Origin of the sequence: Neomoorella sulfitireducens (genome assembly GCF_024733845.1) — a bacterium.
Classification (GTDB): Bacteria; Bacillota; DSM-521; order Neomoorellales; family Neomoorellaceae; genus Neomoorella; species Neomoorella sulfitireducens.
The window spans coordinates 1-115,343 of the sequence record NZ_JANRHG010000007.1 but is presented as its reverse complement, the minus strand read 5'-3'; the positions used below and the strand labels follow the sequence as shown (position 1 = coordinate 115,343).

Below are 115,343 nucleotides of genomic sequence, written 5' to 3'. Positions count from 1 at the left end.
TTAGGGTCGACGGCCGCCTGCCCATAGAAGACCCGGATATACAAAATTTCTGGGCCGGTTATACCAATCCTCAGGAAGGAGATACTGCTACCTGCCTTCTTTGCGGCCAGCTAAAAACTCCGGCCGATCGTCATCCTGTGAAAATTAAAGGTATACCCGGAGGTCAAACTTCGGGAATGGCTCTGGTATCAGCCAACGCTGAAGCCTTTGAATCCTACGGCCTGGAAGCATCTCGCATTGCCCCCATCTGCTTTGATTGCGCCGAGCGTTACGGCAAGGCGGCCAACGCATTAATCGAAGACGACGCCACCCATTTGCGCCTGGGCTCCTGCGTTTACCTTTTCTGGACCAGAAAACCATGTAGCTTTTCCATCGCCAGCCTCCTTTCCGATCCCCGCCCGGAGGATGTCAAAGCCCTCCTGGCCTCAGTTTATACCGGCCGCCAGGTCGAACCCGGGGATGACGACCTGTTTTATGCCACAGCCCTGGCCAGCAGCGGCGGCCGGGTGGCGGTGCGTGATTGGCTGGAAACGACCCTGGGCGATGTCAAGCGCAACCTGAGCCGCTTTTTTACCCTGCAGCAGCTGGTCGATCCCCGCGGCCGGGAGGGGCCGCCCCTGGGTTTATATCCCTTAGCCCTGAGTACCGTCCGGGAGGGCAAAGACCTGCCGCCGGCAACGCCGCGGGCCATTTTACGCCTTGCCCTCAATGGCGGCGCTCTCCCTTACTGGCTCCTGTTTGAAGCCGTCAAACGGGCTAAAGCTGAAAAAGGGCGGGAAAAAATAACGCGGCCCCGCGCGGCTTTAATTAAAATGGTTCTATTATCTCAAAAACCAAATTTCACGGAGGGATCTGCCTTGGAAAAACTGGACACGTCCAACCGGAACCCTGCCTATCTCTGCGGCCGCTTGCTGGCCGTCCTGGAAGGGATCCAGAGATCGGCTCTACCGGGAATTAACACCACCATCGTTGACCGTTTCTACGGGACTGCCTCTACGGCGCCGGCCGCTATCTTTAGCAGGCTTTTACGCGGCAGCCAGGGCCACCTGGGCAAGCTGCGCAAAGAAAAGCCCGGCCTTTATTATTACTGGCAACAAGCCCTGGAAAATATCCTGGGCGAACTATCGTCTTTCCCTCCTGTTTTAACCCTGGAGGAGCAGGGCTACTTTGCCCTGGGATATTACCACCAGCGGGCTGCCGCCCGTGAGAGTGCCAGTTCCGGGGAAGACGGGGAATGACCCAATTAGTGTTTATTAAACAAAATTACATTTAGGAGGAGATTGAGATGACCGTTTATACCAATCCCGAGGTACGCCACGATTTTGTCCTGCTGTTCGACGTCCGGGACGGCAACCCCAACGGCGATCCCGATGCCGGCAACCTGCCGCGCCTGGACCCGGAAACCATGCAGGGCCTGGTAACCGACGTCTGCCTGAAAAGAAAAATTCGTGACTGGGTGGACATGACCCGCGGCAACGAAGCTAACATGAAGATTTACGTCCAGCATCACGGCATTTTAAACGCCCAGCACCAGCGCGCCTACGACGCTCTTGGAGAAAAATCTACTGGTAGCAAACAGGACCGTGATATTGTCGAAAAGGCCCGGCAATGGATGTGCCAAAACTTCTATGATATTCGCATGTTCGGCGCCGTAATGACTACCGGCGTTAATTGCGGCCAGGTAAGGGGACCGATGCAGTTAACTTTTGCCCGCTCAATCGACCCCATCGTCCCCCTGGATATCTCCATCACCCGCGTCGCCATCACCCGGGTGGAAGACGCCGCCACCAACGAGGAGGGGGAAGGAGGCAAGGTCACCGAAATGGGCCGCAAAGCCCTGGTGCCCTACGGCCTCTATCTGGGTTACGGGTTTTTTAACCCTCACTTTGCCGCCGACACCGGTGTTAAACCGGCCGATCTTGAAGTTTTCTGGGAAGCCCTCCAGCGGATGTGGGATGTGGATCGTTCCGCCAGCCGCGGCATGATGGCCTGCCGGGGACTTTATATCTTCAGCCATACATCTCCCCTTGGCAACGCGCCGGCGGACAGCCTTTTTAGCCTTATTTCCGTAAGACGTCGAGAAGGGGTTAAAACCGCCCGCTCTTTCAATGACTATGTGGTTACAATCAATGAAAAAGCACTCCCGGCGGGTATTACCCTCAGCCGTTTAGTTGGCTAAAATTAAGACAAAAGGTGGCCCTCATGGAAAGCACAATCCTGCCCGGGTGGGACGACAGCGATATTGTCATGGTTTCAGCCCTGGAACATTACGCCTATTGTCCCCGCCAGTGCGCCTTGATCCATGTCGAACAAACATTTACGGAAAATATGTACACCCTTAAAGGGCGTTTCGTCCATGAGCTGGTCGATAATGAAAGCTGGGAGATGGAGGGCGGGGTGCGCATTGAACGCTCCCTGCCCATCTGGTCCCTGCGCTTAGGGATAATCGGCAAGGCCGACGTGGTTGAATTTCACGGTGATATCCCCTATCCCGTTGAATATAAACACGGTCCCAGGCGCAAACACCATCACGACGATTTGCAGTTATGCGCCCAGGCCATGTGCCTGGAGGAGATGACCGGCAGGCAGGTCCCAAAGGGTGCCATTTACCATCATTCTTCCCACCGGCGCAGGGAAGTTACTTTTGACAGCCGTTTAAAGCAAATGGCTGAGGAAACAATTATCAAAATCCGCAACATGCAGCACAGCAGCGTCCTCCCTGCTCCTGCGGCCGATGATCGTTGCCGGGAATGTTCTTTACAGGAATCCTGCCTGCCGCAGGTAAAAGAAAAAGGGCGTCTGCGCATGCTCCTTGGCGAATTGTTCAGGCATGAAGACAGTACCTGACTCCCGCTGCCACCACTGTATCTATTTTATCTTTCATTTTTTATCTAAGGATTGAAGAAGACAATGCACGTCCTTTTAAATACCCTGTTCCTCATGACACCCCGCACCCTGGTGCGCCTGGATCATGAAACGGTAAAAATAGAGGTGGAAGGGGAATTAAAGATGCAGGTTCCCCTGCATCACCTGGGCAGCATTGTTTGCTTTGGTGATGTTACCCTCACCACGCCGCTGATAATGCGCTGCGCCGAAGACAAACGTTTAATCGTTTATCATGACCAGAACGGTCGTTTTAAGGCCCGTGTGGAGGGGCCGGTATCAGGAAACGTATTCCTGCGCCGCGCCCAGCACCAGGTACTGACTGATAGCAAAATGACAACAGCTATTGCCAGGAATATAGTTGCCGGCAAAATACGAAACGCCCGGCAGGTAGTACTGCGCGGTGCCCGGGAAGCGGATAACGAGGAAGATGCAAGATTTCTTCAAGATACTGCCAGGGAATTGGCGCGGGGACTGGATGCCCTGGCAAAAACGCCTGATCTGGAGCAAATTCGCGGTATTGAAGGTAATGCAGCCCGGCATTACTTTGCAACATTTGACCGTATGGTCAGGGTAAACCGCGAAGCCTTTAGAATCACCCATCGCAACCGGCGACCGCCCCTGGATCGGATGAATGCTTTGTTATCCTTTATATATGCCCTGCTCCTGAATGACTGCCTCAGTGCAGTCGAAGGTGTGGGGCTCGATCCCCAGGTCGGTTATCTCCACGTCCTCCGTTCCGGGCGGCCGGCCCTGGCTTTAGATTTAATGGAGGAGTTCCGTGCAGTCCTGGCCGACCGTTTGGCCCTGACTTTAATAAACCGTCGTCAGGTAGTTGAAGGAGATTTTATCGAACGCCCTGGTGGTGCTGTATATATTAATGATAACGCCCGGAAAGAGATTGTCATTGCTTATCAGAAACGCAAACAGGAAGAAGTATATCACCCTGTCCTGGACCGAAAGGTGCCTCTGGGCCTGGTACCTCATATCCAGGCACGATTACTTGCCCGCGTCTTGAGGGGGGATGCTGAAGAATATTTGCCTTTTATGTACCGGTAAATATATAGCTTTAAGTGTGGTGTAGCGCCTGGCTCCCATAATAGGCGAATGTTGAAACTTAAGTGTGGTGCAGATAACATGTATATCCTAATAACCTATGATGTTTCTACAGAATCAGAAGCAGGAAAAAAACGCCTGCGTAAAGTTGCCCAGGTTTGTAAAGATTTTGGCCAGCGGGTGCAAAAATCTGTCTTTGAGTGCTCGGTTAACGAAACTCAATTTGAACAGCTAAAACACCGGCTCTTGCAGTGCATTGATGAAAAAAGCGATAGTCTACGGATTTACAGGTTACGAGAACCCCCGAAAAAGTACATCCAGGAGTACGGCGTTAATCATACGATCGATTTTGATGCCCCCCTGGTTTTGTAAACCCGCGAACATATAGCAAGGGGTAAAAGGCCGGGAGGTTCGCGATTATTGGTAATCAAGGCCTGAAGCTAATTTTAGGGGCGAAGTATAATGGTGTATAATCAATCAGCCATTAGGTTCGCGCAAAATAATAATTCAGAGGTTGCCCGCCAAGGGTTTTAGCGCGAACTGTTGCGCCCGGCTCCCATGCCGGGCGAGGATTGAAACCTGGGTTTTACGGAGATCCCGACGGGTCCGGAGGAGTTGCGCCCGGCTCCCATGCCGGGCGAGGATTGAAACATGCAGTGCCTGGAATACACTGACGGGAAGCTCCGTTGCGCCCGGCTCCCATGCCGGGCGAGGATTGAAACCTTGCAGATATCGTCCACAATCAGGATGTCACGTTGCGCCCGGCTCCCATGCCGGGCGAGGATTGAAACCTCATACGGCGTTCTGAACTCCTTAAGGAGTTCCTGTTGCGCCCGGCTCCCATGCCGGGCGAGGATTGAAACTTAATCTGCTTATGTAATAACTGTATGGACTTCCATGTTGCGCCCGGCTCCCATGCCGGGCGAGGATTGAAACCAATATTGGCTTCAGCGGGTAAGGGAACTGGAGGCGCGTTGCGCCCGGCTCCCATGCCGGGCGAGGATTGAAACACGTTGAAAGCATAGTTTGTGATAGTTGTTTACGAGTTGCGCCCGGCTCCCATGCCGGGCGAGGATTGAAACCAGGCGAAGAGGAAGACATTAAACAATTGGCGCATGTTGCGCCCGGCTCCCATGCCGGGCGAGGATTGAAACATGTTGCTTGAATGCAATCAAACAACATACCAGGAGTTGCGCCCGGCTCCCATGCCGGGCGAGGATTGAAACCCTTTGGTGTCTTTGCTGCTTGAATGCGATCAAGCGTTGCGCCCGGCTCCCATGCCGGGCGAGGATTGAAACACTAGGGAACACAAATAGTGTTTCCCCGTTATCGCGTTGCGCCCGGCTCCCATGCCGGGCGAGAAAAATTCGTTAGTTATAGGGAGGAATGCAGGTTTATAATGTCATTATACGCTTTTAAGAAGACGTGGTGTGCTGAATCAAGTGGCGCCAGTGGCACCGCAAGCCAGGTAATGGAAGAACTGCTCAATGGGAGCCTGCAATTAAAAAGCTTCTCAACGGGCTGCAAGAAGCAACAATATGAGTGCTATGGTTCGGTGGCCGAGCGAAAATCCTGGACCACTGGTGTAGATCGTAAAATAGAATTTACGATCGTCAAATAAAACTAACCCACTTGTGATAAAATTTCCCCTGAGAGGTGAGGAAAAAGAGGTAGTCAACATGTACAAGTGACAGCGCAATCAAGGCACTACTAGCTCAAGGGGCCGGCATCAGGCAGATAGCCAGGACAGCAGGGGTGTCCAGGCAACGGCACTTCCGCTCTCCCCCTGTTCATGATATAATGCCAATGCAGTCTTTTTCTAAATAGAGGGAGTGCGCTTTAAAAATGCCTGCTCTAAATGAACACCAGCGCCGTCATATTATAGAACTACTGGAACAGGGCGCCGATCTGCCTGCCGATTATAAAAACCTGCTCTTCCCCCCCGAGCGCCAGGAATATGAACTCGTTTATGCCGGTAAGGAACGCGAGGAAGACATCCTTACCGAAACTATGGCCGTGCCCCTGCAACCTGTAAAGACCTTTTTTACTAATGGTCATAACGATGATTGGTGTAATATGCTCATTTTTGGCGACAACTTGCAGGCGATGAAAAGCCTCTTACGATGGAAAGAAACGGGCAGGCTGGCCAATGCGGACAATTCCCCTGGGGTCAGGTTAATTTATATCGACCCGCCTTTCGCCACCAGGCAGGAATACAGAAGTACGCAGGAAGAAAGGGCATACCAGGACAAGCTAATCGGAGCCAGGTTTATCGAGTTCCTGCGTAAAAGACTGGTCTTAATGAAGCACCTGTTGGCCGACAATGGCAGTATTTATGTACACCTGGATGAGAAAAAAAGTCACTACATAAAAGTAATAATGGATGAAATCTTCGGGGAAAGCCGCTTCCAGCGGGAAATCATCTGGCGGATCGGCTGGCTTTCTGGTTTTAAGACGCAGGCCAAAAATTGGATAAGAAATCATGACGTTCTCTTTTTCTATACAAAAAGTGACGACTTCATCTTCAACAAGATTTACCTGCCTTATCCTGAGGGTTATACCAGGCGCGATGGCTCCCCACCTGAGGGGGCAGGTTATCCTGTAGAGGACACCTGGAACTGCTATGAACTGGATCACCTTGATTCTATTCAGATTATGAGCTTTTCCGGGGAAAAGACGGGTTTTCCTACGCAAAAAAATGAAAACCTGCTCGAACGCATTATTCGCGCTTCCTCCAACCCGGGAGATATCGTGCTGGATGCCTTTGCCGGTTCCGGTACTACCCTGGCGGTGGCGGAAAAGCTGGGGCGCCGCTGGATAGGTATCGACAGCAGCAAGCTAGCTATCTATACTATCCAGAAACGCCTGCTAACCCTAAAAAAAGAAATCGGCAACCGGGGTGAACCCCTTACTCCCAAACCCTTCGTTCTTTATAACACCGGCGTGTATGATTATTCCCAGCTCCAGGGCTTTTCCTGGCAGGAATGGCGTTTTATTGCCCTCCATCTTTTTCAGTGCCGGGATGAACCCCACATGGTAGGCGGCGTACAATGGGACGGTTACCTGGGTACCGATGACGTGCTGGTCTTTAACCACCTTCACGGCGGCGGGGCGGTGCTGGACCATATTTTATTGACGAATTGCATGAACAAAGCGGTGACAGGGCTAGTTCCCGTTATTTTATCATCGCCCCGGCAGCGTGCGTGACCTTCCTCGAAGATTATATCACTAAGGGTCGGACACGCTACTACATCCTGCGCATCCCCCATTCTATAATTAACGAATTGCGCAGCCGCCATTCTCAGGCTATTGCCCAGCCTTTAAACGAAAAACTGGTCAATGAGACCGTAAAGGCCGTGGGCTTTGATTTCATTCGTTTGCCCGAGGTCCAGTGTGAATACTTCATTCGAGCCGGGAAAGGGGAGCAGGCCAGCGAAGCGGTGATCCGGATCCTGACTTTCAAAAGTAAAGCTATGGTAAAAGGAGCGTCACAAAAAGGCAACCTGGAAACCCTTTCCATGGTCATGGTGGATTACGATTACGATGGGCAGGTCTTTGCCCTTGATGCCGTCTTTTATGCCGACAAAATTAAAAAGGATGGCTGGGAAGTGCGGATGCCGCTGGCTTCCTTAGGTGACCGGGTGATGATCATCTATGTGGACATCTACGGCAATGAGTACAGGGAGATTAAAATAGCGGGAGATTTTCAACCCCCCGCCCATGCTCTCCTGTTCCACCCATTTGCGGTGCTCCAGCATGGCCTGCAGGAGAGGGTGCCAGGAAACGTAAGCAGGATCTTCAAGCAGGTGCCGGAGCTTGGCGGCATACTCATCGCCGAAGGGTATGCCGACATGTAAATACCTGCTATAAGTGTCTACATCCATGAGATAAGGCTGCAAGTCGGGAATAAAATTGCTGCGGATGTATTCGTAAATGCGGATGCCGCCGTAGTCCATGTCGCCCCAGTGGTAGACCGGGGGCCAGGCGGCGGCTGCAAGAGTTTCCCGGTAATCCTGGAGCCGGCGCAAAAAAAGCTGCACGCCCCGGTGGGGGAAGCCGCCGGTATATACTGCCAAGACGGCAGGACTCCCTGCTGCCGGACACCGGTCATCTCCCCTTTCCCGTACTGTAACTGCCGGCTCGCTCAAATTCCGAACAACCTGGTGGTAACTGGTCAAATTCTCCACCAGGAGAATCCGGGGAGCGGTAACAGACGTTATCTCCATGGCCCGCACCGTGTGGGCGGACAGGCCCAATCCGCCCGGCAGTTCCCCTACATCGAACACCGAGCTTCCCACCCGGAAGGCAAAACCCCCGGCCGCCAAGACCATTTTGGGATTATCGGTCAGGCCGACGCTGTCCAGGTACTCGGCGTCGGTTTCATATTCCTCCGGCCCGTGGGATTTGAGGAGGGCGAGCAGCCGTTTTTTCACCCCCTGCTCGAAGGCCTTGGAATCCCCCAGGACCCGCTGGCTGAAAATGCGCTCCGGTATGCTGTCTTCCAATTCAGGCAGGGCCAGGAGCACCTTGACCAGCCCCGCATACCCCTCCGGGTCATCCAGGTCAAGACCTGCCGAACGTCGCTCTGCTAAGGAAGCGTCTGCCCCGGCCCACCACCGCCGCACCCACTCCCAGGGGTGGGCGGCAAGGGGCGCCAGGACCCGGCGCATCCTGTCTATTCGTTCCGCCCGGGGCTCCAGGCCCGCCAGCTCATAGGCCAGGGGTATGGCATCAAAGTTCAAATACACCTTTTCCACCCGGCGGCCTTCCTGGAAACGGGGCCAGGTGACCTCCACCACCCCGGCATCCGCCAGTTCGGCCAGGGCGGCATGGATGGCTTCCCTTTTACGGTGGTCCATCTCGTCGAAATAATCGCCGGCCAGGGGGCTCTTCTGCATGGCAAACTGGGGCCGCTGCTTGCCCGGTGTCCCGGTTTGAAAGGAGCGGCTGCCTTCATATTTACTGATCAGTAAAGAGAGAATCCTGGACCGGTACTGTTCCCGCAGGTCCCCGCCCGTCCCAGGCATGTCTTATACCCCCTCGCCGCTGCCGCATGTTTTCGACACCCTCCCTGCCTTCGTTTCTGGCGTACTCTTCGTCATAGCCGCCGGAGGGTGTTTCCTTATCTAACCCGGCCGGTTGCTCGACGCTTGCAGTCACTTCTTCCAGGGCCAGGATTTCCTGGCGGCTGACCATGTCCACAAAACAGTGGAACCCGTTGCGGTGCACCAGCAGGGTGGTGTCCACCTCGGGCGCCATGTGCTGCATCTTCTCGTCGGGCACGGCGGCAATGAGCTGCAAATTCATCCGCTTGATGAGCCGGAGGCTGGTCTGGATGCGCTCTTCGTCCATCTTGTTGAAGGCCTCGTCGAATACCACCAGGCGGATGGTCTTGCCCGTGGTATAGAGGTGGTTGAAGGAGGCCAGGATGGCGACGTAAAAGGGTGTCTGGGTTTCACCACCCGATTTTTCCCGCAGCACCTGGGAAAAAGAATAGCGGTGGTCGCCGCTGGTGACCACGATGTCGAAATCCAGGTAGTTGCGGTAATCGGTAAACTCCTCCAGTTCCCCGGCCTCGCCGCGGATGAGCTTCTCAAAAAGCTCATGGAGGACGGCCGCCCGGTCGTCCTCAGGCAGCTCAAAAAGGGAGCCTTGCTCCATTACCCCGGGGTCCATGATCACGTCATAAAAACGCCTGTACCTCTCACTGGGCTTAATCTCAAAGTGGTAGCGGTCCTCGTGGAAGGGGAAGTTTTTCAGGGCGTAGTTGAGCTCGTTGAAATCCCGCCGCGCCGCCTCGATGGCCTCGCGGAGCTTGTAAATAAAGTGGGATTTAAATTCCTCCTCCGACTGCCGCAGGGCCTCGGCCAATTTTTCCCGGTAGCGGGGGATATCCACCGTGGCGATTCCAGCCAGCAGGGACTGGTAGATTTCATTGCCGGCGGCGCCGGGATCGGCGCTGTAGGTGTAGCGCAGGTTGTACTCGTGGCGCATGTCGCGCAGGCGCTGGTACTCCTGCTCCCGCCTGGTGATGTTGCCCTTCTGGCTGTTCTCCCAGTTGATCAGCTTGTTGGCGGCGGGCAAATCCTGCCCCTCTACTTCCCGCCAGCGTTCCTCGGCCCGGGGCAGGAGCTCGACAGGATACTGTTCCCGCCATGCCTGCCAGGAAGATAAAGCTTCCCGCACCTTCTCCTCCTGCAGGTAGAGCTCCGTTCGCTTCTGGTTCAATTCGTTCTCGCGGCTTTTTTTCAGACCGCTGATTTCTATAATCTTATTCGACAGCTCTTTTTCGCGGCGGTCCCAGTAGAAATACTCTTCCTTCAACCGCTCCACCTCTCCCAGGTCCAGCCGCTCCAGCTCGACGGCGAGAACGGTCCGCTCTTCTTCTAGGCGGCGGATGCGGGCCGGCAGGTCCAGTTTTTCGGCCATGCCGGCATAGAGGGATTTCCTGTCGGCCAGCCGCTCCAGCCACCCGGCCATTTCTTCCCGGCGGCGCCGCAGTTTCGCGATCTGCTCCTTCGTTTCCGCCAGCTCCTGGCGCTTGATCTCCAATTGGCGGGCGATGGCCCGGGCGCCGATATAGGGCACGGCGTAGCGGTGTTTCTCCAGCTGCCTGGCCACCAGGTTGTGATAGGACATGCAGGTCCTGGTGATGGCCGTGGCAAAGCGGCGCAGGTCCTGCTCGTCGCGGGCCTTCATCACCCGGCCCAGGAGGTGGTCGATATGGGCCTGGATAACCGGGTTGGCCGTCACCATTTCTTCCGCCAGGGAACCCTCCCGGGCGGTGCCCAGGTACTTTTGTTCTTTCTCGGTATCCACCAGGCCGGCACCCTCAACCTGGTAATTTTTCTTTTCCCGCTCATAAAGGGTCAGGGCCTCTGCAAAACAGTCCGGCGCCACCAGCAGGTCGAAACGCTGGGTGTGCAGGTAGCCCTCGATGGCATCCCGCCAGCTTTCGTCCTTTATATCCATTTCCTCGCAGAAAATCCACACCGGCGAACGCCCTTCAAGGCGCTCTTCCAGCAGATTTTTAAGGTTGACGACGCTCTGGGGGTAGGGCCGCTTTTTATTTTCCAGGTCGCGGATCTGGCCCTCCAGCTCTGCCATTTGCCCCTCCAAATGGGCCAGCCGCTCTTCCAGGCGGCCGGCGGCCCGGGCAAAGCGACCGTATACCCCGGCCAGGAAAAGGCCCGCCTCGCGCACCGCAGCCGCGGTTTCTTCCCCGGGGTGCCAGCCGGGATCACCGGCGGGGAGCAGGCCGGCAAAAAGCTCCCGGACCCGGGCCAGATGTTCCCTCTCCCCCGGCTGCCACTGCCAGTATTCGTCTTCTTCCACTGCCATAAGGCCCGCCAGCAGGGCCTTTTCCCTTTCAACGGTCTGGCGCAAAGCCGCCAGCATCGTCTGCTGCTCTTTCAGTTCCTTATCCAGGCGGGCCAGGCCCTCCTGCAGCTCCTGCTGCCGCCGCTTTAATTCATGTCCCTGCCATTTTTGATATGCTATTTGCGCCTTCTCCCTGGCCTCCTGCTGCCCGGCCCGCGCCAGTTCCAGCTCGCGGCCCAGGCGCTCCACCTCGCTCGCCAGGAAACGGATGCCGTCTTCCAGTTGCTGCTTGAGCTCCGCCTCGCGGGCGTGTCTTAAGCCGCGGATAACGTACTCCTGGACGGCAACCGTCTCCCGCAGGCGGGCAAAGGTTTCATACTGGCGGCAGATTTCCTCCAGCTTCTGCCGCCTTTCTTCCAGGGCTTCCAGCTCGGCCCGGTAGCGCTCGTGAATCTCAAAATTCTGCCGCAGGAGGTCCAGCTGCAGTTCCTTCTCGTCCAGGATATACTGGTAGACGAAGTCGCGCACGTTCTGGATGGGTTTAAAGGAGAGGGCTTTAACGAAAACGGGGAAAAAGCGATCGCTATGCAGGCCCAGGCGGTTTAAAAGGGCCTTCTGGTAGCCCATCTTGCTGCGCTCGAAAATATGGCGGCCGGGCAGTTTCTGGCAGTAGCGGTGAAACTCCTCCCGGTTTTTCCAGCGTTCCGCCGCGCTCCAGAAGTCGAGATCGGAAAGCCGCACTCCCGCCAGGATGAAGTACTCCTCATCAACTGCATCATCGCCGTAAACGTCCATGACAACGCCGATGACAAAAGTTTCCCGCTTCTCCTGGTCGTAAAACTCGGCTACAATATAGCCGGTAAAATCACCTTCCCGCAGGTATTTGCGCTCCTCGCCGCCGGTTTTGCCCCGCAGGTAGCTGATGAGGGAACGCCGCGCCTCGTCGTGAGCTGCCGAGTTGAAGCGGATCTGGCGCTGGTTGGCCACCAGCAGGACCTGCAGGGCATCGATGATGGTCGATTTGCCGGCGCTATTGCGGCCGGCGATAAGGGTCTGCTGGCCGAACTCCAGGGTTTCGTCGTGGAAGTAATGCCAGTTAATCAGCCGCAGGCGGCGCAACCACTTCATCCGGTGCAACCTCCCTTCCCTGCTCGTAGTTAGCTATTTTTTGATGCAACTTCTCCACCGTATCAGCCCGGACAGCGTAAAGAAGGGTGTGGAACAGGCGGAAGGCGCAGTCGTCGGAGCTCAGGTCGTCATCCAGGGGTTCCAGGAGCCTGTACTGGGTGCCAAGGCGTACCAGTTCCTGCAGCCGGGTTTTATTAAAAAGAGGAAGGCGAAAGGCTTCGTACTTGGCCCGGATTTCGTGGAGGGTGGTTACCGGGAATTCGCTCAACGATAGGCCCTGGCGCTTTTCCTGGTAGATAAGCCGGAGAACCAGGAGCCAGATGCTCTCCTCCCGGGTGAGGTTGCGCCGGCATCCCGCTTCTGGCGCCAGGACGAAAATGCACTCGTGGCGGTCGTCAAAGACGATTTCCCAGCCCAGGAACCGGAAAAAATCCTCCAGGGCCTGGCGGTGGCGTCGCGCAACCAGGTAGTGTTCTCTTTCCTGCTCTTTGTTTAGGAAGTTTACGGCCAGCAGGCGGTTGATGACGTCCCGCAACCGCTCCCTGTCCTGCTCGCTTATATTTTCTCCCGGGCCAAACACCGGCAATCACCGCCTTCCCTGCTCTTTTGCCGTCGTCATGTTATATACCCTTGCCCTGCTTTCAAACGGCCCGCCGTTTCCCGGGCCTGTCCACCCTGATGACCCGCCGGTCGGAAAAACGGTAACCGCCTATATCGAGAATGCGGTTTTCGCCGCCCGCCACCAATTGATAGCCCGCCAGGCCGTCGTAGCCGTAAAGGTAAACATAGAGAAGATACAGGAATTCCTCCATGTTTTGGGGCACCAGCTCGGCAATGCCCATCTCCCGGCGCGTCCCCATCCGGCCCAGGACATAGGCGCCCACCTTTTCCCGGGTTACGGCCTGCCGTACCCGCTCCAGGCTTTGTTCCTTAAGCTGCCTTTTGAGTTCCTCCGGCACGGCCACCACCACCACGGGTTCCGGTTTATGAGGCGCCCGGCGCCGCCGCGGTGTGTAGAGGGACTGCTCATTTACAAGATTTAAGCGCATCAAATTGAAAAGGCCGGCCAGGCAGGATTCCATCTCGAAGTTGCCCTCCCTGATGCCTGCCGCCGTCCACTCCAGGATGTGCGCCAGGTAGCGATCGACGCTGGAGCTGTGCTGGCTTAAATACCGGGCCCGTTCATAAGAGGCTCGCAGGTACTGGTTGTGGCGCAAATCGATCTGGTAAAACATCTCGTCCAGGCTGCGGTAAATCTCCTCGATATCCATCAAAGCGCGACGCATCTCACCGGCGGCCTCTTCCCTATCGGTAAAAAACTCGCTGCGCAGGGCGTCTTCCACGGCCCGGGCCATCCATTCCGGGTCCAGGAGCCACTCCTGCACCGTGGTGAGGATCCGCTGCCGGTACCGGGAGACGTGGTCGGAAGTCTTGAGGCGGTGGTAGCTGCGGTCGATGATGTGGGCCTTGTATTCTTCAAAATGGTGGTCCAGCACTTCCTGGATGGAAGTTTTGGCCACCACCTGCTCCATATGGTGCTTCATGTTGTTGACCAGCGCCCGCAGTTCTTCCAGAAATTCCTGGGTTATCCTGTGGGCCTCCAGGATGGCAAAGCCGGGCCTTAAGCGTGCTTCCTCGCCGGAAAGGAGCTGGTAGGTGACGAAGGCGAAGCGCTGGTACTCGACAACCCTGTTCTCGCACAACTCCTGAAAGACTGCCAGCAGCCTACTGGCATAGCGGGGCAGGACAATATAGCGGCGGAAATTATCCCGTACTTCCACCTGGATCCATTGCAGCCTGTCCAGGCGGCGCAAAAGGGCTCCGGCCTTGAGCCTTGCCAGATCCTCGCCGCCTGCTTCTTGAATCGTTCCGGGAGGCACCCGCTCCTCATCTTCCTCCACCTCATAGATGACGCCTTCTTCTTCCCGGCTCTCGATCAGCTCCTGCATCAAATCCCGCATAACCTCATACTGGATACCAAAGCGGTTGATCCGGTACTGCTCATAAAGAAGAAGGAGGGCCTCGGCGTAAATTTGCCGGTTGCGGCCGCTGAAAACCTGAAAAAGACGCTCCGGCAACACCTCGAAAAGCTTCAACAGGCAGACCCCCGGTAATTACTAGGCAATCATCGCCGGTTCTCCACTATTCCTTACCTGCCGTATGCTATTCGACATTTTTAAAGGAAAATCCTCGTCTGACACCCATCACCGCAGTAAATAATAATGGCGCCTCCTTTTACTCATCCCGGAGGCACCATTAGCGTTTATTTCTGTAATAGACGTTGTAAAGGTGGCACTACCTGTTTTTTGCGGGACATAACTCCAGGTAAAAAGATGCTGTCCGTCCCGGGGGCAACATTAAAAGCCCGTTCCACGGCCCGCGCCTGGGGCCCGGTGAATAGCAGCTCCGTACCGTTACGCATCAAATCAGTGACCATCAGGACAACTAAATCATAATTCCTCTCTACCTGAAGCTTTTCCAGTTCGGTCTTGAGTTCCCGGCGGTCGACCGGCAGGGTACCGGAATCGATAATTTCAATCTGACCAATGCCGATTCTGGTGCCGCCGAAGTTGAAGTTTTTAAAATCCTCCAGGATAATCTCCCGTCCCGAGCGACCCACCAGGGAAGAGCCGGCCCGGAACATTTCCCGGCCAAAATCATTTACGTCTATTCCTGCTATCCCGGCCAGCCACTCTGCCTGTCCTTTATCGGTTAAAGTGCTTGTCGGCGATTTAAAAAGCAGGGTGTCGGATAAGATAGCCGCGCACAGGACGCCGGCAGTGCCCTTTTCCGGTTCCAGGCCCTGCTCGCGGTACATCTTGCTGACAATGGTTGCCGTACTCCCCACCGGTTCATTGCGAACCATTACAGGCTCGGCAGTCTCGATATCGGCCAGGCGGTGGTGATCAATGACCTCCAGGATTTTTGCTTCTTCAATGCCAGGTACGGCCTGGCTCTTTTCATTATGGTCCACCAGGATAACCCTTTTGCCGGGCATGGCCAGCAGGTGGTAGCGGGCAATTAAACCCACAAAGCAGTGGCCGTCATCGACTACCGGGTAATTGCGGTAACGCGTGTCCAGCATGGTCTGGCGAACTTCCATGATAAGATCGTCCTGATGAAAGACCACCAGGTTATCCCTTTGCATCACCTTGCCAACGGGCTCATCCATGGGAACTTTACCCGTATCCCAGGCTTCCAGGAGTAACCTTGCCAGGTCCCCAACGGTAAAAAGGCCCAGCAAGTGCCGGTCATTATCGACAACAGCCAGGGTTTTAACACCGTGCTGGCGCATAAAAATACCTGCCTGGCGCACAGTGGCTTCCGGAGAAATAAAGAGAAGCCCGCCGTCCAGGACGTCCTTTACCCTGGTACGGACATCTTCAATTAAAGGCGGGGCAGGGATATTGAAATAAGATAGGACAAACTCCGTCTCCCGGTTAAGCCTGCCGCACCTGGCGGCCTGGAAACCTCCCTGCTGCAGCTCATTCTTTAAAGAGGCGTAACCAATGGCCGCAGCAATAGAATCCGTATCCGGTCGCTGGTGCCCTATTACCAGGATTTCTTTCCCCACGTTCTAAATCCCCCTTAATAGGACTTCCCTGTTCTTTTATCCCCGGGATAGATTAAGCCCGTACACCCTGGCTTTGTACAGCCTTTTTAAATTTTATTGCAAGAAGCATGAAAAAGCAATGATCCGCTGCGGCCTGATCCTAACGACCGGCCGCAGCTGTAAGGGCAGCAAGTATGGCCCCTTTTCTTTATAAAACGCCTATACTGTGATATACTTAATTGTTCACCCTGAGGTAGGCTGGTAAAATAAATAAATGAAAATAAAGCAGGAGGAATGTCCATGGAAAGGGCGCCAGAGGCCCTGGCGCGGCTGGAAAAAGTGCCGTTTTTTATCCGGTCAAAGGTTAAAAAGCAGGTTGAAGATTACGTGCGGGAAAGGGGCGGCCGGATAGTGACCGACGCAGACGTAACGGCAGCCCGCCGGGTCCTGGCAGGTAAGAGCTAAAGCCTCTTTTGTTAATGGTTAATGCATCAGCACTGACTAATATCTTTAACCACAAGAGTTTCAAGCTGATCGACAAATAATTTTACTTCATCAAACCAGGGAGCAACAATATCTGCTTCAAATTTAACCAGGTCGGCATAATCAGCTTTTGGCGGGCATCGAACAGCCTGTTATATAATGTTCCGGTCGAAGGGTTAACCAAACCAGTTTTTACGATCTTTTGGTGGAAAAGCGAACGGATACCTGAATGTTTGGCTGACGAGTAACCCTTTGCAAGGAGAATAGCAAAAACAGCGTAGAAACAGGCATAATATAACCGATTAACGGAAGTACGTATATGGCCTTCTGAAAAAAGCAATTCCCTTCAGTTATAGCCTCTTTAGCGCGTTCCATCCTGTATAGGATTAACTGCTTAATTTCTTCTTTCACAGAACTATCCCCTCACGTCTTACATTCTGGGTAAAAGGCATGGCCTGGTATAGAGGGGAATTCCACTCCTGTTCGCTAAAAACCGCTATTGATAAAACTGCTCCTGTCTCTAACTCTACCGGGTAAAGTTTCTCGCGGATTGCATCTTCAAGGTGCCAATTTACAAGTCCTTTAGTAAGGATGTAAGCGTCAAATACAACCCACCTTTGCCGAAGAAAAAATAACCCCCACCTATCACCTAAGTGGGGGCTATAACAACCTTAATTATTCATCCGGCAGACAGGGGGCAGGTTTTTCGACCACGGCAGGAGTTCATCCAGGGCATCTTTGTCCTCAATGTCCAGGTTGGGAAGTTTTTCAAAGAGGAATATGAGGTACTGGAAGGAATTTAACCCATTTTCTTTTGCCGTTTCTATAATGCTGTAGGTAATGGCGCTGGCTTTGGCACCACGCGGGGTGTTGGCAAACAACCAGTTCTTGCGGCCGATGACAAAGGGCTTGATTGAGCGCTCGCTGCGGTTGTTGTCCAGTTCCAGGCGCCCGTCCTGTAAAAAGGCGACGAGTTTATCCCATTGGTCCAGGCAATAATAAACCGCCCGCCCAAAGGCACTTTTGGGCAGCACCTGCGCTTTCTGCTTCTTAAGTCATGTTAAAAATTCGTCCAGCACGAACCGGCAGGGGTGTTTGCCGGCCCGGGTAGTCTGGTAATCGTAAAGGACAATTGACGGTCCTCCCCTTCCGGTACGGTAAAGCCAGAGATATGATTTGGCGGTAGCTTCCCTTCCGGGTTCCTGCAGCACCTGTAAGGTCGTCTCGTCGGCATGGAGAATGTCTCTTTTGCTGCTCAGGTAAAGGTTCAGCACGGGAGGCCGTCGAGCAGCCAGCGCAGTTCCCGGCGGCTTATGGTGATGGTGGAAGAAGCGGTTGCAGAAAACGAAAAGGCAAGAAGAGAAGGGGTCCAGCTCAAACCCTTCCTTGACCAGCACCGCTAACCCGTCAATGGACTTGCGCAAGTCAGTGGCGCCGCAGGCGAGATAAACCCGGTCGATGCCAGCTTCATTTAGCATATCGCTACCAGCACCCGGACTACCTGGGCTAGCAAGGCGGGATCAAAACCGGGTCTTACCTCGATGCTGGCCGGCCCTACATTAACCAGTAAAGCGTGGCCCTTTTCTATAGATGCCTGCTCGGTTATTTTTACCGGCAACCACCGGTCTGATTTACCCGGGGAAACTGCGTCCTGGTCTTTATACTTCCGCAGCCAGTACCATAATTGTTTGGGGTTAATGTCTTTATGGATAGCGCACCATTCCCTGACGCTTTGCCCACTTTTCTTGTATTCGGCTATCCGGGTTTCCCATAGTGCTTGCCGTTCGGCTTTGGTCATAAAAAAACCTCCTCAGCTTGTTTTCTGAGAAGGATTATCCTATCCCCTATGCTTGGGGGTGGTGCCGAAGTGGGTTGTATTTGACGCTTACTCTTCCGCAAGCTTTTCAATTCGTTCAACACGGCGGGCGCAAGCAATTAAATTTGCACCCTCTTCCGCAAAACGCAATGCGGCACCGTAACCCACTCCAGAACTCGCACCCACCAACAAACATGATCTTCCACTTAAAATACCCATAAAATCACTCTCCTTCGTTAATAGTTAATTCTTAAGCTTGCTGTGCAGCCTGGTTAGATTGTGCTTGCGGTACGCTCTCCAACTTTTTGAGAGGCAGTGCAAAGATAATAACTGCCACTGCAGCACCGGCTGCAATCCATAAACCTATAGGCATTCCGTTCATCGGGCCAAATGCTGTGATTACCGCTGTATATATGGAAATACCAATTGCCGAACCAAGGTTTTGTGCAAGCTGAACAACAGAGTTGCCTTGCTGGCGGATCTCCGGTCGGATCTGGATCTGGGGTGCGACCGCCGGAGCTACACCACCTGCGGTGCTGTAGAAACCGGCCAGGAATGTAAGAATATAAACAGTAATAAGCGGAGTAGTTGGTTTGAGCAAAAAGATAATCGCAACAGTTACAATGACTCTAAGGACACCACTAAACCAAACTAAGACAGTTCGGCCATTCCCTGCCACGGCAATCATCCGTCCCAGGATCGGCCCCATAAACAACCCGGCAATGGAATAGAAAGATATTGCAGCTCCGGCTGACAAAGGGCTTTGTTTCATGACGTACAAAATATAGAGGGGCAGGAAGAAAAAAAGAGCCATTGTTGAGAGGTTGCCAAAAAAATTCGCCGCCGCCAGACAAACTGTATTCCTGTCTGTGAGTACGGTTGAAGGAATAAAGGCATCGGCTCTCTTTTCCTTAACGACAAAGATTAAAACTAATAAAGCAATGAACGAAAGGGCAAGCAGGGCATTGTTCTGTATGCTGCCAAAGGGCGCAATTTTACCGAGGGATAAGGCTAGAACTAAAGCACCTAGGAACACAGCCACCGAAAATGCTCCGGGATAATCAAACTTGCCAATAGAACGGGCCATGGACTTGGCTTCTTCTTTCGAAACCTTGCAGCCAAAAAACATAAGCAAACCTGAAAGCGCAAAAAGCGGGGAAATAATAAAGTTAACAACACGCCAACCTGCAATTTGAATAATCATCCCGGTCAGAGTCGGGCCAATGAGCATGCCCAGGCTCTGCATAGTTCCTACTATTCCCAGATAGATTCCGGCCTGCTTCTGATCGTACATATCCCGGATCAATGAATAACCAAGGATATAGATGGACGGGCTGTACATAGCCAGTAAAGTAGAAGGAAGGACTATGACCCACATATTCGGGGCTATACCGCGCAGGAATATACATGCGGCAGCTACAAGGAGGGACACTGTGAAAAGAATGCGCCTGCCGGCAGGGTTTGCAGCGGCAAAATAACCATATAGTGCCATCAATATGATACTAACCACACCGCTGAGTGTCATGGCCAAAGAATAAAATTCAATGCCGCCGATTTCTTTTGCCGCTACCGGGAGCAAAGTGGAGGCACCTGAAGATACTAAGATTGAAGTAACTATTGCTAGGTACACAGCAATAACTGACATTATTTTTTTCCCAGGTGGGTTTGCTTGGAATGGATTCATAAACATTCACCCCTCCTCTTAATTTTTTTGATAATAGAACTACGCCCTAGATAGTAATCTCATAACCTATTTTTGTTGATGATGTGATAGATCACCACGAGCTGACGCTGGCAGGAGAAACATAGTTATTGCCAAGCAGCTTTTCGCGGAAAGCAACATTAAGTTCATCGAGAGTCCAGAGAGCTCCTTTTTTAGAGATCTCGGAAGCGTATGCGGGATCTGAATAATGTTTGATAATACCTGAGGCATAAATGGCGAATACGCGACCGGTGATGTAAGAAGCTTCCTCAGTGCACAGGTACGCGATAGCGGGACCGATGCCGACAGGGTCGCCGTGATTTTCCTCAACCATCTTTAAGATTTTAGGGTCGAACTCTTTGCCTCCAGTTTCTTTCGCGTCGCGAACCATTTTGGCGAACTCAACAGTGTGTGCGGGAGAGGCGCCCTGGGGGCAAAAGGCGTTGACGGTGATACCAAAGCGATACAGCTCCCTGGCAGCGGCCCAAGTCATACCGACAATTCCGGCATTGGCGGCGCAGTAAGCGATGTTGCCGGGCATACCAGTCCAAGCTTCAGAACTTGTGTTGAGGATACGGCCGAAGCCTTGCTCAATCATATGCGGTACGGCGAAGTGCATCAGGTTGAAAGAGCCCTTTAGTTTCGCTTTAGTAAGTAATTCCCATAATGCTTCGTCGGTGGAGACAACGGAACCCGTGCCCATGCCGCTAGCGTTGTTTACGATGATGTCGATTCTGCCAAAGGTGTCGATCGCAAAATTGACCATATTTTCAGCGGTTGCCCAATCGGAAACGTCGCCATAAAAAGGAGCCGCTTCGCCACCTTCTGCCTTAATCAGCTCGGCAGTGCTCCCTGCGTCACCGACTTGTTCAAGCATTTTTTTCCACACGTCCTCAGGTATGTTCTCTTTTTTTTTATCCAAGGAGCCAGAACCTGGCTTTCTGTTGTTGGTAATGACCTTGGCACCTTCACATGCCAAATAAACAGCAATGCCTCTGCCGATGCCTTGGCCTGAACCCGTTACGATTGCGACTTTACCTTTAAGTTTTTTTGCCATTTGCTTTATCCTCCTTTTCAATAAATGATTGTACTGCAAAAACCTTTCAGTAGTTATCCTGGTGGGTAATTTACCTGCTTTTGGGGCTTAAAAGTGGAAACGCGTCCTATAAAATTGGTCTATAAATCCCTCCCGGTGGAGCTTATTACGAGGAAAACAGTTACGAAAACCACTTTTTGCAGGAGAATCATTTTTGTATTCCCCATCTCGCCCCTCCATCGACAACTACTGTTGCCCCGTGCATATAGTTGCTGATTTCCGTGCACAGCATAAAGACAACCCGAGCTACATCATCCGGATCTGTCGTCGGAGCCGAAGGATGGGTTTTAGACAATTCAATAATCTCCGGCGGACGTTTTATACTCATTCCACCCACAGTCAACATGCCGCCCGGCGCTACACAATTGATATTAATGCCAAGAGGTTTCAATTCCTTTGCCAGTGACTGCGTGATTCCTACAACGCCGGATTTAGCAGCTACGTAATGTATCATGCATCCATATGTTGGTTCCGCGGAAAATCCTGCCACAGATGCGACATTTACAATTTTGCCTCCTCGTCCCTGCCTAACCATTTGCTTGACAACTGCCTGGGTGAAAAATAACGTGCCTTTTAAATCCGTATCAACCGTATCATCATATGTTTCTTCCGTTAGATCTAAAAACTTGACTTGACTAAAGATGGCGGCATTATTCACCAGGATATCCACCCCGCCGAATTCTTTTACTGTAAAGTCTACTGCAGCCTGGATTTGCGGGATATAACGGACATCAGTTCTGATGAACTTTACGTTGTAATTCTTGGATTTAAAAAATTCAACTGCTGCATTCGCATATTCAATGGCAATATCTGCTATAACAACGTTTGCACCTGCTTCGCACAACCGGTTAACAACACAAAAACCCATTCCCATGGCCCCGCCGGTCACAATTGCAACCTTACCGTTTAATTCCAAAATATCCTTCATAGGCTTCGCATTCTTCCCGCCTCGAATTTTCATGCCAGGGGCTAATTCGACTCCATTGATATCGATACCTAATAATCTTTGATACATACCGTCAAACGTATATAGGTTTTCCATAGCACTACCTCCTCCTTTAATTTAACTTAATATAATTATTTGATTACCGATTTTCCGCTCTGCTGCACCACCTGGCCATTGACGGTCAGGGTAATGATGGCCAGCATGCGGAACATAAAAAGAGCCTGCTTGGCTGATTTAGCGAGCCTTTCCTGCTGGCAGACGCCAGGGGCTGGAACTGTTCCTCGGGGAAGCTGAAGATGAATTCCCTGTCCTTGCAGGCAAGCGGCCCCAGGAACTTCATCTTTTTTCTGAGCAGTGCGGCCATATTAAACTTAGTCATCATCGCCCGGTCGCCGATGATTAAAAAAGTCTTTTTTTGAGCCGCTTTTTCAGCGTCTCCAGGTTCTTTAAGGCCTCTTCCTGGTCGGAAGCGTTGCCGGGGAGGAGGCGGTGGTATAGGGGAATGCCCCCTTGGCCGTCACGTTCAGCTCCACCACCGCCTGCTTCTTGTCCTTCTTCTGGTCACGACTGTAGCCGAGCCTGATCAGTTCGCTCCTCAATGTAGTCCCCTTCAAAGTAGAAAGAGGTGAGGTCCCAAAGTATCTGGTCTGTATCGATTTTGCCGAAGCGGGAAAGAACGCCGAGCACGATGGCTTCTTCGATATTGTTTTCGTAGGGAGCAATTGCATCCAACGCCCTTCCCACCCTGTCGTCGTTCAGCTTATCAGGCGGTATCCCGTATAGCTTCAGAATGCCTCTTGCCTCAGCCCATTCTTTAATGTATAGAAGCGGGCAGGAATCGTTTAGACGGTTTAGAACCAGTTGCTCGATTACCTGGACATGGGTCACCCTCCCTCGACATCACGTTCCATTGGCACGATCCTGTCCACGATATTCTTGTGGTTCTCCTTTCCGTCTCGGTTCCCTGTTACGCGTGTCTCTCCGCACTGTCCACAGGCGGTTGCGCGATGATTACGCCTTCTCCAGCATGTCCAGGAACTTCTCGAGCTCTTCTTCCTTCATGCCGTAGCCGTGCTCCGGTTGGGGATATCCGCCGGATTTCACATCTGCGGCGAACGCGCCGATCGCCCCGGCAGCAAACTCAAAGTAATTGGCGTATACTTTGGCATGGCTGCCCATGCGGTCCTTGGGCATCATCCCGAACATATCAAAGTGTACCAGCTCAGAACCGTCCGCCGCACCGCCGGCGGCAACAGCGATGACAGGAATACGCAGCTTCTTGGCGATGGCGTCGGTGACCTCCCGGGGCGTCAGCTCGATGGTCATGGCCATCATGCCGTTTTCCTGATACTCGTAAGCCTGACGGTAGATCTCCATGGCGGCCTCTGCGGTCTGGCCGCAGCGCTTGTAGCCGCCATGCCGGCTGGTCTGCCATCCTGAGAGAGTGCCCACATGGCCGAACACGACAACGTGGTTGTCAGCCAGGTACTTCAAGGTTTCCAGATTGATGCCCATTGGCATCACGCTGTCGGCGCCTTCTGCCATCAGGATGGAGGCATATTCCAGAGCCTTATACTTGTTTGCATACATTGGAGTCTGCATATAGCAGTTCAGGTGGATGTAAGGAGCCACCCGGCGCAGCTCTCTCGTCCACCATGGCAAATTTTCGATACGCTGCTGGATAGTTTCGCCGGGAGAGGTGTACCTGACCACATCCACACCAGCCATCTCGGCTGCCATGGTCCAATAGGGGTCAAGGCTGGCCGGGCAGTACTGAACGATCTTCTCGCCATTATCTTTCTTCTGCTGAAGATAGGCAATGGTTTTTCTGCCCTTTTTCATCAGAGATGATTTTACTGCTTGCTTATCGCTGTCCTCAATAATGACGTTCCCGGTTTTTTCTTCTGCCATGGTTTGTTCCTCCTTTTTATTATTGATTTTTCCAGCAAGTTTACTATATCAGAAGAAAAATTCTCTTTGTATAACTAAAATTGGGTATTTAATCTACTTAATTTTAGGTATGCCCCGGCGAAAATGTGTATTTTATTTTTTGCTTTTATGCAGTAATAAAAGCCACCGGGGCTCCTCAGGGTAAGGGCGCAGTTATTTTCATATTTTTGGCCCCCATAAAAAAACGGGAGTATACCGTGCTTTTTTCAACACGATATATCCCTGTTTTATATCAAAACATTTATCCCAGCAATCGAACAAGCAGTTCCTGTCGGCTAGAAACATTCATCTTTTCATAGATGTGCGCAATATGGCTATATGTTGTATGCCGCGAAATATGTAGTAATTTGCTGATGTTCGCCGGCGAAACACCCTGACACAGCAAATCGACAATTTCTCTCTCCCTTGGAGTTAGATCTATGGTTTCCCAATTAATTTTTTCAGTACCATTTTTATATGGCTGTCGGTAAAATAAATTCTTATGCAGATTGTTCAATTGCAAAACTGCCAGATACACCGCCGTAACTTCGACGTTTGTAAATTTCTTATCTTTGGTCCTGTCCAAAGCGAAAACAGTTCTGGGTATCCCGTTTATGTCAAATAAGGCAAAACCAAGAGAGTACTTAAGGCCACGGGGACGAATATAATCATAAATAAACTTGCTTGGAGGCTCACGTTCCCATTCCCTAATTTTTACAATAGGCTTGATAGATGTCTCTAGCACAACTCTTGCAAGCCCATAACGACCACCTTCGATCTTTGAATAGTATCCAAGGTACATGGCACTCCATTGTTCATCAATGTTCATTAGATACTGATTGCATACCTTTCCGTTTCCATCTAAAAAATAGATAAGCGCTTGATCAAAGGGGCAAAGCTCTTCAATTTTAGTCAGAATTTTAATACAAAAATGATTCAGTTCATGTGCGTATCCGCAAGTAAGAACAAAGTTATATATTTTTTCCCAAGGGATATCTAAATTTGCTTTCATCTAGACACCCTCCAAAGTTATGCCTGAAACTTTCGTCGAGAATAATAATAAATTACGTGAATATTATATCAATGTATTGTGAAATAATCAAGATAATTTCAGTATATGTGTGATCCATCTGTGATATTATCAGGGTAAAATCCATCTGTAAAAAATGTCAGTATGAGTAGAGAGAGAATTACCTTGTCACAGATGGAAATGAACCGGGGCTATTTCTTGTCATATTCTTTTTCAAATTTTGTATTTTTTATTCTGCTTCCAGAAAATATCTTATGACCTCCAGTATTTCTGTTAAATTTTCTACTTGAAAGTCGGGCCTTACCCCGGAGTTAGGGAGCCGGGCTTTTTTGCGGTTCAGCCACACAGCCGCCGCGCCAAAATTCTTTGCACCTACCACGTCGGCATTGTAGGAATCCCCTACGTGCAAAATTTCTTCCGGCCTGCATTCTAAAATATCGGCCGCCTGTCGAAAAATCTCCGGCGAAGGTTTATACGCCCGGGCATTTTCGGAAGTAACCACGGCGTCAAATTTTAACCCGGATCTGGAAAGGGCGATAGACAGCTCATAGTTGTCGGTGTTGGAGATAAGGGCCGTTTTGAAGTGCCGGGCTGCAGTTTCGACCACCAGAGGCGCATCAGGGTATATGGAGCAGTTTTCGATTAACCGCAGCCAGGTTTCCAAATCCCCCTGCCGCCTTTTACCCTGGAAACCGAAGTCTTTGAAGGTCAAGTCCAAAGCACGATCAAAGACGTTCCATAACTTATCGAATTTTTCTCCTTTAATCAATTCATCGGTGTGCTCGTCCCACAGGCTGTGGAAAGAAGGGACGTCGGCGACAAAGGAGTTATGCTGCAGTATGAGTTCCGTCGCCCTGGAGTGGAGACCCTCGATATTAAAAAGTGTCCCGTAGGCATCAAAAGTCACGGCGCGAATTTTTCGTCTATATGCGGTGTTCACGTTAAAGCCCTCCTCGCGTTCATTTTCCCGCGCCCCCAGCAGGGTGCGACGCCGGTTTTCTCCTCAATATTACGTGTTCCATAAGGATGCTGGTAAGAGCCCCTACTATGACACCGTTGCTCAAAATGGCCGCCGCCCATCCCGGGACCTGCTCCCACTGGGAGTGGGGTAGGAGCATGACGCCGATGCCAGACAGGAAGCCCAGGCCGACGATAAAATTTTCCCGCAGAGCAATTTCTTCCCGCATTACATCCCGCAAACCTATCATCGCCAGGGAACAACCGGATACCAGGAGCACGGCGGCCGCCACAGGCTGGGGGACGCTGCCCGCCAGGGCTCCCAGGGGTGGAAACAGCCCCATAGCTATAAAAATAGCGCAGGCAAGGACAAAGGGTTTTGGCGATTTATTCCCCGTAAAGGACACCAATCCGGCAGAAATGGCAAACGGTATAGTGCCGATACCCCCAAAGATGCCGGCGAGAATATTAGATATACCGCTCGCCGCCAGGCCGCGGTCGTATTTTTTTATGGGCAGGCGTTCACCGGTGGCCGCTTCCAGGGCGGCGATGCTGCCCACGACGTTGGGGACAAGGAGTAGACCGAGGAGAAGGAATGACACTATGCTTCCCGTTTCAAAAGTGGGCGGGCCCCAGGACAATAACGACGGCAGGGAAAACCACGCATCAATGCCCGGCCAGTTTACTTCTCCGGCCAGGAAACTCAGCAGCCACCCGCAAACCACACTCAGGATAAAGGCGCTGTTTTTTATCAACCCCCTGCCGTTCATGTTCAGGTAGATCACCATCAAGAGCACAAGGATGCCAATTACAAAAAGTTTCAGCCCGCCTGCTGCCAGGCCTTTAATCCCCACGCCGCCTATCTGCAAACCCAGGAGCATTAAAAGTATCCCGGTGACGCGGCAGGTAAAGAAGGTGCGCGCCCATTTAATAAGACCAATGGTTCCCAGGACGGCCAGGGCCAGGCCGGCAACTACCAGGGCCCCTTCCATATCGGTACGGACGACGGTCAGGGGCCTCCCCATTTCCCTGGCTATTCCCGCCAGGATTACAATGGCTGCCCACCAGGGGGCCGCCGGGCCTTCGATAAGCAGCCCGCCGTGGCCGAGCCAAATTTGCAAAAGGCTGGCAACGCCGGTCAGGAAAAAGGTAAGCTGGCTCAGCTTGCCGATTTCCGCGGCATCCATTCCTAAAGCGCTCCCCACCACTACCGGGGCCGAGATGATGACGCCGATATGATAGACAATCCACTGCAGGGCGTCCAGGGTGACAATTCCTTGCTCCTTCAATTTCAGCCGCTCCTCCGAGAATAGACTTCTATTAATATTCGCCTGCTGCTAATGGTGAAGCAGGTTCCCTTCAGGCGCCACTTTTCGCCTAATACTTGTTCGAACTCGGCCGGATTCGGGCGCGGCCTTAACTTGCCCTTCGGGCTTTAAACTTGCGGCCGCGCTTATCCGAAAGCATCCCAGTTATTTTATACTCTAGCGTACGCCCTTGATATTTTATCTAAGGGCGAAGATCAATCGGACAGGCTGATATAAATCTATATTACTTTAAATCCTGTACCTCCATCAAGATAATAGACATAAGCCTCTTTGACATCACGCTTAAAGATAATTGCCATTGCGCGGGCGTACAATTCAACCTGTTCCCGGTAGGCGGCCAGGGGGTCGGGAGGTACGCGGCCTGTCTTGAAGTCCAGGAGCAGGAAGCCGTCTTCTTCGTCTACCAGGCAGTCGATGATGCCCTGGACCAGGATGGTTTCGCCGGCGGATACTTCCGGCGGCAAGGCGGGGTAAAGTTCGGCAGCGGGCACAGCCAGGGAAAAGGGCAGTTCCCGCTTTACCTTTTCCGGATGGGCGAGAAGACGCCGGCCCAGGTCACCGGTAAAAAAGGCAATGATGGCGCCGGTATCGACGGCGGCCGCCTGTTCCGGCGTCAGGACCTCCCGGGCTACCATTTCCTGGAGCAACCCGGCCAGGTTTTCCCCCGTCACCGGCTTGCCCAGATCGACGTGCTGCAGGACCAGGTGGGTAATGGTGCCGCGCTCGGCGGATGTCAAGCCCCGGCTGGCCTGGAGGAACAGGGGCCTGCGGGTAAAGCCGCTGCCGCCGGGCCGCAGGGGAGTATCGCCCTCATTAAAGACGTCAAAGCGCCGCTTCAACTCGGTGACGGCCAGCTTGACCGGCAGGGCAGCCAGGGGGCGCCAGGGATATGCCCAGGACAGGCGCCGGTCTACTTCCTGCCGCAGCCGGGAGCGTTCCGGGTTTTCCTCCTCCTGCCCTTCCGTGGCGGCCAAGCCATCGCCGCTGCTTTCCGGAACCGCGCCCGCTTCCCCGGGTAACGCCACCGTAATTGCCGGCGAGGCGGCAGCAGTGATCATTTTTACCTGCCAGCAGGACGGATCATCCAGCAGGAGCCCTTCTTCCAGCCCTGCCAGCTGCCGCAGGGGCGCGCCGTGGTCATGACGGGCCAGGGCGGATGCCAGCCAGTCCAGGGGGCATCGCGCCCGGGCCGTAAGCATGGGGGGAAGCTGTTCTGCATCAACAAACAGGCCGGCACACCATTTTTCTGCCTGCCGGGGCAAATTCCCGGCCGAGCCCACCAGGATAAGCTTCTCCCGTGCCCTGGTCATGGCGACGTAGAGGATGCGGACTTCTTCGCTCAAGGCTTCCAGGTACAGCCGGTGGGCCGCCGCCAGGTAGGGCAGGGTAGGATACTTGATACCGGCAGCGGCGTCAAAGTACAGGGGCGTGAGGCCCAGCCGGCCGTGAAGGAGGACGTCGCCCCTGAGTTCCTGGAAATTAAAGCCTTTGCCTAAATCGGCAACAATTACCACCGGGAACTCCAGGCCTTTGGCCTTATGGATGCTCATGACCCGGACGACGTCTTCATTTTCTCCCAGGGGACGGGCCGGGCCCAGGTCGCCTTCATTCTCCTGCAGCCTTTCGATAAAACGCAAGAAGCGGAAGAGGCCGTGCCGGGCAAAACCCTCGAACTGGCGCGCCCGGTCCAGGAGGGCGCGTAAATTGGCCTGGCGCTGGGCACCTCCCGGCAGGCCGCCGGCAAACTCCAGGTATCCCGTTTCCCGGTACAGCTGCCAGATAACGTCTGCAAGGGGCCGGCGGCGGGCCATGGTCCGCCACCGCTCCAGGCGGGCTAAAAACTCACGCAGGCGGCTGGCCAGCTCCTGTTCCCTGGCTAAAGGGCCGCTGCTGTCGCCCTCCCCTTTTGCAGCCAACACCTTCACGGCGGTAAAAAAATCCTCCCCCCGGGCCGCCAGGCGGATTCGGGCCAGGTCCGCCGCCGCCAGCCCTACCAGGGGCGAGCGCAGCACGGCGGCCAGGGGTATGTCCTGGTGAGGGTTGTCGATTACCCGCAGGAGGGATAGTACAGTTTCAACCTCCGTGGCGCCAAAGTAACCGCTGCCCAGGTCGGCATAGGCAGGAATGCCCTGCTGCTGCAGGGCTTCCAGGAATACCGGCGCCCGGTCCCTGGTGGCCCGCAGGAGGATAACTATGTCCCGGTATTTTAAATCCCGGTAGGCCTTACTTTCCGGGTCCCATACCTGGAACTCCGGGCCGGGCCGTTCCGGGGTCCCGTGAACCAGCTGCCGGATGCGCCCGGCTACAAGCCTTGCTTCCCGTTCCAGGGCCGTTAATTCTTCCAGGTCTATTTCCCCGGCCGCCCCGCCTGCCGGTGCCAGGACCCCTTCCCCGGTTCCGGCCGCCTCCTCTTCGAGGCCTGGACCGGCATCGCCTTCCCATTGACGCTCCTGAATATATACTTCTATAACCGGCGTTGCCGCCGCCGGGTGTTCAGGGTAGCCGGCCCGGCCCACCAGGGCCGCGGCGGCGTCGTACTCCAGTTCCCCCACCAGGCGAGAAAAGAGCTGGCGGAAGACGAAGTTGACGCCGTCCACTATCCCCTGGCGGCTGCGGAAGTTGGCTTTGAGGATGATGCGGCGGTCTAAATTGCCTTCCCCCTCCGGGTACCGGAGGTATTTGGCCAGGAACAGCTCCGGGTTGGCCAGGCGGAAGCGGTAGATGCTCTGTTTGACGTCACCGACCATGAAAAGGTTGGGCCGGGCAGGCAGGTCCGGCGTATCCCCGCAAATCCCTGCTGGCCCGGAACAGGCCGTGGCCTGACGGGAAACCATGGTCAGGATGGCATCCTGGACGCTGTTGATATCCTGGTATTCGTCTACCAGCACCTCGTCAAAGCGCCGGCGCAGTTCCAGGGCTACATCCGAAGGCTGCAGCTCGTCGGGGGCGTCGTTTGTTTCCTGGAGAACCTGCAGGCACAGGTGCTCCAGGTCGCCGAAGTCCACCAGGCCGCGGCGGCGTTTCAGTTTGGTAAAGGTTGCATCAAAACGGCGTACCACCTCCACCAGGGCGTTAACCAGTTCTCCGGCCCGCTCCAGCTCTGCCCTGACGGCGGCTGCATCGCGGCAGAATTCATCCCGGAGCCCTTGCAGCAGCTTTTTGGCCCGGTCCCGGTACTCGACGACCTTCTCTTTCAGCCCCGCATCACAGCTCCCGCCCCGGACGGCCTTCAGCCTGGCGAAGGTGACGGACGCCAGTCCCAGGCACAGCTGCTCCCAGGTAAAGGAGTCCAGCCCCTCCAGGAGCTGCCTTACTTGCGTTTCTTCCCTTTCCAGGTCGTCCAGGTAGACGGCCGGGCCGCCGGGAACGGCCGCCAGCCTCGCCGCCTGGCGCAGGTAATAGGCCCCTTCCTGGAGGCGCAGGCCAATTACCCCTTTAACTTCCCGGTACCAGGGCAGCTCCTCCAGGGGGGTATCTCCGGACACGCGGTAGACTGCCGCCGCCCCGGCCAGCCAGGCTTCCGGCCGGGGGAGGCTGCGGGTAAAATGCCAGACCTTCAGCACCAGGTCCACCAGGCCGGCGTCATCGCGGCCGCCTAAACTATCGGCCAGGTCGGTAATGGGCCCTCCCCCGGGTTCGGCGGCAAAGGATTCTTCCAGCACCTGGTCCATAACCTCCAGCTGCAGGAGGTCGGCTTCGGCCGGGTCCATGACTTTAAAGCCAGGGTCCAGGTCCAGGCGGTAAAAATAAGTGCGCACCACCCAGAGGCAGAAAGAGTGGATGGTGCTGATATGGGCGCGGTTCAAGAGCAGGAGCTGGCGCCTTAAATGCTCATTCTCCGGCTGCCGGGCGGCGGCCGCTTCCAGGGCGGCCCCTATCCGCTGGCGCATTTCGGCGGCGGCAGCCTCGGTAAAGGTGACCACCAGCATGTTTTCCAGGCTGGCGGGAGCCGCCGGGTCCGTAAGGCGCCGGATAATCCGTTCCACCAGCACGGCCGTCTTGCCGGCCCCGGCAGCGGCGGCCACCAGGAGGTTGGCCTGTGGCGCCCGGATGGCGGCCAGCTGTTCCCCGGTCCAGGACCGTTCCCGGTTTTCACCCATTGCCGTTCTCCTCCCCTCCGTTGACCGCCAGGAAATCACAGGCTATCTCCCAGAAATCTTCATTTTTCAGGCGCTCCAGGCGGCGATAGGCGCCTCCGGGTATCTGGATGTCAAAGCCGCACACCGTCCGGTAGGGACAGAAATCACAGCCCGTGCCCTGTTGCCGGCGATAGGGGCTGATCTCTATCCGGCCGGAGAGGATGTCCCCGGCCAGGCCGGCGGCCCGGGCCAGGGCCAGGTCCAGGAGCAGGGCTATCTGCTCCCGGGTGGCCGCCGGTGCCCCCTGCCGCAGGCTCCCGTCCTTGTTCAGCCGCACGGGCAGGAGGTCGGGAGTCCGGTCAACATCTTTATCCATGAGCCTGATAATCTCCGGCTCCGCCAGGAGCAGGCCGCGCATCTTCAGGGCCTGGCGCCTCAGTTTTACTACCTCGCCGGCCTCCCGGACCGGAAGGGGCTGCCTTAAGACAGGGTTCCTGACGGCAAAATAGAGGATACCGGCCGGTTCGGCAACCGTGCCGAGGAGTCCCGGCGCCGCCGCCAGGGCCGCCTGCAGGTAAAGGGGCAGCTGCAGGGAGAGGCCGTGATAGACCCGGTCCAGCTCCAGGCCGGTCTGGCTGCTCTTGTAGTCGATGACCCGCAGGTAAAGCCGCTCCCGGTAGCGGGCAACGTCGATGCGGTCCACCCTGCCTTCGAGGATGACCTGCCTGCCGGGTACAGCTTCCAGCACCAGGGGCGGCAGGTCTCCCCCGGGGCCGAAACAGGCTTCCACCGCCAGGGGGCGGAATTGTCCCCGCCTGGCGTGTTCGTTTAAAACCTCCAGGACCCGCTGCAGGGTCTGCTCCAGCTTCCGGCGGAGATAGCTGTAGCGGGCGCTGCTGCTTAAAATCTCGTGCTGCAGTTCCGGGGCCAGTTCCTCGATTACCTCATTGAGGATGGCCGCCGCTTCCTCATCCTTCAACGTCCCCCATTCGCGGCCGCTGTCCCTTAACCTTTCCACAAAGAGCTTTAGAGCCGCATGGTAAAACCGGCCCATTCCGGCCGGGTCCACCCGGTAGACCTGCCTTTCCTGCAGTTTAAGGCCGTAGGCAAGGAAGTAGCGGAAGGGGCAGGCGGCATAGGTCTCCAGGCGTGAGATGCTCATCCGCAGGGGGGCGGGGTAAAGCCGGTCAACAAGCCGGGGTTCCAGGGGATCCACCTGGTTGCAGTATTTGCTACCGCCCAGGAGGGCAAGCCATTTCTCCTTTTCCCGGTCCCGCTCTAACCAGCGGTAAACCTCCTGCCAGAGGAGGGGCAGGGGCCGTTTCCGGCTTAAAATACGGGCCAGATGACCGGCCGCCTGGCGCGGCGTCGTGATGTATTCCAGGCCGGCCCCGTCGCCCGGCAAATCCGGTCCGGCGCTTTCTTCTTCTAACAGCGGCAGCAGCTGACGCAGCCTGCGGATCAGGGGCGATGGGGCCAGGGCCCGGCCGGCGGCGTCGGCCATGGGATAGCTCAACCAGAGGTACTGCCGCGACCGGGTGAAGGCCAGGTAGGCCAGGAACTCTTCATGAAAAAGCCTTAAAGTACCGGACGGGGCCAGCTCTACCCCGGCTGCCTGCAGTTCCTCCCTTTCCCGGTCGCTGAAGGTGGCGTCTTCCGGCAGCCGCGCCGGCAGCATCCCTTCCCCTACCCCCAGGACCAGGGCCGCCCGGAGTTCCGGCTGGCGGGATCGGTCCAGGGTACCGACCACCACCTGGTCCAGGGCCGGTGGTATGAGCCTGAGTCTCAGGCTTTCCATGCCCGCCTCCAGGACGGGAGCATACTCATCCAGCCCTATGGGAGTGTCCCCCAGGACCGCGACCAGTTCATCCAGCAGGTCCATGAAGCCGTCCCAGACCTGTTCATGTTCCTGGGCCGCGTCGAGGTCGCCGGCGGCCATCGCCTCCCGGCGCCAGGCTTCCAGCTGCTCGGGCACCCTGAGCTCGTGGAGGAGGTTAAAGAGGGCGGCCGTGATCTCGCCCACCGTTAGATCCCGGCCCCGGACGGCCCGGTCAAAGCGCCGTAAATGCCCGGTGGCACGATCCCGGGCAACGCTGGCGGCTGCTGCCGTGGCCTCCTCTTTTCCCGCCGCGGGAGATTCCAGGTCGCGGCTCCCTTTAAACCGCCAGGGGCCCTCTTCCAGCCACAGGCGGCCGCGGATGCCGTGGGCCAGGACATAGTTTTCCAGCAGGTCGACCTCCTGACGGGAGGCGGGAACCAGGTCACTCTTGAGATAACGGAAGACGGGATCGTAGGCCCAGTTTTCCAGGACGGTCTCCAGGGCTGCCCGCACCAGCTCCAGGAGGGGGTGGTGGCCCACCGGCCGGCGGCGGTCGATGAAAAAGGGGATGTTAAAGTCGCGAAAGGTGTTGACAATGAGGTCGTGATACGGCTCCAGGTCGCGCACCAGCACGGCCATTTCCCGGAAGCGCAGGTTCTCCTCCCGGGCCAGGCGCAGGATTTCCCTGGCCGCCGCTTCGACTTCCAGGCGGGGGTTGGCCGCCGCCACCAGGCGGATGCCGCCCGGCGCACCGCGAAAAGGTTTCAGGGGCCAGCGGCCGAAATGGGCTTCCAGGTGGGCCAGGGGTGGTGCCTCCCGGAAACGGGAGGGCGTACCGGCAAGCAGGACGTCGGCCTCGATATTAACCCCGGCTTCCCGGGCCAGGCGCTGCAGGCGGTGGTATGTATCGCTGGTGGGATGGAAGAGCTCCGTTTCACCCAGCTGCCGGCGTCTCAGGGCCGGGTCCAGGCAGAGGGTAATGGTCACCCGGCCGGCGGTAACCATCAAAGCCCGGAGGACGGCCTCTTCCTGGGGAGTAAAGCCATTGAACCCGTCGACCCACACCAGGGCGTTTTTAACGAAGCCCGCTTCCGGCAGCCGCCGGGCGAGTAAAGCCAGGTAATCGTCGGGGTCCAGGTAGCGCCCGGCCAGGTGGGTCTCCAGGTCACCGTAAATGAGGGCCAGGTCGTGCAGCTTGCGCCCCAGAATGGTATCACCCCGGCCGGTCTCCCGGTAACGGGCGGCTACCCGCCGGAGGGCGCCGGGCTCGACCCGGTAGAGTTTTAATTCGGCTACTGTTTGGGCGAGCTGTTCAATAAAGCCGGGGCTGCCGGCCAGGGAGGCAAAAAGGGTCAAATCCCCCCGGCGGGCATTGACGATGGCCCGCAGGGCCATGCGCTTGCCCATCTCGCCCAGGTGGGGACGGGCGGCGCCGCCGGCTTCCTGGAAGACCCGCCAGCCCAGGCGGCGAAAGCTTAAAACCTGGGCCCGGCTGAAGCCCGGAGAGGGAACGGCCCTGTGTAAATCCAGCTCCATCTGCAGGGTGGCCTGCTCCGGGGTCAGGATAATGAGGGCCGGTCCTGCCGGCCCGCCGGCCAGGGCGGCCTTTATTTCTTCCAGGCAGAAGCGCGTCTTGCCCGACCCGGCCCGGCCGAGGACGAAACGTAAAGCCAAGGTCACCACCTGCCTGCCATTTTATCTCCAGGCCATTGTTCACATTACGTTTCCCGCTTACAACTGCTCATATTGCACCGGGGTGCCCCAGGGAGCAAAGTCCGGATCGTGGGATAAAAGAAGCAGCTGGCGCTCACGGGCCAGGGCCGCCAGGCTCTCCCGGATGCGCTCGCGGCGTTCGACGTCACAGTTGACAAAGCAGTCGTCAAAAATAAAGGGCAGGGTTAAAGCAGCGCTCAGGAGGTCGCCAATAGCCAGGCGCAAAGCGAGGTAAAGCTGGTCCTGGGTGCCGCGGCTGAGCTGGGCCAGGGCCACGGCTGCGCCTCCTTCCCTGACTTCGACCCGGAAATCTTCGGTAATCTCCACCCGGCGCTCCTGCCGGCCGGTAAAGAGGTGAAAATAACGGCTGGTAGCCCGGGCCAATTCCCGGCGGTATTCCCGGCTGTAGTCGCGGGCGGCAGCTTCCAGTTCCCGGTAGGCCAGGGCCAGGGCTCTGGCTTCCAGTTCCAGGCGCGCCAGTTCCTTTTCCCTGGCCGCCAGGGTTTCGGCGACAAGGGCCATGTTGGCGATCTGGCCGCCTTCCAGCTGGGACTGGCGGCGCAGGAGCCGGCGCTCTTCTTCCTCTAACTCCTGTAGCCGGCCTTCCATGGCCGTTACCCCTTCCCGAAGGGCATGGTAGCGTTCTTCCAGTTCCTCCCCTTTTGTTTCCTCGCCGGGTTCGGGCAAACCCGGGTGCTCCCGTACCAGGGCCTGCCATTCCTGCAGGATAGCCACGGTACGGTTGGCGGCATCCAGGCAAGCTGCCGCCAGGTCTTCCAGGCTTCCCTCGCCCAGGAGCCCGGCCAGCTGTTCCTGCCAGCCCTGCCATTCACGGGCCAGCTGTTCATAACCCCGGCGGCGTTCCAGGGCTTTAACGGCATCCCCATTGACCGTTGCCAGGAGGAGGGCCAGGTTGTCCCGCAGGCTGGCGGCAACGCCTTCCAGTTCCCGGATTTTAACCCGTAAATCCGTCACCCTGCCGGCGGCCGCTTGCTGCCGGCCCTCCAGCCCTGCCAGGGTTTCCTTTATCTTCGTTGCTTCTGCCAGCAGGGGCGCTATTTCTTCCGCTACCGTTGCCGCCGTAAAGGGAGCTATATGTTTTTCCAGCCAGGCGATCTTTTCCGCCAGGCGCTCCAGGGGTGGTAGCCCGTCCTGGTCCGGCTCCAGTAGCTGCCCCTGTTTTTCTTTAACCTGCCGGTACCGGTCCTGCAATTCCTCCCATTGCCGTGCCCGGGCCAGGAAGTCTTCCCAGGCCTCCCGGTCGAGTTCATTTAACCATGTCAAAAGCTCGCCCACGGTGACCGGGGCCCGCCCGTCCAGGCGCGCCAGGGCGGCAAGTCCCGGCCAGGGGGCGCCCAGCCTATCCAGGGGTACGGTCAAAGCCGCCGCCGGCGGTGCACCTACGGTCTTTACGGTAAAGGCCTCCATCGCGGCTGCCAGGCGCTCCCTCTCTTCCCTGGCAGCCAGGTAACGGCGGTAGGCTGCCGTCACATCGTCAAAGCGGGCGCTGATGGCGGCGGTAGCTTCCTGGAAATCGCGGCGTGCCTTTATGGCTGCCTCCAGGGCCTGCCGCGCCGCCTCCTCGGCACCCGGCCCGGGTAAAGAAGCGGCCAGGACAGCCAGCTCTGCCTGCGCCCGTTCCCGTTCCAGCAGGCGCCGGCGCAGCTCGCCCAGCTCTGCGACCCCGGCTCCCGCCCAGGGGCCTAAGACGGCATCCAGCCTTGCCAGCTGTTCCCGTAAGATCGCTATCTCTCCGGCCAGGCCCGGCGTTTCCCCGGCCTGCCGGCCCAGGTAATTCCCGGCAACCCAGCCTAAAGCGGTGAGGACCAGGGCAACGGCCACTGCCGGGAGCCAGTTGCCGGTGGCCAATCCTGCTGCCAGGCCTGCCAGCAGGCCGGCGCCGGCCAGGACCAGGGTTAAAACCTGCTTGCGGCGGCGCCCCTCTGCCAGGGCCGCCTGCCTGGCCCCTTCCCGGACCTGGAGCGCGGCGATAATTCCGGGTTTATCTGTAGCGGCGTGGATTGCTTCCTCTCCCAGAGAATCCAGATCGCCGAAATCACGCCGGTATTCTTCCTCGCGTTGCCGGTAGGCCGCCTTTTGTTCCTCCAGGCGCCGGCAGGCTTCCCCAGCTTCCCTTTCTTCCTTTTCCAGGGCGTTCCTGGTGGCTTCATAAGCGGCCACCAGGGCTTCTTTTTCCGGCGGCAGCCCGGCAAAGCAGCTTAATTCCCCGGCCAGCTCCCCTTCCAGCTCCCTGCAGCGTTCTTGCTGCTCTTGAAAACGGCCCCAGTCTTCCAGGAGCCGGCTTGCTGCTACCTGTAAGCCCTCCAGGACGGCAGCCGGGCTGCTCCCCAGGCGACTAAAATCAGGTAAGTCGTCCAGTTCGGCGGCTATTTCTTCCTCCCGCTCCGCCAGTTCCTGAACCTGCCCGGCCAGCTGCTCCCGCTCTTTGAGGAGGCCCTGCAGGTCCTCCAGGTCCCGCAGGACGTCCGGGTGATGGGCAACCGGGGCCAGCTCGCCCCGGAGCCTGGCCGTTAAGGCTTCCTGTTCGGCCTTTAAATCCCGGAGCTGCCCTTCCCAGTTCGCTGCCTCGTCCTGCAAGCGGGCAATTTCCCCTTCCAGCTCCGCCAGGCGGTCGAGCCGGCCGGCGCTGCCTGCCGGGGCCGCAGCCCATTCGGGATACAGCCGGGCTGCCAGTTCCTGGTGGCCGCGGATCTTCTGTTCCAGTTCCCGGGCCCTCTCCTGGACTGCCGCGGCCTGCTGCTGCTCGCGCCGGGCGCTTTTATACCGCGACTGGAAGGCCCGCCACCTTTCCCAGGCAGCCAGCAGGTCCTGCTGTTTTTTAAACTGCGCCCGGGCGTCCTTGATCTCTACCGCCAGCTCCTGGAGACGGGAACGCACGGCAGCCAGCTCCTCGATGGTGCTGCCGGCTGCTTCCTGACGGGCCCGTAAGGCGGCGATTTCCGCCTGCAATTCCTCCAGCCGGGCGTCCTTGCGCCCGTTGTTGCCCACGCCCAGGTCGCCGCAGTAACGGGTCAGGGCCCTCAAGTCGCTGGCCAGTATTTGCAGTGCTTCCTGGTAGTGGCCACCGCTGCCGGAAAGCAGTTTTTGCACCTCGCTGTTTAAAGCCCTGCCTTCCGGCAGGGGCTGGCCCAGGCAAAAGGTGGCTTCAAAAAGCTCCCGGGAGGTCATGCCCAGGAAGGCGGTAAGGTGTTCGACATAAGCAGGTATTTTTTTATGGGCAACGGGATTATGATTACCCCGCCAGATTTCTTCCCAGCCGTGATCGCCCTTCTCCCTGACGGTCACCCGGTTGGTGTTAAACTGGCGCTTGATGGCATACAGCCGCCCGTCTACCAGGAATTCTACTTCGCCTTCAAACCGGTCCGGCTCCTCCCGGTTGGCAAAACGGGCGCTGCCAAAGGCCTCCGGGTTAACGGTGCCGGGCAGCCCGAAAAGGACGGCCTCCAGGCCGGCAATGAGGGTCGATTTGCCCCTTTCATTGGGGGCCACCAGGACGTTTAGGCCTTCCTGGAAAACAACCGTGACCTGATCCCGGTAACAGCCAAAACCGGCCAGGCTCAGACGCCGCCAGGTTACAGCCGGCATGGGCCGCCGCCTCCCTTCAGGGCCAGGACCCCGCGTAAAAGGGCCCGGCGCGCTACTTCCACTTCCCCGGGTCCCGTCGCACCGGCCAGCTTTTCCTGCAGGCGGCGGACAAAAAGGCCCCTGATGGTCGGTTCGGCGGCCAGGTTTTCCAGGATTTCCGGCGCCCACCCTTCCGTATCATTCACCAGTTCCAGGTAGAAGCAACGGGAAGCCAGGCGCGCCCGCAGGCCCTCCGGGTCCAGGTCAAAGGCGATGGTACCCGTCAGGCGCACCTGCACCAGGGCGGCAGGGGGAAGCATCTCCCTGGCGGCCGCCTCCAGTTCCTCCCCTGCGTGAAAAGCCGTAACGTCCAGCTCCACTACCCGCCAGGGCCTTACCGGCGCCGGTACCTGTTCCACCCGGGCCGGCCCGTCTCCCAGGGTGGCTATAGTCCAGAGGCCGGTACCGGGGTCGGCAAAACTCCTCCCCGCTACCATGCCCCCATAACAGGCCAGGCCCCTGCCCAGCTGCTTTTGCCCCCCCCGGTGGATGTGGCCCAGGGCTATATAATCGTAGCCTGCGGCGGCCAGGGCTTCCCCGTCCAGCGGCAGGCTCCTTTCTCCCCCGTCCCAGTCCAGAGAACCGTGAAAAACAGCCAGGTTAATCCCCCTTCCTTCAGGGGGAGGGAAGGCCTTCAACGGGCCGTCTACCCGGCTGACGCCGCCTGTATAGGCCATGGCCACCAGGTGACAGGCATCGCCGTTAATATTTAAGGTTGTTATTTTCGCCGGCATGGGGTCGGTAACCAGGATGCCCGGCCAGCGCCCGGCTTCAAGGCGGTAGACGGAATCGTGGTATGTAATTTCGTCATGATTTCCCGGCACCGTCACCACCCGGATCCCGGCGGCTTCCAGACGGTTCAACTCGCGGATGGTTGTCTCTACCAGGGAAGCCTCCGGCCGGTGGTTGTCAAAGAGATCCCCGGCAATGAGGACCATGCCGATCCCCCGGCCGGGGTCCAAGGCCAGGTCAACGGCCGCCTTTAAAACCCCGTTGCGCTCCCGGCCGACTTCTTCCCCGAGGGGTGCCGGAAGGTCGGGCCGGTAGCCCAGGTGCAGGTCCGCCAGGTGCAGGACACGGAACAACGGCGCCACCTCCATGTAAACACGCAGCCTGCGCGCATCATTTTTCGCTATATCCCTTTTCGCCGCCCGGCTTGGAATTCCTGCCAAATACCGGAGAGCAAAAAAGCCGCCGGCAGGCGGCTAACATAAATTGTGGCCAGATCCCCGGATAAGATGATGCGCAGCTTTTGCGCGTTGAAAGGTGGCGGGTTTCTTAACCAAAGCGACCGGTTATATAATCCTCGGTCCGCTGGTCCCGGGGATTGGTAAAAATAGCGGATGTCGGGCCGAACTCTATCAACTGGCCGTTGAGAAAAAAAGCGGTATAGTCGGCCACCCGGGCGGCCTGGTGCATACTATGGGTCACGATAACAATGGTATATCTTTCTTTCAGCTCTTTAATCAACTCCTCTATTTTCATGGTAGATACCGGATCGAGGGCCGAGCAGGGCTCGTCCATGAGCAATATTTCCGGCTCAACGGCCAGGGCCCTGGCAATGCACAGGCGCTGCTGCTGGCCCCCGGACAGGCTGACGCCTGAATCCCGGAGGCGGTCCTTGACTTCATTCCACAACCCCACCATTTTCAGGCATCTTTTCACTACTTCCTCAGCAGTCGTCCCGGGGGGCAGGCCATGTAACCGGAGCCCCGCCGCGACGTTATCAAAAATTGACATGGTAGGGAAGGGATTGGGCTTTTGAAAGACCATGCCCACGCGGCGGCGTATTTCTACCGGATCGACTCTATTGGCATAGATATTTTCGCCGTCCAGGAGCACCCTGCCCCTGGTACGGGTCCCGGGAATTACCTCGTGCATGCGGTTCAGGCAGCGGATAAAAGTAGATTTGCCGCAACCCGAAGGGCCGATAATGGCCGTAATTTGGTTGGCAAATACTGGCAGGGTAACGTTTTTTACTACCTGGTTCTGGCCGTACCAGGCGCTGAAATCCTCGGCCATTAATCTGGTGTCCATGCTTTATCTCCCTCCTCCGGCCTTGCGGCCGGCCAGCCGCGCCGCAAGGCTGGCAACCATGACCATAGCCACCAGCACCAGGGCCGCCCCCCAGGCCAGCCGGTGCAGCTCATCGTAGGGCGTGGTGGCATAGGTGTAGATGTACACCGGCAGGGAGGCAATACGCTGGTCCAGGCCGGTATGCCAGTAGCGGCTGTTTAAAGCCGTAAACAGGAGGGGGGCTGTTTCCCCGGCAATCCTGGCCACCGCGAGGAGAGAACCGGTAATGATTCCTCCCATGGCGCTACGCAGGACGATACTGTAAGTGGTACGCCAGCGGGAGGCCCCCAGGGCCAGGGAAGCCTCACGCAGGCTGTGGGGTACGAGTTTCAGCATCTCTTCTGTGGTCCGGGTAACCAGCGGCAGCATAATAATGGCCAGGGCAACCCCGCCGGCAATGGCGGAAAAACGCTTCATGGCCAGGACAAGGGTGCCATAGACGACGATACCAACAATGATTGAGGGGATACCGGTCATGACGTCACAGATAAACCTGACCAGCCAGGCCAGCCGTCCCCGGCTGAACTCCGAGAGATAGATACCCGTCAAAATCCCCAGGGGAATTCCCATTAGCGAGGCCAGCCCCACTAAAATCAGGGTGCCGGCAATGGCATTGGCCAGGCCGCCGCCGGGTTCGCCAACAGGTTTGGGAAGCTGGGTAAAGAAGTCCCAGTTGAGGGCTATAAGGCCCTTGCTGGCCACATAGAGGAGAATGCTGCCCAGGGGGATAAGGGCCATTATCGTAGCGCCCAGGGCCAGGACAAACATCAGGTTGTTCATAAACTTGCGGCGCTGGTTACGTTCTCCTGTCATTCCCTGCTCATTCCTTCCGGGGCCCTGGCCACGCGCCACACCAGGAGACGGGCTATAATATTCAAAAGGAGGGTGACAATAAACAGGACCAGGCCTGCCATCACCAGGGCCGACAGGTGCAGGTCGTCAAAAGCCTCGCTGAACTCATTGGCTATAATACTGGCAATTGTCTGGGCCAGCTCAAATACCGACGGTGAAACCTGAGGCCGGTTACCGATGACCATGGTCACGGCCATGGTCTCGCCGATGGCACGTCCCAGCCCGAGAATAACGGCCCCCAGGATCCCCGACCGCCCGTAGGGAAGGACGGCCATCTTGATCGTTTCCCACCGGGTAGCGCCTAAAGCCAGCATGGCCTCCCGCTGGGAGACGGGAACGGCCAGCAATACTTCCCGGGAAACTGCAGAAATGGTGGGTGTAATCATAATAGCCAGGATAATCCCGGCCGCCAGCATACCGAAGCCATAAAAAGTACCTTGAAAAAAGGGCAGCCAACCCAAAAACCGGTGCAAAAACGGCTCCAAAGACGTGCGTATCCAGGGTACCAGGACAAATATGCCCCATAAGCCATAGACAACGCTGGGGATGGCGGCCAGCAGTTCGACGAGGAAAGAGAGGGGGGCCCGCACCCGTTGCGGTGCCAGTTCGGCAAGATAGATGGCAATGCCCAGGCTCAGGGGGACGGCAATGATCAGGGCGATAAGGGAGGAAACAACCGTACCATAAACCAGGGGGAGAGAACCAAAGTCGCCGTGGACGGGGTCCCACCTGGAACCGGTAATAAATCCAAGGCCAAAACGGGCAAAGGCCGGCTGGGATCCTTTAATTAATTGAAGGGCAATAACCAGTATCAAGCCCACCATTACCAGGGCTGCCAGCAATGTAAGACCGCGAAAGACAGCGTCGCCCCACTGCCTGCTTTGGTGGCTCGGCTTTTGCATTTATATAATCCTCCGCCAGCTCTAGATATAAAATATTCAATTATTGTTGATATTCGCCATCAAAAGTCGCAAATCCTTTAAATGTAACATGTTTGGGGGTAAATTCTTCCCCCTGCAAATATAGGGGAAATCGCCGGGCCGGGCCCGCAATTTCCCCTTTTGCCTGTTTTCCTGATACCAAAACCAGAAATTACTTAAAAAGAGGTTCTCCTTGATAATTAATCTCCTTGATCCTGGCTTCAACCCGCTGCCGGACGTTTTCGGGTAGCGGTGCATAGAGCAGGTCTTTGGCAAAAGCCTCCCCATCATGAACTGCCCACCACAGGAATTTAGCCAGTTCCGTACCTTTATTTCTGTCCATCTGCTCTTTATATAACAGGAGGTAGGTAAAGCCGGCAATGGGATAGGCGTTTTCGCCGGGAGCATTGACGATAGATACCCGCATATCTTCAGGCATGCTGGCAACTGCGCCGGCAGCAGCGGCAGTTGTGGTATCCAGGGTAGGCTCAACAAATTTACCCGCAAGGTTTTTAATGAAAGCATAAGGCAACTGGTTCTGGACAGCATAGGCAAGCTCAACATAGCCGATCCCGCCCGGCGTCTGCTTTACGGTACCGGCCACGCCTTCATTACCCTTGGCGCCAATACCTACCGGCCATTCAACGGCTGTACCCGTTCCTACTTTTTCTTTCCATTCCGGGCTGGTGCTGCTGAGATAATCGGTAAAAATATTGGTAGTACCGCTACCGTCAGAGCGGTGAACGACGGCGATCTCTTTATCAGGCAGTTCGACCCCCGGGTTGATGGCAGTTATAGCCGGGTCATTCCACTTTTTAATTTTCCCCAAGAAAATATTACCTATAACTTCCGGCGTCAGCTTGAGGCCCGTGTTAACTCCTTCCAGATTATAGGTAATTACGACGGCACCAATAACCGTAGGAATGTGGATAATTTCTCCCCGGGCCCTGGCCATCTGTTCATCTTTCATGGGAGCGTCACTGCCGGCAAAATCGACGGTTTCCTCGATGATGCCCTTGATGCCACCCCCGCTGCCGATGGACTGGTAGTCTATATTAACATGGGGAGCAACTTTGTTGTACTCAGATATCCACTTGCTGTAAAGGGGGTAGGGGAATGACGCGCCGGCACCGTTTAAATATACAGTTTGCGCCTTGCCATCACTGCCACCAGCCGGCCCTTTGCCGGCTTCATCGCTCTTACCGCAAGCGGTTGCCAGCACCAGCAACGCCAGAACCATTGCCAGCACCATTATCCCCTTGCTTTTCTTCCAGGGCATTTAAATCCTCCTCCGGGTTTAATACTTCCAGTAAGTAGTTTGCAGTTCGCCCACAGTTTATTATAAAAAACCGGTGTTATATTTAAATTATCCGCAGGTTAATATCATGTTAAGTTAAAATTAAAAAGCAGGGTCCTCCATTCTGAATTGGACCCTGCCGTTAATTTTTCTTAAGCAATTTTTTTGTCCCTGCCCCTCTTTCCTCGTTCAGCTATTTCACGCGCGACTTCCACCCGCATCTGCCGCAGTTGCCAGGGTATTTCTACCGTCTTTTCCAGGAGCCAGTAACACTCTTTCAGCAGGAAAACTAATCCTTTATTCATCTGCTTCTACCTCCTTCAGGTATTGTTTCCCTTCAATTAAGATTGTAGCACCTGAAGGTTAAAAACAAATAAAGCTGAGATTATACCTCAATTAAATTTACCACAATTCACAGCGGCCATGAATTAATAAAAAAGGCGGCGCCCGGGTACAGGACCCCTCGCCGCCAGCCTTCCTTCATTTTACCTGCGATACCTTACCCTGGCGGCCTGACGCGAGCGTCGCATGAAGTAATAAGCAAGGAGCAAGATGAACGGGGTGGCAAGCTGGGTCATGGTAAAGAAGCCCAGGCCCCAGTGGGGAACAACATAGCCCCACACATCCAGGGGATTATCCCGCACGGTTTCCTCGACAACAGCCCGTAAAACCTGGTGGTAGAAAATAAAGGACCAGAACTGGTAGCCGCGGGGAGGGTTTTTGCCCTGGACGTAAAAATAACGAGCCAGCAGGAGGAGGCCTATGGCCGAACCGATAAGCTGGGCCGGCCAGCGGCCGAACCATAAATCCGTAGGCCGGCCTAATACTTCCTGGTTAAATATGTTGGCGATACGTACCAGGAAATAGCCGAAGGCCAGGCCCGGCACTACCAGGTCCGCCAGCTGGTTGGCATCGGCCCTTTTCCACCGGGCGTAAAGCCAGCCGCCCAGGAAGCCCCCCAGGAGGCCGCCGTGCCAGGAAAGGCCCCCTTCGTAGATTTTAAGGATCTGGATGCGGTCGGTTATAAACCAGGTGGGATAATTGGCGAGGACAAACATCAACCGCGCCCCGATTACCCCGCAGATAATAACAATTATAGCCAGGTTGAGGAGGAAGTCTTCATCCAGTCCCCTTCTCATGCCCTCCCGGTACAGGTACCAGGAACCTACCAGGAAAGAGAGGGCCATGAAGATACCGTACCAGCGCACTGCTACAGGTCCCAGTTGAAAAGCTATGGGGTTAAGATCGACTAACAATTTCATTCCTCCATGTTAATATATGGTTTTATTTCTATTTGTAGTATAACCTCACCCCGACCCTTATGCAACCGCCAAAATGATGCTAGATGATGAGGTCGCTTTTTTTGTCGTTCCGTACGGCCACCCGGCCGCCCTTAATAACACAAACCTTTTCGACCTGCCCGATGATGGCCTCCGCCGGGCCGGTAGCATCCAGGAGGACCAGGTCCGCCCGGTCACCGGCTTTAATTCCATACTTCTTAAGGCCAATGGCGGCCGCGGCGTTATAGGTGCCCATTTTCAAAACGTTCTTTAGTTCCAGGGGCGTTCCCATTTGTAGCACCTGGGCGGTAAGTAGAGCCTCTTCCAGCATATTGGCATTACCAAAGGGGCGGAAGGCATCGCGGACATTACCGGAAGCAAAGGCAACATTTACCCCCGCAGCCTGCAGTTCCCTGACCCTGGTAACCCCGCGCCGCACCAGGCCTTTATCCCGGCGGCCCATGAGGTAGAGATTGCATGACGGTAAAGTAATAACGCTGATGCCAGCCTCTTTTACGGCGGCGATAGCCCGGGCTGCCTTATCTTCGTCAACGGCCGCCAGGCTGCAGCAGGGACCGGCTACCACCCGCCCCTGGAAACCGTTCTGGATGGTTTTGGCGGCTATATACTCCAGGGAGGCAATCGAAGGGTCATCCGTTTCATCAACATGTAAGTCTATCAAGGAATTATATCGTCCCGCCAGTTCAAAGATAAAATCTACCCACTCCTCCATATGTTCCGCCAGATGGGGGGCGCCACCCAGGCCGTCTGCTCCCATGCGCAGGGCTTCTTCCAGGAAGTCTTTTAATGATGGCGTGGGTGCCGGTTCCAGTTCGCCGGCCATAGCGAATACCTGCAGTTCAACCCTCCCGGCAAATTCTTCCTTCAGCTCCAGGGCCGCTTCCAGCCCCCGGAGGCCCAGGGCTTCGTTAACGGTAATATGGGTTCTCATGGTAGTCGTTCCATGGCGCACGGCCATCTTCAGCACCCGGCGGCCGCGGTCGATAAAATCGTTTTTATCCATCCTACGGCTGCGTCTCTGGAAATCATCAATGGCTTCTGCCAGGGAGGTCACGCCTTCCTGGGGTGCCGTCAGGGCCCTGTCCAGGTGAAGGTGGGCATCGACAAAGGCCGGGATCAATAATCTCCCTGCCGCATCGACCATTTGCCGGGCCGAGCCGGCTACCCCTCCCCCGGCGGCAACAATATACCCGTCTTTTATGGCTACATCGACAGTTCCAGGTTCATCCATGAGCCGCGCGCGCCTGATTAACAAATCATTCAATTTTTATCTTCCTTCCTGATAATTACATTGGTTTATATTAAACCTAATCTTACTCTACCACAGGAAAATTTAACGGTCAATGGACAAGGATTCTATCGCTTTATGCCGAATATTGCTAGATATTCTGGTAAATCGTGGCCCGGTAAGTAGAAAGGTGGTATGGTTGTTTGGATATTAATGTCATCCTGGGTTTAATTATTGGTTTCGGCTCCCTGATTGTCGCCTTCATCCTGGAAGGGGGCGAACCCGGGGCCCTCCTGGCCGTGACGGCAGCCATGATTGTTTTCGGCGGCACTATCGGCGCCACCATGATCGGCTTCAGCCGCGAAGAAATCATGAACGTACCACGTTTACTGAAAATTGCCTTGCGGGAAAGACCCTTTGATTTGAATCAAACCATTGAAAACATCGTCAATTACGCCGTTTTGGCCCGCCGGGAAGGCCTCGTGCGCCTGGAAAAGGAACTGGACAACATTAACGACGCCTTCCTGAGAACCGCCCTGCAACTGGTGGTGGACGGCACCGACCCGGAGCAAACAAGGAATGTTTTAGAACAGCAAATTTACGCCACCGGCGAACGGCATGCCACCGGCATTAGTATTTTTGAAGCCGCGGGCGGCTACGCCCCCACCATGGGCATCATCGGCACCGTCATGGGACTGGTCCACGTCCTCAGTAATATCAGCTCCCCTGATAAATTGGGTCCTTCTATCGCTATGGCTTTTATCGCCACCCTCTACGGCGTCTCATCCGCCAACCTCCTCTGGCTGCCCCTTGCCGCCAAGCTCAAGAATAAAGCTAACAAGGAACGCGTCTACCAGGAAATGATCCTGGAAGGAGTGCTGGCCCTCCAGGCCGGCAGGAACCCCACCCTGATCCGCAGTACCCTTATAGCTTTCCTGGCGCCGGATAAACAGCGGGCTATCCTGAGCGGGACGGCAGCAAAGGGGGGAGACGCCGGTGCCCAGGCGCTGGACCGAAAAGGCCAGTCATGATAATAAAGAGCGCTGGCTCTTAACCTATTCCGACTTGATCACCCTGCTCATGATCTTCTTCGTCGTTATGTACTCCATCAGCAGCATCAACGCCCAGAAGATGGCCGCCCTGGCCAGTTCCCTGGCCCAGGCCTTTATAGGTTCACCGGCACCGGGCCTTTTTGAGGAAGGGGGGTTACCTTCCCTAGTTCCCGGCGTGGCCCCGGCACCCGGCGGTCAGGGCACAGAAGGGCAAGGAGTAGAAGGAACAGAACTGGCGAGGGTTAAAGTCGAACTCCAGCAGTATATCCGGCAGGAGGGCCTGGAGGGCCAGATAAACCTCGAAAACGAGGAACGGGGCCTGGTGGTCAGCATGGCCGATATGATCCTCTTTCCCAAAGGTTCTGCCGAGCTGACCCCGGAGGCCCAAGCCCTGCTCCGGCGGGTGGGGCAGGCCCTGACCAGGCTTCCCAATTACCTGCGGGTAGAAGGACACACCGACAACCTGCCCATCCATACCCCCCTCTTTCCATCCAACTGGGAGCTGTCCACGGCCCGGGCCACCAATGTCGTAAAAGTTTTGGTGAACGACGCCGGTATCAGTCCCGGGCGCCTTTCGGCTACCGGCTACGGGGAATATCGCCCCGTAGTCCCCAATGACAGTGAAGCCAATATGGCCCGCAACCGGCGCGTGGATATCGTGATCCTTAAAGAAGCCTACAACGTCACCGAACCCCACCATTGATATAAATATAAAAACGCCGGGAGTTAATCCCGGCGTTCCTGTTTTAAGCCCCGGCCTGCTCTTCTTCGCGGCCCAGGTTGGGATAAAAGAGGGTTCGCCTTTCCCAGGTCCGTAAGATGACCTGCTCTTCATTGCAGGCCAGTACATACTGGGGTAAGACGGGTGTCTTGCCCAGCCCGTGGGGAGCATTGATTATATAGGTAGGCACGGCCAGTCCCGAGGTATAGCCGCGCAGCTGTTCCATTATTTCCACGCCTTCTTCAATGGAAGTGATAAAATGGGTCGTCCCCTTAACCGGCTTGGCGTGGAAGATATAATAGGGCCGTACCCGGATTTTCAACAGTTCCTGGTTGAGTTTCCTCATAATAAAGGGATGGTTGTTGATGCCCTTTAACAATACCGCCTGGTTCCCCAGGACCACTCCGGCCTGCACCAGGCGGTCGCAGGCTTCCTTCGCCGCAGGAGTAACTTCCCGGGGATGGTTGAACTGGGTATTGATATAAAGGGGCGGATGCTTAGCCAGTATGCGGCACAATCCCGGCGTGATGCGCTGGGGTAAAGTAACCGGCACCCTGGTACCCAGGCGTTTAATTTCTACATGAGGTATATTATCCAGTTCCGTCAACAGCCAGTCTATGGTGGCGTCGCTGAGCATCAACGCGTCGCCGCCGGTGATCAAGACGTCGCGTATTTCTTCGTTGCGGCGGATATACTCCAGGGCCTGCTCCAGCTCCCGGCGGCTGCGGCTGCGGTCAACTTCCCCGATATTACGGCGTCGCTGGCAGTGGCGGCAGTACATGGCGCACTGGTTGGTAACGTTAATAATCAAGCGGTCGGGGTAACGACGGGTTATGGCCGGTGCCGGTGACGTCAGCTCCTCATCCATGGGATCGAGTACCCCGATATTATCTTTCAGCTCTGCGGCACTCGGCAAGGCCTGCCGCCGGATAGGACAACCGGCATCTTTGCCCATAAGGGAGAGGTAATAGGGTGAAACGGCCCAGCGGTAAACACGTTCGACCCTCCCGATTGCTTCTTTTTCTGCTTCAGTTAAAGGAATTAGTTCCTCCAGGACTTTAATAGAGCTGATCCGGTGCTGCAGCTGCCAGCGCCAGTCCTGCCAGTCGTCTTCAGTGGCCCCAAAATAAGCCATAATCCGCCGCCGGTTGGCTTCAATTTCGGCAGCGGCTTCGAAACCGCTGGGGATGGTAGCCCTGGCGTCCAGGTAATCAATAATCCTGGCCTTCAACTCAGCCGCCCTCTGCAGGGCAATTTCCCTTTTGGTTTCTCTACTCATCAGCCTCCCTTTGCTAGGGTAAACGCTCATGGATTGTACCTCCCTTCATAAATAAAACCCCGGCCTGAACCGGGGTTTTGGGCGCATGGTAATTAAAGGGGCATTCTGCCTCTTAACTTTCCACGCTTACGAAGTTAGCTGCCGGGTTCGGGTCGAAAGCTAACCCTACCCCGCACCCAGTTAATTTACTAAAGTGCAGGGATTCACCCCAAATAATGGTTCCCCCGTTCCCTTGATAAAGGGATTCAGCGATTATTTATTCTATTGTTGTTATATAATTTTAACATAAGGTTAGAAGGTTGTCAAAGCTATTTTTTCCCATTTATTTCCTATACCAATACCGGCAATAATAAATGAAGCCGGCGGTAGCGGCTAGCATCGCCAGGATGAGCAGGGCATCAAGCCACCAGGTAGCAAACTGGCGGTAAAAGTACCACCATCCCAGGAAATAATGGGCTCCCTTCCAGCTGGCGTACTGCCAGGCCAGGGTCCAGGAAAAGGCACCCAAAGCTGAATAAAAGGCATAAATGCCGGGATTCATTCTAAAAATCCCCGCTGCCAGGATGGCCGGCGTCCTGATGGGGCCAAACCAGTGGGCTAAAAAAACTGTTGCTACCCCATAACGTTCTAACCACTTCCGGGTTTTTTCCAGGCCATCCGGACCCCAGCCCTGCCGGAAAAAGCGTTCGATTATACCTCGCCCCGGACTGGATCCCAGCCAGTAACCTATCAAATTGCCCAGAAGATTGCCGGCAGTTCCGACCATTACCGCCCCCCAGAAGCTCATCTCCCCACGCTCGATTAAATAGCCGGCGGCCAGGTAGACCGGTTGAAAGGGAATACCCGGCATCCCTGTTCCTATCATAAATAGCAGGCCAAAGAGGGCCAAATAGACGTTGACGGCCGTCATGCTCTTCCCTGCCTACCGGCAATCGCTGCCATGGCCGGCGCTACCCGGCCTGAACAAAAAGACTTCCCTCACTGGAGATTTCGTCATCAGGATGGGGTATAATGACAGGGATACGGTTGCTGCCGTAAAGCAGGTCGAAGGCAGGTATCCCCCGCGATACGGCAGCCGCAGCCCCTATGGTAGCCATGTCATAATTTAAAGCTGCCGCGAAAAAAAGAAGCAAAAACAGGATCGCAACCGGGCGCGTTTTTATCTTTTTACGCGTAAGGCGCAATATATAAACCAGGATATCTTTATACATCCCCATCCGGGCGATTACGCCCCGGTACAGCCCCCGCTTTTCTTCCTTCATAATATGAGTCATATTGGCCAGGGGGATTTTCTGCACCCGCCAGCCCCGGGCCCGAGCTTCGCTGGTGAGCAATACTTCAACCTCAAAACGGCTATTTTCCGCTCCCACCGCCAGGAAAAGCTCTTTGCGTATCGCCCGCTGGCCGGAAAGATGGGGGGCCACTACCTGGGCCAGGTCTGTAAGGGACCTCCCCTGGCTGAAGATGCCTACGGTCATATCGGCACTGCCTTCCAGCAAAGGAGCAACCAGGGCCTCGACGTGGGCCGCCGTCAGCCCTTCCAGGTCGGCATCCAGGAAAAGAAGTATGTCTTCCCGTGCCGCCCGGGCGCCGACGGTCATAGCCGCCCCTTTACCGCCATTCGTTGCCAGCTCTATAACCCGGGCGCCATGGCGGCGGGCGATGCCGGCCGTTGCATCCTGGGAACCATCGCTGACCACGATGATTTCGACGATGCTATTGACTTTTTTTAAAGTCTCGACTACTTTACCTACCGTCGCAGCTTCATTATATGCCGGGATAACGGCGCTGATTCCCCTTGAAACGTGACTTTGAACTTTCATCCTTTTCTCCCCTGCAGCTTCTCATGCTAAATCATGGTTTCTAGTATTTTCTCCACAGCCTTAAAATTTCCTTCTCCAGAAAATATTATTGCCCTGGAATTATTCCAGGGCATCATTATGCAGGCCTCGCTAGGCAATCTTTTGTTGTTCTTTAACCACTTTTTCCCCGGCCTTTAGTTGCCGGTACCAGCGGCCGTGGTGCTCGCGAGCAAACCTGGCCGACACTTTACCCGACAGCATGCCGTTAATGGACTCGCGGGAACCGGGGTGCCCCAGGGCGAGGTAAACATGGCCCAGAAGAACCCCGCCCATGAGCAGGGCTCCGGCCGAGTGCAGGGGCAGGGCCCAGGCCACCACGGCGGGGGAGAAACTGTCCCGCAGGAGCAAGATCCAGCCGGTGGCGGCCATTAAGATAGAACCGGCGATGGTCAGGAGGGAATTGAGTTTTTCCCCGGCGTTAAACTTGCCCTGCTCCGGAAGCTGCACTTTAAGGCCGAAAAACTCCCGGGGGAAAGCGGCAATAAAGCGGAAGTCATCCCGGCCCCAGGTAAGACATTCGCGCAACCATTGCCATGCAGTCCGCGGCGTCCCTAGAATAAGGATAATTACGGTCAGGAAGGTAAAGGGATAGGCCATAGCGTGGTGGATGCTGCGAAACAGGCGCAGGCCCCCCGGTCCTAACAGGCCGGCATAGCCGCGGAACACCAGGGCCAGGCCGGTGAGGAGCAGGAAGACGAAGGTAATACCATGGCTCCAGTGACCCAAGCGCTCGAACAGGTTAAAACGTTCAACCCTTTCCTCAGGCATTCTTGCCGCCTCCTTTAATATTATTGATTACCAGACCGGCGATAACGGCGCCGGCCGCCAGGCCCATAACGGTCTTCCCGCCCGGATGGACGATATCCTGCCAGATGCGTACGGCTCCCGGCTCCCGGAAATCGGCAGGCAGGAAAGAGGCGTCCAGGTTCCGCGGCGGTACATAATAAATGGAAGTGCCCTTGATCTGGACGGCTTTCCTGGAGGCTATGGCCCGTGATAATTCGCTCCCTTTATCATCCAGATCGCCGAAGATCCTGGCCGCGGCCATGCAGGTTTCCACACAGGCCGGTTGCTGTCCCTTTTCCACAAAGTCATAGCAGAAATAACACTTCTGGACGATGTTGCCCTGGGGATTAAAGCTCCGGGCGTCGTATGGGCAGGCCTGTTGGCAGTAACGGCAACCGATACATTTCTGCTCATCAACCACCACAATATCGTCGGCGCGTTTTTGGGTGGCCCCGGTTGGACAAACGCGGGCACAGGGGGGTTCGTCGCAGTGCATGCATTGGGTAGTTACCACCCCGCCTTTAACCCTGGGGAAGGTACCCACTTCATAGCGGTGGACTTTGGTAAACTGCACCTGGGGCAGTAAGTCCCACCTGGCCTGGCAGGCCACGGTGCAGCCGTGGCAGCCTATGCAACGCGTCAGATCGATAAGCATCCCGTATTTAGCCATTTACACTCACCCTGCCTTCCGCACCGTCACCAGGGTTTCGCATTGGGCTGCCGCCCCGGATACAGGTGCCGTAATAACTGGGATCAAAGCGCTGTCATTGGCTCCCTTGTTATAAGCCAGTTTTCTTATTGGTACACCGCAGCCAAAACCGTGGGCCATGAATACGGCCTCGGGGTGAATACCTTCCGTAACGCGGGCCTTGAGCTTAACCTTGCCTACCTTGGAAGCCACTTCGACCAGATCCCCCGTCTTGATGCCCAGCTTGGCAGCCGGGCCGGGGTTAATCCAGAGTTCGTTTTCCGGCATGAGGGAATGGAGGTAGGCGTTGTTGTCGGTAGTGGTATGGGTGTGCATGGGTACATGGCCCTGGATGAAACGGAACTCATCATCCTTCGGCTCCACCAGAGGCGGCTCCCAGACCGGCGTAAGGGTGCTGCCGGCCTTAACAAAGGCCTGGCAGGCCAGCTCGATTTTACCGGAAGTTGTCTTCAGTTTGGTATAATCTGGGGGCTGGGCTTTTACTTCGGCGATACCCGTGCTTGCAAGCTGCACCTGGGTCATTCCCAGGGGAGCCAGCAGGGCGTCGTTATATTGCTCCAGGGTAAAGTTGAAGTACTCCCCTAAACCCGCTGCTTTAGCCAGGCCGGCGATAATTTCTTCCGCGCCTTTCGTATCAAACAGGGGCTCTACCGCCGGCTGGCGCAAGATCACCTTATTGCCTGCCGTCATCAGGGGATCGTATCTCTCCAGGTAGGTGGCTTCCGGTAATACATAGTGGGCATAGTAGACCGCATCGTTCATCTGGATATCAATTGCCACCACCAGCTCCAGCTGTTTCAACGCTTCAATAAAAGCCACGGAATCGCTGCTGGAACGCACCGGGTTCAGGTGCTGGATTACTGCCGCTTTGATGGGATAGGGTTTATCTTCTTTGACCCTTTCGGGGAAAACCTGGATCATGCCGTGGGCTTTAATTAAAGGCCATTTTTCGCTGCCGGCCCCATCCCAGCGCGGTCCCGCCGCCGCCGGCGGTTTGGGACCCATAATAGGCGAAGGATCACCTAGTTGAATCTTGGACGGAAAAGTCAGGCCGCCTTTGGCGCCGAGATTCCCCAGCAGGGCGTTGAGGGCGGCTACGGCCCGGGCCGTCTGGACGCTGTTGTAATACTGGGAACCGGTAACGGCATGCCAGCCGGGATCCACGGCCGCCGCTGGTTTGGCCGCCGCCAGTTCCCGGGCGATGCGGGTGATGGTTTCCGCATCGATGCCCGTAATCTTGGCCGCCCATTCAGGGGTATAGGTTGCCACCCCGGCCTTTAATTCTTCAAAGCCGAGGGTTCGTTCGGCCACAAAGGAAGCGTCATACAGGTTTTCCTTAATGATGACGTTAATCATGGCCAAAATCATGGCCAGATCGGTACCCGGCCTGATGGGAAGCCATTCATCGGCAAAGAAGGCAAAATCATTCAGGCGCGGGTCTACGGCTACCAGACGGGCGCCTTCTGCCTTTGCGGCAACGATCTTTTGAATATCGGGGTTTTTAATGCCTCCGGTAAGGTTGCGGCCAAAGGCAATGTAGTACTTGACATTGCGGTAGTCCACCCCGGGAACGCCGCCGTACATCTGTTCAAAGGCGACGTTGCGGCTACTGTAGCAGGTCGGTGCGTGGCCGGTATAATTGGGGGAACCGAAAGCGGCCATGAAATGTTTCTCCAGGGGAGAAATAAGCTCCGGGTGCGCCAGCCAGACGAGGGTCTGGGGCCCGTAACGCCCTTTCAGTTCTTGTAATTTAGCGCCAATTTCTGCAAAAGCCTGCTCCCAGCTGATGGGCTGGAACTTCCCGTCACCGACCCTCTTCATGGGACCCTTCAGGCGGTCGGGGTCATAAAGGGTTTTGGTGCCGGCATTACCCCGGGCACATAAACGGCCGCCGCTCTGGGGGTCTTTAGGGTTACCGGTAAGACGCCAAACCCGGCCATCCCGGACATGGGCCAGGACGCCACACTTGACCCCGCACATCTCGCAGATGGTGGGCACGACCCGGGCGGCTGCCGGGGTTGTGGCCTCTGCCGCCTCCGCCTGGTCCAGGGGAACAAGCCTGCCGCCAAAGGTGGCCAGGGCGCCGGCCACCAGGGAGCCTTTGAGAAAGGTTCGCCGGCTTATTCTTTGTTCTAACATACCCTCACCTCCGTAATCTGTAAAAGCAACTGTTGCTATTAACACATGTAATCGCGTGGTACTTTGACCTCAAAGTTACTTTCACAATATATTTTACTGATTCCGCCCCTCTTCTCCTGCCGCGGGGAAAAGGGGCAGTAAAGCCCGAGGGGAGCTGCAACAGCTCCCCTCGGGCCAGGAATCATGCGGCCTCGCGGCCACCCATTACTCCAATTGTCTAACGGTATTTTCGAGGGCCATCAGACCTTTCGATAGTTATCACATTTTACAGCAGGTACCGCAGGAGAAACCTGCTCCCCAGATAAGCCCCACCGACCAGGCCCAGGCCAAAAAGCCAGCCGTGGAGGGAAAAAGAAGCAATGCCGTTGAAAAAGGCACCGATGTTGCATCCCATGGCAATCCTGGCCCCGTAGCCCATAAGCAACCCGCCGGCCAGGGCCGCTGGTATCAGGGGCCACCGCCGCGGCCAGTGCAGGCGGAATTCCGAACCCGCCAGGGACCCTAAAAAGGCTCCCACCACCAGTCCCAGATCCAGAAGGGTACGGGGTTCGCCCAGGAACCCCAGCTTTAGGGCCTGGCTGTGGGCCGGTAGGCTGTAATAATACCAGCCCGGCGGGCCCCCGGTAAATGCCTGCCATATCCAGGCGCCCCAGTAGCTAAAGGCGGTGGTAATCCCCCAGGGCTGGCCCCCGCGCCAGGTTAAAACTACATCCAGAACCGCCAGGGCCGCCCCCCCGGCCCAATAAGGCCAGGGGCAGGCCCACAGGCGGCGCAGGTGGAAGGGCTGCCGTGCTCTTGGGGTAGGGACGAAATCAGGAAAGGCCCGTTTTTCCAGGTTCTTTAGGGCCATGTAAATCAATCCGAGGGCAAGGAACTGGATAACAATGGCCGGCCACCACCCCAGCATACCGGGGAGGAACAATACCGGTGACCGGCTGATGCTTACCTGCTGCCACCAGTCGAAATCATGGGCTCCCCAGAGGGACCCGCCGATAAAGGCCCCCAGGACCAGCCACTGTTGCAGGTGACCCTCGCCCACCCGCATTAAATTACCGCTGGCACAGCCGCCGGCCAGGACCATCCCGATGCCAAAGAGGAGCCCGCCGGCCACGCTGTGCCACCCTGCCGGGTGAACATCGACCAGGGGAACCCCCGTCCAGGCTACCAGGGTCATGCCCAGGATGGCCGTCGTCAAGGCGATTACTATCGCCCGGCTAATGGAGGTGTTGCCGGTAATGAAGGGGTCGCGGAAGGCGGCTACAAAACAAAAACGGCTGCGCTGGAGGACGAAGCCGAAGCCCAGGCCAAAAAGCCAGGCCTCCCCCAGCCCTGGCCCGCGTCCCTGCAGCCACCAGAAGATCCCGGCAGCAATGATGGCGGCACCAAGGGCGTAAGGTTCCTGGGAACCGGTGTTAATGTTAACTTGTTTAATTACCGGTGATTCCTTTTGCCGTTCCGTTGCCATGCATTTTCCGCCTATCCAAAAGGTGATGATATGCTATAATGAATTCTATAAGCAACTGGCAGGGAGGCCCGCTCCATGAACCTCAACCACCTTAGAGCTTTCTGTACGGTAGCCCAGGTTAAATCCATTTCCGAAGCAGCCCGCCTCCTGCACATGTCCCAGTCATCCCTGAGCTATCAAATCCAATTGCTAGAAAACGACCTCGAAGTCAAGCTTTTTACCCGTACTACCAGGGGAGTGGAGTTGACGGCCCTGGGGGAAATTGTTTATGAATACGGCCAGACTTTCCTCCAGCTGGCAGAGAATCTCAAACGCGACCTCAACAACTGGAAGAGCGGCCATGAGCACCTTATCGTCGGCGCCAGCAGCAGCATCGGCAGTTATGCCCTGCCCTGCACCATATACAGCTTTAAAGAAAAATATCCCGACGCCAATATCAAGCTGCTGGTGGGCAACCGGGAAGAAACTATCCAGAAGCTGCTGGACAAAACTATCGACATCGGCCTTATCGAAGGACCCGTCGACCGGCCCGGCCTGGCCACCCGGGGAATAGCTGAAGATGAACTCCTTTTAATCGTCCCCCCCGGCTGGGAGGGCCCGGAACGGGTGACCTTAGAAGAACTCTGCCGCCTGCCCATAATCCTCAGGGAGGAAGGCTCCGGTACCCGCGGGGTGATTGCCCGCGCCCTGGCCGCCCAGGGTTTAACTATAGCCAACCTGAATGTAGTGCTGGAATTAAATTCCAACGACGCCATCAAATCAGCCATTACTGCCGGTCACGGCGTTTCCCTGCTCTCCCGCCTGGCCATAAGGCGGGAAATACATGCCGGGACCCTCAAAGCCCTGCAGGTGGAAGGCATCTCTTTCCGCAGCACCTTTAATATCGTCTACCCGGCCGGCAGGCCGGCTACCGGCTTGCAAAAAAAGTTTTTCCGCTTCCTCTTGACCAACAAGAAGGCCTTCTGCTAAACCGGGAGAGTCCTTTTGCCTATACCTTCTCAATTATTACTTCCCAGATGCCGTGGCTTACCCCCATGACCTCGACACGGTAACCCATTTTTTGGACCGTCTCGGCCAGGGACTGGCTGGTGCAACTGTGGTCGCTGGTAACGATCAGCATATCGCCCGGCTTCAATTCCTTGAGCTTGACCTTTGTACGCACAATCGGTATCGGGCACATCTCCCCGCAAGTATCCAGCCGGTATACAGCCATGCCAGTTCCTACTCCTGCTTGTTTTAAAAATAAATTCGCTTCCGGGATACCGGAATCCTCCCGGTGCAGGTTTCTTCCCCGGCAGCCCGGCGCCGCGCAATCATCCCGGAAATACCCGGCTAGCTAGCCAGCAGGCGAAAGATACGCTCCGCAACATTAAAAAAGGCTACTACGATTTCCGGATCATAAAGGGTACCGGCACCCTGCCGGAGTTCCTCCAGGCAACGGCCGGGTTTCAGGGCACGGCGGTACGGTCTATTGGTGGCCATGGCATCAAAGCTGTCCACTACCCGCAGAATCCTGGCGCCCAGGGGAATCTCTTCCCCCTTAAGGCCGTAAGGGTAGCCCGAACCGTCAAAATTCTCGTGATGGGCAAGAATGATAGGGGTGCATCGTTCCAGGAGGGACACGGAACGAACTATCTCGGCCCCCCAGACCGGGTGTTGCTGGAAAAGCAGGCGTTCTTCCTCGTTTAAAGGCAGGGGTTTGTTCAGAAGCTCCCGCTCGAGCTCTATCTTGCCTATATCATGGAGAAAGGCGCTCATCCTTAAAGTGTTTAATTCTTCTTCCGGTAAATTAAGATATTCGCCGAGGACTACAGCATACTCGGTTACTCTTTCCGAGTGCCCTCGCGTATAGCGGTCTTTAGCCTGGATGACACTGAGAAGGGTCTTTAAAGTGCTCGCCAGGTCCTCACTCGTACTTATTTGGTCGGTACATAACTCGTCCAAAACGGAAAAATAAATCTCCGTCCTGTTCTTACGAACCGATTTGGCCCGGAAGAGGGCATCATCGGCCCGGCGTATTAGTTCCAGGGGAGTCCTGGCGTGGGCAGGGTAAGTAGCAATTCCCATGGACAGGGTAATCTTTTTGTCCGGCTGGTATTCTTTGCCAACAAAAGAATAATTCTCGACTTTCCTGCGGATCTGTTCGGCAACATCGCGGGCCTGCTGGCTGGAATACCCGGGCAGCAGGATGGAAAACTCTTCGCCCCCGTAGCGTGCGGCCACAGCCCCCGCCGGGACTTCTTGACCAATAATCTCGCCAATTTGTTTTAAAACCTTATCTCCCTCAAGATGGCCCAAAGCGTCGTTATACGTTTTAAAGTAATCTACATCGGCAAGGACCAGGGAGAAGGTTGAATTTTCTTTTTTAGCCCGGTCAAACATATTTTCAAGGATGTAGTAAAAATAGCGTTTGTTCCACAAACCTGTGAGGTCGTCCCTGTTTGCCATCTCGGCCAGCTTTTTGATGGTTTCCCTTTCAATATCAAGAAATCCCCCGATTAGCCAGGCGGCCATAAAAATTATAAGGCTTAAGATCAGGTCGGCCTCCAGGGCTTTATTAACCAATTCTGGGGAATAATTAAGCAGGTGAGGAATAAGCAGGGGTATTACACACAATAATGTAAATATAAGCCCGTATTTTTGCCCGTGATTTATAGAGGCATAGATCACCGGGATGAAGTAAAGGACTTTAAAGGAACTGCCGTGAAAGTCTAAAATAAAAACGATAGCTATTGCAAAGAGACATATAAGAAAGCTAACCAGCAAACTGATAGGGCGCGTTATTTCGCTCGAAGTAATAACAGTTACGTAATCTTTGGTGAGATAAATTATACCTGTTAAAGCAAAAACACCCAGGATAAGGCCACTTACAGGATAATTTAAATACATTCTATTTGGGAAATATGTTAATTTAAAAGCACTTAATAGAGAAATAGCCATCACAGTCAAAGCACATAGGTAAAAGAACAAAATATATTCAGCTATCTTCCGGCTTCGTTCTTCCTTCCATTTCATATAAAACCTTCTCCATAAATTTTAGAGAGGCGGCAAAATCCACCTCTCTAAATCTTGTTTTACTTTCTTAAACTTGGAGGTACCTCAGGTTCATACCAACCGTAAAAACAAGCTGAGGCGGCGTTTACATAGGCCAGGAAAGTAGCCATAAAAGCTAATGCCGACATAACGACCATTGCCAGGCGCTTCATCCCGGTTTCACCTCCTTATGCCGGCTTGTACCGGCAAGATAAATAATGGCTGCCTGCCAGGCCAGGCCGGTAGCCCCGGCCACGGCCAGGGAGGGCCAACGTCCAGCAATAAAAAGTAATACTCCCGGCACTACCAGGGAATTGGTGACGGCCACCCGGTGGAGCCTGCGCCGCAGGGCAGGAGAATTTATGGGTTTGGCCGGGCCCGTTACCGGGGCCAGCCAGGCGCTGGCTGCCAAACTCAAAAGGCCGCTGCCCAGGATTATCCAGGCTATATGCTGCTGCACAAGTAAAAATCCAACCAGCCGGCTGGCCAGGAAACCAATAAGGCTAAAAATAAATGCCGTAAAAGCCAGGCACTTTCCCGCGGAGCTTAAATGCATTCCTCCACCGGGAAGCCTTAACAGGCTGGACGAAATTAAAGCAGCCAAGGTTTCCGCCGGGGCTCCAACTACAAAACCCCCTATGGTGACAGCTATTAACCCGATAGCACCTAAAAAGAGTACTTCCAACCCGTAGGCCAGTACTTCTTCCTGCACCTTGGTAGTTTGCAATTCTTTCATCAGATACCTGGCCAGGCTGCCTGCAGCTTTACTGATGCTCACCTGTATACCAAGCCCCTTTACCCGTTCCCCTGTTAAAAATAATGTTAAAAAATATTGATACCAATAAAAGCAGTATTACGTTTGGCCAGCCTGCCACTATACGTAACCAAATATTCCGGTAAATTTCCTCTGGATTTAATCCCATAGAAACAAAAAGTTTAAAAAATAAGTTCTCTCCTATAACCACAATAACCAATACTGATAAGCCACTTCTTATAGACGAGGCTAAACTACATGACGTAACTTTTTTAAACACCAGGATTATAAACAAAAAATTTAAAAGGGTATTAACACCAAAAGCGATAGGCAGCCAGCGTACCAGGTAAAAAAAGACGCCAAAAATAATACCCGTAGATAAAATTGAACGCCACCGTAGCCCCAGACCTGCAACTGCATACATCACGGCGGCAATGCCGATCGCCTCGGGCAGCCCCTGCAACAGCCAGGCTAAAAAAGGGATTTTCATTGTTTTTCACCTGGAGTATATTATTCGACGCATACCGTAAATTTCCTTCTTAAGAGGACATTTTTACCAGCTTTTCACATGGTCATCTCCACAAAGAAAGTTTGAGTTAAGCCTTACAGGTACGGCATCGGCCAGGCAGGCCGTCGCCGGGCTGATGCGGCAGCGGTAAGCGTATATTTCAACGCCGGCACCGGCCGCTTCCCGCAAGGCCCGGGCAAAAAGGGGGTCGGTATTTTCGTTGGGAGCAAGAATTACGGCATCTTCGCGCTGGATTATAAACACCACCGCGGCCCGGCAACCCCCGGCCCGTAAAACCATCAACTCCTGCAAATGGCGGCTGCCGCGGCCGGTAGGGGCATCGGGAAACAGGGCCAACCCATCGCCGGTTACCAGGGTTACCGATTTGACCTCTACGTAACACGGTGGTAATCCTGCCCCGCGCCGGGGTTCTTCCTGTTTCCCGCCCGGCGTCAATAAAAAATCCAGGCGGCTGGAACCGGCCCGGACTTCGGCCGTTAGCTCCCGGTAGCCGGCAAAAGGTGCCAACCTGCCGGAATGAAAGGCGGCGGCAAAAAGGCGGTTGGGCAGGCGGCTGTCCAGGGAAATAAATATACCTTCCCTGTATAAAAGCACCACGTCGTAGGCGGTTTTCCGCTTTCCCCCGCCTTGCACCGGGGCCAGATAAAGTTCGGCCCCGGGCAGCAACAGTTCCGTCAGCCGCCCGGGGTCGGCCAGGAAGGCAGCCACTTTCTCTCCTCCCCTGTCTGCCACCACCGTAAAACGGTTGGGCCGGGAAAGAAAGGTGGCTTTAACTAAACCTGCAGGCATTTCAACCATTGCGCGTATAAACCTCGCCAACTATCCTTGTGTATAAAGCTCATGGTATCATTATCAAAAAAACCATGTTTATCACCCGGTTTAACAGGTAAGCTCGACTATTCGCCGGCGCAGTTCGGCGATCATAGACGGGACATCAATGCTTACCGGGCAGCGCTCCACGCACCGGCCGCAGCGGAGACAGGTGTAAACCAGCGGGGCGGCATTCTCCAGGCCGCCGGCCACAAAAGCCGTCCAGATGGCTCCTATGCCCCCCAGATAACGATACCCGAAATACCCGGCGGTCAGCTGGAAGACGGGACATTCGTACATACAGCCCCCGCATCTTAAACAATACAAACCCTGCCTGAAAAGAGGATCGGCAGCCATTTCACTGCGGCCGTTATCCACAAAAATGACATGTAATTCCCTGGGGCCGTGAGCACCATACGTAGTCACCTTTTCGATGTCTCCCGTCTTGCTCGGCCCGCTGATGATATTGACGTAGCCGGGGACGGTATAGTTGGCATAACGCCAGGTAACCTCCGCCACTTTCATGGCGTCCTGAAAAGTGGGTACCACTTTTTCGATACCTACCACGGCGATATGCACCGGCGGGACAGCGGTACATATACGGGCGTTGCCTTCATTCTCAATAATAACCATGGCCCCGCAGTCTGCTGCCACTACGTTGGCACCGCTCATGCCGAAATGGGCGCTGAAATACTTTTCCCTCATAAACTCCCTGACGGCCTCTACCTCAGCGGCAATATCCGGGGGAATCTCCCGCCCAAAAAACTTCGTAAATAATTCCGCCACCTGCTCCCGGGGCACATGAACGGAAGGAGAAACGATGTGCATGGGCCTCCCATGCTGCAGCTGTAATAAAAACTCCCCGAGATCTGTTTCCCAGACTTCATTTCCTTTTTCGATAAGATAGTCCCTGATTTCCAGCTCTTCACCCACAATACTCTTGCCTTTGACAACTATCTTCCCCGTACCAATAATATCGGCAGCCAATTTTAAGGCTTCTTCATGCGTCCCGGCCAGGTAAGTCTGGCCGTGATTGGCTTCAATGGCCTGTCTGGCTTGAGCCACCAGTTCATCCATACTTTCGATGGCCTTTTCCTTTATAGCGCGCACTTCCCCGGCTAATTTAGGCGTATGGGGAAAGCGTTTAAAAGCGGCTGCGGTGTTATCCCGGTAAGATTTAACGGCACGGGATAGGGCTAACTGGATATTGGGGTCATCGGAGGCTTTATTAAGCTCTTCCGTATACCTTTGAAATATGCGTTCCAGCACCGAACTCATTGGGCAATCCCCCTGAAGAGAAACTCGATAAAGTCCTCAATTTGAATATCCTTTTGCCCCTCACGCCGTCCTTTATCAAGAGCCGCCAGGCAATAAGGACAAAAGGTAATGACCAGATCGGCACTGGTAGCCGCGAGTTCGCCAACACGGCGGGAGGCGATCTTCCCGGACAATGCGGGGAAAAGGACCTTGCCGGGACCGCCGCAGCAGGTCGTCCAGCGCCGGTTGAACTCCGGTTCTATTAAAGTAACTCCCTCCATTTTGCTAAGGATAACCCTGATTTCTTCCGTAATACCAAGTTCCCTGGCCATGCGACAGGAATCGTGAACCGTAATGCTACCTGAAAACCCTGAAGGCACACGACCCCGGTCATCTTTAATCAAATCGTAAACGGCTTCCAGGAAAGTTATGACCCTGTAATTAAAATCATCCACCAGGCGGGGATAAATTAACTTAAACATTTCCGCCGCATGGGGGGACAGACAGATGATGGTCCTGGCGCCTGTAGATTTAATCAACCCTGCCACCCTGCGGGCGTGCTGGCGCAGGTCACCCATGAAACCGTATTCATAAAGAAGAGCACCGCTGTAGACTTCTTCTTCGCCCAGGTAACAGATTTTTAAGCCCATCTCCTGTAAAACCAGGGCGGCCTTGCGGCTGACATCCTGGTAACGCTCCCGTTCCCTTGACAGCACACCGGCAACAACCTTTTCGGGGTTGACCCCCACCCTGTTTATGAGGTTGCGGACGCCCAGCATCAGGGAAAACCCTGCACTGCCCTGCTTCATCGTGGTGAGCATGTTCACCAGGCTGTCAATATAAGGAACCAGTTGATACTCGCCGCCGGTATATAAAAGAACGTCCCCCTGCCGCGGCAGGTTTAAATTCCTGGCCCACCCGGCTATTTCGTTTCCTTTAAGGCCCAGGGGATTGCCGTATTTAACAATATTTCCCCGGATTACTTCAAGGGTTGGCGGCAAACGATAATCATTAGCTTCCAATTTCAGTTCAAGAGACATCGTTTCACCCCAACTAGTTCTTATAATAATGCCCTTTATAGCTCATAATAAATTAATCATAAATGAAACCTATAAATCAAGGTTTCTTTAGCATGTATTCATAATACTTGTGTTGAGCTTCTTTTTAAGAATAATCATATAGACATAGTAAAAGAAAAGGCAGGAATAATTTGCTTTCCTGCCCACTTTAAAGGTTTAAAGATAACTTCTCCCTCTAAAAACGTACCCAGTTCCTTAATTCCCTTCCCCAAAAAAACACCGGTAAACCCGGGAAGCCTTGATATCCTTCAGCCCATTATATTATAGAGAACGCCAAACCTCGTCGCGTGCTCTAACTCATCACCCATTGCCAGGAAAAACGTATCCCTCACCATTTGATCTGTACTCGATAGAATAACATCTTTATAAAAATCTGCCGCTTCCAATTCATCCCTGAGGGCTTTCAACAAACCATCTTTATAGGTCCGGTAATGAACCGGGTCAATATTATATTGAGGAATCTGGCCGGTAAAGAACTCGTATAACCTGGTAAAGGCTTCTAAATGTTCCAGTTCATCCTGATAAGCATGGTTTATGAACTCCCTGTGCAGTTGATCTGGCGTTTCCCTTAATAAGCGAGAATAAAAATCGGCTGCCGTCGCCTCAGCAACGATAGAGTTATAAATATTCTGTAGTAATTTTCCAAAATCATTGGGGCCGAGTACCGGCAATTGAGGTATCTGCAATTGCCACTGGTTATATACTAGAGGTGCTCCCGGTTGATAATGCTTCATACTAGCCCTCCCAAAACATTAATTCTCTATTAACGATTATATGCGAGTAATAATATTGTGTGCGGCTAAGCAAAGTTGTTCTGTTACTGAGCGCCGGTGAAAAGCAGAAAAATAATTCGGGCGCAGATTGGGCACCAAACGAGATTTTGAAAATAAAATAGCCCCCCGGTAAAACCGGGAAGCCTCGCTTTTTCTGGTGGAGCTAAGGGGAGTCGAACCCCTGACCTCTTGAATGCCATTCAAGCGCTCTCCCAGCTGAGCTATAGCCCCACAGCACTGTCTATTATACTGGCCCTTGATTTGTTTGTCAAGGGTCAGATGATACCTTTATTCTTCCTCATCCAAATACAACAATTCACCTTTAGTGTCATAACCAATAATCCCGGCATACCGACCCCAGTCCACAAGGGTTTTAAACAGGAGTTCAGCATCCTCATCAGACATCCTGCGGGCAAAACGGCTGATCACATGTTCACGCCGTACTTGCCGCCCACGCCTGGAATTAATTAGCTCCAGGACCTCTTTAAAAACCGGCAGCTGCTGCAACCGGCCGGCAACTATCTCTTTGCGCTCATTGATACTCGCATTCAGCAGCTGGGAACCCAGCCCTGTCAGGGTAATGTCACCGTTGGTAGTCTCAATAAAGCCCAGCATCTTGGCAGCTTCTATAACCGGTCCTATATCATCAAGTTCCATGGACAGGCTGCCGGCCAGTTTAAATATATCTTCTCTTCCCCGGACATCCTCCAGCATTTCCAGCAGGCCAATAACCATCCCTATGCCTACCTGGGGTAAAGGCCCGGCGTCCACAGTGGCTGTGACCCCCTATTTAAACACCATCTCAGGTACCAATATTTTATCATATTATACCAGATCTTAGAACAGGATTCAGCACCTCGCATTAACTTTTACTACCGTAGTTAATACTAAATAGAACAGGAAGCGCCTGCGGGAGAAAAATTTCCCGCAGCTATTCCGGGATTTAAGGGATAATTATGCCTGCATCCCCTTTTTGAAAAAGGAAAACAACTTTTAGTGAAGAATATATTAAGGATAAATAGCTTTAATCTATTAACCTGGTAGAAAGGATGAATTAATAAAATGTCAATAGAAGACAGGACTTACATGGAACGGCTTATATCACTGGCTGAAAAAAATAATTACATTGAACCTGCTTTGTATGAAAAATACAATGTAAAACGTGGACTACGCAACAGTGACGGCACCGGTGTGCTGGTAGGGCTTACGAGTATAGGGGAAGTCCACGGTTACATTCTCGACGAAGGTGAGAGGATCCCCGACCAGGGACGGCTCCTTTACCGGGGAATTGACGTCTGGGAAATAGTTAAAAATTTCCAGGAAGAAGGGCGTTTTGGTTTTGAAGAAGTTTCTTACCTTCTCGTTTTCGGGGAACTGCCCTCCCGCCAGGAGCTAGATGATTTCTGCCGTCTTCTGGGAGAAAACCGCAACCTTCCCGATGGATTTGTTGAAGATATGATTTTAAAAGCTCCCAGCAATGATATTATGAATAAGCTGGCCAGGAGCGTTTTGGCTTCTTACTCCTACGATAAAAACCCGGATGATTTGAGTATCAAAAACGTCGTCAGGCAGACTATCGAGCTGATTGCCCGCTTCCCCGTTATGGTGGCTTATGGTTACCAGGCCAAAGCCCACTATCACGGCAATCAAAGCTTGTATATTCACATGCCCCAAAAAGAACTGAGCACCGCAGAAAACTTCCTGTACATGATCAGGCCCGACAACCAGTACAGCAGGCTGGAGGCCGAGCTCCTGGACCTCTCCCTGGTGCTCCATGCCGAGCACGGCGGGGGAAATAACTCCACTTTTGCCGTTCATGTTGTTTCCTCTACGGGGACAGACATATACTCGGTTATTGCCTCAGCAGTAGGTTCCCTGAAGGGGCCCAAGCATGGCGGTGCCAATATTAAAGTTATGGAAATGATGGATGATATAAAGAACAATGTAAAAGACTGGTCCGACGAAGAGGAAGTCAAATATTACCTGAACAAAATCCTCAACAAGGAAGCTTTTGACAGGCAGGGATTAATTTACGGCCTCGGTCATGCCGTATATACCCTGTCCGATCCCCGTGCCGTTTTGTTAAAAGCCAAGGCGGCCGAACTGGCAAAAGAGAAAAACATGGAAGAGGAATTCGACCTCTACCTGACCATAGAAAAAGTCGGGCCCGAACTATTTGCCTCTAAAAAAGGAAATGAAAAGATCATTGCTCCCAATGTGGACTTCTATTCGGGCTTTGTTTATAAGATGTTAGATATTCCTGTAGAACTCTATACCCCGATTTTTGCCATAGCCAGGATTTCCGGTTGGTGCGCCCACCTGCTGGAAGAACTGGTGAGCGGAGGCAGGATCATCAGGCCGGCCTATAAGAATGTAATAGGCAAAAGAAAATATATTCCCATGGAGCAGAGGTAAACATACCAGGCCGGCGGTGCGATTTGGTATTTTATAAGCTTAAAGGGGACGGGCAACCGTCCCCTTGTTTCTTTCTAAGAACACTTAGAACAAAAGCGAGTATATTTTATCCGTCACCCGGGCGAAGGCTTCGTCCTTCATGTTGCGCGGGCGGGGCAGGTCTATGCGGACATCGGCAAGGATCCGGGCCGGCCTTTTAGACAGCACCATGACCCGGTCGGCCATGAAGACGGCTTCCTCGATACCGTGAGTCACCATGAGGACCGATTTTACGGGAAGCGTTATATCCAGCCACAGGTCTAAAAGCTCCTCCCGCAGGTTCTGGGCCGTAAAAGCGTCCAGGGCCGAAAAGGGTTCATCCATGCAGAGGAGTTCCGGTTCCATGGTCAGGGCCCGGGCAATACCCACCCGTTGTTTCATACCCCGGGATAGTTCCCGCGGGTAAGCATCTTCAAAACCGTCCAGGCCTACTTTTTGAATATATTTATTGGCTATTTTCTCCCTTTCTGGCCGGGGTACGTTTTTAGCCTCGAGACCCAGGGATACATTTTCCATAACCGTCAGCCAGGGCAACAGGGCAAAAGACTGAAAAACAATGGCCATTTTATCCATAACGCCGTTTACCTGCTGCCCCCGGTAAAATATTTGTCCCCGGGACGGGCGGTCCAGGCCAACAATCATCCGCAGCAGGGTACTTTTCCCCGAACCGGATGGACCTACCAGGCAGACAAATTCACCTTTAGCAATGGTAAAAGAAATGTCATTTAGAACCGTGAGGGACCGGTTGGCGTCGGTATAAGTTTTATAAACATTGCATACTTCAAGTAGAGCCAACCATATCACCCCCTTTAATCTCCCATAGTAAACTTGCTAACGGCTATATCGTACAGGCGCCGCCAGAAAAAACGATTGAGGAAAACAATGGTTGCTACCATAGCGATAAGGCTGGACCAGATTATCTGGAAACTACCGCTCTTATAAATAGCAGTATCCAGCAGAGAGCCAATGCCAAAAGCAGTATAAACCTGACCGGCATAGACAACATATTCGGCGACGATCAGGGCATTCCAGCCGCCTCCCCATGAGGTAACGCTGCCCGTTATGAGGGAGGGTACCAAGGCCGGTATAACTACCCGGCGTAAATACCTGCTTCCCCGGAGGCCAAAAGCCTCAGCTGCCTCTTTTAAGTCCCGGGGAATGCTTTTTACCCCGGCAATAAGGTTAAATAGAAGATACCACTGCATACCCGTCAATACCAGGATAATAGCCGCAAGGTTCATGTCTCCCGTAATACCCACCAGGAAAAAAACGATAATGGGAAACAAGGCCGTCGCCGGGATGGATGCCAGGACTTCAAAAACAGGAGTCATGAGTTCATAAACGCGCTCATTATGCCCGATCCAGATAGCCGCCGGGATTGTCCAGGCAAGGGAGAACAGATATGCTACCAGCAATCGTAGAAACGAAAAGAAAATAGCCTTGGGAATACTTAAAATCTCGGGTTGCCAGGGCATCATGAACAGGTTGACCAGGCCCACAATGCCTCGTAACAGGGACACTACCAGCAGTATAACCATGGACCAGGTTGCCAGGCGCCAGATCAGGTTGAGATAACGGCAGATTTTAAGCCCTCCACCGCCAATGGCATAAAGCTTCATGTACCAATTCTCAACAACAACACTTAAGCCCGAACCCAGGGCTATAAGTCCCCGCCTGAATTCGCGGAAAAAAGGGGCTTCATACCAGAGGCGGTAACCCCACCCCCTGGTCGTTCTTGAACCGCCGCTTTCAAACTCATAATTAAAATTTTCGGCCCAGACGGAAAGGGGTCGCCAGATAAAAATATTCATTAAAGTGATTAACGCTATCAGGGTCAAAAGACCGGCTATCGTCGAGCCCAGATTTCCTTCTTCCGTTGTGCGGATTAGGTAACTGCCGAGGCCCGGCAGGGAGTACCTGGCGGGGCCTATGGCTATAATTTCGGCAGCAATAAGAAAATACCATCCGCCGCTCCAGGATAATATGCTGTTATAGACCATTTTAGGGATGCCGGCGGGAAAGTAAAGTTTCTGGAAGCGACGCCAGCCCGTAAGGCGGTAGGCATCGGCCGCCTCTTTAAGATCCCGGGGAATTGTCGTCAACGATTCGTAGAAACCAAAGGTCATGTTCCAGGCCTGGCTGGTAAAGATAAGGAATATGGAAGCCAGTTCCACCCCCAGGGGGCTTCCCCGGAAAAGAGAAACAAAAAAGTAAACGGCGGCAGGGAAGAACCCCAGGATGGGCACCGACTGGAGGATGTCCAGGATAGGTATGAGCCAGCGTTCAGCCCGCGGGTCTGTCCCGGCTTTATACCCGTAAGTTAGCGTAAAGACAAAAGACAATATATATGCGCCCAGCATTCTTATAAATGACCGGAAGGCGTAATAGGGCAGGAGGCCGATACTGGTAACAATCGTTGTCTCTCCTGCCAGGGCAACAGCTTGGTGGCCCTGGTAAGCAAAGTAGGCAAAGGCAGTTAAAAGGACGGTCATAACCATTGTTAAAGCCAGGTTCCCTGCCCGCGCCACGGGGTTCACCTCCTAACTAAAAAATAAAATAGTCTTCCCAAGTGGGAAGACATAGAGTTCATAAATAGCCCTATTAACCCCCACTCGTTGAGCTTTGGCACGTGCATAGCTAGAGATAACTCTCAGCCACATTAGGTAAAACCTTAAGCCGGTAATACCTGTTGACCCATTGGCGTCTTTCGACGTTTCCGGGCAGTGGCGTCTGTCTATGCAGAAGCCTCACCTAACGAAGGTTGTAAAATAGCAGTTTTCGCCTTTAATTTCATTATAAATACGCTTTTTTTAAGTGTCAAGGCAGGGGATGGTAGGTATTTCGGCAATCCCGGCGAATATTTTAAAAAGATGTTTCTGGGAAGTGGAGGTAAAAAATGAAGCGCATTGTCATTGCTCCCGATTCTTTTAAAGAAAGCCTGGACGCGCCTGCCGTTGCCGCAGCTATAGCCGAAGGTATTAAACGGGTTTTCCCCCAGGTAGAAACTATTACCGTGCCCATGGCCGACGGCGGCGAAGGTTTAACAACCACCCTGGTAGCGGCTACCGGCGGGCGGATTATTACCACCACCGTCACCGGTCCCCTGGCACAGCCGGTTCAAGCCGCCTGGGGAATCCTGGGAGACGGCGCCACCGCTGTGGTGGAGATGGCCCAGGCATCAGGCCTGCCCCTGGTACCCCGGGAAAAGCGCAACCCCCTGTTTACCACCACTTACGGTACCGGTGAACTCATCCGCCGGGCCCTGGATGCCGGCTGCCGGCGTTTGATTGTGGGCATCGGCGGCAGTGCCACCAACGACGGCGGCGCAGGAATGGCCCAGGCCCTTGGTGTAAAGCTATTGGATGCCCGGGGAGACGATATAAGACCGGGGGCTGCCGGCCTGGAGGCACTGGCACGCATTGATACCGGGAGCCTGGACCCGCGGGTAAAGGAAACGGAAATCCTGGTAGCCTGCGATGTCGACAACCCCTTGTGCGGGCCCCGGGGGGCGTCGGCCGTCTACGGTCCCCAGAAGGGCGCCACGCCGGAGATGGTCCCCCGCCTGGATGCGGCCCTGGCCAGGCTGGCAGATATCATTGAACGAGATCTAGGAAAAGACGTCCGGGAACTGCCCGGGGCCGGTGCCGCCGGCGGCCTGGGTGCCGGCCTGGTAGCCTTCCTGGATGCCACCCTGCGGCGCGGTATCGAACTGGTAATGGAGGCCGTAAATCTCGACGGCATCCTGGCAGCAGGCGCCGACCTGGTCATCACCGGTGAAGGAGAAATCAACCACCAGACGGCTTTTGGTAAAGTCCCCGCCGGCGTCGCCCGGGTAGCAGGGAAATACGGCATCCCGGTGGTGGCCCTGGTAGGTTCTATCGGCGATGGCGCCAATACCGTCTATGAACACGGCATTAAAGGATTCATGAGTATTGTCCCCCGTCCGGTACCTTTAGCATACTGCCTGGAGAACGCTGCCGCCTTGCTAACCGACGCTGCCGAACGCCTGCTACGACTAATGGCAGTAATGAATAAATAAAAGCATTAAAAAGCCCCCTCCCAGGCAAAACTAAAGAAAAAGCCCGGAAGGAGGCCCTTTATGCCAGATATTTCTTTAAGGATGGGTACCGCCATTACCAGCAGCGATCTGGCCCGGGTGCGGGACGTATTGCCGCGCCTGAATCCAGGAGACCACCTTACCATTACCATGGAAGCCGCCGACGCCCACCAGGCCGACCTGCTGATAAAACTTTTAGAGGAACACGGCCTCGACTATCAGAGCCGCGGCGATAGCGACGGGAAGACTTGCCACATAATCGCCCGGCGCCATGAGGGGGCTTAAAAAATCTATTGGGAGAGGACAACCATTGAGTACCGTAACTTCACTTATAGATAAATATTATAATGCCGACACCTTCCCCCGCTCGCTGGGGATCGAACTCCTGGAACTGGCCCCGGGCTATGCCCGCATGGCCATGACAATTAATAAAAACATGACGAATTTCCACGGCATCGGGCACGGGGGAGCTATCTTTACCCTGGCCGATACGGCCCTGGGGTTGGCCAGCAACTCCCGCGGTGACACTGCCGTTGCCCTTGCAATAACTATTAATTATCTTAAACCGGCCCGGATAGGCATGCAATTGATTGCCGAAGCCCGGGAAGAACACCTTACCCGGCATACCGGCCTTTACCGGATCAATATTGCCAGCAGCGAAGGGGAAACAATTGCCGTAGCCCAGGGTACCGTTTACCGCATGGATAAAAAAGGATAGTTCCGGTGTAAAAAGCCACCGGCATACCCTATGCTTCCTCTTTTTACCATCTGGTTACACCCGCCTGACCGGTTTCAAAAAAACGCGCCGTGCTACCGCCAACATCCCCATTTATCCGGCCGGCCAATCAGGTTAACCCCGCCAGGTTGTCCGTAAAAAGAGGGCCAGGACGGTATAAATCTCCAGGCGCCCGACCAGCATCAGCCAGGATAATAAATACTTGGATGCTACCGGCAGGTGGGCGTAGTTCTGGGCAGGACCCACGGCACCCAGGCCCGGGCCAACATTGCCCAGGGTTGCGGCAGCAGCGCTGGCAGCGTCTTCCAGTCCCAATCCCGTCATAGCTATTGCTAGGGTGCCCGCGGCAAATAAAAGTAAATACAGGCAGACGAACTGTAAGATATTTAAAACCAGGTTTTCTTTTAATACGCCGGTGTTACCAAAACGAACCGGAAACAAGGCATGGGGATGAATAGTCCGGAAAAGCTCTGCCAGCCCGTTCTTTAAAACAACCAGCCACCGCCCGACTTTTATTGCCCCTCCGGTAGAACCATAACAGCCACCAATAAACATCAGGATAAATAAAAGGGCGCGAGAGAGGCTGGGCCAGGCGTCATAGTCGGCAGTGACGTAGCCGGTCGTGGTAATAATGGAAACTACCTGGAAGGCAGCCGTACGCACCAGGTGTTCCCCCGGCCGGTTGCCGGCTAAAATTAAGTCTGCCGCTACTATAATTGTTGCGATAACAATTAAGGCACTGTAGAGTTTAAATTCCGGGCTGCGCCAGAAATAAAGTGGCGACCGGCGGCGCAAGACCTGATAATAAAGGGCAAAATTAATGCCGGCCAGAAACATGAACACCGTGATGATCCACTGTACCGCGGCACTGGTATAATAGCCAATGCTGGCGTTTTTGCTGGAAAAGCCGCCGGTAGCCATGGTACCAAAGGTGTGGATGACGGCTTCATACAGTGATAAACCTGCCGCCCATAATAACAGGATTTCCAGTACCGAAAGAATTAAGTAGGTAGACCAGAGAATCTTTGCCGTTTCCTGGATGCGGGGTTTTATTTTCTCCGTTACCGGGCCGGGGGCTTCAGCCTGGAGCATCTGCAGGCCACCGGCACCCATATGGGAAAGAAGGGCCACAAAAAGGACTACTATTCCCATGCCCCCCAGCCAGTGGGTCAGGCTGCGCCAGAAAAGGATGGAACGGGAGTGGCTTTCGATGTCCGTCATGACGCTGGCCCCGGTGGTAGTGAAACCGGAAACTGTTTCAAAAAGGGCATCGGCAAAATGGGGAAATGCGTCAGAAAAAAGATAGGGCAAACTCCCGAAAATAGCCGCCGCCACCCAGCTCAGCGTAACGATAGCACAGCCCTCACGCCTGCGGAGTTCCTCGTTACGGGAGGGATAGAGGCTCAGGGGTATGCCAGCTGCTATCGTTATCAGTGCACTCCAGGCAAAGGCCTGCCATTCCCTTTCCTGGAAATAAAACGCCACGAGTAAGGGTAGCAACATAGACAGGCCGATTAAAATAATGATCTTGCCAAGGATTTGAAACACAAGGCGGTAATGCATTTTTTACCTCTTTTCCGTAGCGCCAAAGAAATTATGGACCGTGGCCACGGAACCCGGTAAAGTAAAAACAATCACATGATCACCGGGCATAATACAATCGCCGCCGCCGGGGATTATAATTTCATCGTCCCGGGCGATGGCGCCAACGATGGCATGGCGGGGAAAATTAATCTGCTTTAAGGGCTTCCCGGCCAGGCGCCAGTCAGGGGGGACAATAAACTCGATCATTTCTGCCTTATCCTGGCCCAGCAAGCTTATGGAAACAATTTTGCCGCGGCGGACAAACTTCATAATGGCGGCAGCTGTTAGGAGCCGCGGGCTAATGACTACATCAATACCTATCTTTTCCATTATGTCGGCGTAATCAGAGCGCCCCACTTTACAGATGGTCTTCCTGACCCCCAGGTGCTTGGCCAGCAGGGAAGCCAGCAGGTTTACCTTGTCGTCGCCGGATACAGCGGCAAAGATGTCGGCCTGGCCAATATCTTCTTCCTGCAGCAAACCCAGATCGCTACCGTCGCCGTGGATAATGGTGACATGGGGCAATTTTTCGCATAAAATCTCACAGCGCTGGCGGTCTTTTTCCAGAATTTTAATTTCAACCTTTTTCCCGGCCAGCCTCTGGGCCAGGTAATAGGCAGTCCGGCTGCCTCCCAGCACCACCAGCCGCTGGACCCGGGCTCGCTTTTGTCCCAGGAGATGCTCCACAGGTTCCATTAACCTGGCCGGTGCCAGGACAAACACTTTATCACCGGCCAGGAGGCGATCTTCGCCCCGCGGGATGATCATTGTATCTCCCCGCTGGATGGCCACGATTAAGTAAGGGTTAGGTGAAGGCAACTCCTTCAGCTTTTTGCCCGCTACCGGCGCGGCCGGCGGTAGATTAAGCACCAGCAGCTGGATCTTCCCGCCCGCGTAGAATTCAGATTCTACCGCTTCCGGTGCCTCGACGAGTTCAGCAATGGCGGAGGCGGTAACATAGTCAGGGTTGATGACATAATCGATGCCCAGATCCTTATCAAAACCAATTTCATTAAGAGACAGGTATTCAGGGTTGCGAACCCGCGCCGCAGTCATTTTGGCGCCCAGCTTTTTACTAATCAGGCTGGCGATAATATTTACCTCGTCATCTTCCGTCACAGCTATCAAAAGATCGGTGCCAGCCACTCCATTCTCTTTAAGAACGGTGGGGCTGGCGCCATTAGCACAGATGGCCTGGACATCAAGCTTCTCTTCGACGTTTGCAATCCTCTCTGCATCCTGCTCGATAACTAAAACGTCATGGTTGCTCAAGGAAAGCATCTCGGCCAGCTTAAAACCCACTTTGCCGGCACCTATGATTATAATCCGCACCGGGAAACACCTCAAGTTCAATAATAGTAAGTTGTTATTCGCGCTGCTTCACAAAATTCCTCCCCCCGGACGTCTTCGTGACTAAAAATATTTCCCCTCACTAGCGGTTCATTCACGATATGTCTTTTAAAAACCTTTATTTGTCGTTAATCTTTTATATAAAAAAAGCCCCCCGGTAAACCCGGGAAGCCTTGTAATACCTGGTGGGCACGGCTGGTTTCGAACCAGCGACCTCCTGAATGTGAGTCAGGCGCTCTCCCACTGAGCTACGCGCCCCTATAAAACTTATTGGTGGACGTGAGGGGATTCGAACCCCTGGCCTCTAGAGTGCGATTCTAGCGCTCTCCCAACTGAGCTACACGCCCTTACTCTCAATGCAGGTTTATTATAATCTTTTCGCACAATCCTGTCAAGGTCGAGCAGGCTTTATGTTTGTATTGCCGTCATAGAAAAACATGCTTAAAAATCACCCGATATATGGTAATACCTGGTTCGCGAATATATCCACAACATCAGGATCGAACTGGGTGCCGGCATTGCGCTTTATTTCTGCGACGGCATATTCTCTTGACCGGGCTCTCCTATACGACCTGTCCTGCGTCAGGGCATCAAACGCATCCACGACCGCAAGTATACGTGAAAGCAAAGGAATCTCCTCACCTTTAAGTCCCCGGGGATAGCCCTTCCCATCCCAGCGTTCATGATGACACAGGATATATTCAGCAATCGACTGTAAATCCGGCGACGACATGGCAATCCTATACCCTATTTCTGCATGCTTTTTCATTACCGCCCATTCTTCTTCTGTCAGCTTGCCCGGCTTATTCAGGATATAGTCATCTATGCCTATTTTACCGATATCGTGCAGCATGGCAAACAGCTCTAACTCGTCCAGGCTTTTTTGCGGTAAATTCATCTTTTCCGCTATCTTTCTGGCAAAAAAGGCAATCCTCTCTGCATGCTCCCGGGTTTCCTGGTTTTTTTCACGCAGTGTTGCCATAATCGAGGCGACAACTGAGCTGTGAAAACTGTGGCTGTGCAACAGCTTGCGCTGGTACATGTTGTGCTCGGCGCTTTTTTCTATCTGTTCTATATCTTGTTCGGCTGTTTCTTTCGTTCCATAACCTATCGCCAGGCTGAGGCTGTAAATCTTCATCATTGAGCTTCTATACTCACACGCGCTCGCTATTTTCTTTATTATTTCACAGGCCTCCCGGCTGCCGGTGTTGGGCAACAGGATGCCGAACTCATCACCCCCGATTCGCGCCAGGACGTCCCCTTCCCGGCAACAACTGCTGATAATTTCGGCTGTCTCTATTATCAGCCTATCCCCTTCTTTGTGCCCGAAGGCATCATTGATCAGCTTCAAACCGTTGATATCGGCAATTATTATTGAAAGAGGAATAACCCCCCGGGCATCCAGTCTGGCTTTTTCCGCTTCGTAAAACCTGCGGTTGTACAGCCCTGTCAGAAAATCGTGCTCGCTCAAGTACTTGATCTCTAATTCCCTGTTCTTATGGTCCGTGATATCAATAATCAAGCCTTCAAGAGCCTGCACGTCTCCGTTTTCGTCATATACGGGCTGCCCCTGCTCGAACACCCATTTAATATCACCGTTTGCGGTTATTATCGGGTATTCATATTTGAACTTTTCCCTCGCTTTCACGACGCGGGCCCATTCTTCCCACAATATTTCCCGGTATTCCGGGCAGATAACGTCGTTGAAGGAAAGTTCTTTGTTGTCCAGCAAGCTTTCCGCCCTGTAACCCGTCAGTTCAAGACAGCCGTCTGATATGAACTGCATCGTCCATTCCCGATCATAATTGCACCTGTAGGCAATCCCGGGCAAGTTGGAAATCAGCACGGCCTTGCTCCGCTCGCTTTCCAGCAACTCCTGCTCTTTCTCTTTTAACTCCGTGATATCTTCGACTAAACACAGGAATTTCTTGCCGGTCCGGCTCCCCAAGCTTATTGACGCTATTTTTATGTTCAGCCACACGCTCGTGTTGTCTGGGCGGACATACTTCCTGGTCACTGAATTGCCGGCAATGGTTTCCAAAGCAATTCTGCGATTCTTCTTAGCATCCTTCTGGGGTTCGCTTGTAAATAAACATTCACTCCAGTCGATGGCGAGAAACTCCTCTCTCGTCCTACCTAGAATCCGCTCAAACATGGAGTTTATGGATACCAGTTTATCATCGTCAATGATCGCTATCCCTACCGGCGCCTGTTCAAATACTGTTTTGAAAAGTTCCTCGCTTTCCTTTAGTTTTTTGCTCATTGCCGCCAGGGCCCTGTTTTTTATTAACAACCATTATAAGACATAAGACCAGGATGAGAAGAAGTATGCTTATGACGATAGCAGCCGTATACAATGTGTACTTAATCGTTTCCCAGTACCACTGTTTTGCCGAATAGTCAATGCCAAAGACGGCGATGACTTTACCGGTATTTTGATCCTTTATGGGTACAAGCGCGCTCACCCAGATGCCCCATCGGTCAGCAGCCGGTTTTGTTATTACAGATTTGCCATCTATAAAAGGCTGCTTATCAGTTTGGGTAGCTTCCGGGTATTCCTGCCCCGGGGGAGAATAGCCTTCTGAACCGGGAGCTTCGGAATCTACCATGAAATATATTTTGTCGTCTTTCTGCGTATATAAGTAAGCGAAATAAATGTCGCCGTTGAGTTCTTTGAACTTCACAAGGCTGTCTTTTATATGCTGATATTCCGGCTTTTCAAAGTCATCCGGGGTCGCTTCCAGCACGCTTATCTGATCGTTTGAAAGAAAAGCGGCGGCAGATTCGGCCAACCTTATCGCGCGATCGCTGGCCCTGTTTAAGTAATAAACCCATGTGTTGTATACGCAAATCGCCCCAGCGCAGAGTAAAATAATGACAACAATGATAACTTTTATACGGGAGTTGAGCCCCTGAGATTGCTTCATTGTCATTTTCTCGCTTTTTAATAGAATCACACCGGCTGACCGGTATAGTTATCATTTCATGTTCCCGCGTATGCAAGTTTAATTAAAAAATTCGACGAAAAATAACATATTCCTTCACAGTTAACCCATAAACAATTATTCAATTGCAGAGGTAGTCATGATTTTATTATTTACATTTTCTTCCATCAGAGAAGGATTTATTTTTTCCCCGGCGAATATTATAAACCGGGAGGGAAAATAATGCGCCGCCGGTTAGCTTTGCTGATGATTTTCTTTTTTTTATCTGTCATTTATACCCCCACCTCCGGGGCGGTTAATATAAGAGATACCTTACGGCAGCGCCTCCAGGACGGCCAGAGCCAGGAAAGCCGTATCCTGCAGGAAATCATGCGCCTGGACGCACGCTTACAGAAGGCCGCTTCTGAGAACGATGAACTGGCCAGACGGCTGGAAATTGTCCGGAAGGAATGGCAGGCGGCACAGGTTGCCCAGGAACGGGCGGAGGCTGATCTGGCTGCCGGGCGCCGGGATTTTTCCCGCAGCCTGCGCTTTTTTTATACCTACGGTTCTACTTCTTTTATAACGGCGACCCTGTTTAGCGATAACTGGCCTGACTTATTTATCCGCTGGGAATTATTAAAGCGCCTGGCCGATCATTTCTATGGCATCGTCCGTCATAACCTGGCCCTGGTTGCCCTGGCCCGGGAAAAAAGCACCATGGCGGCCGCCAAAGAAAAAGAACTGCAGCAGGCCAGGGAAGCCAGCCTGGCGGCTGAAAAGAAGCTGGCGGCCCTAAAGGCAGAGCAAGAGAATAAGCTTAATGCCCTGCGGCAACAAAATTCCACCTGGGCAAGGGACCTATTGGTCCTGGAAAAAGCCTGGGCCGGGGCCCTGCCGACTTTGCAGTATCTCTTACAGCAGTTACCGTCCCTGCCCTGGCAGAGTTTACGCCCGGATTCTATTCAGATCGATTTAAGCAGGGGCGAAGTAATTGCTTTCTTCACCCAGCAAAACCTCAATAAAACACTGCTTGCTTCGCAAGAACAGCTGCGGGACATTCAGTTGCTTTTACCGGGTGAAATTATTAAAATCCCGGGACCTGATTTTGAAATCCAGGGTACCATTAGCGTCAACGGCCCCCACCAGCTCCTATTTACCCCGCAAAACGTATTCTTTGCCGGCCTGCCCCTTGACCCTTCCACCTGGCATGAACTCCTGCGGCCAGACGACCTGATCCTAAATCTACCACCGCCAGATTTTGGTTTAAAGTTTAAAAGCATATCCCTGGAAAAAGGGAAAATGGTGCTCGTCCTGGAAAGGTAGCAACCAACACGAAACCCGGCTCAAATTTAAGCCGGGTTTCATATAAAGCCCTTTACAGGCTTCCCAAGCTAACGGTAACTCCTGACCCTCATGCTGTTGTAGCAATCCCGGCAGTATACCGGCCGGTCACCACGGGGTTCAAAGGGTACCTCAGTGGTGGATCCACACTGGCTGCATACAGCTCTGTACATCTGCCGGGGACCGGAGCGGAAATCACCGCGCCTCTGCCCGCCTCCTTGGCGTGCTTTCCTGGCAGCCCGGCAGTCCGGGCACCGTGACGGTTCGTTGGTAAAACCCTTTTCGGCGAAAAATTCCTGCTGGCCGGCGGTGAAGATGAATTCGCGGCCGCATTCTTTGCAGGTAAGGGTTTTGTCCTGATAAAACATGTTACTACTCCCCTAAAGATAGTCTCCCTAAAGCCAACGGGGCATGTACCATACTTACCAGGGCTATCCCAGGGGAGATAGTTAGTAGTAGGTAAAGCCAGCGTTCTTTAGAGGCTCTTTTAGTATAGCGTATCTCCTAAAATTTTGCAACTCTATTTATACGTGTAATCTTAAAAATCGGGTATATAGGCCGTAGTAGCTGCATCTAACTCTTGATAATAGCCATTTTCGAAACCGAGGCTTTCAAAGTAATCGAGAACTGTTTCATATTCGGCAGGTGTTAGGGTGCGGTTGATCTCGGGGCAGCGTCGTGCCTGCCAGACGGGAACATACTGGGCCATAAGGCTGACATGCGTATCAGCAGGTAAATTGGCCTTTATCCAGTCCAGTACACGGCAGGCAGCCCCTGCCTGGCCGGGTAAAACAAGGTGACGGATTAATAGTCCCCGCCGAGCCAAACCGTGATCGTCGAGCACCAGGGCGCCAACCTGGCGATGCATCTCCAGGATGGCTGCCGTTGCTGCGTTAAAATAATAGGGCGCATGGCTGTAGCGCCCGGCGGGCTCCGGGTCCACATATTTGAGGTCGGGTAGATAAATATCTACCAGGCCTTCCAGGGAACGCAAGGAATCTATGCTTTCATAGGCATTGCAGTTATATACTACCGGTATGGCCAATCCCCTTTCCCTGGCCTCGCGCAGGGCGGGAACTAAAAAAGGGCTGTAGGGCGTAGGTGATACCAGGTTGATGTTATGGGCCCCTTGAGCCTGGAGTTTGAGAAAGAGGTCCGTCAAATCTGTCACCGTCATTTCCCGGCCCCGACCCTGCCAACTAATGCGGTAGTTCTGGCAAAAAATACAGCGCAGGTTGCAGTGGGAGAAGAAAACCGTGCCGGAACCGCGGCTGCCGCTCAGGCAGGGTTCCTCCCAGTGATGCAGAAATGCTTTAGCTACCTTCGGCAGGGCCCCGGCCCGGCAAAAACCGCGGTCACCTGCATGGCGGTTAACACCGCAGGCCCGGGGACAGAGGTTGCAATGTTTTAAAACGTTCACCTGCCGTTTCTCTCCTCCGGTTTCGTCGTGTTAAAGATATGCTGATGGTTTAACTAAAAGTTAAGGGGCAGCCGCAACTAACGACACAATAGCTGCGGCTATGGCAGGCAAAGGCAGGATCTGGTCGGCCAGTCCCGCTTCCACCGCTGCCCGGGGCATACCGTAGACGATGGATGTATCTTCATCCTGGGCTAAAACCCGGCCGCCCTGCTCTTTAATAGCCTTGAGGCCGCGGACGCCGTCGTTCCCCATGCCTGTTAATATGACCCCCAGGCTTCTGTAGCCGTATATCCTGGCCACTGAGAGGAACAACACGTCTACGGAAGGTTTAAAGAGGGTGGGTATGCCAGCCTCTTCGGCCAGCAGTACCTGGACGTTGCCCCCGTGCCGTTCCAGGAGCATCTGTTTACCTGCCGGGGCAATGAGGGCCATCCCCGGGCGGATAATGTCCCCGTCCGCCGCTTCCCTGATTTCCAGGGCTGCCAGCTCATTTAAGCGCCGGGCCAGGGGGCCGGTAAAGCCGGGGGGCATGTGCTGGACAACCACGACGCCGGCCGGCAGATCGGCGGGCAGGGCAGTGAGGACCTGCTGCAGGGCTGCCGGCCCTCCCGTAGAGGTGCCAATGGCGACAACCTCGACCCCGCCCTTCATGTGCGAGATAAAAGGTGCCGGGATAATTTCCCGGCAAGGCCTGCCGCTGCAAAGGCGCTCTCGCGGCACCCTGGCTGCTGCTTTAATTTTTTCCGGCAGTACCCGGGCCAGGTCTTTTATATCCCCGGGCTTTGCCGGTTTGAGGACAAAATCTACAGCGCCGAGTTCCAGGGCTTGAATGGTCACTTCAGCCCCGGCGGCCGTATGGGCGGAGAGCATGATAACGGCCACCGGAGTGCCGGCCATAAGTTTTTTCAGTGTCTCCAGGCCGTCCATGACCGGCATTTCCAGGTCCAGGGTTACCACCTGTGGTTTAAGGGAAGCAACCTTTTCCAGGGCTTCCATACCGTTGCGGGCATAGCCGACGACCTGGATTTCAGGGTCGGTACTCAGAATGTCTATTATCAACCGCCGGCTGAAGGCAGAATCGTCGACGACCAGTACTTTAACTGGCCAGTTCACGTCCTTCCGCCACCCCCAGGTTATCCACCAGGCTACGGACATCTAAAATCAAGGCTACGCTGCCGTCACCCATAATGGTGGCCCCGGCTATACCGGGTATCTTACCGATAAAATTCCCCAGGGACTTGATAACTATCTCCTGCTCCCCGATAAGGTTGTCGACGATAAAGCCGAATTGTTTTTCTGCCAGGCCAACTATAACGACAGCATAATTCTCCTCCGCCGGTGCCGTTACGTGCAGGCCGAGGGCTTGACCCAGGTATATAAGAGGAAGCACCCGGCCGCGGACGACTACCACCTGCTGGCGGTGGACATGCTGGACCTCGGGCGGGGTAATGCTGATTATTTCTACCACATTGGCCAGGGGGAAGGCATATACACGCCCGCCGACCTGGACCAGGAGGGAACGATTGATGGCCAGGGTCAGGGGCAGCTTGATGGTGAAACATGTCCCCCTGCCCGGGGTGGTACGAATGTCAATGGTACCGTTGATCTTTTCTAGATGGCTGCGAACAATATCCATGCCTACACCGCGGCCGGAAACATCGGTGACTTTATCCGTCATGGAAAAGCCGGGCAGGAAGATAAGATCCAGGGCTTCCCGGGGGCCAAGCCTGGCGGCAGCCTCATGGCTGAGCAGCCCCCTGGCCACAGCCCTGGCTTTTATCTTTTCCGGGTCCATCCCGGCGCCGTCGTCTTCCACGGTGATGACGATCTGGTTTTCCTGGTGGAAGGCCCGCAGGCGAACCGTCCCGTGGCGTGATTTGCCTGCTTTCAGCCTGGCTGCCGGCTCTTCAATGCCGTGGTCAATGGCGTTGCGCAGCAGGTGGATAAGGGGATCGCCTATCTCCTCAATTACCGTGCGGTCCAGCTCCGTTTCCCGTCCTTCGATAATAAAGTCAATCTCCTTGCCGGCCTTCCGGGCCAGGTCCCGGACCATGCGGGGGAAACGGTTGAATACCTGGTCAATGGGAAACATGCGCGCTTTCATTATTTCTTCCTGGAGATCGGAAGTTATGCGGCCGATGTGTAAGGAGACTTCTTCCAGGGTTTCCAAAAGCTCTTCGTTACCCAGGCGGGATTTTAACCCGTTACCAACTTCGGCCAGGCGGGTACGGTCAATAACCAGCTCGCCCACCAGGTTCATGAGGTTTTCCAGTCGCTGGACATCCACCCGGACCGTCTGGGTAATACGCGTCTCCCCTGCCCCGCCGCCGGCGCCGCCGGCCCTGGCGGCAGTTAAGTCCTGTCCCGTAGTGCCGGCTGGAATTCCCGCTCCTGCCTCGTGTTCATCCTCCAGGATAAGGGGTCGTATCGTCACGTTTTTAATTTCCGATATAGACTTGATGATATTGGCCAGGGTATCGGCATCCTCCCTGCTGACAAAGAGCAGGGTAAAGGTATCATCAAACTTCTCGGCCTCCAGTTCCTGGGTATGGGGTATGCTTTTGATTATCTCGCCGGCGTCTTTAAGGTTGTTGAATACCAGGTAGGCCCGGGCTCCTTTCATCTGGCAACCTTCTTCCAGCTGCACCCGGATCTCGTAGGGCTGGAAGCCCTTCACCTGGGCCGCGCGGATAACATTCTGTTCCACATCGTCGAGGACAAGGAGCTCACCGCCGGGCAAATCTTCCCGGCCAACGGCTCCCTCCCCGCCGGCCAGTACGTTCTCCAGGCGGGTGACAATATCCTCCACCTCACCCTCCTCCCCGTTGCCGGCAGCGATGCTGTCTTTTATCAGCCTCAGCCTGTCCAGGCTGGCCAGGAGAATGTCGATAATCTCCCGGGATACGGGGATTTTCCCCTGGCGCAAGAGTTCAAGGATGTTTTCCATACGGTGGGTGAGGGTAGCCACGCGGTTAAAACCCATAGAAGCGGAAGAACCCTTCAGGGTATGGGCGGCCCGGAAGATGGTGTTTAACAGGTCAAGGTCGTCAGGGGTTTGCTCCAGCTTGACAATGGCTTCATCCAGCAGCTGGAGCTGTTCCTCGGCCTCATCAAGGAAAACTCCCAGGTACTGGGCCATATCCAGCTCGCTCATTTTGCATCCACTCCGGCAGCAATTTCCTGCTCCAGCTGGCGCTGCTCGCTCTCCCGCAGTACACGCTCGAGATCCAGGAGGATTATCAACTGATCATTCCACTTACCCACACCTTTGAGATAGGCTACATCAATGCCACTTATCATGGGCGGAGGGGGCTCAATGCTGGAGGCTGGCAGGCGCAGAACTTCGGAAACGGAATCGACAATCATGCCTACCGTTACCTTTCCCAGTTCCACCACCATTATCCTGGTATTATTCGTATGTTCGACCCGCGGCAGGCCAAAACGTTTATGGAGATCAATCACCGGGATGATACGACCGCGTAAATTGATTACTCCTTCGATAAAAGCAGGGGTCCTGGGTATCTGGGTAATGCTCTGCATGCGGATAATTTCCTGGACGTGATAAATATCGACACCGTAAGTTTCGTCGCCCAGCTGGAAGACGACCAGCTGTATTTCCGCCGCTGTTTCCGTTACCATTTTAATATCCCCTCCCTTCTTTTCTCACACAGATTATTCTGCATGGTTAGAGAAATTCCTTTAAATGCCGGCATATTTTTCCCCCTGCCGGCCAACCTATATTTAGACTACTTTCCGTTCTTACGCCCGTCTGAAAATAAATATCAAGGGGAGTAATAAGCATGTCTCCAAAAGTCAAATGCCGTGTAGCCAATTGCATCTACTGGCAAGACGGCGGTTGCCGGGCCGACAGCATTACCGTAGCTGTCCAGGGAACGCCAAATACCTCCAGCGCCCATAACGACCGCGATACCGAATGTGAAACCTTCCAGGCCCGTGCCTGAAAAAGAAATTGGGGAAGATAGCAATAGCCGAACTGTGTATTATAACTTGAACCTTGCTACCGCCTTTTCCAGGTGCCCGGCGGCAGCGGCCAGCTGTTGCGCTGAATGACTGATCTGGTCTACGGCTGCCGTCTGCTCCTGGGTGGAAGCAGAAACCTCCTGGGTACTGGCCGCCATTTCTTCAATACCGGCAGCTATACTTTCTACCCGTCCTTTAACCTGGTGGGAACCCGCATACATTTCATCAGCCTTTACAGCCACATTCTTGATCTTGCTTACCAGGGTCTGGATGGACTGTTCAATGGCCGAAAAAGCCATGCCCGTCCGGCCCACTACTTCAGTGCCCTGGCGGACATCCTTGGAGCCTTCGGCCATACTCTGAACCACCCGCTCCGTCTCACGCTGTATTTCCTGCACCAGGCCGACAATCTCCTTGGTGGCCCCGGCCGCTTGCTCGGCCAGCTTCCGTACCTCATCGGCCACAACCGCAAAACCGCGTCCCTGTTCCCCGGCCCGGGCCGCCTCAATGGCCGCATTCAGGGCCAGGAGGTTGGTCTGCTCGGCAATGCCGGAAATAACACCTACAATCTGGCCAATCTGCTGGGAACGTGACCCAAGCTCCTCTACAGCCCTAGCCAGGCTTTCCATACGCCTGGAGATGGCCTCCATCTGCCGGGTAGCTTCGGCGACAGCCATGGCACCTTCGCTGGCTTTAGCCGCCGCCTGGTCGGAAGCGGCCGCCATTTCCTCGGTGTTGCGGTGCACTTCCTCCACCCTGGCCACCTGGGCATCGGTCACCGCTGCCGTCTCGCCGACCTGCTGGGCCTGGTCTTCGGCCCCCCTGGCCATTTCCTGGGTGGTAGCCGCTACCTGGTGGGCGGCATCCCCAAGTTCCTTGGACATACGGGCTAAGTCCTGGCTGGCCGCAGCCACCTGGCCGGTCATATCCCGCACCTGGCCGATAAGCTGGCGCAGGTTATCGCCCATGGTGTTGAAAGCCGTCGCCAGCTTGCCCACTTCATCGTTGGTTATAACTTGAAGGGGTTCAGCCGTAAGATCACCGGCGGCGATCCGGGTGGCGTAGACAGCCAACTGGCCCAGGGATCTGCCAACCATGCGGCTGAAAAGCCATGCTACCAGCAGGCCCAGTAATAGGGCTGCCAGCAACCCGCTAAGTAGCATTGCCCGGGCCCGCGTGACAGTCGCAATTAACTGCTTCTCCGCAAGGGCGTTCTTCTCGCTCATGCTGTTGGATAGATGGCTGCCAATATTATTGATATTATCCAGGGATGCCCCCATCTGGAAGCTCAAAATGGGCAGGGCCGCCGTACGTTCTTCCCGGCTGGTATTCAAGATAACTTCTTTAAAAGTTTCGGTAAAACTATTGCAGGCCAGATTCATGGCGGCAAGATACCCGGCCGCCTGGCTGTCGAGTTGGTGTTGTTCCAGCCGGGCGCGGGCGTCGTCGAAACGTTTCATGGCGTCGTCAAAGGCCGCCACCTCGGTCTCAGTACCAAATATTATGTAATCGGTGGCCCGGCGGTAAGCATCCCGGACAGCGCCGGTCATCTCGTTAAAGAGCAAATTCTGCTCGTGGGCCAGGGTTACTTCCCGGGATATCCTGTCTACTTCCTGGAGACTGAAGTTGACATAGGCCACTACGACAACAAAAATCAAAATGATCAGGATAAAGCCGGCCGTTAATTTGGCTCCCAACCGCCAGCGGCTGAAAAAACCCGCCCGCTTTTTTCCCGGCCGGGACGTCATGGGCGCACCCTGCGCTACCCGGCCCTTCTTTTTAAATAAGTGCAAGCGCATAAATAGCAACTCCCTCCTCGGGTTGTTTATAAATAATAAAAGCTACCCCCTGGGTAGCCCCGTTCCACCCGCGGCAACTGGCTGTCCTGGCCCTTAACCGGGCTTTAGACCCTGTAGCTTTGCGTCCCTGCCTTTCAGCAGGTTTGCCTTTTCGGGGAATTTTTACTATTTTCGCCTTAATTATACCGCAGGTGGTCTTTATTATGCAAGATATACCAATTAAGAAGTTATTTTTCTACCAGGATTTCCACACCAGCCCCTGCACCCGTTTTTTCGTCCCCGGCTATCAGCCCGGATATAGTTACCAGTTCATAGCCTTTTTCCTGTAGCCCTTTAATCAGAAGGGGCAGGGCCGCCAGGGTGCCGGGATGGCCCTCGTGAAGGAGGATTATACTGCCGTCCCGGACGTTAGCTAGGACGTGACGAACTATGACCCCCGGGCCGGGATTGGACCAGTCGCGGGGATCAACGCTCCAGGTGACTGCCGGCGTGCCCAGCCCGGCTGCTGCCGCCAGCAATTCCGCTCCCATGGCGCCGTAAGGGGGACGGAAATATTTAACCTGCTGTTCACTTATTTTCTCGAGGACGGCCGCCGCCTGCCGGAGATCGGTCTCAGCTTCAGCACGGGTCACCTTTCCCAGGTTGGCATGGCGCCAGGAATGGCTGGCTATTTCATGACCGCCCTCCATAACCGCTCTCACTAATTCCGGATAAGTTTCAGCCTGCCGTCCGACCATAAAAAAGGTGGCCCGGGTTCCCGTGGCGGCCAGAACGGCTAAATAGCGCTCCGTCCACTGGGGAAAGGGGCCGTCATCAAAGGTCAGGGCCACCCGGCGACCGGCCTCCGGTACCTGACGCAGGGGCTTAGGAAAGGTCTTGGTTTCCGGCTGCGGTTCCGGAGCAGGCGGTGACGGTTTTTCAGCAGCGACCGGTTCCGGCGGAGGCGAAGTTCCCGGCGTTACAAGATTCGACCCCGGCGAGGAAAGGGGCAATCCCGGCTCGCCCACATCCAGTTGGCCAGGACCGGATACAGAGGGCAAAACCGGGACCAGACCATTAACCCCTGGCTGCTGCCGGCCTGCACCGCCGATAGTGGCAATAACCAGCATTAAAGCGCTTATTGTTACCAGGTACCCCAGCCGCAGGATCAAATCCGGCCTGGCCGCCCGCGAGTATCTGCTGATCCTGGCCACCCAGGACCAGTGCCCTGCCACAAATTTACCTGCCTGGCTCATGTTCCGCTTGGCCCCTCCCGCCCTGTTTCTTCGACAAACTCTACCTGTATTTAATTAGACGTTTTTCAGTGCCGTTAGTTCCATAAATATGCTGTAAATAGGTCCGGCATTACGTTGCCATAATATGTTAGAATAGTCACCAGGGCTTGAGGGGGGAGTATTTCATGGCGGTAGTACCGCTGGATATAAGCCAGGGCCTGCTGCAAGCTACCCGTACCGGCAATGGCTTCCACATCAAGCCAGAACCCGGCACCCCGGTTATATACTGCCAGGCGGTAGTCCTGCTCGCTACCATAGTCATCAAGGGATAAATTAATTGGCTGATTTGTCTGTCCGGCCAGGCGCCTGATCTCGGACAGTTTAACCTGGTAGAGGGCCGGATCGCGCCGGCGGTAAAAAAGGAGGGTGCTGTACTCGGCCAGGCTTTCGTCAATCCAGGCGGCATGGATGCTATCATTTCCCACCAGGTTATACCACCACTGGTGGGCGACTTCATGGACAACGGTAGCAGGGCTATAACTTTTGCGGTTACTTAAAACAATAAAACCCGGGTATTCCATCCCGGCCAGGCCGTCCAGGGGGATGAAAGCCAGGTGCAGGTAGCTGTAAGGATAAGGACCGAAGGTGGCCTGGAAAAAATTTATTGCCTCGCCGGCTACATCCAGGGCCGCTACGGCCGGTTCACCACGAGAGGCTACGACCATCCTGACCGCCCCTACCTGGCGGCTAATCAGTTGCCAGTCAGGGGCAGCAGCAAAGGCAAATTCCCTGATAGGATGCTCGCTGTTAAAGGTCCAGACCGTCCAGGTGCCGTAATCCGACCGTCCTGTTTCCCGGGCACTGGCCAGGACCGTGTAACCCGATGGCAGGGTCAGGCGCACCCGGTAATAGCCGGCTCCGGCAAAATAGGGGTCACCGTAGGAGGTACCGGCCATTCCCGCCCAGGTGTCGCCGCATTGCGGGGCCAGGAGCGGGTACCAGCCGGCCGCCATCAAGGTGTTGCCGCTGCGGCCCAGGCGTGCAGCTGCCGGGGGTACCCTGGTTGTGAAGGAAAGGGACAGGAAAAGGGTTTCCCGGGGAGCAAGGCTTACAGGCAGGGATACTACCAGGGAACTTCCCCGGGAATTAAAAGGCACCGGACGGTTATTTACATATACCTTGCTAACTGTTAATTCCGCTCCATTACCGTAGACGCCATTAGCCGGCAGGTTAAAATGCAATTCCTGCAGGGGAAATGAATAATTGTTCTGGTACGCCAGGAGGAGTTCGCCTGCCAGCCTTTCCCCGGCAGGGTCATAACTGGCCTGGAGGTCATATACAGGATAATAGCGGAAATGAATACTTCCTTTTCCCCGGATAGGGGGAAGGTTTATACCCGTACTTTCCGGCTCAGGCGCAAGTCCCCCATTGCCGGCAGCCGGCCATCCCAGGATTTCCAGGGCCAGGTTCAAGGGTATGTAAAACTTGTCGCCAACAATTACCGGGGCCACCTCCAGGCGCCGCGGTATTCCGTCCACCTCGGCTGCCAGGCTGCCGGCGGTTACGGTAGCTCCCTTACTTCCCCGTAAAATACCCCTGTTTTTATACCAGTCGGCACTGCCGCCGGCCAGGGGTAAAAAGTCCTCTGCCGATACCAGTATATGTCCCCCTGCTTCAAGGGGGGGCGGGTCCATGACTATCTCTTTAAAGGTGACTCTCTCAATGGTGACCTCCGGCAGGTGCTGGGTTGACCCCGATGATACAACCTGGCCGGAAAAAAGAATGACGCCCAGCAGGCCAATAATGACACCGGTAATTATTTTTTTGAGCATCACTCCACCGCCTTGCCCTTAATTTCGACAACATCTTCATTTCTCCTGCCAGGATACAGGTAAAAAGGCCAAGCGCCTGCCCTGGCGGCGCAAACAGGGGTGAAAATAAACCCCGGGAAAAAACTTTCCCGGGGTTAAACTTTAAGGACCACGCCGGATGTTGGCTATAGTATCTTAATACTGCGCCGGCTTCTCTCCAAGGACCACATTGATATCCAGGAGCTGGCCGCGGCGGTAAATGTGGAGCTTTACCTGCTGGCCGATTTTCATAGCCTGAATCTTATTTATCAGATCGCTGGCATCTTTTATGTTCTGGCCATCTATCTGCAGGATCACATCATATTTTTGAATACCGGACCTTGCCGCCGGGCTGCCGGCCACTATCTCACCTACCAGGGCCCCTTCGGGGCTCTCAAGGCCCAGCATTTCGGCCACATCTGGTGTGACCGATGCCAGGGCTACTCCCAGCCACGGCCGGGCAATTTTACCTTTGGTCATCAGGTCGTTCAAAACTGGTAGCACCGTGCTGCTGGGGATGGCAAAACCGATCCCCTGGGCGCTGGCGTTAACGGCGGTATTAATACCGATTACTTCGCCCTTGAGGTTCAACAGGGGGCCGCCGCTGTTGCCGGGGTTAATGGAAGCATCGGTCTGCAACAGGTTTTCATAATGACGGTCCTCAACGTCTATGGGCCGGCCCTTGGCACTGATGACGCCCACCGTTACCGTGTGGTCCAGGCCGTCCGGGTTGCCGATGGCAATAGCCCACTCACCGACGCGCACCTTGCTGGCATCACCGAGGGTCAAGTAGGGTAATGGTTTGCCGGCATCAATTTTCAGGACTGCCAGGTCCAGGGTGGCATCAGCACCCACTACCCTGGCGTTAAAGGGCTTATCATAACCGACAACGGTAACTTTAACCTGCTTCGCCCCATCAATTACATGCTGGTTGGTCAGGATGTAGCCGTCCTGGGAAATTATGAACCCCGACCCCAACCCCCGCTGTTCCTGGGGACCAAGATCAAACTGGTCGCCAAAAAATTGCCGGAAAAAGGGGTCGTTAAAGGGGCTGACCACCCGCGTCTGCGTAATCGTATCAATCCGTACCACTGCCGGACCGGCTTTTTCTACAATATCAGCAATGGCCTCCGGACCCAGACCCACCGGGATACTGGCGGTTACCGTTTCAGCGGCAGCCACCGCGTGCTGGTAAGAAGGTTGCGCAGTCCCGGCTGTCACCCCGGTGATCTGATAAAAACCTACCGTGGCCGCCACCCCGGCCAGGAAAATTAGCAAAACCGCCAGGACGGTAATTCTGGCTCTTCCTGAACGCTGCCACATTTTTTCATACCTCCTTCTTGGCTTCCTGAAGTAATTATAAAAAAGAAATTTAAAAAAAAGTTTAAGACAAGCTAAGAAAAACTTAAGAAAATTAATTTGCCATCCCGTTCTTTCAGGAGCGAAACCAATAAATGCCTTCTGCTGGTAAAAGCCTTTATCAACCAGCATTATATAGCCGTACCCCTGCCATTGCAACTGGTAAAACCCTCTGATATACTTTTAGCGGGAGTAACACTGCAACTCAGAAAGGGTGTGGGAGCAAGATGAAAAAATGGCAAATAATACTTTTCCTGGCCGGATGGCTAATCCTGGGAATTGCAGTGACTGCTATTAACAATTTGGGCGCCGCAGAACACGGACCCGCAACTACAGCTGCTGAAACCGTACATTAATTATTAGCGCCGGTGCCAGGCGCTTTTTAACTTAAGGAGGAAGTTTTCCTTGATCGCCGAAGCCATTTTCACCGGCACAGAAATGCTCCTGGGCCAGATTGTTAATACCAATGCCGCCTATTTGGGCCGGCAGCTGGCCGCGGCCGGCATTAACCTTTACCGCCAGGTGGTAGTCGGCGACAACCTGGAACGCATCCGCGAGGCTATCAATAACGCCCGCCGGCGGGCCGACCTTATTATCGTTGGCGGTGGGCTGGGGCCAACCGAAGACGACCTCTCCCGGGAAGCCCTGGCCGCAGCCTTGAATTTACCCCTGGTGGAGGATGCGGCCGCCAGGGAAAACGTCACCCGGTATTTTGCCGCCCGCCGGCGACCCATGCCGCCCGGTAACCTGAAGCAGGCCCTGCTACCGGCCGGAGCCCGGGCCCTGGACAATCCCTATGGCACGGCAGCAGGTATTTTTCTGGAACATGAGGAAAAAATCTATGCACTATTACCCGGGCCGCCGCGGGAATTTGAACCCATGGTGGTTGACCGGCTCCTGCCCCTGCTGGAATCATACGGTGCCCGGCGGGAGGTTATCTTCTCCCGGGTACTGAAAATTGCCGGGATGGGAGAATCGGCAGTGGAAGAAGTCCTGAAAGACCTGCTCCACGGCGACAACCCCACCCTGGCACCCCTGGCTAAACCCGGTGAGGTAACCTTGCGCCTTACGGCCCGCGCCGGCAATCCGGAGCAGGCCCGGGAATTAATAATGCCCCTAGAGGCGGCCATCCGGGAACGCCTGGGTGATTATATTTTTGGCAGCGATGCCGACACCCTGGAAGGGGTCACCGGCACCATTCTTGCCGGGCGGCACCTGACCCTGGCCGTAGCGGAATCCTGTACCGGCGGCCTGCTGGCCCACCGGGTTACCAATGTCCCCGGCAGTTCCGATTATTTCCTGGGCGGTATGGTTACTTACAGCAATGAGGCTAAAATAAAGCTCCTGGGAGTAGCGGAGGAAATCCTAGCCGCTCACGGTGCCGTCAGCCCTGAAGTTGCCGCCGCCATGGCCCGTGGCGTGCGCCGGGCTTTTGCCGCCGATATAGGTGTCGGCATTACCGGTATTGCCGGCCCCGGCGGCAGTACGCCGGCCAAACCCGTAGGTCTGGTTTATATAGGGCTTGATATCCAGGGTAAGGTAGAGGTACAGCGGGAGCTTTTTGTGGGCGAGCGGGAAAACATCAAGTGGCAGTCTGCCCAGACCGCCCTGTACCTGCTCTGGCGGGGTTTAAGAAGTAACCCGTACAATTAACATCCGGTTTTCCTGTGCCGCTCAGGCAGCCTGATCGGCGAGCAAAGGCCGCCACGGGAACCAGCGCTTTTTACCAATCAGGTTACCTGGTCGTACCCGGCAATCAATAATGAAGAACCGTATAGTAGAAACGGTAAACACGCCGGGATATTTAAGTAAAAAAGCGAAGCGGTTTTTTATTATCCTCAGCGGGTAAAAATATGATTCCCAATCCTGGTGATCTGGGGCCGCGTCCAGATCCAGGCACTGGTGGCCGTTTCCGGATTAAAGAAAAAAAGGGCGCCGTTGCTGGGATCCCAGTCGTTTAAAGCGTCCTGGGCGGCCGCATAATCCCGGGCGCGAACCTGTACCTCCCAGTAACGGCCGTTGGCCACACATTCAAAGGCCCAGGGCTCAAAGATAATATCAGGGATTGTATTGGGAAAGGACGGGTGCCTCAGGCGGTTTAACACCACGGCCACTACGGCCACCTGCCCGGCGTAGGGTTCATCCTCGGCTTCTGCCGCCACCAGGCGGGCCAGGAGATTGGTATCGTCTGTCCTCACGCCGGCAGGCAGGGGCCGGGCCGCCGGCGGTGGAAGAGCCCCCATCCCCGCGGAGTATATACCCGGAATTAAAATTGTGAGAAGCAGCAAGCCCAGTAACAGGCGGGACTGCCAGCCCCTCGGCAGGTACAATGGCTTGAGGTGCTGCCAGGTGCGTTGCATTTCGCGCCGGGTGGCCTGCCAGGTTGAATGTGTCCATTCCCCTGCAGCCCTTATAACCGGGCGGGTCTTATTTTTTAAACTTTCCCCGGCTTCCAGCAGCCGGGTAACCATAACCTCCTTCAACCGCTGCCCTTTTTCTTGCAAGTGCTGGCTCCACCTGAATTGCCAGGCCATTTCCCTACCCTTCCTTACCGGGATTTAAGTATAGTTTGGCAAGAAAGGGCTATTTTTAATATTAAAGAGTTCGCGGACATCTTTGGGAATTACTATCTGATATTTGCTAGATACTTTAACCTCCATGTCGATGCCTCCAGTAATATGATCGATGCTTTCATCGTATTACATTTTATATTTGAGGTCAATTACCTGTTCTTTAACAGTGCTTGCATTTTTTTCCATGCCAAAATGGGTATGGCAATCTTTAACCGGACCTCGCGGCCGTAGTCCGCAGCTACCACATTACCCCCGTGGCTGTGAACCAGGTAAAGCAGGCGGTCCAGTTCAGCGTAGCTACAGGTTAAATCTAGCTCGCGGGTAACGACCCGCCGGATGCTCCCTGCTTCTTCCAGGACGCGGCGGGCTGCCTGGCCATAGGCCTCAATGAGCCCCCGCACCCCCAGTTTCCTGCCGCCGAAATAACGGGTCACCACCACTGCCGCATTGGTCAGCCCCAGGCTGGTAATGGCACCTAAAATCGGCCGCCCGGCCGTGCCGCTGGGCTCGCCGGCATCGCTGTAATATGTTATTTCTTGCTTCCCTGTCCCCAGCCGGTAGGCAAAACAATTATGCGTCGCCTGGCGGTGCCCGGCCTGGATACGGGCGATAAATTCCCTGGCCGCCGCTTCACTGTCTACTTCGCAGGCATGACCAATGAAACGGGAACGCTCGATTTTAATTTCGACCGTGGCTTCCCGGGCCACAGTAAGGTAGGATGGGCCACTTTCGGCAGATAAGCCGCGCCGATCTTCTTCTTTCTTCATAAGGCAAGCAGCTCCCTAAGCGCCTCTTGCAGGGCATAAAAAAAAGAAGTGCCTGCCACACTGCCCTGGTATTCTTTGAGCCGACGTTTATCCACAGCCCGGAGCTGATCCGGCAGAGCCCTGGTTGCCTTACCGTGAAAAGATATTTCCGGCCGGAAGGTAGCAGGTTTAGCACCGGTAGAAAGTGGTACGATAACTACCGTCGAAAGGTAGTTGAAAGGTTCATCGGAAACCACCACCCCGTAATGCGGTCCTTGCAAGATGTGACCGGTTCCTTCCAGGCTTACCCTGAAAATGTCCCCCGGCCGTGGCACTTCACCAGGCATCAAATTTCACCCCTTTCAGCCTGCGCCATACGCCCTGCATAATCGGCCAGATCGGCTTCGGCAAGGGTAACCAGGTTTTCTCCTTCTGCCAGCCGCTTGCACTCGGCTGCGATTTTTGCGCGCCTTAATTCCCGTACATATTTCTCAACTGCCCTGCGCACAAAATCGCTTAAGGTCGGAAACTCTTCCGGGTCCCGTACTGCTTCAATAGCTTTGAGCAGCTCTGCCGGCATCCTAACTGTCGTACGCAATTGCTCCATGTTATCGCCTCCTTTTTGTCTGTCCCCACTTTCATTCTAACATTTTACCTGTCAAGATCAAGGGTAATAAAAATCCCCACTGTTTGGAAAAAGTCCAACGGTGGGGACATAAAGTCATATCTTCTACCAGCAGGATCAAGCCAATCAGGTTAAACCTGCGGCCGGCTGGCCGCCAGGACCCAGACCTCCGTTTCTGCCGGCAGGTCTTCCGCCCGCAGGTCGATCCGGCCCTCCCCAAAGCGGCGCACATTGGCCCGGCCGGCCGTAAATTCGTCAACCCCGGCAATGGGGAAGCCCTGCATGCCCGGTACTAGGTAATGCATGGGCAGGACTACCCGCGGCTTTAATGCCTCTACCACCTGCCAGGCCTGGGCGGCGTCGATGGTAAAGTGCCCGCCCACCGGGATCATCAAAACATCTAACCGGCCGATTTTCTGCACCTGATCATCATTAAGGATATGTCCCAGGTCGCCCAGGTGCGCCAGGCGGAGATTGCCTGCCTCCAAGACGAAAACGGCGTTTTTACCCCGTTTGGCACCGGCAGCATCATCATGGTATGTAGGTACAGTATAAGCGCGGACATCTTTGAATGTACAATCGATTTGCGCCCAATCTCCATCCGGTGTCAAGCCCCGCCAGACTTCGGGATTACCCTTGATATTGTCCAGGTAATTGTGGTCAAAGTGCTCGTGGGAAATGGTTACCACGTCAGCCGTGACTACCGGCGCCGCCGGGGATACCTGGGGCCCATAGGGGTCGGTCACCAGCCGCACCCCCGCCGGCGTTTCCAGGTAAAAACTCGCATGTCCCAACCAGCGCATTTCACATCGCCTCCTCATGAGGGATTATCTTAAATTATTACCCGCTTTAATCCCCCTGCAACCTTAACCTTATTTTAGCAATTTTTAGCCTCCATGTCTATCAACGCCCTGTATCAAGCCGGCTTTTTATGTTAAAATTTAAAGTGTTCCGCCTCCGGATTTGCTATCTTTACTACAAAAGGGGATTTCCCGTTGGTACATAAAAAAATACCGGCCTTAATCGCGTTCATCATCTTAATCGCCTTAATCGCCGGGGTTGCATTTTATGCGGGAAGGCATTCCGGTTTCACTCCTGCCCGGTTCAGCCGGGGGATGGAACAGGCTGCCGGGGAAAAACCGGCTGCCAGCCCTGGACCTCAACCACCGCCCGGGCCTCTCACCCTGGCGGCAGTGGGCGACGTCATGCTGGCCCGTAAAGTTGACCGGCTCTTGCAGGAGCAAGGGCCGGCCTATCCCCTGGCCAAACTAGGCCCAACCCTCAGGGAGGCCGACCTGACCTTCGGCAACCTGGAATCCCCCCTGGCCACCACCGGCACGCCAGTACCCGGCAAAGGTATCTGGTTCCGCTCCCGGCCGGAAGCCATTCAGGTCCTGAAAGACGGCGGCTTTGACGTCATGAATATTGCCAACAACCACATCCTGGACTACGACACGCCGGCCTTCCTGCAGACCATGGATCTCCTTAAGAAAGCCGGGATAGAATATTTCGGCGGCGGCCGCGACCTGGACCAGGCCCGGCAGCCGGTTGTTGTAGAGGTTAACGGTGTTCGTTTGGGTTTCCTGGGCTACAGCGACATGGCCGATATCTACTGGAGCCACAAATACCCGCGCCGTTTCCGGGCCACCGATACCCAGCCCGGGATCGCACCCCTGGTAGTCGATAATACCTACCTGGTGGAAGATATTCTCCAGGATGTGCAAAAACTGAAACCTGCCGTGGATGTCGTCATCGTATCCCTGCACTGGGGCACCGAATACCAGCGCACCCCGTCTGATGAGCAACGGCAGGTAGCCCGTTGCCTGGCGGAAGGCGGCGTCGATATCATCCTGGGTCACCACCCCCACGTCTTCCAGGGGCTGGAGGTATATAAAGACAGCCTCATAGCCTACAGCCTGGGTAATTTCATCATGGATCAAAACTGGTCGCGGGAGACATGCCAGGGTTTGCTGCTGAAAATAGAGGTGGCAGAGGCAGGCTGGCAGCAGGCGGAGATACTGCCGGTGCAGATTGTGGAAGAGCAACCGCGCCAAGCGGAGGGGAAAGATGCGGTTATAATCCTCAGCGAGGTGCAGGATTTAAGCAAAAAGCTGGGGACAGGGGTGGAGGTGAAAGAAGGGAAGGCCATACTGAACAGGGAGAAATAGACGGGTTCGGTTAACAAGCACTAAAAACCGCAGGTATAAATTTTAACACTCCAGTTAAGGTAAAACCTCAAACCCCATCTGGCGGAAATGATTGTCGAAAGTGAAAGCCTTGCGGCAATTTAATCTCTGCATAACCGCGAAACTAGTACAATCCGTATAGCTAAAATCCTTGTCGGCATACTTTCGTGCTATTTCCCAGGCTATTGCTTCATCCGCTTCCTCTACCCGCACAATTCTAAGGGTTTTGCTTTCCTTTAACGTCTTTCCTATATAAATAGCCGCCGAATGGTTCCGGCAGAAATAAGTGTAAACCTCAGCAAAAACAAAGTTTGTGGTTACAGGAGTAAGCCTGTACTCCCGCAAGTTATCAGGGGTAAAAAAATTCGCAGCTGCCTGGTGATGGGCATCATCTCTATCATAAAGAGCTATCCAGGCTGAAGTATCGATAAATAGGAATTCCTTTTTGCTCACCTGCCGTTGCTGCATGTTACCTGTCCTCATGGCGTTGCCGGTAAATATACCGGTCATGATTTGCCGAGCCGTCGCTACGCCCGGTGGAAATAGTTTTCTGCCCCAGGTGAAAGATAGGATCCTCAGGATCAATCTCTTCCTGTTTGTTTTGTTCCTTAGCTATCAATTGCCGTACTACCTCAGCCATGCTGATGTTATAGCTAGCAGCGCGCTCCTTTAAAAAGTGATACTGGTCTGCATCAAGGTAAAGCTGGGTACGATACTTATACTCCATGCCTATCACCCCACCCATTACAGCATACAGTATGACGGCATTGGTGTCAAGAAGTATTAAGAAGAAGACATTTAATCCCGCAAGGTGATTATTTTTTGCTCTACCTGCTGCTTAAACTGCTCCATATCAGCAATACCAGCAGCTAAAAAATCTTTGATAAGTTCCCATTTTATGTCCAGGTATTGGTGGGCTAAAATATTCCTCGTCCTGGCCTTTTCCGCTAGGGCTATGGCCAGCTCTCGATTAATAATGCCCGCTTCACCGAGCTGGATAAAGGCCTGGCGGTAGGTTTCCGGCACTTCCAGGTTTTCGCCGGCGATAAGAATTTTGGCAATATCCAGGGCGGCGTAGATCAGGTTCTCAATAATCCGCTCCACGTCGCGGCGGCTTTTGCGATCGCTCTGGTACTGAAAATAATCCATTTGCACATAAGCCTTCAAATCCTCTAACTCAGTAGCCAGAAACCTCAGGCGACGAATAATCGAAATTGCCTGTTCATCAGTAATCGGTGCCATTTTTACACCGCCCCCCTGATTTTCATCCGCCAGCGCCACCAGTCAAGTACATATTGCTGGAAATCTTCAGCTTCCCGGGATATATCCAGAAGATATTGGATATAAAAACTTTGATCCCCGATATAAAGACGCTTGCCCTTTAGCGCTGCCCAGGCCATTGAGGGTGTCGCCTCATTTAAGTCCAGTAAATCTACCTTTGTCCCCAGCATATCCTCGAGTTCGTTCCACATCTGATAAATATCCTGCCTGGTATAACCGGGCTCCAGAAATACCCCGATGTCTACATCTGATGCCGCCCCGGCCCGGCCCCTGGCCCGGGAACCAAATAAAAAGGCCAACCGTATATTTTGTCGCTCGTTAAAATAACTTTTTAACTGCTCGTAAATTTTATCATCCATGCCGGTCACCTTAAGTAAAGGGTTGCTCCTGTTCTAAGCATCCCTATTTAACCAGAAATACTTTCACCAATCCATAGAAAAAAGCCGCCTGGCCTATCCAGAAGGCGAATAACCTCCACGTCAGCCGTGTTTCCAGGGCTGAAATTCTGGCCTCAATATCAGCTTTCATTTCTGCCAGCCGGCGTTCTATCCGCTCAGCGACAAATTCCACCGTATCCTCTTTATTATTTTTGGCGCTGGCATTTAAAAGGTTTACCAGTTCCCTGGCACCGTCTTCTCCTAATTTTTGCCGTAAAATCTCCGGGAGCAATACAATACTCATACAATTTCTCACGCTCCTTTATTTTTAGTTTAGCATAATTTCCAGCTGAATAAAACGTTACATACAAACTAAGAGCGGGTTCTGACCCGCTCTCGTAAGTCACCGCCCTACCATGGCCCAGGTGAAACTGCCGTCCAGGAAACCGGCGATGTATTTTTCTTTTACTTCCCGCCCGATGAGGGATTGGAACCCCCCGGCGCCGCCAGGCGGACCTACGGCTACCATGCCGGCCAGCCGCCGTCCCTGGAGGACGGCTTTGCGGTAATAAAGGTGTTTTTCGTCCAGGCGCGTCACCACCTGGTAGTCTCCATGGGGGGACCGGACCGCACTAACATTGACGCCTGTTCCCTCCTTGTGCCCTGCCGGGGAGCCTTGCCCTTCACCGGGCGGGTTGACAACGCCGCCGCTGATGACCCCCAGGCCGTTAACTACCAGGGAATTGCGCCCGATGCCGCCGCGATAAGGCGCACGGCGTCCGGCCATGTTGAGCCCGGCCAGGCGTCCCTGTTCCACGGCATTGCCCCAGATGGCGTTAATACGTGACTCCTGCCAGGCATAATCATAGGCCTGGGCAACGTCACCGGCGGCGTAGACACCGGGTACATTGGTGGCCAGGTAATCATCCACCAGTATACCACGGTCCATTTTTACCCCGCTGCCCTGCAGGAACTCCACATTGGGACGCACCCCTTTGCCCACGACCACGACATCCGCCGGTACCGTAACCCCGGAGCGCAGGACGGCGGCAGTTACTTTTTCCCGCCCTTCCAGGGCAATGACATCTTCCTGCAAGTGAATAGTAAATCCAGCGCCCGCCATAGCCCGCCGCACCAGTTCCGCGCCGGCGTCGTCCAGGGCCTGGGAAAGGAGCCGGCCCGAAGATACTACCAGGCGCACGTGGAGCCCCCGGGCGTGGAGGCCTTCGGCCGCCTTGATACCCACCAGGCCGCCGCCGATTACAACCGCCTGCGAACCGGGAGGAGCAAATTTGCCGATGGCGGTGGCGTCGTCTATAGTTCGCAGGGTAAAAACCCCGGCCAGTTTGCCGCCCGGTACGTCAATTTGCTGCGGGGACGCCCCGGTGGCTACCAGCAGGCGGTCGTAGGGAAGCTCCCGGCCGTCATCCAGACCCACCCGGCAGCTTCCAGTATCGACCGCCACTGCCCGCCGCCCCTTGATCAGCCGTACCCGCTGCCATTCGTACCACTCCTCACCCGCCAGCCAGAGCCGCTCCCGGAGAACCAGGCCGCCCAGGTAGTAAGAGGTAAGGACGCGGGCGTAATAGGGGTAGGGCTCATCGCCGACAATGGTAATATCCCCGGCCGGGTCAGCGCTGCGGGCGGCCCGTGCCGCGGCCACCCCGGCGGCGCCGTTGCCGAGTATCAGATAGCGCATCGCGTCAGACACCAACTTTCTCTGCTTAAAAATGTGCTCTTAAGGCGGTTACCTTCTCTCCCCGCTGCTCTTTGGCCGGGAAGTAACCTCCTGCCGGCCTGCCTCCTGTTAAAAATGGGGCGAACCGCCGGGCCGCCTTTTTTACGGTCGCCGGCGGTTCCTCCTTCATCCGGCTAAGGGGGGCGTCAAAGAGTAAAACCTTCCTCCCCGGGCCCCTTTTGGTCCGGCCGTTACCCGCCGGCAGCCGGGGGAATAATAGTGATTCTATCTCCCGGGTTTAGCGAGGTATCCATCCCCTGGAGGAAGTTAATGTTACGCCCGTTGACCAGGATGGCTATGCCTCTTTTGAGCCCACCGTCCGCAGTCATGAGTTCACGGCGGAATTTTTCGCCGTAACGGGTAGTCAGGGCCGCCAGGGCTTCGCCCACGGTGGCTGCTTCAACTTCCACCCGGCTTGCCCCGGATGCCCGCTGCAAGAAACCGAGGAGCTCTACTTCCATTAGCCGTTGGACCTCCACACAAGGAGATTAGCAAAGCAGGGAGAGGTCCTGCCCTGGTATATAATCGAATTCTACCAGCTTGGCAGGCTGGCCGGTAAGACCCTCCCTGCCCGGGGCCTAAATGGGAACTGAGATATAACCCCCAGGGCTTTGTTTAAGCCTACAGCCCCAATCTTTCCCGGGTGGCCGCCGTTACCCGGCCCTCCTCGTCCCAACCGCGTACTTGATAGTATTCCGCCAGCATCTGCACCAGGGCGGAAGTCTTACCCTTAGCCGGTCCTTCAGGAAGGGGTTCCGTGAGGAGACGTGGCGCCAGGGTATCATCGGCTTTTGTCAACCCGGCGGCGAAATTAAAGAGGCGCTCCAGGTTATAAATCCTTTCTCCCGCCAGGAGACCGCTCTCTTCCGTATAAGGTACGCCGGTAGCCGGGGCGAGCATGCCGGCAACATCCGGCGCTCCCAGGGCGAAGGTGGTGAAAAGGCACATGCCGCTGGCGTCCACCAGGGCCGTGAGGTCCTGGAAGGTTTTCACCAGGGCCGCTTTGCCTTCTGCGGCAAGGGGGTCAACCTGCACCGGTATGCCCAGCACCTCCGCAGCTATGGTATAACCGCGCACGTGGCAGCCGCCGCGGTTGGAGGTGGCGTAGTTCAGGCCGATGCCCTGGAGGGCCCGCGGGTCATAGGCCGGGTATTCCTGCTTCTTGCTGCTCATAGACAGTTCCGGGTGGCCGTAACGCTCGGCCAGGCGGTAGGAACCCTCTGCCAGGAGATCGCCGATGCCCTCGCGATAGCCCACTTTCCTGGCCGTCTCCACCAGCACGGCGGCACTGCCAAATTCCAGGGGCAATTCGGTGTCCCGGGCCGGCAGGTAGCCCTTCTCATAAAGCTCCATAGCGCAGGCCAGGGTGGCACCGAAGGTAATGGGATCATAACCCAGCTCATTGGCCAGGTAGTTGGCTTTGGTCACCGCCGCCAGGTCGTCAATACCGCAGTCGGCGCCCATGGCCCAGAGGGCTTCGTATTCCGGCCCTTCGCCGTGGCCGGCATAGGGACCGCCGGTTACCAGGGTTGCGCGGCCGCAGGCAATGGGGCAGGCCAGGCAGCCTTTATTCCGCACCAGGTAATTTTCCGCCAGGGCCTCACCGCTGATTTTGGCCGCCCCGGCAAAGACGCCCGTCTGGAAGTTGCGGGTAGGAAGGCCACCGTGGGAGTTGATGACATTGATCAGTATAGCTGTACCGTAGGCCGGCAGGCCGCCATGGGTAACGTCATTGGCCTTGATCTTGCCCAGGGCCGCCAGAACTGCCTCCCGGAAAGCCGCCCCGTCGGCAACCTTTACACCGCCGTGGCCGCGGACGGCGATAGCCTTCAGGTTCTTCGAGCCCATGACGGCGCCCACGCCGGATCGGCCAGCAGCCCGGTGCTTGTCATTGATAATGCAGGCAAAACGCACCAGCTTCTCTCCTGCCGGGCCGATGCATGCCACCTTGGCATTGGGGCAGGTAGCCGCTTTTATGGCGTCTTCCGTCTCGTGGGTGTTTTTGCCCCACAGTTCACCCGCCGGCCGCAACTCGCAAACGCCGTCCTCAATCCACAAGTAGACAGGTTCGGGCGCCCTGCCTTCAAAAATAATGCCGTCAAAGCCCGCGTATTTTAGCTCGCCCCCAAAATAGCCGCCGGAGCTGGAGGCAGCGATGGCTCCCGTCAGGGGTGACTTGGTGACGACGTTAAAACGGCTGCCGGAGATGGCCATGGTGCCGGTGAGGGGACCGGTCATAAAGATGAGCTTGTTTTCCGGTGCTAGAGGATCAACGCCCGGGTCAATTTCATCATAAAGGATCTTGCTGGCCATCCCGCGGGCGCCGACATAATCCCGGGCCAGGACCGGGTCCAGCTTTTCCGTCTTGCATTCGCCGCTGCTCAAATTCACCCGCAGCAATTGTCCAATCCAGCCGTACATCTAGACCACCTCCCGTAAAGCAGCCTGGACTTTGCGCGCCATCTCCTGCCGCTTGCTCAGGGCCTGGCCGGCCGGTTCTTTATATTCCAGGGCTCCCCAGGGGCAGTTGAGGACACACTCCGGTTCGCCCCCGCAGAGATCGCACTTGACTACCTTGTGTTCGGATACCGAGTAATCGGTCCCGCCAAAGGGACAGGCCATGATGCACATGCGGCAACCTATGCAGCGGTCCTCGTTAATTATCACGGCATTTGTTCTGCCGTCGCGGTTGATAGCCCCGGCCGGGCAGACGGCCTGGCAGGCGGGTTCGTCGCAGTGCTGGCAGACTACCGGCAGGTAGTAATCGTCATCCAGAAAGGCCGCCACCGATAGCCGCGCCGCCGCCGGGTTGAATTCACCGGTATGCTTAAAGGAGCAAGCCAGCTCACAGCGGCGGCAGGCAGTGCATTTTTCCTGATCTACTACCAGTACCTTGGCCACAATACATCCTCCTCTCGCGTTTTTTCGAACAAATTAGACTTCTTGCCTTTTGCCTGCCCGGCGCCATCACCTCCCCTCTCCCTTTTAGAGCCTTGACCCTGCGGCCAAAAACCTGCCGGAAAAAGGGAACTCTCTCCCGCCAGGCCCCGTAGCGGGTAAAGGCCGATTCTACCAGCCTTGAAGACGGCCCCCTTTAAGGGCGCCACCTAAAGAAAAAAGGTACTCCACTTAAGCTAAGAGTACCTTCCTTTGCCCACTAGCAGGTCAAGGGATTGCTCCCCGGCCCTGACGTTTGCCCTTCCCGGAGGGAAGTGGCAACTCGGAAGTAATTTATCCAATTGTCAGGTATTTATTTCGCCGTCCGGTAAAAAAATCCTGCTATACGATGTAAAATTAATTTAAAAATTCAATTTGACCCCCGGCCAGGCTGCCGATCTGTACCAGGGATTCCACCCGGATACCCCTTTCACGCAAGGACTCGCCGCCGCTCTGGAAAACCTTCTCGATCACGGTACCCACGCCCACCAGTGTTGCCCCCGCCTGGTCAATAATCTTTAACAGGCCCCGGGCCGCCTCCCCGGAGGCAAGAAAGTCATCAATAATCAACACCCGGTCCTCCGGTCCCAGGTAGCTGCCGGCCACTACTATATCTATGACCTCCTCTTTGGTAAAAGAACGCACCCGGCCACAGTAAGTATCTTCATTCATGGTGGAAGGCTGCTTTTTCTTAGCAAAAACTACCGGCACCCGTAGGCTCAGACCCGTCATGAGAGCTACAGCTATCCCCGAGGCTTCTACCGTCAGGACCTTGGTAATACCTGTACCGGCAAAGCGGCGGGCAAATTCCTCGCCAACTTTTAACATCAAGATAGGGTCAATCTGATGGTTTAAAAAGGAATCTACTTTTAAAATATCGTCGGAAAGAACCCGCCCCTCCTGGCGAATTTTTTCTTTTAACAATTCCACGATCGACAAGCTTCCTTGCTCCTCCCCCTGCTTATTGAAGGCTATAACGATAAAGCTATTATAGCGTAAGCCGGGCTAAAAGAGAAGGTTATTCGCCAAAAAAAGGGGGGATAAGAGCAGGGGCCATAGAAAAAACAACCCCGTTAACCGCCCACCACCTTTGGTATCTCCCGGTAGTGCACTTTGAGTTGCCAACCGGGTAACCCCTGTTCCCATTGCACCGTTTTCATGAAGTAATTGTCATGGGAATTTTCCTATTAATAATCCTTTACCGGTACCGTTAACTAAAACGGTAGATTAATTTTAATACCCTGGTAAGTGTAACTGTCTACCTGGTAGCACAATTCCATGGCCGTCAAAGGAGCTGGCTGCCCCCGGTAAGCAGGGGCAAAAGCCATGACGAGGTTGATGACACTCCTTACGGGCAAAAAGGTCTGCGGGTTGAGGTAGATTAGACCCCAGTACGAGAAGGAACGGATGAGCTTTTCCGATGGGTCCAGGTAGGCTGCTATCCCCTCACCCAAAGGCGTCGGCGGTAATAGTTGGGTAACAGGTGTTGCTGTATGCAGGCGGGTATAAAAACTGATCCCCAGGACTTCCTGGTCGTTTACCCGGCTTGGTCCCAGGTAATGATAGCGCAGGTAAGAATAGAGGTTGGCCGGCAGTCCCAGGTTTTGCTGCTGGCGCATCAGGATACTTACGTCAGGAGCAAGGTTTAACTGCTGCCAGTCGCCGGCCTGGCCGCCTTCTTCCACAACCCGGCGATAAAGGTTGCCATCAATGGCGAACTGTTCAATGTACAGATTTTTAGGCCCTTCCAGCTCCAGGTTGGTAACCTGGTGCATTTGTCCCGGCAGGAGGATTTCATTGACAACCTCCCCGGTAATCGCCAGGCGATCTATCTCCTCTGTATACGGCAGGCCCGGCCGGCTGTGAATTTTAAGGCTGGCCTTCCCCCTGGTAGCAATCCCCTGCTGCCTGGCCAGGGCCCGGCGGCATTTATCCATAAGATCCCTGGCCCGGGGTTCGGAGCTAAAGACTTCAGCCAGCCAGCCGGCGGCAGCGCCCGGTGTTAACAGGTCCATTGGCCCGCCAGGGGGTAGCAGTCCCTGGCGCTGGAAATAGGCATACTGGTTAAAGCCATAGGGTATATCACCGGGCTCTAAATCAGTAGCAGGTGAACTGATCTCGTTGGGCAGGCCAAGCACACGGGCTGTAAGGATAACCGCCTCCAGGTTGGTTATACCTTGTTCGGGGCGCAGGCTACCCTGGGGATAGCCGTGAATCATACCCTCCTGCCAGAGAGCCTGTAAAGCCGGGGCGTACCAGCTTGCATCGGGGACGTCCCCTGGCAGGTCGGCACCGCGGGCTTCACTTTTAATCCCGGCTGCAGTTACCAGCATAACGGCAAACCCGCCCCGGGTTAATACCGGTGCCTCGGCCTGCTCCGGCGGCAACAGGGTCACAAGTGAACTCGCCGCCGGCCCGGCCCAGGCCGTTCCCCAGGGAAGCAGCATAAAAAACATAATCAGCCCGGCCAAGCTGGCTTTTCGCATTTTCTCCCCTCCCGTAAAATAGCTTTATTACAGGCCGGCATTGTCTGCTCCTTCCGTAGCCCTTGCGGACCGGCTTATGGCTCAATCCTGGCCTCGCCAGGCCCCCTTGCCGCCCGCAACAAAGCCGCCTGCTTCAGAATAATACCAGCCCGCGCACGTCCAACATATTCCTATTATACTATATCCTTCCATTTTGTGCCAGTAAAAAAACAGGTATCTATAAAAGATACCTGCTATTATGTGTGGTTTTGTTTACTTAACTCAGTTGCCGCGGGTAGTCGGCAAAGAGATCCAGAGCTTCTTCAAAGGTAGTATCCGGTGCCGGCAGGATAAGATCCGATTCTACCAGTTCCGTATCAGGAATACGCATGCCCCGCCCCCGGATTAAGGACAAAACCTCGCGAAAGCTGCTTTCATACTCTTCAGGGTTACCTGTTTCAAGGGCGTCCAGTAGCCTGTCGTCCAGGCGGTCCAGCTCGGCCAGGGCCTCCCCTGTCAGCCGGTACTGGCCTTCCGTTAAAATACGGATAATCAACCTTTGCCCACCTCTTTCTTCAAGCGTTCCAGCTCCGCCTGGACCTGAGTGGCAGCGCTGGCCTGCTTCAGTTCTCGTTCCAGGGGATCGGCCGGCTCCAGGGCATCCTCCAGGACCCCGGAACTTACCAGTTCATCTATGGCTGCCGCCCGGGCCCGCATTTGCTCCGTTTTTTCTTCGGCGCGTTGAATGGCCAGGGAGACATCAGCCAGTTCTTCCGAAAGGCCGGTGGCCGCCTCACCAATTTTGACCTGGGCCTGGGCCGCCGAATACTGCGCTTTTATTATTTCTTTCCTGGTCCGGAAGGCCTCCACCTTGGCCTGGAGCTTGGCCTCTACGGCAGCAAGTTTTGCCTGTTCTGCCTCCAGCCCTTTAATCTGTTCTTCCAGGCCTTCGAGTTGCTGCTGGATGGCTGCTTTCCGCTCCAGGGCGGTGGTGGCCAGGTCTTCCCGTCCCAGTTGCAGGGCCTGGCGGGCCTGGTCTTCCAGCTTTTTCTGGCTGTCCTTCAGCTTGACGGCCTGGAGTTCCAGGCGTTTTTTAGAGGCAACGACATCCGCCAGGTTGCGCTTGACATTCTGGAGCATTTCTAGCTGGCGGTTGTAGGAATACTCCAGGGTTTCCTGGGGATTTTCTACCTGATCGAGGATCTTGTTCATCTTGGATTTGAAAATCGTCGACATGCGCGACAGAAGCCCCATAAGTATAAAACTCCTTTCGTGAATTATACCGGGCAGCCCCACAGGGGATACCAGCGGGTCATATCCTTCTCCCAGGGAAGCTCTTTTTCCATTAAAGCCGCCAGGCGCATTTCCCCGGCATTATCCCGTTTCTTTTTTTGTTCGTCAACGGGGATAAAGGGATAATAGGCTCCTCGTTTATAGCTGAAAATAAGATAGAGGACCTGGGCCTTTTTTTGCAACTTAAAAACCGCCGCCAGCAGGCGGTCGCCGGCACCTTTTTCTTTAAAATTCTGGCCGGCCATGTGGGCCAGGGCAACCAGGTCTTCCCAATCGCGATCGGCAAAAATGAGCCACCGGTAGCCGTATTCATCCTTTTTGCTCTCCAGCCGGCCTTCCATTTCCCTGGCCGCCAGGGTTACAAGCTCTTCCGTTTCTTCCTGGGTGGCGGTGAAGAAACTATCTTCCCCGGGCCGCAGCACGACTCCCGCCCGACCCCCCGGTTGCCAGCCCAGCTCACTTTCGAGGGTTATAATAGCTGTGCTCAGGGCAAATAGAGGTTCCGTTCGTGCCGGCGGTACCCGGGTGCGCCCCAGGAGGGCGTCCCAGAAACTCACCGCCAATCCTCCATTTCCCGTTCCAGTTTACGCAGGTAGGCCAGGCGGCGTTCCAGGGAGGGATGGGTGGAAAGTAACTCCATCAGGCTGTTACCGCTCAGAGCCGGGATAATGAAAAAGGCGTTAAAGGCTTCGGCCTGGCGCAGGTCCCGGTCGGGTATACGGGCCATGCTACCGCTGATCTTCACCAGGGCGGAGGCCAGCTGTCCCGGCGACCCCGTCAGGATGGCCGCCCCCCGGTCGGCGGCAAATTCCCGGTAACGGGACAGGGCCCGGATAAGAAAGAAGCTGATAACCCACACGACCAGGGAAGCAAGGTAGACAACCATGGCGTTATTGCGCCCCTCCCGGTCCCGGCCGCCAAAGGCACCGCCCCAGTAAAAAAAGTGTTGCATAATAAACGAAGCGACGGTGGCAAAAAAGCTGGCCAGGGTGAGTACCGTCATATCCCGGTTTTTGATGTGGCTCAGCTCATGGCCCAGCACGGCTTCCAGTTCCGCCGTAGTAAGACGCTGCATGATGCCTGTTGTCACCGCCACTACGGCATGTTTCGGGCTACGGCCGGTGGCAAAGGCATTGGGCATGGATGTAGGCACAATAGCCACCCGTGGTTTGGGTAAATCGGCCAGGGCCGCCAGCCGCTCCACCAGGGCATGGAGTTCCGGCGCTTCCGCGGGCGATACCTCCCGGGCACCCATGGACCAGAGAACCATACGGTCGGAAAAGTAATACTGTACGGCTAGCATGATCCCGACAAAAAGAATGATACCCGTATAACTAACCCCGGCCTGCCACAGGACGGCCAGGAAAAAGAGGTATACAGCAGCGAGTAAAAACATGGTTAAAAACATCCGCGCCGTTAATCCGGCGTCACTACCAAGTTGTCGTCGCATTTGCGACCCTCCCCCGAAATAGAAAGTTGCAATCTGCGGGGACGGTTGATGACCGCCTTGAAGAGTTCCCCCAGAGCATGGAATTGGATATATCACTCCCTGAGTTCCTCGCGCATACGGTGGTATTCCTCGGTGGTAATTTCACCCCTTGCATAGCGTTCCTTCAATATCGCCTGGGGGTCGGGACGCAGTGCGGGCTGCTGGCCGGTGCGGCGGTTAAACAGGCTTACCAGGCCATAGACCGCCAGGACCAGGATGCCGATTACTAATACCCACCAGACCAGCATCCAGAGGCCTATCCCCCAGTTGCCATAATATCCCCACATCATATATCATAACCTCCATAACTATTTTTAGCAAGTCAGGGTTGGTTTGACATACCCCCTGCCTGTAGTTTAAGTCCATCTTATTTACTGGTTTCATCTTTGTCAAGGAACTTCACTAAAACTTCAAAAATAGTATATACCGGTGAGCTGTAATTTATATCAATAATAACTAGCATAAAAAGGTCACCTCAAGGAAATTGTATATTAAAATAAATTCTTTGGAGGTGGCCTTCATGCCGCGCATCACCTGCAGTGTTAACAACTGTCATTACTGGTCCAGCGGTAACGTATGTGACGCTTCTCAGATTCTGGTAACTTCCGATGCTACAAGCAATTCTCAACCCCAGAATGTTGATGCCCCGATGGCCGGTAGTATTTCAGCTACCCCTGTTAAGTCTTCGGCAGAGACCTGTTGCAAGACTTTCGTTGCCAGGGGGTCTGCTGAAAAGAGCGCCGACGGCATCACCCGCAAATAGCAGCCCGGAAAAATTAAAGGCATACGGCAGGTATAACCTGCCGTTTTTATTTTATCCAGGGCATATATATTATTGATAAAAGCCGCCACAGGCGAAGGAAGCCAATCCGCGGGAGGCATCCATGTTCGCAACAATTCTTCCTATTAATAAACCACAGGCCCTGCAAAAAGGCGACATGATAGGCATTATAGCCCCGGCCAGCCCCCTCCTGGATCAAGCGTACCTGACCAGGGGGGTCGGTTTCTTGCTCAACCAGGGCTACAAGGTCCGTACCGGCACCCATATCGGCAAGGCTACCGGTTACCTGGCCGGCAGCGACAGCCGGCGCCTGGCTGATTTACACGAAATGTTCCTAGATCCGGAGGTAAAGGCGATTTTCTGCCTGCGGGGCGGTTACGGCACCCTGCGCCTCCTGGCGGGCCTTGACCTGAACCTCATCCGCTCCCACCCCAAAATTTTTGTCGGTTACAGCGATATTACCGCCCTGCACCTGGCCTTCAACAAATTAACCGGCCTGGTAACCTTCCACGGCCCCATGCTTTATCCCGAACTGGGCAACGAAGACCTGTCATCCTATACCAGGGAATGCCTCTGCCGCGCCCTGACGGTTGCGGCACCCCCGGGCAGCATTCCACCGGCACCGGGATTACCCCCGCCCGTGACCATTACACCCGGGCGGGCGGAGGGAATAGTTGCGGGCGGTAACCTGTCCCTGGTAGCGGCCAGCCTGGGTACACCCTTTGAAATTGATACCCGGGGGAAAATTCTCTTCCTCGAAGAAGTGGATGAGGCTCCTTACCGCATCGACCGCATGCTTACCCAGCTCAAGCTGGCAGGCAAGCTGGAGGCGGCAGCCGGTATCGTTTTTGGTTTCTGTACCGGCTGCGGGGATTCCACCCATCAACCCGGCCTCCTGGAAGTCATAGCCAGCCTCATTGCGCCCCTGGGTATCCCCTGTTTCTACGGCCTGCCTGCCGGCCACCTGGCCACCCAGGCCACCCTGCCCCTGGGTATCCGCGCCTGCCTGGATGCGGCGGCATGTACATTGACCTACCTGGAGGCGGCAGTAACGCCGCCTTAAACCTTAAACTTCAATTTTTTCCCCCGTCAGGCCGCAGCGGCAATTCCTTTCCCGGGGTATCCTGGGGATGGTCTGCATGATGAGTTCCCGCAGGTTCTTGCCGTTCTGGTCCATGATTTCCAGTACCTCGGCATGGCTTAAGGGTGTAGTGGAAATCCCCGCCGCCATATTGGTTACCATAGCAATGAGGCCGTAGCAGAGGCCCACCTCATGGGCCAGGATTACTTCCGGGACGTTGGTCATGCCCACCAGATCCCCACCAAGCTGCCGGATCATGCGGATCTCGGCCGGGGTTTCAAAACGGGGCCCTTCGGTACAGGCATAAACCCCGCCGTCGTGGGCTTTAATCCCCAGCCCGGCGGCCGTCTCAACAAAGAGCCGCCGCAGCTCGGGGCAGTAAGGAGTGGTAAAATCAGTATGCACCACCCCCATCTCGCCGCCTTCAAAAAAGGTATAAGAGCGCGTCTTGGTAAAGTCCAGGAAATCATTGACAATGACAAAATCCCCCGGCCTGTATGCGGGGTTCGTAGAACCGACGGCGGCCGTGGCCAGAACGCGTTCTATTCCCAGCATCTTTAAAGCCCAGATGTTGGCCCGGTAATTCACCCGGTGGGGAGGCACGGTATGCTTCTCGCCATGGCGGGGCATGAAACCTATTTCCTCGCCCTGGTAAGTACCGACCTTTAGCACAGCCGGGCCGTAGGGCGTTTCAACCTTTTCCTCCCTGATGGCCCTTAAAATCCCCGGATCGTAAACCCCGGAACCGCCGATAATAGCTATTCGCACCCGGGCAACAGCTCCTTCCTTTCCGGTATTGGTCCATTATTTAACAATTTTATCATAGATGTATAAATAATATAAGGGGCCACCTGCCGCACGGATACAAGGCAAATAGCCCCTTCTTCGCTATAATTTCTTGATGGACCCGGTTTTTAAATCGTGGAGGAATTTCTCCCTTTCGGCGGCTATGCCCTCCCTTTCCCGCAGGATACTGCGGACGAACTGCTCCCTTTTTTTGCTCTTCTTCCTCAGCCAGGGCTTCTGCCAGCCGCCGTTCCTCGTCAATTCTTCTTTCTTTATCCACTTAACAGCCCGGCCTCCTTTGCAGGTAGTTTTTTATTATTATGCGCCGTTAAGCCCTGCCAACGTCCAGCACCTGCAGGATATTTTCCTGGTAGGGTGGTCTGATAATCCCTTTTTCGGTAATAATTGCCGTAACGTAACGGTTGGGCGTCACGTCAAAGGCCGGGTTAAAAACGTCTATACCTTCGGGCGCCGTCGGCCGCAGGCCGAAATGGGTTACCTCCGCCGGGTCCCTTTCTTCAATGGGAATCTCTTCACCGCTTTTCAGGCTTAAATCAAAAGTAGAAGCCGGCGCCGCCACATAAAAGGGGAGGCCGTGGTCCTTTGCCAGTATGGCCAGCCCGTAGGTGCCGATTTTGTTGGCCACATCGCCGTTGGCGGCAATACGGTCGGCGCCGACGACGACCGCCTGCACCAGTCCCCGGGCCATGACGGCGGCGGCCATATTATCGGTAATGAGGGTAACGGGAATGCCGGCCCGGTGCAGTTCCCAGGCCGTAAGCCTCGCTCCCTGGAGCAGGGGCCGCGTTTCGTCGGCAAACACTTTAAGGACCTTGCCGCAGGAAGCCAGGTAATAAACGGGCGCCAGCGCGGTGCCGTAGCGGGCGGTAGCCAGGGTACCGGCATTGCAGTGGGTGAGGACGGCTTCCAAATCCCGGAGGAGGGGGGCGCCGTTCCGGCCTATGGCCCTGCACGTGGCTTCATCCTCGTCGCGGATGGCCAGGGCTTCCCTTAACACCAGTTCCTTTAAGGCCGCAATGTCATCGGTGGTGGCGGCGGCTATGGCTGCCTCAACCCGCTGCAGGGCCCAGAAAAGGTTGACCGCCGTCGGCCGGGATGTGGCCAGGTAAGCGGCAGCCTTCTTTAACTCGTTCTCAAATTCGGCTCTGTTCCCGGCCCGGCTATCCTTGACGGCCAGGTACAGGCCCAGGGCGGCAGCTATGCCGATGGCCGGTGCCCCCCGGACCTTTAGCTGTTTAATGGCGTCCCACATTTCCTCCACCGTCTGCGGGCGGATAAAGGCCAGCTCCCCGGGCAGGCGCGTCTGGTCAATGATTTCCACCTGGCCGTTATGCCAGCGGATAGGCGTAACAGGTTCGTAATGCAATAAAAACACCTCCGGGCGGGTACAGGTTAAACCCGTGGCCCGCGATGGCTGCCACGGGTTTCCTCTTAGCCTGCTTCTTACATTCTCGCCGCCAGGGCTTTTACTTTAGCCACGATTTCCGCCGGGTTCTTCCCCAGGACCAGGATCAGACGCTCTAGATTAAGGCGATCCGGGATTTCAATGACATCGGGCAGTTCCCGGCACCCGGCCAGGGTCTGGCGCAGGTCGCGGTAAAATTCGGCATCTTCCTGGCGGTAACCGGCCGGTACGGGCATGCTGGCCACCTTTAGCCCCAGGCCGGCACAGGCCTGATGGATGCGCGGGCTATAGCGAAGATTGATTACACAGCGAGCAGCAGGGAAAAACTCGCGTACCACCAGGATAGTACCGCCCATGTGTTTGGAGCAGCCCATTTCCGGCTCGCCCAGGGCGGCCACCTGCCCTTTAAAGCGGAGCAGGCGGCCGGGTATGGCCGCTACGTCCTTCAAATCCCTGGCTTCCGGCAGGCAGTAAGCCAGGTTGGCGCCAATTTCCGGGATTAAGGCGGCTATTATGTCGGCCGCCTGGAGTTCCCTGACGGCCTCGCCCAGTTCCCGGCACAGGGCCAGTTCGGCCGCCGTGCGGTTATCGTTCTTTAAGGCCAGGGCATTAAAGAATACATCCCAAAAACGGTCCGCCGGCGGCGGCACAAGCTCCACCTGCTGGCCGTCGTCTTCTACCCAGAAGCGCCCTTCAGTTCCGGGTATCACCCTCCCGATGACGGCCCCTTCCAGGCCCGCCTCCTGCAGGGCGGCCAGCAGGGCGCCAGTTTTTTCCGGGGCACATGCCAGCACCAGGGTGCCCTCACTGATAATTTCATAGGGGTTCAGGTCGAAGTGGGCACACACGGCCCTGACGTCTTCAGGAACCGGTACCCGGGAACGTTCAATCTTCAGGCCTACACCCGATGCTTCGGCCACTTCCCACAGCCCCCGGGCCAGGCCGCCTTCGGTGGCGTCGTGCATGGCGTGAACCCCGCCGGTTTCCATGGCAATCCCGGCTTCGGCCACTACCGACATTTCCCGCAGGCGCTTTTTGGCGCGTTCCACCAGTCCCGGTTCTATTCCTGCCGCCAATAATTTCTCCTCCAGCTCGCAGGCCAGCAAAGCCGCCCCTTCAATGGCAGCACCCTTGGTTATAATCACATCGTCGCCAACGCGGGCCCCGGCCGGGGTCACAAACTCCCGCCCCAGGCCCCAGACGGTTATGCCGCCTATGGTCGGCACGTTGACGGCCCCGTAAAATCCTGTATGGCCGCCGGCAATGGTAATCCCCAGTTCCGCGGCATAAAGGCTAATGCTTTTTACCAGCTCGGCTATGTAGCTTTCCGGCGTATCGGGGGGCAAAAGGAGGGAGTAGGTCATGAACCGGGGCCTGACACCCATTACCGCCACATCACTGGCGCCGATGTGGACGGTGATCCAGCCGAAATCATCGGGGGACATGGTTGGCCCCGGGAATATAGGGTCTTCGGCGACGACCAGGTATTCTTCGCCAATCTTCAAGACGGCGGCGTCCACCCCCATCTGCGGCCCTACTACCAGCTGCGGCGCTGCCGCGCCCGTATGGGGAAGAATGGCCCTGCGGAAAAAATCATCGTTAACTTTGCCGATCATAATTTTATTATACCTCCTGGATAAAAATAAACCACTCCCGCGTAGGAGTGGTTACAATGATCCAAACTTTCTCCCTGCGCAGGCATTACCCTGATCAGGTTCAACGGGTCAGGACCCGCACCGGTCCTTTCTCAGCCCTGCCCCGGGCTCCCCGGACTCAATTTTCTATTGTTACGAATTTAATTATAGCACGAAATGCTAGTCCGGTACATACCTTTTAACAATGGCATTTTCAGCCTATATACCAAAAGCCCCGCCTGTGGCGGGGCCGGTTCTGAACGCCGCGGGCCTAACAAGCTATGCCACGGCTGCACCTGCCTTTTCCCCGGGATAATATTTATATTTCCTGGACGGCTACCATCCGACTCTTTGTGTAATAATCAACTTTAGCCTTGAATTTCTCGCTGACAAAGCGAAGGGGGATCAGGGTACGATTGCCTTCCACCCGCGCCGGGACATCCAGGTAAACCGTGACACCGTCAACCACAGCTTGGTTACTCCCGATTACCAGGCGAATGGTGCTGCCACCGTTTTGAATGGTTACCCGGCCGTTCTCATATTTTACCTCCGCCCCCAGGGCTTCGGCCAGGGCCCGTACGGGCAGCAGGACACGGCCGTTTTCCACCCGCGGCGCGACATCAAAGCCCAGGCTCCGTCCTTTGACATAGACCTTGACCTGTAAATCCCCGGCAGCAGCAAGGGTTTCGTCCAGTTCCCGGTAAGCTTCTTCGTCACCCGGTTCCTGCGCCAGGATGGCCTCCAACAATTCCCGCGCATTTTTGAACCGGCCGGCATGGTAGTACATCTTACTCAAATGTTTTCTAAGCTGCAGGCGGGTTGCCGCGTCCAGGGTGGTATCGGCTGTCACGGCGTTTTCCAGCTGTTCGGCAACAACGGCAATCTCATCGGCATTCTTCCAGGAGGTCAGCGCATCTTTGGCCTTATAAACTGCCTCCGCGACACTTTCCCCTTCCAGGATTGCCGTCAGGGCAGCCCGCGCAACCGGGTTTTTCACGTGCAGCAGGGCATTGGCCACACCACGGTAGACATGCTCCGTCACGCTGGCCCCCTGGTGTAAGTTTAACCGTTCCCACCCCCGTTCTCTCTCCCGTTTCCGCTCCTGGTCGCCGTCGGGGATTTCTGCATCACCCTCGACATCCGCTTCCAGCTCCACACCGCCCACTTTGCCAAGGGGCTTCTTGCCTGCCGGTTGCGCCCAGGCGGGCACAATAAAAGTAAATACAAGTAACACGCCAACAAAGAACACCAGCAACCGTTTAAATTTGTTCATTAAACAGGCACCTCCGTTATAGGTTAAGGGATATGGGCGGAGCGATGCACCGCCGGGAATGCTCCCACCCTTTTTTCACCATATACTTCGTACAAGGAACCGGTTTTTTGGGGTATGGTATCGATTATCACCCCTGGCCGGAAGGGTACCGCTAGGTCGGTCACAACCGGCGATA

107 protein-coding genes, 3 tRNA genes, 2 pseudogenes, 1 CRISPR repeat array and 4 riboswitches (1 of these 117 running past the window's edge) are annotated in these 115,343 nt (G+C 54.9%); of the genes and pseudogenes, 21 read left to right on the top strand and 91 right to left on the bottom strand.

Translation table 11 applies throughout. The features are described 5' to 3' along the window. The 7 genes from cas8c to NWF31_RS08850 all read left to right on the top strand — a co-directional run. Positions 1-1,238 carry the 3' portion of a type I-C CRISPR-associated protein Cas8c/Csd1 gene (gene cas8c, locus NWF31_RS08880; RefSeq protein WP_258360149.1) on the top strand. Its footprint begins 436 nt before the window's first position, so 1,238 of the gene's 1,674 nt are visible here — the last part of the coding sequence; its start codon lies beyond the left edge, outside the window; its stop codon occupies positions 1,236-1,238. 47 nt (positions 1,239-1,285) lie between these two features. Continuing rightward, a complete protein-coding gene (gene cas7c / locus NWF31_RS08875; protein WP_258360148.1) occupies positions 1,286-2,179 on the top strand; it encodes a type I-C CRISPR-associated protein Cas7/Csd2 in 894 nt (297 codons plus the stop codon). 23 nt (positions 2,180-2,202) lie between these two features. Further along, positions 2,203-2,847 carry a CRISPR-associated protein Cas4 gene (gene cas4 / locus NWF31_RS08870; protein ID WP_258360147.1) on the top strand — a complete coding sequence of 215 codons (645 nt, stop codon included), beginning with the start codon at positions 2,203-2,205 and terminating at the stop codon, positions 2,845-2,847. A gap of 63 nt (positions 2,848-2,910) precedes the next feature. After that, complete coding sequence (cas1c, locus tag NWF31_RS08865) at positions 2,911-3,942, top strand: type I-C CRISPR-associated endonuclease Cas1c (RefSeq protein ID WP_258360146.1); 1,032 nt, start codon at positions 2,911-2,913, stop codon at positions 3,940-3,942. 78 nt (positions 3,943-4,020) lie between these two features. Further along, a complete protein-coding gene (cas2, locus tag NWF31_RS08860; protein ID WP_258360145.1) occupies positions 4,021-4,311 on the top strand; it encodes a CRISPR-associated endonuclease Cas2 in 291 nt (96 codons plus the stop codon). A 170-nt stretch (positions 4,312-4,481) separates the two neighbouring features. Continuing rightward, positions 4,482-5,237: a CRISPR direct-repeat array (repeat unit 37 nt; unit sequence GTTGCGCCCGGCTCCCATGCCGGGCGAGGATTGAAAC). Between the two features lie 101 nt (positions 5,238-5,338). Beyond that, complete coding sequence (locus tag NWF31_RS08855; protein WP_258360144.1) at positions 5,339-5,560, top strand: hypothetical protein; 222 nt, start codon at positions 5,339-5,341, stop codon at positions 5,558-5,560. A gap of 224 nt (positions 5,561-5,784) precedes the next feature. After that, positions 5,785-7,146 carry a DNA methyltransferase gene (locus tag NWF31_RS08850; RefSeq protein WP_258360143.1) on the top strand — a complete coding sequence of 454 codons (1,362 nt, stop codon included), beginning with the start codon at positions 5,785-5,787 and terminating at the stop codon, positions 7,144-7,146. Positions 7,147-7,568: 422 nt separating this feature from the next. Here the strand turns inward: NWF31_RS08850 and NWF31_RS08845 are convergent, their stop codons facing one another. The 5 genes from NWF31_RS08845 to NWF31_RS08825 form a co-directional block, all read right to left on the bottom strand. Further along, positions 7,569-8,966, bottom strand: coding sequence for a Wadjet anti-phage system protein JetD domain-containing protein (locus NWF31_RS08845; RefSeq protein WP_258360142.1), 1,398 nt, complete (start codon positions 8,964-8,966; stop codon positions 7,569-7,571). Further along, positions 8,899-12,387: an ATP-binding protein gene (locus NWF31_RS08840; RefSeq protein ID WP_258360141.1), complete on the bottom strand. Its 3,489-nt coding sequence runs from the start codon at positions 12,385-12,387 to the stop codon at positions 8,899-8,901. Before NWF31_RS08840 ends, NWF31_RS08845 begins: the two co-directional genes overlap by 68 nt. Further along, positions 12,356-12,967: a DUF4194 domain-containing protein gene (locus tag NWF31_RS08835; protein WP_258360210.1), complete on the bottom strand. Its 612-nt coding sequence runs from the start codon at positions 12,965-12,967 to the stop codon at positions 12,356-12,358. The genes NWF31_RS08840 and NWF31_RS08835 overlap by 32 nt, the downstream gene beginning before the upstream one ends. A gap of 61 nt (positions 12,968-13,028) precedes the next feature. Continuing rightward, on the bottom strand, positions 13,029-14,483 hold the full coding sequence (locus NWF31_RS08830) for a Wadjet anti-phage system protein JetA family protein (RefSeq protein ID WP_258360140.1): 1,455 nt from the start codon (positions 14,481-14,483) through the stop codon (positions 13,029-13,031). A 167-nt stretch (positions 14,484-14,650) separates the two neighbouring features. Then, a complete protein-coding gene (locus NWF31_RS08825) occupies positions 14,651-15,961 on the bottom strand; it encodes a putative manganese-dependent inorganic diphosphatase (protein WP_258360139.1) in 1,311 nt (436 codons plus the stop codon). Between the two features lie 279 nt (positions 15,962-16,240). Between NWF31_RS08825 and NWF31_RS08820 the strand changes: the two genes are divergently transcribed. After that, on the top strand, positions 16,241-16,405 hold the full coding sequence (locus tag NWF31_RS08820) for a PCP reductase family protein (RefSeq protein WP_258360138.1): 165 nt from the start codon (positions 16,241-16,243) through the stop codon (positions 16,403-16,405). Between the two features lie 82 nt (positions 16,406-16,487). On the opposite strand, the gene NWF31_RS14980 is transcribed toward NWF31_RS08820, so the two are convergent. The 24 genes and pseudogenes from NWF31_RS14980 to NWF31_RS08705 all read right to left on the bottom strand — a co-directional run bounded on the left by NWF31_RS14980 (position 16,488) and on the right by NWF31_RS08705 (position 46,193). After that, entirely contained in the window at positions 16,488-16,763 is a 276-nt protein-coding gene (locus tag NWF31_RS14980; protein WP_422880267.1) for a HEPN domain-containing protein, read from the bottom strand. Between the two features lie 331 nt (positions 16,764-17,094). Then, positions 17,095-17,670 (bottom strand): annotated as a pseudogene (locus NWF31_RS08815) (IS66 family transposase); the annotation flags it as partial. A gap of 96 nt (positions 17,671-17,766) precedes the next feature. Next, positions 17,767-17,901, bottom strand: a pseudogene (tnpB, locus tag NWF31_RS08810) (IS66 family insertion sequence element accessory protein TnpB); the annotation flags it as partial. Beyond that, positions 17,895-18,221, bottom strand: a complete 327-nt coding sequence (gene tnpA, locus NWF31_RS08805) for an IS66 family insertion sequence element accessory protein TnpA (protein ID WP_258360137.1) — start codon at positions 18,219-18,221, stop codon at positions 17,895-17,897. The gene tnpA and the pseudogene tnpB, both read right to left, overlap by 7 nt. Before the next feature lie 87 nt (positions 18,222-18,308). Beyond that, positions 18,309-18,458 (bottom strand): SDR family NAD(P)-dependent oxidoreductase, encoded by a 150-nt coding sequence (locus NWF31_RS08800; RefSeq protein WP_258360136.1) that lies wholly within the window; start codon positions 18,456-18,458, stop codon positions 18,309-18,311. A gap of 31 nt (positions 18,459-18,489) precedes the next feature. Beyond that, entirely contained in the window at positions 18,490-19,923 is a 1,434-nt protein-coding gene (locus tag NWF31_RS08795) for an MFS transporter (RefSeq protein ID WP_258360135.1), read from the bottom strand. Between the two features lie 91 nt (positions 19,924-20,014). Continuing rightward, a complete protein-coding gene (locus tag NWF31_RS08790; protein ID WP_258360134.1) occupies positions 20,015-20,998 on the bottom strand; it encodes an SDR family NAD(P)-dependent oxidoreductase in 984 nt (327 codons plus the stop codon). A 187-nt stretch (positions 20,999-21,185) separates the two neighbouring features. Then, complete coding sequence (locus NWF31_RS08785) at positions 21,186-22,079, bottom strand: SDR family NAD(P)-dependent oxidoreductase (protein ID WP_258360133.1); 894 nt, start codon at positions 22,077-22,079, stop codon at positions 21,186-21,188. 465 nt (positions 22,080-22,544) lie between these two features. Beyond that, complete coding sequence (locus tag NWF31_RS08780) at positions 22,545-22,871, bottom strand: DUF4277 domain-containing protein (protein WP_258360132.1); 327 nt, start codon at positions 22,869-22,871, stop codon at positions 22,545-22,547. Between the two features lie 123 nt (positions 22,872-22,994). Beyond that, on the bottom strand, positions 22,995-23,894 hold the full coding sequence (locus tag NWF31_RS08775) for a 3-methyl-2-oxobutanoate hydroxymethyltransferase (protein WP_258360131.1): 900 nt from the start codon (positions 23,892-23,894) through the stop codon (positions 22,995-22,997). Positions 23,895-24,174: 280 nt separating this feature from the next. Then, complete coding sequence (locus NWF31_RS08770; protein WP_258360130.1) at positions 24,175-24,924, bottom strand: helix-turn-helix transcriptional regulator; 750 nt, start codon at positions 24,922-24,924, stop codon at positions 24,175-24,177. Between the two features lie 247 nt (positions 24,925-25,171). After that, positions 25,172-25,882: an HAD family hydrolase gene (locus NWF31_RS08765; protein ID WP_258360129.1), complete on the bottom strand. Its 711-nt coding sequence runs from the start codon at positions 25,880-25,882 to the stop codon at positions 25,172-25,174. Positions 25,883-25,901: 19 nt separating this feature from the next. Next, on the bottom strand, positions 25,902-27,188 hold the full coding sequence (locus NWF31_RS08760; protein ID WP_258360128.1) for a uracil-xanthine permease family protein: 1,287 nt from the start codon (positions 27,186-27,188) through the stop codon (positions 25,902-25,904). A 257-nt stretch (positions 27,189-27,445) separates the two neighbouring features. After that, positions 27,446-31,327, bottom strand: a complete 3,882-nt coding sequence (gene addA / locus NWF31_RS08755; protein ID WP_258360127.1) for a helicase-exonuclease AddAB subunit AddA — start codon at positions 31,325-31,327, stop codon at positions 27,446-27,448. Beyond that, on the bottom strand, positions 31,320-34,805 hold the full coding sequence (gene addB, locus NWF31_RS08750; protein ID WP_258360126.1) for a helicase-exonuclease AddAB subunit AddB: 3,486 nt from the start codon (positions 34,803-34,805) through the stop codon (positions 31,320-31,322). Before addB ends, addA begins: the two co-directional genes overlap by 8 nt. Before the next feature lie 51 nt (positions 34,806-34,856). Next, a complete protein-coding gene (locus NWF31_RS08745) occupies positions 34,857-38,444 on the bottom strand; it encodes an AAA family ATPase (protein WP_258360125.1) in 3,588 nt (1,195 codons plus the stop codon). After that, a complete protein-coding gene (locus NWF31_RS08740; RefSeq protein ID WP_258360124.1) occupies positions 38,432-39,568 on the bottom strand; it encodes a metallophosphoesterase family protein in 1,137 nt (378 codons plus the stop codon). The genes NWF31_RS08745 and NWF31_RS08740 overlap by 13 nt, the downstream gene beginning before the upstream one ends. Before the next feature lie 193 nt (positions 39,569-39,761). After that, positions 39,762-40,520: a phosphate ABC transporter ATP-binding protein PstB gene (pstB, locus tag NWF31_RS08735; protein WP_277998918.1), complete on the bottom strand. Its 759-nt coding sequence runs from the start codon at positions 40,518-40,520 to the stop codon at positions 39,762-39,764. Between the two features lie 3 nt (positions 40,521-40,523). Continuing rightward, on the bottom strand, positions 40,524-41,372 hold the full coding sequence (gene pstA / locus NWF31_RS08730) for a phosphate ABC transporter permease PstA (protein WP_258360123.1): 849 nt from the start codon (positions 41,370-41,372) through the stop codon (positions 40,524-40,526). Then, positions 41,369-42,313 (bottom strand): phosphate ABC transporter permease subunit PstC, encoded by a 945-nt coding sequence (pstC, locus tag NWF31_RS08725; protein ID WP_258360122.1) that lies wholly within the window; start codon positions 42,311-42,313, stop codon positions 41,369-41,371. The genes pstA and pstC overlap by 4 nt, the downstream gene beginning before the upstream one ends. Positions 42,314-42,503: 190 nt before the next feature. After that, positions 42,504-43,610: a phosphate ABC transporter substrate-binding protein PstS gene (pstS, locus tag NWF31_RS08720; protein WP_258360121.1), complete on the bottom strand. Its 1,107-nt coding sequence runs from the start codon at positions 43,608-43,610 to the stop codon at positions 42,504-42,506. Positions 43,611-43,780: 170 nt separating this feature from the next. Beyond that, a complete protein-coding gene (locus tag NWF31_RS08715) occupies positions 43,781-43,933 on the bottom strand; it encodes a hypothetical protein (RefSeq protein WP_258360120.1) in 153 nt (50 codons plus the stop codon). Between the two features lie 180 nt (positions 43,934-44,113). Next, a complete protein-coding gene (locus NWF31_RS08710) occupies positions 44,114-44,884 on the bottom strand; it encodes a prolipoprotein diacylglyceryl transferase (RefSeq protein ID WP_258360119.1) in 771 nt (256 codons plus the stop codon). 85 nt (positions 44,885-44,969) lie between these two features. After that, positions 44,970-46,193, bottom strand: coding sequence for an amidohydrolase family protein (locus NWF31_RS08705; protein ID WP_258360118.1), 1,224 nt, complete (start codon positions 46,191-46,193; stop codon positions 44,970-44,972). 167 nt (positions 46,194-46,360) lie between these two features. Here NWF31_RS08705 and NWF31_RS08700 point away from each other — a divergent pair, with 167 nt between their 5' ends. After that, a complete protein-coding gene (locus tag NWF31_RS08700) occupies positions 46,361-47,188 on the top strand; it encodes a flagellar motor protein (RefSeq protein WP_258360117.1) in 828 nt (275 codons plus the stop codon). Further along, the gene (locus NWF31_RS08695; protein WP_258360116.1) at positions 47,154-47,912 is read left to right on the top strand and encodes an OmpA/MotB family protein; all 759 of its coding nucleotides are present in this window, start codon (positions 47,154-47,156) and stop codon (positions 47,910-47,912) included. Before NWF31_RS08700 ends, NWF31_RS08695 begins: the two co-directional genes overlap by 35 nt. 43 nt (positions 47,913-47,955) lie before the next feature. Here the strand turns inward: NWF31_RS08695 and eam are convergent, their stop codons facing one another. The 7 genes from eam to NWF31_RS08660 all read right to left on the bottom strand — a co-directional run bounded on the left by eam (position 47,956) and on the right by NWF31_RS08660 (position 56,170). Further along, on the bottom strand, positions 47,956-49,239 hold the full coding sequence (gene eam, locus NWF31_RS08690; RefSeq protein ID WP_277998917.1) for a glutamate 2,3-aminomutase: 1,284 nt from the start codon (positions 49,237-49,239) through the stop codon (positions 47,956-47,958). Positions 49,240-49,316: 77 nt separating this feature from the next. After that, positions 49,317-49,470: riboswitch (cyclic di-AMP (ydaO/yuaA leader) on the bottom strand. Positions 49,471-49,531: 61 nt separating this feature from the next. Next, the gene (locus NWF31_RS08685) at positions 49,532-50,119 is read right to left on the bottom strand and encodes a DedA family protein (RefSeq protein WP_258360115.1); all 588 of its coding nucleotides are present in this window, start codon (positions 50,117-50,119) and stop codon (positions 49,532-49,534) included. A 40-nt stretch (positions 50,120-50,159) separates the two neighbouring features. Beyond that, entirely contained in the window at positions 50,160-51,032 is an 873-nt protein-coding gene (locus tag NWF31_RS08680) for a glycosyltransferase family 2 protein (RefSeq protein ID WP_258360114.1), read from the bottom strand. A 129-nt stretch (positions 51,033-51,161) separates the two neighbouring features. Beyond that, the gene (locus NWF31_RS08675) at positions 51,162-51,839 is read right to left on the bottom strand and encodes a formate dehydrogenase subunit gamma (protein ID WP_258360113.1); all 678 of its coding nucleotides are present in this window, start codon (positions 51,837-51,839) and stop codon (positions 51,162-51,164) included. Beyond that, positions 51,832-52,527 carry a 4Fe-4S dicluster domain-containing protein gene (locus NWF31_RS08670; protein WP_258360112.1) on the bottom strand — a complete coding sequence of 232 codons (696 nt, stop codon included), beginning with the start codon at positions 52,525-52,527 and terminating at the stop codon, positions 51,832-51,834. Before NWF31_RS08670 ends, NWF31_RS08675 begins: the two co-directional genes overlap by 8 nt. Before the next feature lie 6 nt (positions 52,528-52,533). Further along, the gene (locus tag NWF31_RS08665) at positions 52,534-54,705 is read right to left on the bottom strand and encodes a molybdopterin-dependent oxidoreductase (RefSeq protein ID WP_258360111.1); all 2,172 of its coding nucleotides are present in this window, start codon (positions 54,703-54,705) and stop codon (positions 52,534-52,536) included. Positions 54,706-54,970: 265 nt separating this feature from the next. Then, entirely contained in the window at positions 54,971-56,170 is a 1,200-nt protein-coding gene (locus NWF31_RS08660; RefSeq protein ID WP_258360110.1) for a YeeE/YedE family protein, read from the bottom strand. A gap of 75 nt (positions 56,171-56,245) precedes the next feature. Between NWF31_RS08660 and NWF31_RS08655 the strand changes: the two genes are divergently transcribed. Further along, positions 56,246-57,139, top strand: coding sequence for a LysR family transcriptional regulator (locus NWF31_RS08655; protein WP_258360109.1), 894 nt, complete (start codon positions 56,246-56,248; stop codon positions 57,137-57,139). Positions 57,140-57,158: 19 nt separating this feature from the next. On the opposite strand, the gene NWF31_RS08650 is transcribed toward NWF31_RS08655, so the two are convergent. The 11 genes from NWF31_RS08650 to NWF31_RS08600 all read right to left on the bottom strand — a co-directional run bounded on the left by NWF31_RS08650 (position 57,159) and on the right by NWF31_RS08600 (position 65,176). Then, complete coding sequence (locus NWF31_RS08650) at positions 57,159-57,383, bottom strand: sulfurtransferase TusA family protein (RefSeq protein ID WP_258360108.1); 225 nt, start codon at positions 57,381-57,383, stop codon at positions 57,159-57,161. 119 nt (positions 57,384-57,502) lie between these two features. Further along, complete coding sequence (locus NWF31_RS08645; protein WP_258360107.1) at positions 57,503-59,185, bottom strand: bifunctional diguanylate cyclase/phosphohydrolase; 1,683 nt, start codon at positions 59,183-59,185, stop codon at positions 57,503-57,505. Positions 59,186-59,244: 59 nt separating this feature from the next. Further along, positions 59,245-59,376, bottom strand: a complete 132-nt coding sequence (locus NWF31_RS08640) for a cyclic lactone autoinducer peptide (protein WP_258360106.1) — start codon at positions 59,374-59,376, stop codon at positions 59,245-59,247. Further along, positions 59,373-59,981, bottom strand: a complete 609-nt coding sequence (locus NWF31_RS08635; protein ID WP_258360105.1) for an accessory gene regulator ArgB-like protein — start codon at positions 59,979-59,981, stop codon at positions 59,373-59,375. Before NWF31_RS08635 ends, NWF31_RS08640 begins: the two co-directional genes overlap by 4 nt. Continuing rightward, positions 59,968-60,447 carry a hypothetical protein gene (locus NWF31_RS08630; protein WP_258360104.1) on the bottom strand — a complete coding sequence of 160 codons (480 nt, stop codon included), beginning with the start codon at positions 60,445-60,447 and terminating at the stop codon, positions 59,968-59,970. Before NWF31_RS08630 ends, NWF31_RS08635 begins: the two co-directional genes overlap by 14 nt. 63 nt (positions 60,448-60,510) lie before the next feature. Continuing rightward, the gene (gene sfsA / locus NWF31_RS08625; RefSeq protein ID WP_258360103.1) at positions 60,511-61,284 is read right to left on the bottom strand and encodes a DNA/RNA nuclease SfsA; all 774 of its coding nucleotides are present in this window, start codon (positions 61,282-61,284) and stop codon (positions 60,511-60,513) included. An 81-nt stretch (positions 61,285-61,365) separates the two neighbouring features. Beyond that, positions 61,366-62,574: an LUD domain-containing protein gene (locus NWF31_RS08620; RefSeq protein ID WP_258360102.1), complete on the bottom strand. Its 1,209-nt coding sequence runs from the start codon at positions 62,572-62,574 to the stop codon at positions 61,366-61,368. After that, positions 62,571-63,593, bottom strand: coding sequence for a (Fe-S)-binding protein (locus NWF31_RS08615; protein ID WP_258360101.1), 1,023 nt, complete (start codon positions 63,591-63,593; stop codon positions 62,571-62,573). The genes NWF31_RS08620 and NWF31_RS08615 overlap by 4 nt, the downstream gene beginning before the upstream one ends. A 287-nt stretch (positions 63,594-63,880) precedes the next feature. Beyond that, the gene (locus tag NWF31_RS08610) at positions 63,881-64,366 is read right to left on the bottom strand and encodes a ferritin-like domain-containing protein (RefSeq protein ID WP_258360100.1); all 486 of its coding nucleotides are present in this window, start codon (positions 64,364-64,366) and stop codon (positions 63,881-63,883) included. A gap of 194 nt (positions 64,367-64,560) precedes the next feature. Next, positions 64,561-64,636: transfer RNA gene (locus NWF31_RS08605), tRNA-Ala, on the bottom strand. A gap of 57 nt (positions 64,637-64,693) precedes the next feature. Next, positions 64,694-65,176, bottom strand: a complete 483-nt coding sequence (locus NWF31_RS08600; RefSeq protein WP_258360099.1) for an AAA-associated domain-containing protein — start codon at positions 65,174-65,176, stop codon at positions 64,694-64,696. A gap of 291 nt (positions 65,177-65,467) precedes the next feature. Between NWF31_RS08600 and NWF31_RS08595 the strand changes: the two genes are divergently transcribed. Next, positions 65,468-66,820: a citrate/2-methylcitrate synthase gene (locus NWF31_RS08595; protein WP_258360098.1), complete on the top strand. Its 1,353-nt coding sequence runs from the start codon at positions 65,468-65,470 to the stop codon at positions 66,818-66,820. Positions 66,821-66,904: 84 nt separating this feature from the next. On the opposite strand, the gene NWF31_RS08590 is transcribed toward NWF31_RS08595, so the two are convergent. Together NWF31_RS08590 and NWF31_RS08585 are read right to left on the bottom strand one after the other, a co-directional pair. After that, the gene (locus NWF31_RS08590; protein ID WP_258360097.1) at positions 66,905-67,663 is read right to left on the bottom strand and encodes an ABC transporter ATP-binding protein; all 759 of its coding nucleotides are present in this window, start codon (positions 67,661-67,663) and stop codon (positions 66,905-66,907) included. A gap of 5 nt (positions 67,664-67,668) precedes the next feature. Next, entirely contained in the window at positions 67,669-69,387 is a 1,719-nt protein-coding gene (locus NWF31_RS08585) for an ABC transporter permease (protein WP_258360096.1), read from the bottom strand. A gap of 72 nt (positions 69,388-69,459) precedes the next feature. After that, positions 69,460-69,625, bottom strand: a riboswitch (M-box (ykoK) riboswitch). Between the two features lie 130 nt (positions 69,626-69,755). Here NWF31_RS08585 and NWF31_RS08580 point away from each other — a divergent pair. From NWF31_RS08580 to paaI, 3 genes are read left to right on the top strand one after another with little or no spacing between them, the layout of a single operon-like run. Further along, the gene (locus tag NWF31_RS08580) at positions 69,756-70,898 is read left to right on the top strand and encodes a glycerate kinase (RefSeq protein WP_258360095.1); all 1,143 of its coding nucleotides are present in this window, start codon (positions 69,756-69,758) and stop codon (positions 70,896-70,898) included. A 60-nt stretch (positions 70,899-70,958) separates the two neighbouring features. Next, the gene (locus NWF31_RS08575) at positions 70,959-71,201 is read left to right on the top strand and encodes a hypothetical protein (RefSeq protein ID WP_258360094.1); all 243 of its coding nucleotides are present in this window, start codon (positions 70,959-70,961) and stop codon (positions 71,199-71,201) included. 25 nt (positions 71,202-71,226) lie between these two features. After that, entirely contained in the window at positions 71,227-71,634 is a 408-nt protein-coding gene (gene paaI, locus NWF31_RS08570; RefSeq protein WP_258360093.1) for a hydroxyphenylacetyl-CoA thioesterase PaaI, read from the top strand. Between the two features lie 132 nt (positions 71,635-71,766). Here paaI and NWF31_RS08565 read toward each other — a convergent pair whose 3' ends face one another. From NWF31_RS08565 to NWF31_RS08540, 6 genes are all read right to left on the bottom strand, one after another. Beyond that, entirely contained in the window at positions 71,767-73,215 is a 1,449-nt protein-coding gene (locus NWF31_RS08565) for a TrkH family potassium uptake protein (protein ID WP_258360092.1), read from the bottom strand. Positions 73,216-73,218: 3 nt separating this feature from the next. Next, positions 73,219-74,568 (bottom strand): Trk system potassium transporter TrkA, encoded by a 1,350-nt coding sequence (gene trkA / locus NWF31_RS08560; RefSeq protein WP_258360091.1) that lies wholly within the window; start codon positions 74,566-74,568, stop codon positions 73,219-73,221. 201 nt (positions 74,569-74,769) lie between these two features. After that, positions 74,770-74,844 (bottom strand) — tRNA-Val (locus NWF31_RS08555). A gap of 13 nt (positions 74,845-74,857) precedes the next feature. Beyond that, positions 74,858-74,933 (bottom strand) — tRNA-Ala (locus NWF31_RS08550). A 101-nt stretch (positions 74,934-75,034) separates the two neighbouring features. Beyond that, complete coding sequence (locus NWF31_RS08545; protein ID WP_258360090.1) at positions 75,035-76,849, bottom strand: HD domain-containing phosphohydrolase; 1,815 nt, start codon at positions 76,847-76,849, stop codon at positions 75,035-75,037. Further along, on the bottom strand, positions 76,800-77,513 hold the full coding sequence (locus NWF31_RS08540) for a PDC sensor domain-containing protein (RefSeq protein ID WP_258360089.1): 714 nt from the start codon (positions 77,511-77,513) through the stop codon (positions 76,800-76,802). Before NWF31_RS08540 ends, NWF31_RS08545 begins: the two co-directional genes overlap by 50 nt. Before the next feature lie 240 nt (positions 77,514-77,753). Between NWF31_RS08540 and NWF31_RS08535 the strand changes: the two genes are divergently transcribed. After that, a complete protein-coding gene (locus NWF31_RS08535) occupies positions 77,754-78,836 on the top strand; it encodes a coiled-coil domain-containing protein (RefSeq protein ID WP_258360088.1) in 1,083 nt (360 codons plus the stop codon). A 68-nt stretch (positions 78,837-78,904) separates the two neighbouring features. Here NWF31_RS08535 and NWF31_RS08530 read toward each other — a convergent pair whose 3' ends face one another. From NWF31_RS08530 to NWF31_RS08510, 5 genes are all read right to left on the bottom strand, one after another. Next, positions 78,905-79,222, bottom strand: a complete 318-nt coding sequence (locus NWF31_RS08530) for a zinc-ribbon domain containing protein (protein WP_258360087.1) — start codon at positions 79,220-79,222, stop codon at positions 78,905-78,907. Between the two features lie 170 nt (positions 79,223-79,392). Next, positions 79,393-80,274: a radical SAM protein gene (locus NWF31_RS08525; protein ID WP_258360086.1), complete on the bottom strand. Its 882-nt coding sequence runs from the start codon at positions 80,272-80,274 to the stop codon at positions 79,393-79,395. A gap of 60 nt (positions 80,275-80,334) precedes the next feature. Continuing rightward, positions 80,335-81,387, bottom strand: a complete 1,053-nt coding sequence (locus NWF31_RS08520) for a protein-glutamate methylesterase/protein-glutamine glutaminase (RefSeq protein WP_258360085.1) — start codon at positions 81,385-81,387, stop codon at positions 80,335-80,337. Continuing rightward, the gene (locus tag NWF31_RS08515; protein WP_258360084.1) at positions 81,371-83,428 is read right to left on the bottom strand and encodes a chemotaxis protein CheA; all 2,058 of its coding nucleotides are present in this window, start codon (positions 83,426-83,428) and stop codon (positions 81,371-81,373) included. The genes NWF31_RS08520 and NWF31_RS08515 overlap by 17 nt, the downstream gene beginning before the upstream one ends. Beyond that, a complete protein-coding gene (locus NWF31_RS08510; RefSeq protein ID WP_258360083.1) occupies positions 83,425-83,913 on the bottom strand; it encodes a chemotaxis protein CheW in 489 nt (162 codons plus the stop codon). Before NWF31_RS08510 ends, NWF31_RS08515 begins: the two co-directional genes overlap by 4 nt. Before the next feature lie 161 nt (positions 83,914-84,074). On the opposite strand from NWF31_RS08510, the gene NWF31_RS08505 reads away from it, so the two are divergent. After that, on the top strand, positions 84,075-84,236 hold the full coding sequence (locus NWF31_RS08505) for a DUF1540 domain-containing protein (RefSeq protein ID WP_258360082.1): 162 nt from the start codon (positions 84,075-84,077) through the stop codon (positions 84,234-84,236). Between the two features lie 39 nt (positions 84,237-84,275). Here the strand turns inward: NWF31_RS08505 and NWF31_RS08500 are convergent, their stop codons facing one another. The 4 genes from NWF31_RS08500 to NWF31_RS08485 all read right to left on the bottom strand — a co-directional run bounded on the left by NWF31_RS08500 (position 84,276) and on the right by NWF31_RS08485 (position 90,441). Continuing rightward, positions 84,276-86,054 (bottom strand): methyl-accepting chemotaxis protein, encoded by a 1,779-nt coding sequence (locus NWF31_RS08500; protein WP_258360081.1) that lies wholly within the window; start codon positions 86,052-86,054, stop codon positions 84,276-84,278. A gap of 69 nt (positions 86,055-86,123) precedes the next feature. Next, positions 86,124-86,212: riboswitch (cyclic di-GMP riboswitch) on the bottom strand. Positions 86,213-86,281: 69 nt separating this feature from the next. Continuing rightward, positions 86,282-87,289, bottom strand: coding sequence for a polysaccharide deacetylase family protein (locus NWF31_RS08495; protein WP_258360080.1), 1,008 nt, complete (start codon positions 87,287-87,289; stop codon positions 86,282-86,284). A 74-nt stretch (positions 87,290-87,363) separates the two neighbouring features. Further along, complete coding sequence (locus tag NWF31_RS08490) at positions 87,364-89,100, bottom strand: M1 family aminopeptidase (RefSeq protein ID WP_258360079.1); 1,737 nt, start codon at positions 89,098-89,100, stop codon at positions 87,364-87,366. A gap of 174 nt (positions 89,101-89,274) precedes the next feature. Further along, positions 89,275-90,441 (bottom strand): trypsin-like peptidase domain-containing protein, encoded by a 1,167-nt coding sequence (locus tag NWF31_RS08485; protein WP_258360078.1) that lies wholly within the window; start codon positions 90,439-90,441, stop codon positions 89,275-89,277. A 441-nt stretch (positions 90,442-90,882) separates the two neighbouring features. Between NWF31_RS08485 and NWF31_RS08480 the strand changes: the two genes are divergently transcribed. Then, positions 90,883-92,130, top strand: a complete 1,248-nt coding sequence (locus NWF31_RS08480) for a competence/damage-inducible protein A (RefSeq protein WP_258360077.1) — start codon at positions 90,883-90,885, stop codon at positions 92,128-92,130. Positions 92,131-92,315: 185 nt separating this feature from the next. Here the strand turns inward: NWF31_RS08480 and NWF31_RS08475 are convergent, their stop codons facing one another. The 6 genes from NWF31_RS08475 to NWF31_RS08455 form a co-directional block, all read right to left on the bottom strand. Further along, positions 92,316-93,011, bottom strand: a complete 696-nt coding sequence (locus NWF31_RS08475) for a cell wall hydrolase (RefSeq protein WP_258360076.1) — start codon at positions 93,009-93,011, stop codon at positions 92,316-92,318. Positions 93,012-93,035: 24 nt separating this feature from the next. Beyond that, positions 93,036-93,137 (bottom strand): AbrB/MazE/SpoVT family DNA-binding domain-containing protein, encoded by a 102-nt coding sequence (locus NWF31_RS14975; protein WP_422880266.1) that lies wholly within the window; start codon positions 93,135-93,137, stop codon positions 93,036-93,038. A gap of 62 nt (positions 93,138-93,199) precedes the next feature. Further along, complete coding sequence (locus NWF31_RS08470) at positions 93,200-93,817, bottom strand: IMPACT family protein (RefSeq protein WP_258360075.1); 618 nt, start codon at positions 93,815-93,817, stop codon at positions 93,200-93,202. After that, positions 93,814-94,143, bottom strand: coding sequence for a type II toxin-antitoxin system PemK/MazF family toxin (locus tag NWF31_RS08465; protein WP_258360074.1), 330 nt, complete (start codon positions 94,141-94,143; stop codon positions 93,814-93,816). The genes NWF31_RS08470 and NWF31_RS08465 overlap by 4 nt, the downstream gene beginning before the upstream one ends. After that, positions 94,143-94,403: a ribbon-helix-helix domain-containing protein gene (locus tag NWF31_RS08460; RefSeq protein WP_258360073.1), complete on the bottom strand. Its 261-nt coding sequence runs from the start codon at positions 94,401-94,403 to the stop codon at positions 94,143-94,145. Before NWF31_RS08460 ends, NWF31_RS08465 begins: the two co-directional genes overlap by 1 nt. 149 nt (positions 94,404-94,552) lie before the next feature. After that, the gene (locus NWF31_RS08455; RefSeq protein ID WP_258360072.1) at positions 94,553-95,224 is read right to left on the bottom strand and encodes an MBL fold metallo-hydrolase; all 672 of its coding nucleotides are present in this window, start codon (positions 95,222-95,224) and stop codon (positions 94,553-94,555) included. Positions 95,225-95,416: 192 nt separating this feature from the next. Here NWF31_RS08455 and NWF31_RS08450 point away from each other — a divergent pair, with 192 nt between their 5' ends. Next, positions 95,417-96,589: a CapA family protein gene (locus NWF31_RS08450; RefSeq protein ID WP_258360071.1), complete on the top strand. Its 1,173-nt coding sequence runs from the start codon at positions 95,417-95,419 to the stop codon at positions 96,587-96,589. Positions 96,590-96,643: 54 nt separating this feature from the next. Here the strand turns inward: NWF31_RS08450 and NWF31_RS08445 are convergent, their stop codons facing one another. The 16 genes from NWF31_RS08445 to NWF31_RS08370 form a co-directional block, all read right to left on the bottom strand. Continuing rightward, positions 96,644-97,075: a type II toxin-antitoxin system VapC family toxin gene (locus NWF31_RS08445; protein WP_258360070.1), complete on the bottom strand. Its 432-nt coding sequence runs from the start codon at positions 97,073-97,075 to the stop codon at positions 96,644-96,646. Position 97,076: 1 nt separating this feature from the next. Next, positions 97,077-97,334 carry a hypothetical protein gene (locus NWF31_RS08440; protein ID WP_258360069.1) on the bottom strand — a complete coding sequence of 86 codons (258 nt, stop codon included), beginning with the start codon at positions 97,332-97,334 and terminating at the stop codon, positions 97,077-97,079. Positions 97,335-97,405: 71 nt separating this feature from the next. Next, positions 97,406-97,849: a type VII toxin-antitoxin system HepT family RNase toxin gene (gene hepT / locus NWF31_RS08435; protein ID WP_258360068.1), complete on the bottom strand. Its 444-nt coding sequence runs from the start codon at positions 97,847-97,849 to the stop codon at positions 97,406-97,408. A gap of 2 nt (positions 97,850-97,851) precedes the next feature. Next, positions 97,852-98,247, bottom strand: coding sequence for a type VII toxin-antitoxin system MntA family adenylyltransferase antitoxin (gene mntA, locus NWF31_RS08430; RefSeq protein WP_258360067.1), 396 nt, complete (start codon positions 98,245-98,247; stop codon positions 97,852-97,854). A 43-nt stretch (positions 98,248-98,290) separates the two neighbouring features. Continuing rightward, positions 98,291-98,569: an LA_3696 family protein gene (locus tag NWF31_RS08425; RefSeq protein WP_258360066.1), complete on the bottom strand. Its 279-nt coding sequence runs from the start codon at positions 98,567-98,569 to the stop codon at positions 98,291-98,293. A 99-nt stretch (positions 98,570-98,668) separates the two neighbouring features. Continuing rightward, a complete protein-coding gene (locus tag NWF31_RS08420; RefSeq protein WP_258360065.1) occupies positions 98,669-99,976 on the bottom strand; it encodes an NAD(P)/FAD-dependent oxidoreductase in 1,308 nt (435 codons plus the stop codon). Between the two features lie 218 nt (positions 99,977-100,194). Continuing rightward, the gene (locus NWF31_RS08415) at positions 100,195-100,464 is read right to left on the bottom strand and encodes a MoaD family protein (protein ID WP_258360064.1); all 270 of its coding nucleotides are present in this window, start codon (positions 100,462-100,464) and stop codon (positions 100,195-100,197) included. Positions 100,465-100,624: 160 nt separating this feature from the next. After that, positions 100,625-102,424 (bottom strand): aldehyde ferredoxin oxidoreductase family protein, encoded by a 1,800-nt coding sequence (locus tag NWF31_RS08410; RefSeq protein WP_258360063.1) that lies wholly within the window; start codon positions 102,422-102,424, stop codon positions 100,625-100,627. Further along, a complete protein-coding gene (locus NWF31_RS08405; protein ID WP_258360062.1) occupies positions 102,425-102,904 on the bottom strand; it encodes a 4Fe-4S dicluster domain-containing protein in 480 nt (159 codons plus the stop codon). It lies immediately after the preceding gene. 393 nt (positions 102,905-103,297) lie between these two features. Beyond that, positions 103,298-103,870 (bottom strand): xanthine phosphoribosyltransferase, encoded by a 573-nt coding sequence (xpt, locus tag NWF31_RS08400; protein WP_258360207.1) that lies wholly within the window; start codon positions 103,868-103,870, stop codon positions 103,298-103,300. 284 nt (positions 103,871-104,154) lie between these two features. After that, positions 104,155-105,426 (bottom strand): S-layer homology domain-containing protein, encoded by a 1,272-nt coding sequence (locus NWF31_RS08395; RefSeq protein WP_258360061.1) that lies wholly within the window; start codon positions 105,424-105,426, stop codon positions 104,155-104,157. 256 nt (positions 105,427-105,682) lie between these two features. Next, positions 105,683-105,961: a PspA-associated protein PspAA gene (gene pspAA / locus NWF31_RS08390; protein ID WP_258360060.1), complete on the bottom strand. Its 279-nt coding sequence runs from the start codon at positions 105,959-105,961 to the stop codon at positions 105,683-105,685. Then, positions 105,958-106,659, bottom strand: coding sequence for a PspA/IM30 family protein (locus NWF31_RS08385; RefSeq protein WP_258360059.1), 702 nt, complete (start codon positions 106,657-106,659; stop codon positions 105,958-105,960). The genes pspAA and NWF31_RS08385 overlap by 4 nt, the downstream gene beginning before the upstream one ends. A 23-nt stretch (positions 106,660-106,682) precedes the next feature. After that, complete coding sequence (gene pspAB / locus NWF31_RS08380; protein WP_258360058.1) at positions 106,683-107,255, bottom strand: PspA-associated protein PspAB; 573 nt, start codon at positions 107,253-107,255, stop codon at positions 106,683-106,685. After that, positions 107,252-108,148, bottom strand: a complete 897-nt coding sequence (gene htpX / locus NWF31_RS08375; RefSeq protein ID WP_258360057.1) for a zinc metalloprotease HtpX — start codon at positions 108,146-108,148, stop codon at positions 107,252-107,254. The genes pspAB and htpX overlap by 4 nt, the downstream gene beginning before the upstream one ends. 92 nt (positions 108,149-108,240) lie before the next feature. Beyond that, positions 108,241-108,477 (bottom strand): SHOCT domain-containing protein, encoded by a 237-nt coding sequence (locus NWF31_RS08370; RefSeq protein ID WP_258360056.1) that lies wholly within the window; start codon positions 108,475-108,477, stop codon positions 108,241-108,243. A gap of 230 nt (positions 108,478-108,707) precedes the next feature. On the opposite strand from NWF31_RS08370, the gene NWF31_RS08365 reads away from it, so the two are divergent. After that, entirely contained in the window at positions 108,708-108,950 is a 243-nt protein-coding gene (locus NWF31_RS08365; RefSeq protein WP_258360055.1) for a DUF1540 domain-containing protein, read from the top strand. A 121-nt stretch (positions 108,951-109,071) separates the two neighbouring features. Next, positions 109,072-110,031 carry a S66 peptidase family protein gene (locus NWF31_RS08360; RefSeq protein WP_258360054.1) on the top strand — a complete coding sequence of 320 codons (960 nt, stop codon included), beginning with the start codon at positions 109,072-109,074 and terminating at the stop codon, positions 110,029-110,031. Positions 110,032-110,034: 3 nt separating this feature from the next. On the opposite strand, the gene mtnP is transcribed toward NWF31_RS08360, so the two are convergent. The 5 genes from mtnP to NWF31_RS08335 all read right to left on the bottom strand — a co-directional run bounded on the left by mtnP (position 110,035) and on the right by NWF31_RS08335 (position 115,168). Continuing rightward, positions 110,035-110,817, bottom strand: a complete 783-nt coding sequence (gene mtnP / locus NWF31_RS08355) for an S-methyl-5'-thioadenosine phosphorylase (protein ID WP_258360053.1) — start codon at positions 110,815-110,817, stop codon at positions 110,035-110,037. A gap of 120 nt (positions 110,818-110,937) precedes the next feature. Continuing rightward, positions 110,938-111,096: a hypothetical protein gene (locus tag NWF31_RS08350; RefSeq protein WP_258360052.1), complete on the bottom strand. Its 159-nt coding sequence runs from the start codon at positions 111,094-111,096 to the stop codon at positions 110,938-110,940. Positions 111,097-111,163: 67 nt separating this feature from the next. Beyond that, positions 111,164-112,222, bottom strand: coding sequence for an S-methyl-5-thioribose-1-phosphate isomerase (mtnA, locus tag NWF31_RS08345; protein WP_258360051.1), 1,059 nt, complete (start codon positions 112,220-112,222; stop codon positions 111,164-111,166). A 77-nt stretch (positions 112,223-112,299) separates the two neighbouring features. Continuing rightward, positions 112,300-113,877: a thiamine-phosphate synthase family protein gene (locus tag NWF31_RS08340; protein ID WP_258360050.1), complete on the bottom strand. Its 1,578-nt coding sequence runs from the start codon at positions 113,875-113,877 to the stop codon at positions 112,300-112,302. Between the two features lie 54 nt (positions 113,878-113,931). Beyond that, positions 113,932-114,041, bottom strand: a riboswitch (TPP riboswitch). A gap of 173 nt (positions 114,042-114,214) precedes the next feature. Beyond that, a complete protein-coding gene (locus NWF31_RS08335; RefSeq protein WP_258360049.1) occupies positions 114,215-115,168 on the bottom strand; it encodes a stalk domain-containing protein in 954 nt (317 codons plus the stop codon). Between the last annotated feature and the right edge of the window lie 175 nt (positions 115,169-115,343).

Excerpts from the sequence above, each read along its gene's own strand:
- NWF31_RS08500 (WP_258360081.1), bottom strand. The coding sequence starts at position 86,054 with ATGCGCTTGCACTTATTTAAAAAGAAGGGCCGGGTAGCGCAGGGTGCG.
- NWF31_RS08490 (WP_258360079.1), bottom strand. The coding sequence starts at position 89,100 with ATGCTCAAAAAAATAATTACCGGTGTCATTATTGGCCTGCTGGGCGTC.
- NWF31_RS08660 (WP_258360110.1), bottom strand. The coding sequence starts at position 56,170 with ATGGCAACGGAACGGCAAAAGGAATCACCGGTAATTAAACAAGTTAAC.
- eam (WP_277998917.1), bottom strand. The coding sequence starts at position 49,239 with ATGAGCGTTTACCCTAGCAAAGGGAGGCTGATGAGTAGAGAAACCAAA.
- NWF31_RS08365 (WP_258360055.1), top strand. The coding sequence starts at position 108,708 with ATGCCGCGCATCACCTGCAGTGTTAACAACTGTCATTACTGGTCCAGC.
- NWF31_RS08475 (WP_258360076.1), bottom strand. The coding sequence starts at position 93,011 with ATGGCCTGGCAATTCAGGTGGAGCCAGCACTTGCAAGAAAAAGGGCAG.
- sfsA (WP_258360103.1), bottom strand. The coding sequence starts at position 61,284 with ATGGTTGAAATGCCTGCAGGTTTAGTTAAAGCCACCTTTCTTTCCCGG.
- cas1c (WP_258360146.1), top strand. The coding sequence starts at position 2,911 with ATGCACGTCCTTTTAAATACCCTGTTCCTCATGACACCCCGCACCCTG.
- NWF31_RS08485 (WP_258360078.1), bottom strand. The coding sequence starts at position 90,441 with ATGTGGCAGCGTTCAGGAAGAGCCAGAATTACCGTCCTGGCGGTTTTG.
- pstA (WP_258360123.1), bottom strand. The coding sequence starts at position 41,372 with ATGACAGGAGAACGTAACCAGCGCCGCAAGTTTATGAACAACCTGATG.
- NWF31_RS08790 (WP_258360134.1), bottom strand. The coding sequence starts at position 20,998 with ATGGCAAAAAAACTTAAAGGTAAAGTCGCAATCGTAACGGGTTCAGGC.
- NWF31_RS08455 (WP_258360072.1), bottom strand. The coding sequence starts at position 95,224 with ATGCGCTGGTTGGGACATGCGAGTTTTTACCTGGAAACGCCGGCGGGG.
- NWF31_RS08785 (WP_258360133.1), bottom strand. The coding sequence starts at position 22,079 with ATGGAAAACCTATATACGTTTGACGGTATGTATCAAAGATTATTAGGT.
- NWF31_RS08510 (WP_258360083.1), bottom strand. The coding sequence starts at position 83,913 with ATGGTAACGGAAACAGCGGCGGAAATACAGCTGGTCGTCTTCCAGCTG.
- NWF31_RS08530 (WP_258360087.1), bottom strand. The coding sequence starts at position 79,222 with ATGTTTTATCAGGACAAAACCCTTACCTGCAAAGAATGCGGCCGCGAA.
- mntA (WP_258360067.1), bottom strand. The coding sequence starts at position 98,247 with ATGGATGATAAAATTTACGAGCAGTTAAAAAGTTATTTTAACGAGCGA.
- NWF31_RS08540 (WP_258360089.1), bottom strand. The coding sequence starts at position 77,513 with ATGAAGCAATCTCAGGGGCTCAACTCCCGTATAAAAGTTATCATTGTT.
- NWF31_RS08775 (WP_258360131.1), bottom strand. The coding sequence starts at position 23,894 with ATGGCAGAAGAAAAAACCGGGAACGTCATTATTGAGGACAGCGATAAG.
- NWF31_RS08615 (WP_258360101.1), bottom strand. The coding sequence starts at position 63,593 with ATGTCTCTTGAACTGAAATTGGAAGCTAATGATTATCGTTTGCCGCCA.
- NWF31_RS14975 (WP_422880266.1), bottom strand. The coding sequence starts at position 93,137 with ATGGAGGTTAAAGTATCTAGCAAATATCAGATAGTAATTCCCAAAGAT.
- NWF31_RS08410 (WP_258360063.1), bottom strand. The coding sequence starts at position 102,424 with ATGTACGGCTGGATTGGACAATTGCTGCGGGTGAATTTGAGCAGCGGC.
- NWF31_RS08545 (WP_258360090.1), bottom strand. The coding sequence starts at position 76,849 with ATGAGCAAAAAACTAAAGGAAAGCGAGGAACTTTTCAAAACAGTATTT.
- NWF31_RS08620 (WP_258360102.1), bottom strand. The coding sequence starts at position 62,574 with ATGAGTTCGGTGCTGGAACGCATATTTCAAAGGTATACGGAAGAGCTT.
- NWF31_RS08770 (WP_258360130.1), bottom strand. The coding sequence starts at position 24,924 with ATGAAAGCAAATTTAGATATCCCTTGGGAAAAAATATATAACTTTGTT.
- NWF31_RS08445 (WP_258360070.1), bottom strand. The coding sequence starts at position 97,075 with ATGCAGCAACGGCAGGTGAGCAAAAAGGAATTCCTATTTATCGATACT.
- NWF31_RS08505 (WP_258360082.1), top strand. The coding sequence starts at position 84,075 with ATGTCTCCAAAAGTCAAATGCCGTGTAGCCAATTGCATCTACTGGCAA.
- NWF31_RS08850 (WP_258360143.1), top strand. The coding sequence starts at position 5,785 with ATGCCTGCTCTAAATGAACACCAGCGCCGTCATATTATAGAACTACTG.
- NWF31_RS08840 (WP_258360141.1), bottom strand. The coding sequence starts at position 12,387 with ATGAAGTGGTTGCGCCGCCTGCGGCTGATTAACTGGCATTACTTCCAC.
- NWF31_RS08610 (WP_258360100.1), bottom strand. The coding sequence starts at position 64,366 with ATGAAGCATTATCAACCGGGAGCACCTCTAGTATATAACCAGTGGCAA.
- pstB (WP_277998918.1), bottom strand. The coding sequence starts at position 40,520 with ATGGACACCAGATTAATGGCCGAGGATTTCAGCGCCTGGTACGGCCAG.
- cas4 (WP_258360147.1), top strand. The coding sequence starts at position 2,203 with ATGGAAAGCACAATCCTGCCCGGGTGGGACGACAGCGATATTGTCATG.
- NWF31_RS08335 (WP_258360049.1), bottom strand. The coding sequence starts at position 115,168 with ATGAACAAATTTAAACGGTTGCTGGTGTTCTTTGTTGGCGTGTTACTT.
- NWF31_RS08845 (WP_258360142.1), bottom strand. The coding sequence starts at position 8,966 with ATGCCTGGGACGGGCGGGGACCTGCGGGAACAGTACCGGTCCAGGATT.
- NWF31_RS08385 (WP_258360059.1), bottom strand. The coding sequence starts at position 106,659 with ATGGGGCTTCTGTCGCGCATGTCGACGATTTTCAAATCCAAGATGAAC.
- cas7c (WP_258360148.1), top strand. The coding sequence starts at position 1,286 with ATGACCGTTTATACCAATCCCGAGGTACGCCACGATTTTGTCCTGCTG.
- NWF31_RS08745 (WP_258360125.1), bottom strand. The coding sequence starts at position 38,444 with ATGCCGGCTGTAACCTGGCGGCGTCTGAGCCTGGCCGGTTTTGGCTGT.
- NWF31_RS08650 (WP_258360108.1), bottom strand. The coding sequence starts at position 57,383 with ATGGCTGTATACCGGCTGGATACTTGCGGGGAGATGTGCCCGATACCG.
- tnpA (WP_258360137.1), bottom strand. The coding sequence starts at position 18,221 with ATGACCAAAGCCGAACGGCAAGCACTATGGGAAACCCGGATAGCCGAA.
- NWF31_RS08680 (WP_258360114.1), bottom strand. The coding sequence starts at position 51,032 with ATGAAAGTTCAAAGTCACGTTTCAAGGGGAATCAGCGCCGTTATCCCG.
- NWF31_RS08465 (WP_258360074.1), bottom strand. The coding sequence starts at position 94,143 with ATGCCTGGTGAAGTGCCACGGCCGGGGGACATTTTCAGGGTAAGCCTG.
- NWF31_RS08470 (WP_258360075.1), bottom strand. The coding sequence starts at position 93,817 with ATGAAGAAAGAAGAAGATCGGCGCGGCTTATCTGCCGAAAGTGGCCCA.
- pstC (WP_258360122.1), bottom strand. The coding sequence starts at position 42,313 with ATGCAAAAGCCGAGCCACCAAAGCAGGCAGTGGGGCGACGCTGTCTTT.
- hepT (WP_258360068.1), bottom strand. The coding sequence starts at position 97,849 with ATGGCACCGATTACTGATGAACAGGCAATTTCGATTATTCGTCGCCTG.
- NWF31_RS08440 (WP_258360069.1), bottom strand. The coding sequence starts at position 97,334 with ATGGAGTATAAGTATCGTACCCAGCTTTACCTTGATGCAGACCAGTAT.
- NWF31_RS08855 (WP_258360144.1), top strand. The coding sequence starts at position 5,339 with ATGTCATTATACGCTTTTAAGAAGACGTGGTGTGCTGAATCAAGTGGC.
- NWF31_RS08340 (WP_258360050.1), bottom strand. The coding sequence starts at position 113,877 with ATGATCGGCAAAGTTAACGATGATTTTTTCCGCAGGGCCATTCTTCCC.
- NWF31_RS08820 (WP_258360138.1), top strand. The coding sequence starts at position 16,241 with ATGGAAAGGGCGCCAGAGGCCCTGGCGCGGCTGGAAAAAGTGCCGTTT.
- NWF31_RS08665 (WP_258360111.1), bottom strand. The coding sequence starts at position 54,705 with ATGTTAGAACAAAGAATAAGCCGGCGAACCTTTCTCAAAGGCTCCCTG.
- NWF31_RS08795 (WP_258360135.1), bottom strand. The coding sequence starts at position 19,923 with ATGAATCCATTCCAAGCAAACCCACCTGGGAAAAAAATAATGTCAGTT.
- NWF31_RS08460 (WP_258360073.1), bottom strand. The coding sequence starts at position 94,403 with ATGGAGCAATTGCGTACGACAGTTAGGATGCCGGCAGAGCTGCTCAAA.
- NWF31_RS08675 (WP_258360113.1), bottom strand. The coding sequence starts at position 51,839 with ATGCCTGAGGAAAGGGTTGAACGTTTTAACCTGTTCGAGCGCTTGGGT.
- NWF31_RS08800 (WP_258360136.1), bottom strand. The coding sequence starts at position 18,458 with ATGGGTATTTTAAGTGGAAGATCATGTTTGTTGGTGGGTGCGAGTTCT.
- cas2 (WP_258360145.1), top strand. The coding sequence starts at position 4,021 with ATGTATATCCTAATAACCTATGATGTTTCTACAGAATCAGAAGCAGGA.
- NWF31_RS08645 (WP_258360107.1), bottom strand. The coding sequence starts at position 59,185 with ATGAAATGGAAGGAAGAACGAAGCCGGAAGATAGCTGAATATATTTTG.
- NWF31_RS08685 (WP_258360115.1), bottom strand. The coding sequence starts at position 50,119 with ATGACGGCCGTCAACGTCTATTTGGCCCTCTTTGGCCTGCTATTTATG.
- NWF31_RS08640 (WP_258360106.1), bottom strand. The coding sequence starts at position 59,376 with ATGAAGCGCCTGGCAATGGTCGTTATGTCGGCATTAGCTTTTATGGCT.
- NWF31_RS08360 (WP_258360054.1), top strand. The coding sequence starts at position 109,072 with ATGTTCGCAACAATTCTTCCTATTAATAAACCACAGGCCCTGCAAAAA.
- NWF31_RS08535 (WP_258360088.1), top strand. The coding sequence starts at position 77,754 with ATGCGCCGCCGGTTAGCTTTGCTGATGATTTTCTTTTTTTTATCTGTC.
- NWF31_RS08630 (WP_258360104.1), bottom strand. The coding sequence starts at position 60,447 with ATGAAAATCCCTTTTTTAGCCTGGCTGTTGCAGGGGCTGCCCGAGGCG.
- NWF31_RS08370 (WP_258360056.1), bottom strand. The coding sequence starts at position 108,477 with ATGATGTGGGGATATTATGGCAACTGGGGGATAGGCCTCTGGATGCTG.
- NWF31_RS08575 (WP_258360094.1), top strand. The coding sequence starts at position 70,959 with ATGCCAGATATTTCTTTAAGGATGGGTACCGCCATTACCAGCAGCGAT.
- NWF31_RS08715 (WP_258360120.1), bottom strand. The coding sequence starts at position 43,933 with ATGAATAAAGGATTAGTTTTCCTGCTGAAAGAGTGTTACTGGCTCCTG.
- NWF31_RS08565 (WP_258360092.1), bottom strand. The coding sequence starts at position 73,215 with ATGCATTACCGCCTTGTGTTTCAAATCCTTGGCAAGATCATTATTTTA.
- NWF31_RS08415 (WP_258360064.1), bottom strand. The coding sequence starts at position 100,464 with ATGGAAGTAGAGCTCCTCGGTTTCTTGCAGCGGGCATCCGGGGCAAGC.
- NWF31_RS08670 (WP_258360112.1), bottom strand. The coding sequence starts at position 52,527 with ATGGCTAAATACGGGATGCTTATCGATCTGACGCGTTGCATAGGCTGC.
- pstS (WP_258360121.1), bottom strand. The coding sequence starts at position 43,610 with ATGCCCTGGAAGAAAAGCAAGGGGATAATGGTGCTGGCAATGGTTCTG.
- NWF31_RS08395 (WP_258360061.1), bottom strand. The coding sequence starts at position 105,426 with ATGCGAAAAGCCAGCTTGGCCGGGCTGATTATGTTTTTTATGCTGCTT.
- NWF31_RS08425 (WP_258360066.1), bottom strand. The coding sequence starts at position 98,569 with ATGAGTATTGTATTGCTCCCGGAGATTTTACGGCAAAAATTAGGAGAA.
- NWF31_RS08515 (WP_258360084.1), bottom strand. The coding sequence starts at position 83,428 with ATGAGCGAGCTGGATATGGCCCAGTACCTGGGAGTTTTCCTTGATGAG.
- addA (WP_258360127.1), bottom strand. The coding sequence starts at position 31,327 with ATGGGTGAAAACCGGGAACGGTCCTGGACCGGGGAACAGCTGGCCGCC.
- htpX (WP_258360057.1), bottom strand. The coding sequence starts at position 108,148 with ATGCGACGACAACTTGGTAGTGACGCCGGATTAACGGCGCGGATGTTT.
- NWF31_RS08495 (WP_258360080.1), bottom strand. The coding sequence starts at position 87,289 with ATGAGCCAGGCAGGTAAATTTGTGGCAGGGCACTGGTCCTGGGTGGCC.
- NWF31_RS08595 (WP_258360098.1), top strand. The coding sequence starts at position 65,468 with ATGTCAATAGAAGACAGGACTTACATGGAACGGCTTATATCACTGGCT.
- NWF31_RS08655 (WP_258360109.1), top strand. The coding sequence starts at position 56,246 with ATGAACCTCAACCACCTTAGAGCTTTCTGTACGGTAGCCCAGGTTAAA.
- NWF31_RS08580 (WP_258360095.1), top strand. The coding sequence starts at position 69,756 with ATGAAGCGCATTGTCATTGCTCCCGATTCTTTTAAAGAAAGCCTGGAC.